The following is a 94,660-nucleotide window of genomic DNA, read 5'->3' as shown; positions in this document are numbered from 1 at the left end:
TGATGACTTCGTTGAGAATCGCCTGTGCCGAACCGCTGTTTTTCAGGTTCGGGTTGTCGATGATGTGGCCGCCCAGCTGGGTCAGATTATTCTGCGTCGAGCCGTTGTTGAGGATCAAGCCCTGGGCACCGACGTTGTAGTCGTGGAACTGGTTATGCGACAGGCCACTGGCATTGGGCGTGGCGATGTTGATGATCGGCACGCCATTGCCGGCACGATCCAGCGAGGTATTCGGGTTGGCGACGACAATACCGTCGGCCTGCGCCCACATCGGTTGCCAGAACATGACGTTCGCCAAGAGAAACGCCAGCCCGCGCTTTGACATGCCGAGGAAAGACTCGCGTTTTTTTACGGCAGCAGAAGGCTGATGCGCGAGGAAGGCGTACTGGCGAACGTCCATGTTGAAGATCTCTTTACAACGAGCAGTAAAAGTCGGATGACGGTGAGTGCGCGGTACTTCCTGACAGTCACGAACCTTGCTGCAGATCGCAAAACGGCCCTTTCACCGGATAGTGGCGCACTAATATCAAATTTGCGGCGCGATATTAGATGGCCACTATTTTGGCGTCAATTTTTGATTTACCCGAGAAATCACTTCCGATGAGTGGTATCCAGCAAACCATGACTCAGTGAGTCGTCGCTCACCTGCACAACAAGCCCTCCCACCGCAATAATCTGTAAACTCTCCCCTCTTTCGCCGCCCTTCATTTCCTCGCGGCCATCACCTCTTAAATGTTGCGGAGTCCACCTTGCGTCTGTTCCACACCTCCGACTGGCACCTTGGGCAAAACCTGCACGGCCAGGAGCGCGATTTCGAGCACGCCTGTTTTCTCGAATGGCTGCTGCGCCAACTGCAACTGGCGCAGCCGGATGTGCTGCTGATTGCCGGGGACATCTTCGACACGGTCAATCCGCCGGTCAAAGCCCAGGAACGTCTCTACGACTTCATCGTCAGCGCCCACGAACAGCAGCCGTTGCTGACCATCGTGATGATCGCCGGCAACCACGATTCCGGTTCACGGATTGAACTGCCCGCGCCGTTGATGCGCCGTTTGCGCACGCATGCGCTGGGCCGGGTGTTGTGGCTGGATGACGGGCAATTGGATGCCGAACGCCTGCTGCTGCCGTTGCCGAATAAAACCGGCGAAGTCGCCGCGTGGTGCCTGGCGCTGCCGTTCCTGCGCCCGGCGGAGGTGACTGGCGCGCATCTGGGCGACAACTATTTGCGTGGCATCGGTCAGGTGCATGAGTGGCTGATCGAAGCCGCCAACGCCAAGCGCAAACCCGGCCAGGCACTGATCGCCATCAGCCACGCGCACATGGCCGGCGGTTCCATTTCAGAGGACTCCGAACGCAGCCTGATCATCGGCAATGCCGAAGCCCTGCCCGCCAGCCTGTTCGGGCCGAGCATCAGCTACGTCGCCCTCGGCCATTTGCACAAGCCGCAGAAGGTCAACGGTGAAGAACGCATCCGCTATAGCGGTTCGCCGATTCCGTTGTCGTTCTCCGAGATTGGCTATCAACATCAGATCCTCGATGTCACCCTCGACGGCGAAACCCTGGTCAGCGTCGAGCCGAAACTGATCCCCCGCTCGGTCAATCTGCAACGCATCGGCCCGGCACCGCTGGCCGAGACTCTTCTGCAACTGGCGGATCTGCCGAACATCGATCTGCTCGCCGAAACCCAGCGGCAGCCGTGGCTGGAAGTGCGCGTAACCCTCGACGAGCCGCAGCCGGATCTGCGCCATCAAGTGGAAAGTGCTCTGCAAGGCAAAGCCGTGCGCCTGGTGCGTATCGCCGCTGAATACGCTGGCAACCGTGGTGCTAACGGCGAGGAAGATGGCACCGCGCTGATAGAACTCGACCAACTCACTCCGCAAGAACTGTTCAGCCGCGCCTGGCTCGACAACTATGGCAGTGAGGTCGATGAGCAGACGTTGAAGGACTTCGGCGAACTCTTGCAAGACGTGCAACTGGAGGGCGAGCAGCCATGAAAATTCTCGCCATTCGCTTGAAAAACCTCGCCTCGCTCGCCGGCCCGTTCGAAATCGATTTCACCGCTGAGCCGCTGGCCAGCGCCGGTTTGTTCGCGATTACCGGCCCGACCGGCGCCGGTAAAAGCACCCTGCTCGACGCCTTGTGCCTGGCGCTGTTCGGCGCCGTGCCGCGTCTGAACAACACCGGCCGCGACGCGAAAGTCCCGGATGCTGACGGCGAAATCGCCACCGGCGACCCGCGCACTCTGCTGCGTCGCGGCACCGGCGAAGGTTATGCCGAAGTGGATTTCGTCGGTGTCGATGGCCGTCGTTATCGGGCGCGGTGGGAAGCCAACCGCGCCCGCGAGAAGGCCGGCGGCAAGCTGCAAGCCAGTCGTCAGAGCCTGCGCGACATCGATCAGGATCAACTGCTCGCCAGCCAGAAAGGTGAGTACAAAACGCAACTGGAAGCTGCGCTCGGCCTCAATTTCGAACAATTCACCCGTGCCGTGTTGCTGGCGCAGAGCGAGTTCAGTGCGTTCCTGAAAGCGGACGACAACGACCGCAGCGAACTGCTGGAAAAGCTCACCGACACCGCGCTGTACACCCGCCTCGGCCGCCGCGCCTTCGACAAGACCAAAGAGGCTCGCGAAGCGCACAAGCTGTTGCAGGATCAGGCCACCGGCGTAACCCCGTTGGCACCTGAAGCCCGGGCCGAACTGGACGAGCGCTTCAACGCTGCGCAACAACAGCTGAAACTGCAACAGGCGCAGCTCAAACAGCTTGAGCAACAGCACGGCTGGCTCAAGGATTTGCGGGTGTTGCAGGATGCGCAGCAAGCCGCCACCGAGCAACTGCACGGTGCCCAGCAGCAATCAGAAGGTCTGGCCGGCGAGCGAGTGAAACTGACGCGACTGGAGCAGCTCGGCCCGCAGCGGCATCAGTTCGCGCGTAAAACCGAACTCGATGCGCTGTTGGCGCCGTTGGCCGCGCAAATCGCCGCGCACACACAGCAACATGCCGAACTGACTGAGCGGCAGACGCAACTGGAACAAACTCTGGAAGCGGCGAAAGTCGCCCTGCGCGAAGCGCAGCAGCGCCAGTCGGAAAACGCGCCGCTGTTGCGTCAGGCCTTCGAAGAGCAAAGCACCCTCGCCCGTCTGGTCAAGGATGTCGCGCAAAGTACCGAAGCGACGCTCAATGCGCAGCAAGCGTGCACCGAAGGCCAGAACGCCATTCAAGCCTTGCTGGAAAAACAGACTCAGGTCAGCGAGCGCCTGCAACGCATCGCCGCCGAACTTGAGCAAAGCACTCATCTGGCGCCGTTGAGCGATGCGTGGAATGCCTATCGCGATCGCCTGCAACAACTGATGCTGATCGGCAATCGCCTGAACAAGGGTCAGGCGGAACTGGCGAGTCTCGAAGAGAACGCCACGCGTAGCGCTGAAGAGCTGGCCACGCAGAAACAGCAACTTGAGGTGCTGTTCAAAGAGGCTGGCGCCGAACCGGATGCGGTCGCCGAGCAGATCGGCATCCTCGGCACGCTGCTGCAGGACAACCGCAAACAGCTGCGCGCCTTCGAAGACCTGTCACGTCTGTGGGCCACGCAACAGGATCTCGACAAACGCAGCGGCGAGCTGCAACAACGCCAGCTCAGCGTCCAGCAGGAGCGCGAGCGACTGACCCAGGACGGCGTAAAAACCAAAGCCGATCTGACCGTCGCCGAGCAAACCCTCAACGTCACCCGCGAGCTGCTTGAACGCCAGCGCCTGGCGCGCAGTGCCAGCGTCGAAGAGTTGCGCGCGCAGTTGCAGGACGATCAGCCATGCCCGGTCTGCGGCAGCAACGAGCATCCATATCATCAGCCGGAAGCGCTGCTGCAAAGTCTTGGTCGGCATGATGAAAGCGAGCAGGCCAATGCTCAGCAGGTAGTCGATCAGCTCAAGGAAAAGCTTATCGAACTGCGCGCCGAGGTCGGTGGCGTGATCGCGCAACAGAAAGAACTGCTGCAACAGCAAGAACAACTGGCGAACCAGCAGCAAGCGTTGGCGCCTGGCCTCGATGCGCATCCGCTGTCCGCGCAGTTGTTCAATCAGGACGCCGACAAGCGCGATGCCTGGCTCGCCCGGCAAAACGAGCAACTGAACCAGAGCATCACTCAGGACGAACAACGCCAGAGCGCCCTGCTCACCCTGCAACAGGATGCCGCGCGTCTGACCCAGCAATTGCGTCAGGCAGAAACTGCGCATCAACAAGCGGCGCAGCACCTGAACAATCAGCAGCGCGAGTTGAGCAGCGACCGTCAGCGCCTCGACGAAGAACTGACGGCGTTCGGCAATGTGCTGCCGGCCGAGACCCTTGAGGCCTTGCGTCGTGAGCCGGCGGCGACCTTCATGCAACTCGACCGACAGATCGCCGAGCGCCTGGCGCAACTCGAGCAGCAGAAGGAAGAACTGACCGAACAGCAACAGCGTCAGCAAACGCTGGAGAAAGAGCAGGACCGTCAGCAGACCCGCCTCCAGCAAGCGCAAACGGCTGAACAACAGTTCAATGCGTTGGCCGAACAACAGCAAGCCTGCCAGCAGAAACTCGCACAATTGCTTGGCGAGCACAGCAGCGCCGAGCACTGGCAGCAGCAGCTTGAGCAAGCAGTTGAACAGGCGCGCAACGCCGAAACCGCTACCGCGCAGGAACTGCAGAACGTGCGCACGCAACTCGTGCAGATCGCTGCCGAGCTCAAAGCGCAGCAGGAACGTTTGCAGACTCTGGAAAGCGAAGAGCAGGATCTGGCCGGCAAAATTGCCGACTGGCGCGCCCGTCATCCAGAGCTGGATGACGGCGGCCTCGAAGACCTGTTGCGGGTCGACGACGCGCAGGTCGCCGAGCTGCGCCAGCGCTTGCAGCACAACGAAAAAGCCATCGAACAGGCCAAGGTGTTGTTGCAGGAGCGTGACCAGCGCCTGCTCGATCATCAGGCGCAACACAACGGCAATCTGGATGCCGAACAACTGGCGAGCGCCCTCACCGATGTGCAGAATCAGTTCACTGTCAGCGAACAGCAGTGCGCCGAACTGCGTGCCGAACAGGTCGAAGACCAGCGCCGGCAAAACGCCAATCAAGCGCTGGCCCAGCAGATCGCCGAGGCCTACGCCGAGTATCAACGCTGGGCGCGACTGAGTGCCTTGATCGGCTCGGCCACCGGTGACACCTTCCGCAAGATCGCCCAGGCCTACAACCTCGACTTGCTGGTGCATCACGCCAACGTGCAACTGCGCCAACTGGTCAAACGCTATCGCCTGAAACGCGGCGGCAGCATGCTTGGCCTGCTGGTGATGGACACCGAAATGGGTGACGAACTGCGTTCGGTGCATTCGTTGTCTGGCGGCGAGACGTTCCTGGTGTCGCTGGCATTGGCACTCGGTCTGGCGTCGATGGCGTCGAGTACGCTGAAGATCGAATCGCTGTTTATCGATGAAGGCTTTGGCAGCCTCGATCCGGAGTCGCTGCAACTGGCGATGGATGCGCTCGATGGTTTGCAGGCGCAGGGCCGCAAGGTCGCGGTGATTTCCCACGTGCAGGAAATGCACGAACGGATTCCGGTGCAGATTCAGGTGCAGCGCCAAGGCAACGGTTTGAGCACGCTGGAGGTGAAATGAACACGCTGTATTCCTTCCGCCGCTGCCCGTACGCGATGCGCGCGCGGATGGCGCTGCGTTATTCGGGTGTGCCGGTGGACATCATCGAAGTCAGCCTCAAGGCCAAACCGGCCGAGATGCTGGCGATCTCGCCCAAGGGTACGGTGCCGGTGCTGGCTGCCGGTGGACGGGTGATTGATGAGAGTCTGGAGATCATGCGCTGGGCGTTGGCGCAGAATGACCCGCAGGGTTGGTTGCTTGATGGCGACTCGCGGATTGCTGAATTGATCGAGGCGAATGATCAGGGGTTCAAGGTGCAGTTGAATCGCTACAAGTATGCCGAGCGTTATCCCGAGCAGCCGATGGAGGTTTATCGGGCTGAAGGCGCGGTGTATTTGCAGCGGCTGGAAGTGCTGCTCAACGATCGCGATTATCTGCTGGCCGATCATCCGAGCCTGGCGGATATCGCCCTGCTGCCCTTCGTTCGGCAGTTTGCCCATGTGGATCGCGAGTGGTTTGCGCAGACGCCTTATGTTCGCTTACAAGCCTGGTTGCAGCGTTTCCTCGAGTCCGAACTCTTCACCTCGATCATGAGGAAGTAACCCTTACCTTCCTGCTTGATCGTTCCCACGCTCTGCGTGGGAATGCCTCAAGGGACGCTCTGCGTTCCAATCGGACGCGGAGCGTCCGGGGCTGCATTCCCACGCGGAGCGTGGGAACGATCAAGCTCCTACAGGGTCAAGCCAGCGCTTGGCACATGCCCAGTGCCATGCAATCTATCTCGAATGGCCCGAGAAAATCGGCCGAGACTTTTACCGGCGGATTGCCAGCCATCAGCCCCAGCGTATTCGCCCGTTCGATGTTGTGCGCAATGCTGTGATTGGCCTCTATGGCCCGGGCCAATGCGCCCACCGAGCCTTGGCCGATACCCAATAATGAAGCGCCGTTGGTGAAAAACGCCAAACCGGCGATCACCCAAAGTCTGTAGCCTTTCATGCTCCGCCGACTCCTGCGAGTTCGGCCCGGTCGACCATCACGCCTTGCGAGCGGACTTCGAACCGGATGCCAGGATGGGCAACTTGAATCGGTGCGTCGAAGCTGTGCTCCATTTGCGATGCGATGCTGACGACCAGCACCACGGCCAGGTACAGACCGATGACCAGGTAGGCGCCGCGTTTGGCTGAATGAAGGATTGCGCTGGCCATGGTGTTCTCCCGTGGGCATGTTTCGATGCCCACAGAATCGATCAAAAAAGCCGCGCGAACCACTCAGGGTTTGCCATAGTAAACATCAGCTTCGTTGATTATTTAGCCAGTCTATTTGCATGTTTGAAGAAACCTATCGTGCTGCGAAAAACACACGCACACGTGTAGGAGCTGCCGAAGGCTGCGATCTGATCGTTCCCATGCTCAGCGTGGGAATGCCTCTTGGGACGCTCTGCGTCCAGTGACGCGGAGCGTCACGGGCTGCGTTCCCACGCGGAGCGTGGGAACGACCCCAAGGGCAAGATCAAGACTGCAGCCTTCGGCAGCGCCTACAGGGAGTTGTTCGAAGCGGGCATTTCAGTGTTGGGCTTTGTGATCCAGGGCGGCGTAGAAGTTGGCGCTCCGTTGCAGGTATTTCTGGGTGTAGCTCTGGGTGTGGGATTTTTTGCTGGCGATTTCAACGTTGGCACCGGCTGGCAGTACCACGGTGGCAGAGATGGCGGAAGCGGCAATTACGGAGAAGAGATTGAAGTTCATGGCGGTAACCCTCGTGTTCGGTTGGCTTGTTTGCCCGGTTGGGCTGTGAAGCAAACTTAACGCTCGAGGGTTGATCGCTTGAAATGCTTTGTAGCATTACCGGATATCAGCGCGATTAATACAAAGAGGCAGGCCCCGCAAACCGGGGCCTGTGGCTTATTGTCGCACTAGAAACTTGAGGTCGCTGGGCGCGTCCATCGGCAGTTTTTGCACGGTTTTGCCGAGCAGACCGGTCTTGCCATCGCGCTCGACGACGACAATTTCGTTGCTCTTCTGGTTGGCGATCAGCAGGAATTTGCCACTCGGGTCGAGGCTGAACTCGCGCGGGTGATCACCGTCCACCGAGCGCTTTTGCAGTTCTTTGAGCTGGCCGCTCGCCGGATCAATCGCAAACACCACCAACTGATTGGCGGTGCCACGGTTGCTGACGTAGAGGAACTTGCCATCCGCCGAGGCGTGTAGCGCCGCACCGGCCTTGTCCGAAGTCGGCTGGCCGGCAGCCAGATCGACCAGTTGCGTCTGGGTCAGCACGCCGTCGTTATAGTCGAACACCGCGACCTGCGCGCTCATTTCCATGGTCAGCCAGGCGTGTTTGCCATCAGCGCTGAACAATAGATGACGCGGGCCGCTGCCGGCGGGCATGGACACCGATGCCGTTTTCGCCGGGGTCAGCGGCAGGTCCGGGTTGGCCTTCGGGTCGAATTGGTAGATGAAGACTTTGTCCGCACCGAGGTCATTGGAGAACACGTAGCGACCGTCCGGCGATGAGACCGTCGAGTGCACGTGGTTCGACGCCTGACGCTCGGGATTGACGCGGCTGGCCGGGTGCGCGCTCATCTGCACGACAGGTTTGAGTTTGCCGTCGGCACCGACCGGCAATACCGCCAACGTTCCACCCGGGTCCTCCACCACCGAATAGTTGCTGACGAACAAGTGGCTGGCGTCACCGCTGAGGCTCGAATGGGTCGGTTCGTTGCCCAGGCTTTGCACTTGATTGATCAGGGTCAGCGTGTGGGTTTTCGGATCAATCGAATAGCTGCTGACACGGCCGACCGGGTCTTTCTGGCCCGGGCCGTTTTCGTTGACCACAAACAGGCGATGCTGGTCTTTGGAGAGGGTCAGCCATGACGGGTTTTCGCTCTTGACCACCTGCAGCGGTTTGGCGGCGATCTGGCCAGTGGCGCTGTCGAAGTTCATTCGATAGAGGCCCTGGCTGGTGTTGGCGGTGTAGGAACCGACCAGCAGCTGGAAGTTCTCGGCGGATGCGCTGGAAAGCCCCATGGCACCGACGCTGCCGGCCATCAGCAGCGGCCAGAATTTACGCATTTTCATTGATTGTCATCCTCGTCATCGCTGCTGCTGACTACGTCGCCATGACAAACCAAGCGGTGTTCGCCGATCGCTTTGGTTTCATTGAAATAGCCGACGATCAACCAGCTCTGCAAAGAGTCGTCGAAGGTTGCCGCTGCAACCTGAGCCGGCGTGAATTCCCAATGCTTGGCCTCGCGGCCATCGATGCATTCGATGTGCAGGTTGTCGTCTTCGTCGAGGGAAAATTCGAAGGCGTGCAAGCCGTCGATTTCGACCATGCCGCAGTGTTCGAGGGCGTTGAGAAGGGTTTGGGCAGTCATGGCAAACAGTCTTTCTAGGGGGAAAGGGCCAATGATAGCTCAATGTGGTCCAGAGGCCCCGCTGGAACCCCTGTGGGAGCGAGCTTGCTCGCGAAAGCGCTGTGTCAGGCAATGAATAATTGACTGAAAGAATGCATTCGCGAGCAGGCTCGCTCCCACAGGGGATATTGGCTGTCGGTTACAACGCGTCGCGCGAGGGCTTGCCGTCGACGAGGCGCTGGATGCGCAACGGATTGGCGTTTTTCAGCGGCTCGGGCAGCAAGCTGTCCGGGTAATTCTGGAAGCACACCGGGCGCAGGAAGCGATCAATGGCCAGCGTGCCCACCGAAGTGCCACGAGCATCGGATGTCGCCGGATACGGCCCGCCGTGGACCATCGAATCACACACCTCGACACCGGTCGGATAGCCGTTAAGCAGAATCCGCCCGACCTTCTGTTCCAGAAGTGGCGTCAATTCAGGGAAACGTTCGAAGTCCGCCAGCTCGCCAATGATCGTCGCGGTGAGTTGCCCGTGCAGGCCATGCAGCGCAGCGCTGAGTTGCGCCTTGTCCGCCACTTCGACAATCACCGTGGTCGGTCCGAACACTTCTTCCTGCAGCACCTCATCACCATCGATCAACAGGCTCGCGTCGGCCTTGAACAACTGCGGCTGCGCCTGATTGCCTTGCTGCGGATTGCCGGCCAGATGCTCAATGCCGGGATGCGCCAACAGCTTCTGCAAGCCTTTGCCGTAGCTGCCGAGGGTGCCGGCGTTGAGCATGGTTTGTGCCGGTTGATCGCCGATCAGACCAGCGACCTGCTGGACGAATGCGGTGAACTGTGGCGAACGAATGCCGATCACCAGCCCCGGATTGGTACAGAACTGGCCGCAGCCCTGCACCACCGACGCGGTCAGGTCGCGGGCGACGGTTTCCGAACGCTCGGCAAGTGCCTGCGGCAGGATGATCACCGGGTTGATGCTCGACATCTCGGCAAACACCGGAATCGGTTGCGGCCGTGCGGCGGCCATGTCGCACAGCGCCCTGCCGCCCTTGAGCGAGCCGGTGAAACCGACCGCCTGAATCGCCGGATGTTTGACCAGCCATTCGCCAACCCCACCGCCGTAGATCATGTTGAACACGCCGGCGGGCATGGCGGTTTTTTCGGCGGCGCGGATCAGTGCATCGGCGACCAGTTCAGCCGTGGCCATGTGACCGCTGTGGGCCTTGAACACCACCGGGCAACCGGCGGCCAGCGCCGAGGCGGTGTCGCCGCCAGCGGTGGAAAATGCCAATGGAAAGTTGCTTGCGCCGAACACCGCCACCGGGCCAAGACCAATGCGGTATTGGCGCAGATCCGGACGTGGCAATGGCTGACGATCCGGCAACGGCAGATCAATCCGCGCACCGTAAAAATCGCCCCGGCGCAGCACTTTGGCGAACAGGCGCATCTGCCCGCTGGTACGCCCGCGCTCGCCTTGAATGCGTCCGGCCGGCAATGCCGTTTCGCGGCAGACCACGGCGACGAAATCATCACCGAGGGCGTCCAGTTCATCGGCGATCGCATCGAGAAACTGCGCGCGGCGTTCGGCACTGAGGCTGCGGTAAGCCGGGTACGCGGCAGCGGCGGCTTTGGCGGCGGCGTCGACTTCTTCGGCGGTGGCCTGAATGAAATCGTGCGGCAGTTGCTCGCCCGTCGTTGCATCGACCGATTGCAGTTTGACGTCGCCAGCCGCGCTGCGCTGACCGCCGATGTAGTTGTGACCGAGAATCTGAGTCATGGGATCTCCTTAAAGGGTGCCGATGCTGTCCGGCTCATAAACCGCTGGAACCGGGACGATGCCGTTCACCAGTGGCGCGCCGAATTCGGCCTGGCTGATTTCAAAGACATCGCCCGGCTGCGTGCGAATGCCATCGGCAAACGACAGCGTCGCGGTGCCGAAAAAATGAATGTGCACGTCGCCCGGGCGCAAGAACTGGCTGTATTTGAAGTGGTGGTATTCGAGGTTGGCGAGGCTGTGGCACATATTCGCCTCGCCGCTGAGAAACTCGTTCTGCCAGAGCACTTCGCCGTTACGCAGGATGCGACTGGTGCCTGCCAGATGTTGAGGCAGTTCGCCGGTGCGAAGTTCCGGGCCATAGCTGCAGCTGCGCAATTTCGAGTGCGCGAGGTACAGGTAATTCTTGCGTTCCATGATGTGATCGGAGAACTCGTTGCCGACCGCAAAGCCCAGACGATAAGGCTTTCCGTCGTTGCCGATGAGGTACAGGCCGGCCATTTCTGGTTCTTCACCGGCGTCTTCGGCAAACGGTGGTACCGGGAAGGGTTGGCCCGGGCGGACGACGATGCTGCCGTCGCCTTTGTAAAACCATTCAGGTTGTACGCCTGCCTGCCCCGCCGCCGGTTTACCGCCCTCCACGCCCCATTTGAAGATGCGCATGGTGTCGGTCATCGTCGCTTCGTCGCCGGCCTGCTGGTGCATTTTGTCCCGGGCCGAAGCGCTGCCCAAATGGGTCAGGCCGGTGCCGCTGACCAGCATGTGCGCCGGGTCCGGGTGGTCGAGGGGCGGCAGGACGCGCAGTTGCGCGAGCAATTCGGTGTAGTCGTGGCTGATGCCGAGGCCGAAGATTTGCACTTGCTGCTCGAGGGTGTTGCCGGCTTCGATGGCGGCCAGCGCCAGATCACGCACGCTGCGCGCGTCTTGCACCTCGCGCACCAGACCGTTGTCGACCACGCCGACGCGGCGTTCGCGGTTGCTTAATTCGAATTGAACCAGATGCATGATTTTCTCCTGTGTTATTCGAAACACCGCAGATCCTTGTAGGAGTGAGCCTGCTCGCGATAGCGGTGTGTCAGCCAAAAAGTTGTCAACTGATAGACCGCTATCGCGAGCAGGCTCACTCCTACAGGGGACCGGTGTTGGTCAGTCAGGTACGGGTAGCGCCGCGTGCGCTGGCGGCAAATTGGTCAACCGGCAGCACGTGTTTGCGTTCCAGCACGCGATAGACAACGCCGGTCAGAATCAAGCCGAACACCATCACCCCCGAGAGGAAGTACAGCCCAGACGCTAGATTCCCGGTGTATTCCTTCAACGCCCCAATCACGAACGGCCCGATGTACCCGCCGAGATTCCCCACTGAGTTGATCAAGGCAATCCCCGCCGCCGCACTCGCGCCGGCAAAGAAGCGCCCCGGCAAGGTCCAGAACACCGCCGTGCAGGAAAACAGCGCAAACGCCACCAGACACAGCGCCGCCAGTTGCGCCACCGGCAACGACAGCCACGCACTCATGAACAGGCCAATCGCGCCCAGCACATACAGAACCGCCAGATGCCCGTAGCGATCATTCAAACGATCAGAACTGCGCGGCACGATCAGCAAACCGATGATCCCGAAGATGTACGGCACCGACGAAACAAAACCGGTGACCAGATCACTGCCGCCAAACTGTTTGATCAATGTCGGTAACCACAAACCCAAGCCATAAATGCTCAACGTCACCGGCAGATAGAACAGCGCCAGCAGCAACACGCGTTTGTCTTTCAGCGCATGCAGCGGATTGCCGTGGCGAGTCTGGCCGTATGCCTGCAAATCCTTTTTCAGCTCGCCGGTCAGCCAGTCTTTCTCTGCCTGATCCATCCACTTCACTTGCTGCGGACCATCCGGCAACCAGCGCAACACCGGCCAGGTCAGCAGAATCGCCGGGGTGCCGATGACGATGAACAGCCACTGCCAGCCATGCAGACCCAGAACGCCGTCCATGCCGAGCAAACCGCCGGACACCGGGCCGGTGATCATCATGGCGATGGGCTGGGAAAGAATGAACAGCCCGAGAATCTTGCCGCGATGGCGCACCGGGAACCATTGGGTGATGTAGTAGAGAACGCCGGGGAAGAACCCCGCCTCGGCCGCGCCGAGCAGAAAGCGCATCACGTAGAAACTGTGCGGCCCCTGAACGAAGGCCATGCCGATGGTGATGGCGCCCCAAGTGATCATGATCCGCGCGAACCAGCGTCGTGCGCCGAAGCGTTCGAGCATCAGGTTGCTGGGAATTTCGAGGAGGAAGTAGCCAATGAAGAACAGCCCGGCGCCGAGGCCGTAAGCGGCATCGCCGATGCCGATGTCGGCGCCCATGTGCAACTTGGCGAAGCCGACGGCGGAACGATCCACATAGGCGATCAGGTACAGCAGGATCAGGAAGGGAATCAGTTTCAGCGTAATGCGCCGGATTAGCCGCAGTTCCTGGCTCATGAGATCGGTCTCCGATTGTTGTTTTTATAGAACCTCGGGGGACGCCTCTCACGGAAAACCGCCAGGGCCATCCCTCCGTCGAAAACGACTATATAGTAATACTAATTCACCAACAACACTTCCAAACCTAGGATTTTGCGCTTAGATTAAGCCGTAGCTGGAACACTATAGTCATACAATAAGAGAATCGATCATGTCTGATAAGAAACCCACCCTGCGCTCCGCCCAATGGTTTGGCACGGCCGACAAGAACGGCTTCATGTACCGCAGCTGGATGAAGAATCAGGGCATCGCCGACCACCAGTTCCATGGCAAGCCGATCATCGGCATCTGCAACACCTGGTCGGAACTGACCCCGTGCAACGCGCACTTCCGCCAGATCGCGGAGCACGTCAAACGCGGGGTGATCGAGGCTGGCGGTTTTCCGGTGGAATTCCCGGTGTTCTCCAACGGCGAATCGAACCTGCGCCCGACCGCCATGCTCACCCGCAACCTGGCGAGCATGGACGTTGAAGAAGCGATTCGCGGCAACCCGATCGACGGCGTGGTGCTGCTCACCGGTTGTGACAAAACCACCCCGGCGCTGCTGATGGGCGCGGCCAGTTGCGACGTGCCGGCCATCGTTGTCACTGGCGGACCGATGCTCAACGGCAAGCACAAGGGCAAGGACATCGGTTCCGGCACCGTGGTCTGGCAGCTCAGCGAGCAGGTCAAGGCTGGCACCATCACCATCGACGATTTCCTCGCAGCCGAGGGCGGCATGTCGCGTTCGGCGGGCACCTGCAACACCATGGGCACCGCATCGACGATGGCCTGCATGGCTGAAGCACTGGGCACTTCGCTGCCGCACAACGCGGCGATTCCGGCGGTGGATGCGCGGCGTTATGTGTTGGCGCACATGTCCGGCATGCGCGCGGTGGAGATGGTTCGCGAAGATTTGAAACTGTCGAAGATTCTGACCAAAGAAGCCTTCGAAAACGCTATCCGCGTGAACGCTGCTATCGGCGGTTCGACCAACGCGGTGATTCACCTGAAAGCCATCGCCGGGCGCATCGGCGTCGAGCTGGATCTGGACGACTGGACCCGCATCGGTCGCGGCATGCCGACCATCGTCGACCTGCAACCGTCGGGGCGTTTCCTGATGGAAGAGTTCTATTACGCCGGGGGGTTGCCAGCGGTGCTGCGCCGCCTCGGTGAAGCCAATCTGATTCCTAATCCGAATGCACTGACCGTCAACGGCAAGTCCATCGGCGAGAACACCAAGGACGCGCCGATCTACGGCGAAGACGAAGTGATCCGCACGCTCGACAATCCGATTCGCGCCGATGGCGGGATTTGTGTGTTGCGCGGTAACTTGGCGCCGCTGGGTGCTGTGCTCAAACCGTCCGCCGCAACCCCGGAATTGATGCAGCATCGCGGCCGTGCGGTGGTGTTCGAGAACTTCGACATGTACAAGGCGCGGATCAACGATCCGGAACTGGACGTCGATAAGGATTCGATTCTGGTGATGAAGAACTGCGGGCCGAAGGGTTATCCGGGCATGGCTGAAGTTGGCAACATGGGCTTGCCGGCCAAGCTGTTGGCACAGGGTGTGACGGACATGGTGCGCATTTCCGATGCACGGATGAGCGGCACGGCGTACGGCACGGTGGTCTTGCACGTGGCGCCAGAAGCGGCGGCCGGCGGGCCTTTGGCGACGGTGAAGGAAGGCGACTGGATCGAGCTGGATTGCGCCACCGGGCGTTTGCACCTGGACATTCCGGATGCCGAACTGGCAGCGCGCATGGCGGATCTGCAGCCTCCGCAGCAGTTGTTGGTGGGTGGCTATCGTCAGCTGTACATCGACCATGTACTGCAGGCGGATCAGGGTTGTGACTTTGATTTCCTCGTCGGTTGCCGCGGGGCTGAAGTGCCGCGCCACTCTCACTAACAGCGCAATTCTCCTGTGGGAGCGAGCCTGCTCGCTCCCACATTGATCGTCCCCACGCTCCGCGTGGGAATGCCTCAAGGGACGCTCCGCGTTCCAGCTCTGAAATGGGACGCAGAGCGTCCCGGGCGGCATTCCCACGCAGAGCGTGGGAACGATCATTCCCCGCCTCAAGATTGTCTGGTGCCTGCTATGATGCGCGGCATCTCCACCGCTCAGGATCGCGCCGTTCCCCATGGATTACCGCAAACCCTCCGATCGTAAAAGCATGCACTCGCGCATCGTCCAGGAACTGGGCATGCAGATCGTCTCCGGACGCTTTTTGCCCGACGACAAACTGCCCGCCGAAGCCTTGCTCTGCGAGGAGTACGCGGTCAGCCGGCCGGTGTTGCGTGAAGCCACGCGGGTGCTGGTGGCCAAGGGTTTGGTGTATTCCAGACCGCGCGTGGGCACGGTGGTCAAAGCGCGGCGCGAATGGCACATGCTCGACCCGGACGTGCTGCACTGGCTGATGCAAAGCAGCCCGCAGAATGAATTCTTCAATGTGCTGACCAGCGTGCGCAGCATCATCGAACCCGCCGCCGCTGCCCTCGCCGCTCAACATGCGACCGATGCTGAAATTGCGTCTATCGGTGAGGCCTACCAGCGCATGGAAGCCGCGCCGACGCCGGAGGCTTTGTTGCAGCCAGATCTGGATTTCCATAGCCGGATTGCCGATGCGACGCACAATGATTTGCTGGCGAACCTGTGCAATATGTTGTCGGTGGCGATTGCCGAGGCGCTGAAGCATTCGAATCAGCGGCCGAATCTGCATGAATTGGCGTTGCCTCGGCATAAGGCGATTTTGACGGCGATCGAAAATCGGGATGCGCTGGGTGCTCGGCATGCGACGTTGGTGCAGCTGGATGATGCGCGTAGTGCATTGAGTGTTGTGCTCGGCGCTGAACTCACTTAACGCTTGAGATCCTCTGCCCTCACCCTAGCCCTCTCCCAGAGGTAGAGGGGACCGATTGGGGGATATTCGAGATTTACGCCGACTTGAACGATTTGCTGTGAATCCATAATCGACTCGGTATCTCAGGTCGATGAATCAAGCCGCACACCTCGGTCAGTCCCCTCTCCCTCCGGGAGAGGGCTAGGGTGAGGGGCTGTTGATCTTGAGCCACAAAAAAAGCCGCAACCCTAAGGTTGCGGCTTCGTCGTTTCAGCCCTTCAGATCAATGCGCAAACAGCGAATTGCCCTTCTGCCCCGCCAGTTTCTCCGGCTTGATCAGGAACTTCGCCAGTGCCGGCAGCAGCCACAGCGCACCGAACATGTTCCACAGCAACATAAAGGTCAGCATCAGGCCCATGTCGGCCTGGAACTTGATCGCCGAGAAGATCCACGTGCACACGCCGATCGCCAGGCACAGACCAGTAAACAGCACGGCTTTACCGGTGGATTTCAGCGTCTGGTAATAGGCTTCCTGCAACGGCAGCCCTGCGCGCAGGAAACTTTCCAGACGGCTGTAGATGTAGATGCCGTAGTCGACACCAATCCCCACACCCAGCGCCACCACCGGTAACGTCGCAACCTTCACGCCGATGCCCATGAACGCCATCAGCGCGTTGCCGAGTACCGAGGTCAGCACCAGCGGCAGGACGATGCACAACGTCGCTGCCCACGAACGGAAGGTGATCATGCACATCACCGCCACACAGATGTACACCAGAATCAGGATCGTCAGCTCAGCCTGTTTGATGACTTCGTTGGTGGCCGCTTCGATACCGGCGTTACCGGCCGCGAGGATGAATTCCAGGCCGTCCTTGTTGTTGTCCTTGGCGAATTCCTGCACCGCGTGCACCGCACGATCGAGGGTTTCGGCCTTGTGATCGTTGAGGAATACGAGCACCGGCGCCAGCGAGCAACTGTTGTTGTACAGACCGTCGGCGCGGGCAATCGAGTTGTTCAGCACGTCCGGGTTGCGCGACAGGGTTTCCCATTTCAGGTTGCCCTCGTTCATGCCTTTGATCATCTGCTTTGACACCGTCACCAGCGAGATCGCCGACTGCACGCCCTCGGTGTTCTGCATCTTCCACATCAGCTCATCGATCGGCGCCATGGCTTCGTAGCGCGAGCAGCCTTCAGCCTTGGTCTTGACCATCACCACGAGCACGTCGGAACTGGTCGAATAGTTGTTGATGATGAAGTTGTTGTCCTTGTTGTAGCGCGAGTCCGGACGCAGTTCCGGCGCACCCTGGTCGAGGTCGCCGATTTTCAGGTTCTGGCTGTACCAGAGGCCGCCGCCGAAAGCGATCAGCGCCAGCACCACCGAGATCCGGGCGACTTTCGGGTTGGCGAAGTTCGACAGCAGGCGCCAGAACGGGTGCTCGCGGTTCGCGTCTTTCTTGCTCCTGGCAATCGCGCGTTTACTGATGCCGACATAGGAAATCGCCACCGGCAGCAGGATCAGGTTGGTGAACACGATCACCGCCACGCCGATCGACGCGCCGATGGCCAATTCACGGATCACGCCGATGTCGATGATCAGCAGCGTGATGAAACCCACCGCATCCGCGAGAATAGCGATCATCCCAGGCAGGAACAGTTGCCGGAAGGTGCGTCGCGCTGCGGTCAGGGCGTTGTCGGCCTCGCTGGATTGCAAGGCGATACCGTTGATTTTCTGCACGCCGTGGGAAATACCGATGGCGAAGATCAGGAACGGCACCAGCATCGAATACGGATCAAGCCCGAAACCGAAGAAATGCATCAAGCCGAGCTGCCAGACCACCGCCACCAGCGTCGTGCTCAGTACCGCGATGGTGCTGCGCACGCAGTTGGTGAACCACAACAGCAGGATCAGGGTGATGACGAAGGCAATGCCGAAGAACAGCACCACCATCACCAGACCGTCGATCAGGTCGCCGACCTTTTTGGCGAAACCGACGATGTGGATTTTGACGTTGGGATTCTGCGCTTCGAACTTGTTGCGGATCTTGTCTTCGAGTTCATGGGAGAACTTGCGGTAGTCCAGCGCGAGCAACTTGCCCTGGTCTTCAGGATCCGGGTAGGACTCCAGCAGCGGAATGTCGACGATGCTCGACTTGAAGTCGTTGGCCACCAGCCGCCCGACCTGGCCGGACTTGAGCACGTTGTTGCGCAGCAGATCGAGGCTGTCCTGCGAGCCGTTGTAACTCTGCGGGATCACTTCCCCGCCGGCAAAACCCTCTTCGGTCACTTCGGTCCAGCGTACGCTCGGGCTCCACAGCGACTTCAGGCCGGAACGGTCAACACCGGAGATGTAGAACACCTCGTCGTTGATCTGCCGCAGGGTCTCCATATATTCCTTGGAGAAGATGTCGCCGTCCTTGGCTTCCACCGAAATGCGCACGGTGTTGCCGAGGTTCGCCAGATCGTTGCGGTGCTCCATCATCTTCTCGATGAACGGATGCTGGAGCGGGATCATTTTTTCGAAACTGGTCGACGGCCGGATCAGCGTGGCCTGCCAGAACAGGAAAATGCTCACCACCAGACAGATCAGGATCACTGCCGGGCGATTGTTGAAGATCAGACGTTCAAGGAACGTCGCTTTGTCCTGATGATGAGAACTCAAGGAAGTCATAGCCCCGCCTTCTTATTATTGATCTCGGCACCGTTTGGCAGTGTGGTGTGAACGCCACCCTGCCCGCTCAGAATCAGGTTGCCGTCGCCGGCAGCGGTGACCGATGACAGCGAGATGCGGTCCGGACGGTTGAACACGCTGAAAGTCTCGCCGTTGTCGCTGCTGCTGATCACCGAGCCGCCGTTGCCGACGATGACGATCGAGCCGTCTTCGAGCAGGGTCGCGCCGGACAGTCCGAACTCCAGCGCACCACGTGCGGCTTTCAACTCGACCTGTTCCCAGGTGCTGCCGAAATCGGTGGAGCGGTAGAGGTTGCCACGCAAGCCGTAAGCCAGCAGGGTCTGCGGTTGGGCCGTGCCGATCACGCCGAACAGCGAGCCTTCGTACGGGCCTTGGAGTTTTTCCCAGGTCTGGCCGCCGTCGGCGGAGCGGAACATGCTGCCCGACTCACCGACGATGAACAGCCCGGCGTCCTTCACTGCGGCAATGGCGTTGAGGTGAAACTGGTCTTCGTTATCGAGGCGGTTGCTGACGTCTTCCCAGTGTTTGCCGCCGTCAGTGGTTTCCAGTAGCGCACCGTAAGCGCCTACCGCGAGGCCGCTGTTGGCGTCCTTGAACCAGACATCGAGCAGCGGTGATTCGCGCTTGAGGTCTTCGAACTGTTTGGTCCAGGTCAGACCGCCGTCTGCGCTGGCGAGAATTTGCGCGTCATGACCGACCGCCCAGCCGTGCTTGTCGTCGACAAAGTACACAGCGGTCAGCAGTTGCCGGCTCGGCACCTTGGCCTGGGTCCAGGTCTTGCCCTGGTCATCGGAATAGAGAATGTGCCCGCGATCCCCGACCGCCACCAACCGTTTGCCGGCGTGAACAACATCGAGAATCAGGCTTTTCGTGGCTTTGGCGGATTCGGTGGCGTAGACCACGTCGGCTGGCGCCTCGGCGGCAATCACCGGTGCCGATAACGTGGCAAAGCCCAGCATGGAGAGTGCTGTGGCCAGCAACGCGGTGTGGCGTAACGCCGGCGGGCGGCAACGACTCATAGACCTTCCCCTATTTATTATTGTTAGGCCATTGGGCCTTCAAGGGCGCCGCAAGTGTGCTCCGCTGATGGCTGCTCAGGAGCATAGTCCTGAAACCCGCAATCCAGAGCCACTTCGGAAGCTGGCTCATCCTATCGGGCTTTCGAAACGTCTGACAATCGGCGCCACGTTATCTTTTGTTAACCGCATTGCCGACGATTTCCTCCTGTAGGAGTGAGCCTGCTCGCGATAGCGGTGTATCAGTTAGCAATTGTTCAGCTGACACACCGCTATCGCGAGCAGGCTCACTCCTACAGGGAGTTGTGGGGGCTTTGGGATCTGAATACATGACCATTCGCCGGGGTGATGCGGCAAAAGTTACCGGAGGGACTTGCGCGATCGGTATTATGGTATACCATCAGACGCACAGACACTCTCAATCCCCCTACGGAGCAGCTCATGAGTTTCGAAATTCGCAAGATCGTCAGCTATGTCGAAGAAACCTTCATTGAAGGCGGCAAGGCCACTGACAAGCCAGTGACCATGGTCGGCCTCGCCGTGGTGATGAAAAACCCTTGGGTAGGCAACGGTTTCGTTGAAGACCTCAAGCCGCAGATCCGCGCCAACTGCTCCGACCTCGGTGCGCTGATGGTCGAGCGTCTGGTCGGCATCATCGGCGGTGCGGACAAGATCGAGGCTTACGGCAAAGCCGCTGTGGTCGGTGCCGATGGCGAGATCGAACACGCCTCCGCCGTGATCCACACCCTGCGCTTCGGCAACCACTACCGCGAAGCCGTCAACGCCAAGAGCTACCTGAGCTTCACCAACAAGCGCGGCGGCCCGGGCACGTCTATTCAGATTCCGATGATGCACAAGGACGACGAAGGTCAGCGTTCGCACTACATCACCCTGGAAATGCAGATCGAAGACGCGCCGCGTGCCGACGAAATCGTTGTCGTGCTGGGTTGCGCCGACGGTGGTCGCCTGCATCCGCGCATCGGCAACCGCTACATCGATCTGGAAGAACTGGCCGCCGAAAAAGCCCAGTAATCACAATAAAAAGGCATTGCAGGAGCGCTCCATGATTCGGCTCACCGCTGAACTCACCCCGGCTGGCACCAGTTACCTGGCGACCGGCCAAGGCCAGCCCGTGGTTTTGATCCACGGCGTGGGCCTGAACAAAGAAATGTGGGGCGGGCAGATTGTCGGCCTGTCCAGCCAATATCAAGTGATCGCCTACGACATGCTCGGCCATGGCGCCAGCCCGCGACCGGCCAGCGGCACCAACCTGCTCGGTTACGCCGATCAGTTGCTGGAGCTGCTCGATCACCTGAATCTGCCGCAGGCAGCGGTGATCGGTTTCTCCATGGGCGGTCTGGTCGCGCGGGCCTTTGCCCTGCATTACCCGCAGCGCCTGCAAAGCCTGGTGGTGTTGAACAGTGTGTTCAACCGCAGCGAAGAACAGCGTGCCGGCGTCATCGCCCGTACCGCGCAAGCGGCCGAGCATGGCCCGGACGCCAATGCCGAAGCGGCGCTTTCACGCTGGTTCAGCCGTGAATATCAGGCGGCCAACCCGGCGCAGATCGCCGCATTGCGCCAGACCCTCGCCAATAATGATCCGCAGGGTTACCTGACCACCTACGAATTGTTCGCCACCCAAGACATGTACCGCGCCGACGACCTGGGCAGCATTCAGGCGCCGACGCTGATCGCCACTGGCGAACTCGACCCGGGTTCGACCCCGGAAATGGCCGAGCAACTGGCCCGACGCATCCCCGGTGCGAAGGTTGCCGTGCTGGCCGAGCAACGGCATATGATGCCGGTAGAGTCGCCGCGTCTGGTCAATCAGACGCTGCTGGAATTTCTCCAATTCGCACACTCCCGACAAAACCATATAAAGGGGATCGTTGCATGACACTCGCACGCTTCCAGATGTGCATCGGCGGAGAATGGGTCGACGCCCTCTCCGGCAAGACCTTCGAAAGCCTCAACCCAGCCACCGCACAAGCCTGGGCGCAACTGCCTGACGCCGATGAAGCGGACGTCGAACGCGCCGTGCAATCGGCACAGGCTGCATTCGACAGCCCGGCATGGCGTGGTCTGACTGCCACCGCGCGCGGCAAATTGCTGCGTCGTCTCGGTGACTTGATCGCGGAAAACAAGGAACAACTGGCGCAGCTGGAAAGCCGCGACAACGGCAAGCTGATCCGCGAAACCCGTGGTCAGGTCAGCTATCTGCCAGAGTTCTTCCACTACACCGCCGGCCTTGCCGACAAACTTGAAGGCGGCACGCTGCCGCTGGACAAGCCCGACCTGTTTGCCTACACCGTGCACGAAGCAATGGGTGTGGTCGCCGCGATCATTCCGTGGAACAGCCCGCTGTACCTGACCGCAATCAAACTGGCGCCGGCCCTCGCCGCCGGCAACACGATTGTGATCAAGCCGTCCGAGCACGCTTCGGCGACGATTCTTGAACTGGCGCGGCTGGCCCTCGAAGCGGGGATTCCGCCGGGCGTGGTCAACGTCGTCACCGGTTACGGCCCGAGCACCGGCGCCGCCCTCACCCGCCATCCGCTGATCCGCAAGATTGCCTTCACCGGCGGCGCGGCCACAGCACGGCATGTGGTGCGCAGCAGCGCCGAGAACTTCGCCAAGCTGTCGCTGGAACTCGGCGGCAAGTCGCCGAACATCATCTTCGCCGACGCCGATCTGGACAGCGCGATCAACGGTGCGATCGCCGGGATCTACGCGGCGTCCGGGCAGAGTTGCGTATCGGGTTCACGGCTGTTGGTGCAGGACGAAATCTACGACGAGTTCGTCAATCGCCTGGTCGAACGCGCCCAGCGTATTCGCATCGGCAACCCGCAGGAAGACAACAGCGAGATGGGCCCGATGGCCACCGCGCAGCAATTGGCGGTGGTCGAAGGTCTGGTCGCCGATGCCATCGCTGAAGGCGCGCGTTTGCGTACCGGCGGCAAGCGTCCGACCGATCTCGGCGACGGTTGGTTTTACGAGCCAACACTGTTCGAATGCGACCGCAATTCGATGAAGATCATGCAGGAAGAAGTCTTTGGCCCGGTGGCTTCGGTGATCCGTTTCAAAGATGAAGCCGAAGCGCTGGCGATCGCCAACGACTCGCAGTTTGGCCTCGCCGCCGGCATCTGGACCCGCGATCTCGGTCGCGCCCATCGCCTCGCTCGCGATGTGCGTTCGGGGATCATCTGGGTCAACACTTACCGCGCGGTGTCGGCAATGGCACCGATCGGCGGCTTCAAGAACAGTGGCTATGGACGCGAAAGCGGCATCGATTCGGTGCTGGCCTACACCGAACTGAAAACGGTGTGGATCAACCTTTCCCAGGCGCCAATGCCTGATCCGTTTGTGATGCGCTAGGAGTCCTGCGAAATGATCGAACCCGGCATTTACAAAGACGTCATGAGCTCGTTCCCGTCCGGCGTCACGGTGGTCACCACCGTTGACCCCGAAGGCGGGATCGTCGGCATCACCGCCAGCGCCTTCAGTGCGCTGTCGATTGACCCGGCGCTGGTGCTGTTCTGCCCCAACTATGCTTCCGACACGTATCCGGTGTTGCGTGACAGCAAGAAATTCGCGATCCATTTGCTGTCCGCTGACCAGACGGCTGAGGCCTATGCCTTCGCCGGTAAGGGCAAGGACAAGGCCAAGGACATCGAATGGCATCTGAGCGAACTCGGTAATCCGATCCTCGCCAAAGCCACCGCGATCATCGAGTGTGAGTTGTGGCGTGAATACGATGGTGGCGATCACGCGATCATTGTCGGCGCGGTGAAGAACCTGATCCTGCCCGCGCAACCGGTGACACCGATGATTTACCACAAGGGCAAGCTCGGCCCATTGCCGACCCTGGCCTGACGGATTCACACAAAACCCTGTAGGAGTGAGCCTGCTCGCGATAGCGGTGGATCAGTCGACATCCATGTTGAATGTCAGTCCGCTATCGCGAGCAGGCTCACTCCTACAAGGGATCTGTGGTCACAGGAGGAATGATGAGTAACGAAAAGTATGAAAAAGGCCTGAAGATCCGCACCCAGGTCTTGGGCGAAGCCTATGTGCAGCGTTCAATCGACAACGCCGACGACTTCACCCGCCCGCTGCAGGAAATGGTCACCGAATACTGCTGGGGCCATGTCTGGGGTCGTGAAGGTTTGTCGCTCAAGGAGCGCAGCATGATCAACCTGGCGATGATCTCGGCGCTCAACCGCCCGCACGAACTCAAGCTGCATGTGCGCGGCGCCTTGCGTAACGGCCTGAGTCGTGAGCAAATACGCGAAATTCTGCTTCAGGTCGGCATTTATTGCGGCGTCCCGGCAGCCGTGGACAGTTTCCGGCTGGCCCGTGAAGCCTTCGCCGAAGCCGACGCCGAGGCCTCCAGTTAACCCCTCGGCTGTTTTGATGCCCGTCTGGCATGGACAGCCAACTTAAAGAGCGGACCCCATGAAACGCCAGCCACTCGACGACAGCTTCAAGGTCAATCGCAACCCCGTTACCCTGCGCGAAATCGTGCTGGATAAACTGCGAAGCGCGATCATGAATTTCCAGCTCATGCCCGGTGATCGTCTGGTCGAGCGCGATCTGTGCGATCGCCTCGGTGTAAGCCGTACGTCGGTGCGTGAAGCCTTGCGTCACCTCGAATCCGAAGGCCTGGTCGAGTTCGCCGATGCCAAAGGTCCGCGCGTAGCCATCATCACCCTCGCCGATGCCGTCGACATCTACGAACTGCGTTGCGTACTCGAAGGTTTGATCGTGCAGCTGTTCACCCTGCGCGCCAAGGCCAAGGACATCAAAGCCCTGGAAAAAGCTCTCGACGACAACCGCAAGGCATTGAAGGACGGCGAATTGCAGCAGGTAATCGACTCGGTGCAGGGCTTCTACGATGTGCTGCTCGAAGGCTCGGGCAACCATGTCGCGGCGACTCAGCTGCGTCAGTTGCAGGCGCGCATCAGCTACTTGCGCGCGACCTCGGTGTCGCAGGAAAACCGTCGCGGCGCGAGTAATCAGGAAATGGAAAAAATGGTCGAAGCGATCAAGAGCGGCGATCCGCTGGTGGCGCATCAGGCCTGTGTGGATCACGTTCGTGCTGCCGCTGCGGTAGCGCTCGACTATCTCAAGCGCAAGCAGGAAGAGACCGGCTCTGTCGTTAAAGGCACGCCGGCCATGACCCTGCCGATCGCGCTGAAAGAACCCCGTATAGGTCACTGATATGTTCAGCCCGAGCTATTGCCCGAAATGCGGTGGCCCTGACCTCGGTCAGCAGATACCGGCGGGCGATACGCACGAGCGCCTGATGTGTCGTGGCTGCGGCTACATCCATTACATCAATCCGAAGATTATTGCCGGCTGCATCATCGAGCAGGATGGCAAATACCTGCTGTGCCAACGGGCGATCCCACCGCGCCCGGGCACCTGGACGCTGCCGGCCGGCTTCATGGAAAGCGGCGAGACCACCGAGCAAGCGGCGATCCGCGAAGTCTGGGAAGAAAGCGGCGTGCGCGCGGAAATCGTCTCGCCGTATTCGATTTTCAGCGTGCCGAAGATCAGCGAGGTGTACATCATCTTCCGCGCGATCGCGCTGGAGATTACCGGTCAGTACGGCCCGGAAACCCTCGATTACAAATTCTTCGCCCCGGAAGACATCCCGTGGGAACAGATCTATTACCCGGCAATCCGGCAGATTCTCGAACGCTATATCGAAGAGCGCCAGGCTGGGGTGTATGGGATTTACATGGGCAATGACGACAGCGGCAAGATCCACTTTATCCGTTGATCTCATCCCCCCTTGCCGGTGCCCCATCTGATCGTTCCCACGCTCCGCGTGGGAATGCAGCCCGGGACGCTCCGCGTCCCTTTCAAAGCCGAACGCGGAGCGTCCGAAGAGGCATTCCCACGCGGAGCGTGGGAACGATCAATACCGTAGGTTTCAGAGTGGGACGATGCCTTCAACGATGATGATCTCCGCCCTCGCCCATTCTTCGCGATAACTCTTCGCTTCCTGGTACGCCGCCGAGTGGTAGCACGCCACGGCCTTCTCATAGCTTTCGAATTCGATCACCACGCTGCGCTGCGGCGTCTCGCGCCCTTCCATCGCCTCGCTGCGCCCGCCTCTGGCCAGAAACTTCGCGCCGTACGCGGCGAAGGCTGCCGGCGCGCGCTGGGTGTATTGGCTGTAGTGATCGGCATCGGCTATATCCACATGAGCAATCCAGTACGCCTTCATAGTAACCTCTTTGTTGATTTTGTATTATGGTATACCAATATATTTCCAACGAACCCTGAGAGTCCAGCATGGCCTTCAACAGCATCGAAGAAATCATCGAAGATTATCGTCTCGGCAAAATGGTCTTGCTGGTCGATGACGAAGACCGCGAAAACGAAGGCGACCTGTTGCTGGCCGCCGACCGCTGCACGCCCGAGGCCATCAGCTTCATGGCCCGTGAAGCGCGCGGGCTGATCTGCCTGACCCTGACCGACGAACATTGCCAGCGTTTGGGTTTGGAGCAAATGGTCCCGGCCAATGGCAGCGTGTTCAGCACCGCGTTTACCGTGTCGATCGAAGCGGCGGTTGGCGTGACCACCGGCATCTCGGCGGCGGATCGCGCCTGCACCGTTGCCGCCGCCGTCGCGCCGAATGCTCGCGCTGAAGATCTGGTGCAGCCCGGCCATATCTTCCCGTTGCGCGCCAAGGAAGGTGGGGTGCTGACTCGCGCGGGTCACACAGAAGCGGGTTGCGATCTGGCTCGTCTCGCCGGTTTCACTCCGGCCTCGGTGATCGTCGAGGTGATGAACGACGACGGCACCATGGCCCGTCGGCCGGATCTGGAGGTGTTTGCGCGCAAGCACGGGATCAAGATCGGCACCATCGCCGATCTGATCCACTACCGCCTGAGCACCGAACACACCATCGAACGGATTGGCGAACGTGAATTGCCGACGGTGCATGGCACCTTCCGTTTGATCACGTTTGAGGATCGCATCGAAGGCGGCGTGCACATGGCGATGGTCATGGGCGAGTTGCGCCGTGAAGAACCGACGCTGGTGCGTGTGCATGTGATTGATCCGCTGCGGGATCTGGTCGGCGCCGAGTACAGCGGGCCGACCAATTGGACGCTATGGGCAGCGTTGCAACGGGTGGCGGAGGAAGGTCATGGGGTGGTTGTGGTGCTGGCCAATCATGAATCTTCGCAGGCGTTGCTGGAGCGGGTGCCGCAGTTGACCCAGCCGCCGCGGCAGTTCAGCCGTTCGCAATCGCGGATTTATTCGGAGGTCGGGACTGGGGCGCAGATTCTGCAGAATCTGGGGGTTGGCAAGCTGCGTCACCTGGGCCCTCCTCTGAAATACGCTGGCCTGACCGGGTATGACCTGGAGGTGGTCGAGAGTATTCCGTTCACTGAATAAAGCTGCCCTCACCCCAGCCCTCTCCCGGAGGGAGAGGGAGCCTACCGAGTTGTTTAGTCGCTATACACCGAGCTGAGATACCGAGTCGAACTCAGGTTTTGAACAGCCTCCGATCGGCCCCCTCTCCCGAAGGGAGAGGGCTGGGGTGAGGGGCTGGATCTAACATTCACAAAAAACATCCAAGCCGAACGCATCAAATAACCGCCCGGCCAGATAACCGGTAAGGCAAAGTGCTTGCACAAAGTTTGGAATACCATAATATGATATTCCATAGACCGGACACTCCAACGAACGTCCATCTACTGCTCCCGACAGGCGGGCAACAACGCAAGCCCGCTCAAAAACACAACAATGAGGGCGTGAACATGGTGTTGAACAAAGCTGCAACCGCGATCTTTTTTGCGGGACTGCTCAGCGTCACCGGCCAGGCTGCAATGGCGGCCGAAAGCGTAAACTTCGTCAGCTGGGGCGGAAGCACCCAGGACGCGCAGAAACAGGCCTGGGCTGATCCGTTCAGCAAGGCCAGCGGCATCACCGTCGTGCAGGACGGGCCGACCGACTACGGCAAACTCAAAGCCATGGTCGAGAGCGGCAACGTGCAGTGGGACGTGGTCGATGTCGAAGCCGATTTCGCCCTGCGTGCCGCCGCTGAAGGCCTGCTCGAACCCCTCGACTTCAAAGTCATCCAGCGCGACAAGATCGACCCGCGTTTCGTCAGCGATTACGGCGTCGGCTCATTCTTCTTCTCCTTCGTCCTCGGCTACAACGAGGGCAAACTCGGCGCCAACAAGCCGCAGGACTGGAGCGCCCTGTTCGACACCAAAACTTACCCCGGCAAACGCGCCCTCTATAAATGGCCAAGCCCCGGCGTGCTCGAACTGGCACTGCTGGCTGACGGCGTAGCGGCTGACAAGCTCTACCCGCTCGACCTCGATCGCGCCTTCAAGAAACTCGACACCATCAAGAAAGACATCGTCTGGTGGGGCGGCGGCGCGCAGTCGCAGCAACTGCTGGCGTCCGGTGAAGCGAGCATGGGCCAGTTCTGGAACGGCCGTATCCACGCCCTGCAAGAAGATGGCGCACCGGTTGGCGTGAGCTGGAAACAGAACCTGGTCATGGCCGACATTCTGGTCATCCCAAAGGGCTCGAAAAACAAGGACGCCGCGATGAAGTTTCTGGCCAGCGCCAGCAGCGCCAAAGGCCAGGCCGACTTCTCCAACCTGACCGCCTACGCCCCGGTCAACCTCGACAGTGTGGAGCGTCTGGATTCGACGCTGGCCCCGAACCTGCCGACTGCCTACGCTAAGGATCAGATCACTCTTGATTTCGCGTACTGGGCCAAAAACGGCCAGGCCATCGCGACACGGTGGAACGAATGGTTGGTCAAATGAAAATGGCGGCCACCGCGGCCCGTCCCTCCACTGCCACCGGGAGCGCGACCAGCGCTGCCGGTTCGGCCCACGGAACACAGGCGGTTGCGATGCAGCAAGCCCCGTCCCTCAGACAACGCTGGCGCGGCGCCGGCAACCTCGCGCCAGCGCTGCTGTTCATCGGCCTGTTCTTTCTCGCGCCGTTGATTGGCCTGCTGTTGCGCGGCGTGCTCGAACCGACGCCTGGCCTCGGTAACTATGAACAACTGTTCGCCAACTCGGCGTATGCCCGGGTGCTGCTCAACACCTTTTCGGTGGCCGGGCTGGTGACGCTGTTCAGCCTGCTGCTGGGCTTTCCTTTGGCCTGGGCGATCACTCTGGTGCCGCGTGGCTGGGGGCGCTGGATTCTCAACATCGTATTGCTGTCGATGTGGACCAGCCTGCTCGCCCGCACCTATTCGTGGCTGGTGCTGTTGCAAGCTTCGGGCGTGATCAACAAGGCGCTGATGGCGATGGGCATCATCGATCAACCGCTGGAGATGGTGCACAACCTCACCGGCGTGGTGATCGGCATGAGCTACATCATGATCCCCTTCATCGTCCTGCCGTTGCAGGCAACCATGCAGGCCATCGACCCGATGATTCTGCAGGCCGGCTCGATTTGCGGCGCCAGTCCGTGGACCAACTTCTTCCGGGTGTTCCTGCCGCTGTGCCGGCCGGGTCTGGCCTCCGGTGGCTTGATGGTGTTCGTCATGTCGCTCGGTTACTACGTGACCCCGGCGCTGCTCGGCGGGGCGCAGAACATGATGCTGCCGGAGTTCATCATTCAGCAGGTGCAATCGTTCCTCAACTGGGGCCTGGCCAGTGCCGGCGCCGCGTTGCTGATCGCGATCACTTTGGTGCTGTTCTACTTCTACCTGAAGCTTCAGCCGGAATCCCCGGTTGGCGCCAGTAACGCGAGGTAAGCCGACATGCTCCTGACCCCCAATGCGATGAGCCGGCGCATGCGCTTCGGCCTCTACGCCACCACCGGGCTGATCGGTCTGTTCCTGCTGTTGCCGATCGTGTTTATCGTGCTGCTGTCGTTCGGTTCCTCGCAGTGGCTGGTGTTTCCACCACCGGGCTGGACGCTGAAATGGTACGGCCAGTTCTTCTCCAACCCTGACTGGATGAACGCCGCCGCGGCCAGCCTCAAGGTTGCTGTGCTGACGACAATCTTTGCGGTGGCCCTCGGTCTGCCGACTGCATTTGCGCTGGTGCGCGGGCGTTTCCCAGGTCGGGAAATGCTCTACGGTCTGTTCACCCTGCCGATGATCGTGCCGCTGGTGATCATCGCCGTGGCGGTGTACGCGCTGTTCCTCAAGCTCGGTTACACCGGGACCATGTTCGCGTTTGTCGTCAGCCATGTGATCGTCGCGCTGCCGTTCACCATCATCTCGATCATCAACTCGCTGAAGCTGTTCGATCAGTCGATTGAAGACGCGGCGGTGATCTGCGGTGCTTCACGCCTGCAAGCGGTGTTCAAGGTGACCTTCCCGGCGATCCGCCCGGGCATGGTTGCCGGCGCCCTCTTCGCCTTTCTCGTTTCGTGGGACGAAGTGGTGCTCAGCGTGATGATGGCAAGTCCCACCCTGCAAACCCTTCCCGTGAAAATGTGGACCACCCTGCGCCAGGACCTGACGCCAGTGATCGCCGTCGCTTCGACGCTGCTGATCGGCTTGTCGGTTTTGGTCATGGTCATCGCCGCCGCATTGCGCCGGCGCAACGAAATCAGCGCCTGAGCGCCCAGGAGTACGACATGAGTGCCGTGATCAAAGACGCTTCCCAGCAGAATGACAAACCCCTGGTCAGCCTGCGCAATCTGAACAAGCACTACGGTGACTTTGCCGCCGTCGACAACATCTCGCTGGACATCAAGGACGGCGAGTTCCTGACCTTCCTCGGCTCCAGCGGCTCGGGCAAAAGCACCACGCTGTCGATGCTCGCCGGGTTTGAAACGCCGAGCAGTGGCGAGATCCTCGTCAACGGCCAGTCGCTGGTGAATGTGCCGCCGCACAAGCGTGACATCGGCATGGTGTTCCAGCGCTACTCGCTGTTCCCGCATCTGTCGGTGCGCGACAACATTGCCTTTCCTTTGGCGATTCGCAAACTGGCGGCGGCTGAGCGTGACAAGCGCGTCGATGCAATGTTGAAACTGGTGCAGCTTGAGCAGTTCGCCCATCGCCGCCCTTCGCAACTGTCTGGCGGCCAGCAGCAACGAGTCGCCATCGCCCGCGCCTTGGTCTATGAACCACGCATTTTGCTGATGGATGAACCCCTCGGTGCACTGGATAAAAAGCTGCGCGAGGATTTGCAGGATGAATTGCGCCAACTGCATCGCCGTCTGGGCATCACCATCGTTTACGTGACCCACGACCAGGAAGAAGCCATGCGTTTGTCGCAACGCATCGCGATTTTCAGTCACGGCAAGATTGTTGGTTTGGGCAGCGGTTATGACCTTTATCAGAATCCGCCGAATGCGTTTGTGGCGTCGTTCCTAGGCAACTCGAACTTCCTCAAGCTCAAGGCGCAGGGCAATGCGGCGGCGAGTTTTGAGGGGCAGTCGTTGTCGATTCGCCTGACCGCTGGGTTGCACACCGATCAGGATGTTTTGCTGATGGTGCGGCCGGAAAAGGCACTGGCGTTGAGCGTGGCGCAAGCAATCAGCGAACCGCTGCCGTCGGGCTGGAATGAGGTATCAGCGAAGGTTGTAGAAGTGTTGTTTCTGGGTGAGAGCCAGACCTGCAGCGTAGTCACCTCGGGCGGCACCTCAATGACGGTTAAAGCACTGTCAGCCGCCGGCATGCCGCTCAAGGCTGGCGATCCGGTGCAAGTGCGCTGGGCCACCGCTGATGCTTGCGTCTACACCGAATGGACCGAAAGCGACCTCAACAAAGCCGCCGGCTCCCACTGAAACCCCCTGTAGGAGCTGCCGCAGGCTGCGATCTTTTGATCTTGCCGTTAAAAACAAGATCAACAGATCGCAGCCTCGTTTCACTCGACAGCTCCTACAGGAATGCATTGCAAATGTGGGAGCGGGCTTGCTCGCATAGAGGCTATCGCGAGCAGGCTCACTCCTACAATTGAACCGTGTTTGCCCCTCAGGGCTGCGGTGGCTCTTTTTTTTGCTCTCAAGGCGCGACCGTCACATCGCCCTGCCCACTCTCGGCCAGCGCTGCAGCGACAAACCCTTCAGCCTTCTTGCGCTCGACGAACGCCCGCACATACGCTGCGCCTGCCTCCCGCCCACGGGGCACCGCCATGGCCTGGCGAATCGCCGTGAACGCGCCGTCCAGCACGCGGTAACGCGCGTCGGCATCCGCGACTTTCTGCAATGGCTGACGGACACCGGCGGCGGCATCCAGGTGTTGCTCGATAAACAGGTCAACGGCACCCGCCGAGGTTTCGGCACGCTCCAATTGTGCGTGCTGCAGCGTGCGACTGAGGAACAGGTCGTAGGCTGCGCCTTTGCCAACGGCCAGTCGCAATCCTGGCTGATCGAGATCCTCGACGTTGCGATACGAGGCCTGCGCCTCGACCAGATAAGTCCCTTCAATGATCACGTAAGGCGCGCTGAACGCAATCTGCGCCTCACGCACCGGCTCGATGGCGAGGAATGCCAGATTCCATACGCCCTCTTCCAACGCCGCGAAGACCTTGCCCGCCGCATCAAAGGTGCGCATCTCCAGTTCGACACCCAGCTCGGCAGCCAGCGCGATCGCCAAAGCCACCGAAACACCTTGCGGCGCACCATCTGCTCTGCGCTGCGCCAGCACCGGGTTACCGAAGTTGATGGCGGCATGCAGCACGCCGTCGGGCGCGAGATCGGCCATCACGGCCGGGGTGATTACACTCATCGTGTTGCTCCCTGATTGGATAAGAAATCAGTGTGTGTCGTGACTGACAACTGTCGAGGACACAACACCCAGCGGGTAAGCCTTATGTCGGTGCCTGACAGGCACTCAAATGTTCCAGCGCCCGACGCGTCACCGCATCAATGTAAGCCGCGTCACCATAGACCCGCGCCAGCAGAATCGCCCCCTCGTAATCCGCCACCCATTGTCGAGCGGTCAGCAAGGCTTGTCCCTCATCGACCTCGCCTTCCAGCAAATGCGCAAACGCCTTGGCCCATGCATCGAAAAAACCGCGAATCGGCTCCAGCAATTCACTTTTACCGTACGCCGCATCGACCGCCACCACGCCCATCAGGCAACCAATCGAGTCATCCTGAAACAGCCGCGCAGCCTTGCGGCCCATTTTGCTCAGGCGTTCTTGTGGCGTGAGTTTTTCGTCGAAGGCCACGGCAAACAAGGTCTGGTTGATGACCTGATGCGTCCAGTCGAGCACGTCACGCAGCAAGGCCTCCTTGTTCGGATAGTGGTGATAGAACGAAGCCTTGGTAAAGCCGCAAGCGGACGCAAGCACGTCCATGGTGGTGCCATGATAGCCAAGGCGCTTGAAGGTATTGGCGCACCGCAGAAGCAGCTCTTCACGGGGGATTTTCAACGGTCGCACGAGTATTTCCTGATCCGGATAACTGGCGGTGATTCTATGACATAAGCCTGCCCTTCTCAATTTGACGGTTACCAACTGTTCGTTTAGTTTCTATTTACCGAACGGATGGTCAGTAACTGGCCGCCGACAAAAAATCAGGGAGAGCAGAGATGAACGAAGCCAACAGTGGCCCCGGCCGAGTCACCCGCGAACAACGCGGTCAGTTGTTTTTGATCGGTCTGGATCGCGCCGGCAAACGCAACGCATTCGACAGTGCAATGCTGACGGACCTGGCATTGGCCATCGGCGAGTATGAGCGCAATGACGAACTGCGCTGCGCCGTGCTGTTCGCCCATGGCGAGCACTTCACTGCGGGTCTGGACTTGATGGAACTGACGCCAAAACTGGTGTCAGGCGCCTTCAAGTATCCTGAAGAAGGCATCGACCCATGGGGCGTTTCCAAACCGCGCAGGCGTAAACCGGTGGTGGTTGCCATTGAAGGCATTTGCTGGACGGCGGGCATCGAATTGATGCTCAACGCCGACATCAGCATTGCCGCCACCAATGCCCGTTTCGCTCATCTGGAAGTGTTGCGCGGGATCTCACCCGCCGGCGGTTCCACCGTGCGCTTCACCCGCGCAGCGGGCTGGACCGCCGCCATGCGCTACATGCTCACGGGGGAAGAGTTCGATGCCACTGCCGCCCTGCACATGCGCCTGCTGACCGAAGTGGTCGCACCCGGCCAGACTCTGGCACGCGCCATCGAATACGCCGAATGCATTGCCAAGGCTGCGCCTCTGGCGATTCAGGCGACGCTGCAATCGGCGTTTCTGGCGCAGGATCAGGGAGACGATGTGGCACTGTCGAAGCTTGATGAACAACTGCTGGCCCTGATCAAAACCGAGGATGTCCGCGAAGGCGTCATGGCGATGATGCAAAAGCGCGAACCGCAGTTCAAAGGTCGCTGAAGGCTTTGCTCAACTCACTCGGAACAATTTCATGAACACCATGGCCGCAGCCTTCACCGAATCGATCCAGAGACAGGACATCGCCCTCATTGCCCGCGATGGTTATCCGTTGTCAGCCAAGCGCTACAGCGCACCGGGCGCGGTCAAAGGCAACCTGATCATGGCCGGCGCCACCGGGGTGCAACAGCGTTTTTATCGGCGCTTTGCCGAGCATGCAGCGCGTCAGGGCTTCAATGTCCTGACCCTCGATTACCGGGGCATCGGTGAATCGAAGCCGGCTTCCCTCAAAGGCTTTGAGATGTCTTATCTGGATTGGGCTTATCAGGATCTGGCGGCGGCAGTGGATCTGCTAAGCCAGGAAGCTTTGCCGTTGTATTGGGTCGGCCATTCGTTTGGTGGTCACGCGATTGGTCTGTTGCCCAATCACCCCGCCCTGACGGCTTGCTACACCTTGGGCAGTGGTGCGGGATGGAGCGGCTGGATGTCCAGAGCCGAGGCCTGGAAAATCCGTCTGATGTGGACGTTTGTGCTGCCGGTGATTGTCGCCCGCAAAGGCTACATGGCCTGGAGCATGCTGGGCATGGGCGATGATTTGCCGCTGGGCGTTTACAACGACTGGAAACGCTGGTGCAAATTCCCCCACTACTACTTCGACGACCCCGAGATGAGCCATCTGCATGCGCTCTACGCCGAGGTCACAACGCCATGCGTTTTCGCCACGTCGGTCGATGATCCGTGGGCGCCGCCGCGTTCGCGCGATGCGTTTGTCAAAGCCATGGTGAATGCACCGCTGACATTGCTGGATCTGCAGCCGCCACTGGGCAGCAAACCGTACGGGCACATGGGTTACTTCCGCGAAAGCGCACAGCCGTTGTGGGATGAGGTGCTTGATTGGCTGCAAAGCGCCCCTGCACACACCACATAACCTGAGCTGCCGCAGGCTGCGATCTGTTGATCTTGCTGTTAAAAACAAGATCAACAGATCGCAGCCTCGTTTCACTCGACAGCTCCTACAGGGGTTTTGTGGTGTTTAGGTGATTGGGGAATAGCCTTCGATTTCGTCCGGCCAGGCGGTGAGGATTTCGAAGCCGGTTTCGGTCACCGCGACCATATGCTCCCACTGCGCCGACAACGAGCCATCCTTGGTCAGCACCGTCCAGCCATCGGGCATGTTTTTCACATGACGCTTGCCGGCATTGAGCATCGGCTCCACGGTAAAAATCATCCCGGCCTTAAGCTTCATCCCCTGATTGGGAAAGCCGTAATGCAGAATCTGCGGCTCGTCGTGATAGACCTTGCCAATCCCGTGCCCGCAATACTCGCGCACGACGCTGAAGCCTTCCTTCTCCGCCAGGCTCTGAATCGCGTGGCCGATGTCGCCCAAGGTGGCACCCGGTTTCACCACGCGAATACCCGCGCACATCGCTTCGTAAGTGGTCTTGATCAGGTGCTGCGCCTGAGGTGTCGCCTCGCCGACCACGTACATGCGGCTGGTGTCGCCGAACCAGCCGTCCTTGATCACCGCGATATCTAGGTTGACGATGTCGCCATCCTTCAACGGCGTGCCCGACGGAATCCCGTGGCAGACCACGTCATTAACCGAGGCGCAGACGGTTTTCGGAAAGCCGTGATAACCGACGTTGGCCGGCACCGCTTTCTGCACGTTGACGATGTAGTCGTTGCACAGTTGATCGAGCTGATCCGTGGTGACGCCAGCCTTGACGTGCGGCACCAGCATTGCCAGCACTTCAGCGGCGAGTTTACCGGCGGCGCGGGATTGAGCGATGTCGGCCGGGGTGTTGATCTTGATCTGGTTTCTCATGCGCTGACGGCTTCCTGAGTCAGTTGTTGCAGATCCAGCCCGCCGTTCTGTTCGGCGCGGATCAGCAAGCGGCAAATGGCGCTGTGGTCGAGGTTGGGGTGCAGTTCGGCGAGCATGCCGATGCGCATCCAGTGCTCGGCTTGCGCGTTGATCGAGCGGCTGAGGGCGTTGCTGGAGATCCGCAGGTTCTCGTGCATGTCCTCTGAAATCTTTACGATGCCCATATATGAATCCTATACGATGTGTATATGGAACGTATATTAGCCAAGCCTTAAGCGAAATTGCAAATCAGCTCAGCGCCGCATCGAAAAACGATGAGATAAGCCGACTGGAACGCCGTTCGGCCAAGCAATAAAGATACGTCTCGGTGAACAGCTCTTCGCCCTCGATTCTGATCGTGCGGATTTTCGGGTCGGCAATAAATTCCGCTTCCGACACCACACCCAATCCCAGCCCGCGCACCACCGCTTCACGCAACGCCTCACGACTGCCAATTTCCATGGCGATCCTCGGTTTCACTTGCGCCGCATTCAGCGCCTGCTCCAGCACCAGCCGCGTGGTCGAACCGGGCTCACGTTGCAGCAGCCGTTGCCCTTCCAATTCCTCCAGACGCACGCTGCCGCGATTGGCCAGCAGATGCTCATGGTGCGCGAACAAGATGATCGCGTGCCGCGCATAACGCACCGAACACAACGCCGGATCATCCTGACGCCCGGCCAGCACAGCGATGTCGGTGACGTAATTTTCCAGATCCGACAACACTTGCGCCGAGTTACCGACGCGGATCGACACGTCGATATTCGGATGCTGTTGCAGGTAACTGTCGACCATCTCGATCACATGAAACGGCCCCACCGCACCGACCTTGAGCTGGCCGCTGTCGAGCCGCCCGGAGTCGCGCAGCAGGTTGTGCGCTTCCAGTTCCAGCAAGGCCAGCCGTTGCGCGATGGGCAGCAATTGCCGCCCGACATCCGACAATTCAATCCGCCGCCCACGCCGATGAAACAGTTCGACGTTGTGCTGTCGCTCCAGACTTTGCACCTGCGTGGTCAGTGTCGGTTGACTGAGCCCCGACGCCCGCGCCCCGGCACTGAAACTGCCGTGGCGGGCGACGGCGAGAAAGGCCCGCAATTTGGCGCTCGACATCCATAGACTCCATCAATAGTTAGCTGCGGTTTCGCATATTGAATTGATTGAATGACTGTCACGTGACAGACCTAGCCTGTGGCAACTCCCAACCACACCGTGGAATGCCATGAAAACAATCAAACAGTTTCTGCGTGTCGCCAGCCTCACCGTGATCGCCTTAAGCGCCAGCCAGGTCTGGGCCAAGGACAAGCTGACCATTGGCCTGATTCCTTCGGAAGACTCCCAAGCGATGATCGAATCGAGCAAACAAGTCCTCGACGATCTGCAAGCGAAAATCGGCATGCCGGTGGTGCCGTTCGTGGCCACCGACTACAACGGCATCATCGAAGCGCTGCGCTCGGGCAAACTCGACGTCGCCTATCTCGGGCCGTTTTCCTACGTGCTGGCAACCTCGGTGGCGGACGTCGAAGCGTTCTCGGTGGCGGTGACCAAGAAGACCGGCCAAAGCGCGTACAAAAGCGTGATTCTGGCGCGCAAGGACAGCGGCATTCATTCGCTGGCCGACCTCAAGGGCCATACGTTTGCATTCGTCGACCCGAGTTCAGCGTCCGGGCATCTGTTTCCCAAGGCTGGCCTTGAGCAGGCCGGTTTTGCCCCGGACAGCCTGTTCAAACGGGTGATTTTCTCCGGCTCCCACGACGCCAGCATCCTCGCGGTCGAGAACAAGAAAGTCGATGCCGCCGCTGTCGCCGACCGCATCTTCGCCAGCGCCGTGGCCAAAGGTGTCGTCAAGCAGGATGACTTCGAAATCGTCTGGAGTTCCAAACCGATCCCCGAGTCGCCAATGGTCTGGCGCAAGGCACTCGATCCGGAACTGAAGAAGAAAGTCGCCGACGCACTGGCCTCGATCAAGGACGTACCGTGGGGTGATCAGGGCGTGCTCAATGGCTTCCAGCCCACCACCGACGCGTCGTATGACGTGGTGCGCGAAACCGCCAAGGTGCTCGATCTCGATTTGCGGAGCATGAAATGATCAGCATCCGCCAACTGACCAAACACTACGGTAGCAACCCGGTGTTGCGCGGCATCGACCTTGAAGTCGCTGCGGGCGAATTCGTCGTGGTGCTCGGTCAGTCCGGCGCTGGCAAATCGACCTTGCTGCGTTGCATCAATCGTTTGGCGCAGGCCGACAGCGGCACGCTGAGCGTGGCCGGCATCGACGCCCTCGCCTGCCCCGACACCAGCGTTTTGCGCCGTGAAGTGGCGATGATTTTTCAGCACCACAACGTCGTGCCGCGCTTGAGCGTGTTGAAGAATGTACTGACCGGCCGCCTCGGTTCCGTCGGCACCCTCGCCTCGATTCTGCAGCTGTTCCGCCGCGACGATGTGGCGCTGGCGATGCAATGCCTGGAGCGCGTCGAACTGGCGCACAAGGCCGGCGAGCGCACCGATTCACTGTCCGGAGGGCAGAAGCAGCGTGTCGGCATTGCCCGCGCGTTGGCGCAACGACCGCAGGTAATTCTGGCCGATGAACCGATCGCCAGCCTCGATCCGAAAACCGCGCGACTGGTGTTGCAGTACCTGCGCGATGCCACCCGCGAACTGGGCATCACCGTGCTGTGCAACCTGCATCAGGTCGAATACGCCCGCGAATTCGGCGACCGCGTGGTCGGCCTCGCGCACGGCAATCTGGTGTACGACGGCAACGCTGCGAGCATGACCGACGCCGATCTGGCGCGAATCTATCCCGGGCAATCCGCCGAGCCGTCAGCAGATACGCCGACGCCTGCCCTCTCCTACCGCATGGCTTCGAGGGCTTGAACATGCAATCGCAAAACTATCAGTGGGTCGGCGATCGTCCGCGGGGCCCGCGCAGTTGGCTGACCACCGCCGGCATCGTCCTGATCGTGCTGTGGACGCTGAACTGGAGCGCGCAAGGTGCGCAACTTAGCCTCGGTGAACTGGCGGCGGGATTGCCGCAGATCGGTGATTTTCTCTCACGCACCTTTCCGCCGGATCTGAGCATCCTGCCGCGTCTGGTCGCGCCAGCGGTGGAGACTTTGCAGATCGCCATCTGGGGCACCCTGCTCGGCGTGTTGCTGGCGATTCCGCTGTCGTTTCTCGCGGCACGCAATCTGAGCCGCAACCGCTGGGTGTTTCACGCCACCCGTCAGGCACTTAACTTCACCCGCAGCATCAACGAACTGATCCTCGCGCTGATCTTCGTCTCGGCGGTCGGCCTCGGGCCGTTCCCCGGCGTATTGGCGCTGGCGCTGCATGGGCTGGGCATGCTCGGCAAGTTCTTCGCCGAGAGCATTGAAGAGATCGATCAGGGCCCGATTGAAGCGCTGCAAGCGACCGGTGCGCGGCCGTTGCAAGTGATTGTGTTTGGTGTTTTGCCGCAGGTCATCACCGCGTGGATTGCGGTGATTCTGTACCGCTTCGAAGTCAATCTGCGCTCGGCCACGGTGCTCGGCATGGTCGGCGCCGGCGGCCTGGGTTTCGAACTGGTGAGCAGCCTCAAACTGTTCAAATACCCGGAAACCGCGACCTGCATCATCGTCATTACGTTCATGGTGATTGTCGCCGACGCCATCTCCAGTCGCCTGCGCGCGGCGATCCAGAGCGGTTCGGCGCACTGACGCCGAGCAGCTATCGGCTGAGCCGATTCAAACCTGCGAATTATCGATTTGAGCCGTTGTCGACGGGCGCTGAGTATGGCGCCACACGACAACAACAAGAAGGATCCACCATGACTGCCCGCTTCCAGAACCCAGTTGATACCCGTTTCGGCTGGGGCAGCCTGCAAGACCTCGCTGCCATCACCGAACAGCAAACCGTGGCCCTGGTCACCTTCCCTGAGGCCCGTGGGCTGGGGCTGGTCGATCGCCTGCAAGCGTTGCTCGGCGAGCGTCTGGTCTACGTGTTTGAAGACGTTCAGCCCAATCCTGACGTCGCCCACCTGCGCAGCACTTACGAGCATTTCTGGCAGCACGCCGTCGACTGTGACGTGGTCCTCGCCGTGGGTGGCGGCAGCGCCATCGATACCGCCAAGGCGTTGATCGTCGGCACTGAGTCCGGGCATTTCGATGAACTGTTGGCGTTGTTGGCCACGGGCAAACCCTTCACCCCGGCCCGTTGCAAACAACTGATCGCCGCGCCGACCACCGCCGGCACCGGCAGCGAAGTCACGCCGTGGGCGACAATCTGGGACAGCGCCCGCCAGAAGAAATACTCGCTGCACCTGGACTGCACCTGGCCACGGGTGGCGATCATCGACCCACAACTGATGCTCACCGTGCCGGCCAGCGTCACCGTGTCCACCGGGCTCGATGCGCTGTCCCACGCGCTGGAAGCGATCTGGAATGTCAACGCCAACCCGGTCTCGGACACCTTCGCGATCTCCGCGATCGAGGACATTCTCGAATGCCTGCCGCGCCTGCACAAAGACCTCTCCAGTCACGAATTGCGCAGCCGCATGGCACTGGCTGCGCTTAAGGCCGGGCTGGCGTTCTCCAACACCAAAACCGCGCTGGCGCACTCGATTTCCTATGAGATGACCTTGCGCCACGGCTTGCCCCACGGCATCGCCTGCTCCTTCACCTTGCCGCTGGTATTGGGTTTGGCCTGGGGTCACGACGCCACGCGCGACCGTACCTTGCAACGGGTATTCGGCGCGGACCTGGGCAAAGCCCAACAGCAGTTGCGCGAGTTCCTCCACAGCCTCGGGGTGAAGACCGAGTTTGCCGATTACGGCGTCTCGGCCAAGGACGCCGAAGCCATCATCCACCTCGCGATGCAGGGCGCGCGCGGCAAAAACTTCATCGGATCACAAGCCGCCTGACGTCGCCCGAACACTGAACGACCCAAGCACAGCCGGCGGCGTACAACGCTGCGGTGATTTCCTGTCGCACCGAAAAAGAGTGCACCCGCCGACGACAAATGGCGGGACTCCACAACAATAAGGAAAAGATCATGAATCGTGCCCAAACCATGCCTGGTCTCGCCGTACGTTCTGCCTCGTTCCGGGTCGCGCAGTGGCGCATGCTGCTGGCAGCGATGTTCTGTTACCTGTTTTTCTACACCGGTCGGCAGACCTTCGGTTTTGCCATTCCGGGGATTCAGGCCGAGTTCGGCCTGAGCAAGGAAACCCTCGGTTGGGCCTCCGCGGCGATGCTCTGGGCCTACGCGATTGGTCAGGCGATCAACGGCAACCTCGCCGATAAATTCGGTGGCCGGCGCATCATGACCCTCGGTGCGGTGTTGTCCTGCGGTGCCAACTGGGTGACCAGTTTTGCCGGTGGGTTCACCAGCCTGATTCTGCCGTGGGGCGTCAACGGTTACTTTCAGGCCTTGGGCTGGGCGCCGGGCGGGCGGCTGATTGCCAATTGGTGGGCGGCCGGCGAGCGCGGCAAGGTCTATGGCTTCTACACCTTCGCCGCCGGTTGCGCGTCGATTCTGTCGTACGTCACCTCTATCGTCGTGCTCGAAGTGCTGCAACTGGAATGGCGCTGGATCTTCCGCTTGCCGGTGCTGTTGATGCTCGCCGGCGGGATCATTTTCTATCTGGTAGCCCGCGAACGCCCGCAGGATCTGGGCTTCGAACCGGTGGGCGACACCGGTGTGGCCAACGCTGACGACAAACATCAGGAAGCCGCCCATGGCGAAGTCGAGTCCTCGGCGCAACGCTATAAAGCGGTGCTGAGGAATCCCCGGCTGCTGATCGCCGCGCTGTCACTGGGCTTTCAGAACGCGGCGCGCTACGGCTTGATCGTCTGGGTGCCGGTGCATTTTCTCGGCGCCAACTGGAAAAGCGGCGACAGCATGGTCGACCCGAAATGGATCACCGTCGCCCTCCCCGTCGGCATGGCGGTCGGTGCGTTGAGCAACGGCTGGGTGTCGGACAAGCTGTTCGGCTCCAAACGTTATCTGGCAATCATGCTTTATATGGTGCTGGGTGCTGCGACCAGTTTGTGGATGTGGAGCCTGCCGCCACACAGCGTGATCGGTCTGGTCGCCCTGTTCCTTTGCGGCTTCTTCGTCTACGGCCCGGCCTCGAGTTTCTGGGCGCTGTGTCCCGACCTGGTCGGTGCCAAACGCGCGGGTACGGCGACCGGAATCATGAACTTCTCGTCCTACCTGTTCGCCGGGTTGGCTGAGCCGATGATCGGTCGTTTGCTTGACACCACGGCAAACACGTCTCTCATCTTCATAGTGGTCACCAGCGCCTGCCTGTGCAGCGCGGCAGTGGCATTGTTCATTCGACGCTGATGGGGCTTGCATGTACCAGTATCACAAGTGGTTGCGTTCGTTTCATGCGGTGGCCAAGACCGGCAGCTTTACCCTTGCGGCGGAGTACCTGAGCGTCGGTCAGCCGACCGTCAGCGAACAGGTCAACGCACTGGAGAACACCTTCTCGGTCGAGCTGTTCCATCGCCGTGGACGCTACATCGAAATGAGCGCCGCCGGGCACAAGCTCTACGCGATCACTCAGGGCCTGTTCGGTCAGGAGGATGAAGCCGTGCAGCTGTTGCAGAGCTTCAAGCAACGCAAAACCGGCATGTTGCGCCTCGGTGCAGTGTCGCCGCCGATTGCCATGAACCTGACCTATGAGCTGATGCAGCGCCATCCGGATATCGAACTGGAAACTTCGTTTTCTTCGGAAAAGGACACCCTGGCGCGGTTGTTCAACTTCGATATCGATGTGGCGATTCTGGCCTTGTCGGAATTCGATGAACGCTTCCACACGCGGTTGTATCACCGCTATCCGATCATCGCCGTGGTCCGCGATGACCATCCGTGGGCCAGTCAGGCGCAGGTTCACATCAGCGAGATCAGCGGCGAAAAATGGGTAATGCGCGAGAAAAGTGCGCGCACCCGGCAACTGGTGGAAGAAAGCTGCAAGCGCCTCGATATCGAGCTCAATTGCGTCATGCAACTCAACAGCCGCGAAGCCATCGTGCACGCCATCGTCAAAGGCATCGGCATCGGTTTCGTCTCGGCCGTCGAGTATGCCGAGACCCCGGGTACCACGCCGATCACCTTTGTCGACCACCCGTTCTTTATCGAATACCACCTGTGCTGCCTCGGCATCCGCAGGAACCGGCCAGTGATTGCCGAACTGTTTGATTCGAATCCACCGCTGACCTGATCAGCATTGACCCTTGACCGCCTACCTCATTGCCGAGGGACGGCCCACGCTTACCCGAAAACGGAGATTGACCATGCAGTACCAACAACCGACTCACCTGCAAGCCGCGATCCTCGACTGGGCCGGCACCGTTGTCGATTTCGGCTCGTTTGCGCCAACGCAGATTTTCGTCGAAGCCTTTGCCGAGTTCGGCGTCGCGGTATCGCTGGAAGAAGCGCGCGGGCCGATGGGCATGGGCAAATGGGATCACATCCGCACCCTGTGCAACCTGCCGCAGATTGCCGAGCGTTATCGTGCAGCATTCGACCGCGAGCCGAGCGATGACGATGTGACGGCGATCTACGAACGTTTCATGCCGCTGCAGATCGAGAAAATCGCCCTGCATTCGGCGTTGATCCCGGGTGCGCTCGAAGCGATTGCGGCGTTGCGCGACAAGGGTCTGAAAATCGGCTCCTGCTCGGGTTATCCGGCGGTAGTGATGGCCAAGGTCGTCGAACTGGCGCGGGAAAATGGCTACGTCGCCGATCATGTCGTCGCCACTGATGAAGTGCCGAATGGTCGGCCCTATCCGGCGCAGGCCTTGGCCAACGTGATTGCTCTCGGCATCAATGACGTGGCGGCATGCGTCAAGGTCGATGACACCTGGCCGGGGATTCTCGAAGGGCGCGCCGCCGGCATGTGGACGGTGGCGTTGACCTGCTCCGGCAACGCGCTGGGCCTGACCTACGAGCAATACAAGGCGCTGCCGTCGGATCGACTGGCTGAAGAGCGGGCACGGATCGGCAAGATGTTCGCCCCCTCGCGCCCGCATTATCTGATCGATACCATTGCCGATTTGCCTGAGGTGATCGCCGACATCAATGCGCGTCTGGCCCGGGGCGAAACCCCACAGTCCTGCTGATTGATCGCCCCCCCCGCGCTGATCGTTCCCACGCTCCGCGTGGGAATGCCTCTAGGGACGCTCTGCGTCCAGTGACGCGGAGCGTCAAGGGCTGCGTTCCCACACGGAGCGTGGGAACGATCAACAGCCAAATCGCAGGCAAAAAAAAGCTGCCACGAATGGCAGCAAAAACTTTAAGAACACGCGATGTATTGGCCTCAGCATAGACGCCGGATAATGACAGTGTCGTGACAGCCACACATTCATTCAACCGCCCCCGCCCCGTCATCAGGATGTCATCAAGATCACGGCAGAATCCTCGCAAACCGTCTTGAGCCTCGCGACGGACGCTCTGCAAGGATTCCCATGAAAGACGACGCCTCGCTATTTGCCGCCATCGACCTGGGTTCGAATGCCTTTCGCCTGATGATCGGCCAGTCGGTGCGCAGCCGCAAAGGCTTGCAGATTCAGGAAGTGAAAACCCTGCGTGAACCGGTGCGACTTGCCGAAGGCTTTGACGGCGGCGCGCTGGATGCCTTGGCGCTGGATCGCGGCTGGCAGGCGTTGGCGCGGTTCGGCAAAAAGCTGCGCGGTTTCGAGGCCGGCCGAGTGCGTGCGGTGGCAACCAGCGCGGTGCGCGAGGCGGACAACGCGCAACTGTTTCTCGCCAGTGCCGAGCGGCATCTGGGCTTTCCCATCGACGTCATTTGCGGCCATGAAGAAGCGCGTCTGGTCTACGCCGGCGTGACCCACGCCTTGCCAAGCGCTGAAGACCTGCGCCTGGTGGTCGACATCGGCGGCGGCTCAACCGAGCTGATCCTCGGCCAAGGCTCGCAACCGTTGCTCACCGAAAGCATCGCCATTGGCAGCGGCACCTTGAGCTCGAGGTTCTTTCGCGGCGGCGATGTGTCTGCCGGCGCGCTACAGGAGGCCGAACGTTTCGCCATTCTGCAGTTTGAAAAGGTTGCCCGGCGCTACCGTGCTCAGGGCTGGCAGCAAACCATCGGCTCTTCCGGCACCGCGCGCATGCTCGCCAAAGTGCTCAAGGCCAATCGCCTCAACGACTACGGTCAGGACGGCATCACCTACGGCGGGCTCCTACGCCTGTCGTTGCTTCTGCTGAAGGTGAACAACGTCCAGCAACTGCAACTGGCCGGGCTGCAAGCGCATCGTCAAAGCATCCTGCCCGGCGGTCTGGTGTTGATGCTCGCGGCATTCAAAGTGTTCGGCATTGCGCAAATGCTGCCCTCCGAACCGGGCCTGCGTTTAGGCGTGTTGCACGGTTTGATGAGCCAGCACTAATCCTCCCCACGGCAGATTCGTCTCCCCTTCAGCGGCTCGATCGACTACCATGCCGCCGCCGGTTCCCGAAGGGGACTAACAGGGAATCCGAGGTGCTTGCACAGCATTGATCGGAACTGCCCCCGCAACTGTAGGTGCCGAGCCTGCTCCACGACTGCCACTGGGTAAATCCCGGGAAGGCCGGAGCCAGACGATGACGCATCAGTCAGGAGACCTGCCGGCACAGTGACTACTAACCGGCGGGGTGTCCGGGAAGGACATCGTGCCGTGCGCGTCTTCGTTGGCTGCCCGGCCTTGCGCTGTTTTCCTGACCGCGTTCGATGGTGTGTTTCCAGACCGTACTCTCCCGCTCCCCGTACGGTTCCCTCGGAGACTGCCCCATGCTGCTGCCCCGCATCGCCACCCTCATCACCGGCCTGACCCTTGGCGCCATGGCGCAGGCGGCCCCGACTGTCTACCCGTTGACGATCGAAAACTGCGGCAGCAGCCTGACCTTCCAGCACGCCCCGACGCGCACCGTGACCATCGGCCAGGCCGGCACGGAAATACTCTACGCCATGGGCCTGGGCGACAAAGTCGTCGGCACGTCGTTGTGGTTCAACAATGTGCTGACCAAATACAAAGCCCAGGACGACAAGATCGAGCGTTTGGCTGACAACGAGCCAAGTTTCGAATCGGTGATCGGCAAGCGCCCGGAACTGGTCGCCGTGGAGCTGGAATGGATGGTCGGCCCGCAAGGCGCGGTCGGCACCCGCGAGCAATTTCATGAATTGAAGATTCCGACCTATCTGCTGCCTTCCGATTGCGAAGCCAAGGACAACCTCGTCGGCGCCGACGGCACGCGACTGGCGCCGTTTCGCATCGAGACGATTTACAAGAGCGTGAGCCAACTGGCGCAGATCTTCGATGTGCAGGAGCGTGGCCAGCAGCTCAACGACGAGCTCAAGGCCAGCCTCGCCCATTCGATTGCCACCGCCCAAGGCAAACAGCTGAAGGACGCCAGTGCGCTGGTCTGGTTTTCCAGCGCGCAAATGGACATCGAGCCATTCGTGGCCGGGCACAAAGGCATTCCCGACTTCATGCTCAGCACCCTCGGCGTGCGCAACGTGGTGGAGTCCGATGAGGAGTGGCCAACGGTCGGCTGGGAAACAATCGCCAAGGCCAACCCGACCTTCCTGGTCATCGCGCGCATGGATCGCCGTCGCTTCCCCGCCGACGACTATGAAAAGAAACTCGCCTTCCTGCGCAGCGACCCGGTGACACGCAACATGGACGCGGTGAAACACAACCGCATCATCATTCTTGACGCCATGGCCATGCAGGCGAGCCTGCGCATGTTCGACGGCATCGAGCATCTGGCCACGGCCATCAACGGCTATGACCTGTCGCAATGAGTGCCAGCCTGATCCGCACCCTATTAGCCTTGGCGATACTGTTGATTGCCGTGGTCGCTGGCGTGGCCATCGGTGAAACCTCGATTGAACCGGGCGTGGTCGTGCAAGTGCTGGCGAACAAATTGTGGGGCGCAGGGTACGCGCTGGATCCCATCGATGAAGGCATCGTCTGGAACTACCGCCTGACCCGCGCACTGGTCGCGGCCGCGTGCGGTGCCGGTCTGGCGACGTGCGGGGTGATTTTGCAATCGCTGCTGCGCAACCCGTTGGCCGATCCGTATCTGCTGGGGATTTCTGCCGGTGCCTCGACCGGGGCGGTGATGGTGGCGCTGCTTGGTGTTGGCGCAGGAATGATCTCGCTGTCAGTCGGCGCCTTCGCCGGCGCGGTCACGGCGTTCGTGCTGGTGATTCTGCTGGCGCGGGTCAGCGGTTCGGCCAGCGGCACCGGGCAGATCATTCTTGCCGGGATCGCCGGTTCGCAACTGTTCAATGCGCTCACTGCGTTTCTGATTACCCGCTCGGCCAGTTCCGAACAGGCGCGCGGGATCATGTTCTGGCTGCTGGGCAATCTTGGCGGCGTGCGCTGGCCGTCGGTGTGGCTGGCGGTGCCGGTGGCCGTGTTGGGACTGGTCGTGTGTCTGTGGCATCGGCGGGCGCTGGATGCGTTTACCTTTGGCGCGGATTCGGCGGCATCCCTCGGCATTCCGGTGCGACGTGTGCAGATTTTGTTGATTGGCTGTGCGGCGCTGGTGACGGCGGTGATGGTGTCGATTGTCGGTTCGATCGGCTTTGTCGGACTGGTGATTCCCCACGCCGCGCGGCTGTTGCTCGGCACCGGTCATGCACGTTTGCTGCCGGCCAGTGCGTTGGGCGGCGCGGTGTTTCTGATTGCCGCTGATGTGCTGTCGCGCACGCTGATCAAGGGTCAGGTGATTCCGGTCGGGGTGATTACCGCGTTGGTCGGTGCGCCGGTGTTTGCCCTGATTCTGGTGGGTCGGAGATCGGCGCGATGAGCAGTGTTTTGAGTTGTTCTGGTCTGAGCTTCAAAGTGCGCGGCGCCGAGTTGCTCAGCGGTGTCAGCCTTGAAGTTCAGCGCGGCGAAACCCTCGGCATCGTCGGGCCGAATGGATCCGGCAAATCCACCCTGCTCAAACTGCTGGCCGGGTTGCGCGAACCGAGCGCCGGCGAGGTGCTGCTTGAAGGGCAGCGTCTCGGCAAAATGGCCCGGCGCAGCATTGCGCAAAAGCTTGCGGTGGTCGAGCAGCAGGCCGACACCGACGACGGTATTCGCGTGTTCGATGCCGTGGCGTTGGGGCGCACGCCTTGGCTGTCGGCGCTGCAACCGTGGTCGGCGGACGACGACGTCATTGTTCAGCAGGCGCTGACCGACGTTGACGCGATGCACCTGCGCACCCGTCTGTGGCGCAGCCTGTCGGGGGGGGAACGGCAGCGGGTGCACATCGCTCGGGCACTGGCGCAGCGACCGCAGATTCTGTTGCTCGACGAGCCGGCCAACCACCTCGACATTCAGCATCAACTGACCATTCTCAACGTGGTGCAGGCGTTGCCGGTGACCACGCTGATTGCTTTGCATGATCTTAATCAGGCGTTGAAATGTGATCGTCTGGCGGTGCTGGAGCGCGGGCGACTGGTAGCGCTGGGCGAACCGTTGGCGGTGCTGACACCGCAGCGGTTGCAGGAGACGTTCGGGGTCAGGGCGCACTATCTGACGGACCCGTTTGATGGGGCGCAGATTCTTCGATTTCACTCATGACGTTGTGCATGTGAGTGGTCTGCCAGACCGGGTCAGTGTCGACGTCAATAATGTCGAAACCTTGCCGCTGCCAGAACTCAATGGCGCCCGGTAAAAACGGATGGGTGTGCAGGTAGATCACTTCTACTTTGTTGGCGAGTGCCAGATCCTTGATTGATCGATATAGCGTGCCGGCCAGACCTGAGCGGCGCTGCGATGGCAGGACAAACAGACGGACGATTTCCACCACTTTAAGGTCGGGATAATCAAGGTTTGGGAAGCGTCGGTCGTAAGGGAGATAACCTATCGAGGCCACAATCTGCCCCGCATGACGAGCAATCAGAAAGCGCCCTGCCCCATGCAGATAAACCTCGGCAAAACGCACAAGATCATCAGGCATGCCCGTCGCGCTGAGTTTGGGGAAAAGCTCGGCGCGGGCCTTTAAGACGAAATCCAGCACCTCGGGAATGTCCGCGTCAGACACGGTTTGGATAACGGGTTGATCACTCATGTAGCGGCAAACACCTGAACTGCGGCTGGGCACAGTAGCAACTGCGGGCCCCGTGAGGCCATCCAAAATCGCCTGACTTACACAACACCCTGTGGGAGCGAGCTTGCTCGCGAAGGCGGCGGATCATCCAGCATTGATGTTGACTGACAGGACGCCTTCGCGAGCAAGCTCGCTCCCACAGGGTCGGGTGTCATACCGGTTGAGCGTTACGCCAACTCTTTACGCAGCTGCCGGGCGGCAGTAACCATGTGCACCAGCGCCGCTTCCGTCTCCGGCCAGCCGCGGGTTTTCAAACCGCAATCCGGGTTGACCCACAGCCGCTCGGCCGGAATCCGCTTGGCAGCCTTGCGCAGCAAATTAGCCATTTCCGAAGCATCCGGGATGCGTGGCGAGTGGATGTCGTAGACACCCGGGCCGATTTCGTTCGGATAAGCGAAGGCTTCGAAGGCATCCAGCAACTCCATGTCGGAACGCGAGGTTTCGATGGTGATCACGTCGGCATCCATCGCCGCGATAGATTCGATCACATCGTTGAATTCGCTGTAGCACATGTGCGTGTGGATCTGCGTTTCGTCGCGCACACCGGAGGCGCACAGGCGGAACACTTCCGTCGCCCAGTCCAGATAAGGCTGCCACTGCGCCTGACGCAACGGCAGGCCTTCACGAAACGCCGCTTCGTCGATCTGCACGATCTTGATGCCGGCGGCTTCCAGATCGACCACTTCATCGCGGACCGCAAAGGCCAGTTGCCGGGCCTGCACTTCACGGCTCACGTCTTCACGCGGGAACGACCACATCAGCATGGTCACCGGACCGGTCAGCATGCCTTTCATGACCTTGTCGGTCAGGCCTTGGGCGTAGCGGATCCACTCGACCGTCATGGCTTTCGGACGGCTGAGGTCGCCGAAGATCACCGCCGGTTTCACGCAGCGCGAACCGTAGCTCTGCACCCAGCCAAAACGGGTGAATACGTAGCCATCCAGTTGCTCGGCAAAGTATTCGACCATGTCGTTACGCTCGGCTTCACCGTGCACCAGCACATCCAGGCCCAGACGCTCCTGGATTTCCACTGCGTGACGGATCTCGCTGTGCATGGCTTCGGTGTATTCGGCTTCGGTCAACTTGCCTTGTTTGAACGACTGGCGAGCGAGGCGGATCGACGCGGTTTGCGGGAACGAACCGATCGTCGTGGTCGGGAACAGCGGCAGATCCAGCCCCGCGCGTTGCTTGGCAATGCGCTGGGCGAACAGCGACTGACGCTGACTGTCCTTGGCCGTGATAGCGGCAACCCGCGCTTGCACCGCAGGTTTGTGAATACGCGGCGAAGCGGCACGTGCAGCCTGCACCGAACGGCTTTCAGTCAGAGCACGCAGCACTTTCGGCGCCTCGGGTTCGTTGACCGCTTGAGCCAGCACCGCCACTTCTTCGCACTTCTGCACGGCAAAGGCCAGCCAGCTTTTCAACTCGGCATCGAGCTTGTCTTCACGGCCCAGATCCACCGGGCTGTGCAGCAACGAACAGGACGGCGCGACCCACAGACGATCGCCCAGACGCTCGTGCGCATGCTGCAAAGTCGCCAGGGCATTTTCCAGATCGCAGCGCCAGACATTACGGCCGTTGACCACGCCCAGGGACAACACTTTATAAGCCGGCAAGCGATCAAGAATGGTCGGATATTGCTCCGGCGCACGCACCAGATCGATGTGCAAACCGTCGACCGGCAGGTTCGCCGCCAGACCGAGGTTTTCTTCCAGACCGCCGAAGTAGGTGGCCAGCAGTTTTTTCAGCGGATCGCGCTGAATCTGGTTATAGGCACGCTCAAACGCGTTCTTCCATTCCTGCGGCAGGTCGAGCACCAGAATCGGCTCGTCGATCTGCACCCACTCGACGCCTTGGGCGGCGAGACGCGCGAAGATCTGCCCGTACAACGGCAGCAAACGATCGAGCAATTCCAGCTTGTCGAACTCGGCACCTTTGGCCTTGCCCAGCCACAGATACGTCAGCGGGCCGATGATCACCGGTTTGACGTTGTGGCCCAGTGCGCGGGCTTCTTCGACTTCATCGAAGAGTTGATCCCAGCCCAACTGGAACTGTTGATCCGCACTGAATTCCGGGACCAGATAGTGATAGTTGGTGTCGAACCACTTGGTCATTTCCTGGGCGTGCGCACCGCCGCAGCAGCTGTCGCTGACGCCACGGGCCATGCCGAACAGGGTCTGCAGAGTGGCTTTGCCGTCATGCGGACGGAAGCGCTCAGGGATCACGCCGAACATCAGCGAGTGCGTCAGCACCTGGTCGTACCAGGCGAAATCGCCGACCGGCAGCAATTCGATGCCGGCGTTTTTCTGCAAGTCCCAGTGGGCCTTGCGCAGCTCACGGCCAACATCACGCAGGCCGGCCTCGTTCAGTTCTCCTTTCCAGAACGCCTCTTGCGCTTTCTTCAGTTCGCGGTCGCGACCGATGCGCGGAAATCCAAGGGAATGGGCCAGTGCCATAACAAACAACTCCAATGTCTTGTTGATGGCGGCCATTGTCGGCATCGGTCACTAGTGAGACAAACTCATTTTAATCTTGATCAACACGAGTTTCTCTCATGATCAAATCATCGCTGAAAACCCCTCTGACTTGTGCACTGCCAGACTCACCAAGCCGTTTTCGCAGCAGTAAATTTCTTCGCAGATCAAGCGATTGGTGAGCGTGACGACGCCCTTTGAAAACTCGATGACGCCTCTGTGTAAACGCACTCAAACCCGCGCCGGCAGGTCTTTGATTTCGATCTATCGTTAGATCGAAATGGCTGAGTTGGCGACCGACTAAAGGTTGCGACAGCTGATGTCTGAGCCTATGTTGCACGCGAGTCTTTTCCCCGCGAATGGAACGCGATCAACACCACAAAGAGGTGAAGAAATGTCTAAGGAATCACGCCCTGCCGTACTTGGGCTGATCGGCAACACTCCGCTGGTTCAAGTCACCCGCTTCGACACCGGGCCTTGCACACTGTTTCTCAAACTTGAATCGCAGAACCCTGGTGGTTCGATCAAGGACCGCATCGGTCTGGCCATGATCGACGCGGCTGAACGTGATGGTCGTTTGCAACCCGGCGGCACGATTGTCGAAGCCACGGCCGGCAACACCGGCCTCGGCCTGGCACTGGTTGGCCGCGCCAAAGGCTATCGCGTGGTGCTGGTGGTGCCGGACAAAATGTCCACCGAAAAAGTCCTGCACTTGAAGGCCATGGGCGCCGAAGTGCACATCACCCGCTCCGACGTCGGCAAGGGCCATCCCGAGTATTACCAGGACGTCGCCGCGCGTTTGGCGAAAGACATTCCCGGCGCATTTTTCGCCGATCAGTTCAACAACCCGGCCAACCCTCTGGCCCACGAATGCAGCACCGCTCCAGAGATCTGGGCGCAGACCGAACATGATCTGGACGCCATCGTCGTCGGTGTCGGTTCGGCCGGCACGCTGACCGGCCTGAGCCGCTTCTTCAAGCGTGTGCAACCGGATCTGGAAATGGTCCTGGCCGACCCGGTCGGCTCGGTGATGGCGCAATACAGCCGCGACGGCTCCCTGCCAACGCCGGGTTCATGGGTGGTGGAAGGCATTGGTGAAGACTTCATTCCGTCGATCACCGACCTCTCCAGCGTGCGCCACGCCTACTCGATCAGTGACGAAGAAAGCTTTGATCACGCGCGTCAGTTGCTCAAGGCCGAAGGCATTCTCGGCGGCTCCTCGACCGGCACCCTGCTCGCGGCGGCGCTGCGTTATTGCCGCGAACAGACCGAGCCGAAACGTGTGGTGAGTTTCGTCTGCGACACCGGCACGCGCTATCTGTCGAAGGTCTACAACGACCAGTGGATGACCGATCAAGGCCTGTTGCAGCGTAAAGGTTATGGCGACCTGCGTGACTTGATCGCCCGCCGTTTCGAGGATGGCCGCGTGATCAGCGTCGGCCCCGACGACACCCTGCTGACCGCGTTCCAGCGCATGCGCCTGGCGGATGTTTCGCAGTTGCCGGTGCTGGTGGAAGGCAAGCAACTGGTCGGTGTGATCGACGAATCGGACATCCTCCTGCCGGTGCATGAAGACGCTTCCCGTTTCAGTCAATCGGTCTCCAGCGTGATGACCGACAAACTGCAAACCCTCGCCCCCGGCGCCACTCTTTCCGAGCTGGAAGCGGTGCTCAGCCGTGGCCTCGTCGCCATCATTGCCGACACGTCGGGCTTCCATGGCCTGATCACCCGCACCGACATGCTCAACCAATTACGGAGATCCCTCGCATGAGTCAGCACGACGATAAATCCCAAGGCTTCGCGACCCGGGTGATCCACGCCGGGCAGACGCCGGACCCGACCACCGGCGCGCTGATGCCGCCGATCTACGCCAACTCCACGTACCTGCAAGACAGCCCCGGCGTGCACAAGGGTTTTGATTACGGGCGCTCGCACAACCCGACGCGTTTTGCCTTGGAGCGTTGCGTGGCGGACCTTGAAGGCGGCACCCAGGCGTTCGCGTTCGCCTCCGGGCTGGCGACGATTTCCACGGTGCTCGAACTGATCGATGCCGGTTCGCACGTCATCTCCGGCAATGACTTGTACGGCGGCACGTTCCGCCTGTTCGACAAGGTCCGTCAGCGCAGTGCCGGACACCGTTTCAGCTACGTCGATCTGACTGACCTGGCGGCGTTCGAAGCGGCGCTGCAGGACGACACACGCCTGGTGATTGTCGAGTCACCGACCAACCCGCTGCTGAGCCTGTCGGACCTCGCCGCTATCGCCCGTATCTGCCGCGCTCGCGGGATCATCAGCGTGGCCGACAACACCTTTGCCAGCCCGTATATCCAGCGGCCGCTGGAGTTGGGTTTCGACATCGTGCTGCACTCGACCACCAAATACCTGAACGGCCACTCCGACGTGATCGGCGGCATCGCCGTGGTTGGCCAGAACCAAGAACTGGCCGAGAAGCTGGGCTTCTTGCAGAACGCGGTGGGTGCGATTGCCGGGCCGTTCGACGCATTTCTGACCCTGCGCGGGGTGAAAACCCTGGCATTACGCATGGAACGTCATTGCAGCAACGCGCTGGATCTGGCGCAGTGGCTGGAACAGCAGCCGCAGGTCAAACGCGTCTACTATCCGGGGCTGGCCTCACATCCGCAGCATGAATTGGCCAAGCGTCAGATGCGCGGTTTCGGCGGGATGATTTCCGTGGATCTGAACAGCGATCTGGATGGCGCGCGGCGCTTTCTCGAGAACGTGAAGATCTTCGCCCTGGCGGAAAGTCTCGGTGGCGTGGAGAGCCTGATCGAGCACCCGGCGATCATGACCCACGCGACCATTCCGGCGGATACCCGCGCCAAACTGGGCATCGGCGATGGTCTGGTGCGTCTGTCAGTGGGCGTTGAAGACGTTGAAGACCTGCGTGCCGACCTGGCGCAGGCGCTGCAATCGATCTGACCTGGCAAGAACGACAAAGCCCGCACGTAGCGGGCTTTGATGTTCGAGCAGGCGGCCAGTGCTGGTCTCTGGCTTACAAGGTTTATCGGGCTTCCCACAGTACCGGGCCAAATTGAAAAGGTACGGCCCCGGCTGCTTCACACGGCATAAGGGCTGGATCTCAGCGCGGAGATCTTTCTAACCGTGTACCTTTCGGAGCGCGCCCCACGCCCCCTTGCTATCCGATTGCGCATCAGTCTGCGTCTTCGCCTACATCTTTGAGCCTAGCAAAGCCTCGTGGACTTGAATCAGAGTTTTTAGACTGATTTGAGCTTTGACCCAATCGGGCAGGAAGAGAAGCGCCTAATGCCCGTCGATCCCCCACTGCACTAGCACATTTGTGCTAATCGACCGCCCTGTCAGCTGGCGTTATATTCCCCCGCACCCCTCGATGCTCCTCAACGTTGCCTGCTCGCAGCGTGCGGGATCGTTGTGCCTGGAAATCAGAACAATACCAAGGAAGACACACCATGAAACTGCATGCAAACCTCACCAAAATCGCCGTATTCGGTGCCGTGCTGCTCGGCGTGGCCGGCTGCCAGACCGTCAAACCCACTGAAGCGAGTATGAAAGAACGCGCGCAAACGGTGATCGGTAAACCGGTGTCGAAAATCGACAACATCCGCAACGACAGCACCCTCACCTACTACACCGCGTACACCACGGCCGGGGAATACAACTGTGAGTTGCCGAGTGGCGTCATCATCGCCGTGGCGAGCATGGGCATCATGTCGCCGCCGTTGTCGTGCCTGCCAAAAGGCGCTTCGCCGATTCCATTCCAGTAATTCCATCACGTCGGTAAAGGACACCGTTTGCCCATGAAAACCCTGATCGCAACTCTCACCCTCAGCGCCCTGTTCCTGACTGGCTGCGCCACGCCAAAACAATGGGAAGCCACCGGCGGCAGCAAAAACGATGGCATCGTTCAGGTCTCCTATGACCTGGGCCAGTTCGAAAGCGGCCAGACCAGCGCCGAACAAGGCCTGACCGTCGCCGCACAACGCTGCAAGACCTGGGGCTACAAAAACGCCGAGGTTACCGGCTCCGAGAAAAACAACTGCCGCACCATGGGGCAGTACAACTGCCTGCAGACCACCATCACCCAGGATTACCTGTGCAAGCGCTGAACAAGCACTAACTTTGCAGGAGCTGTCGAGTGTAACGAAGCTGCGATCTTTTGATTTTGATCCTGAAAATGAAGATCAAAAGATCGCAGCATGCCGCAGCGCCTACAGGGTTTGGGTTTCGCAGTCGCGCAGCGCTCGTAAGGTTGCGCGCAGTTCGGCCGGGCGTACCGGTTTGGACAGAATGGCAATGTCACGGTCTTGCAGGGCCGCCTGGATTTTTTCGACGTCGTGCCCAGTGATGATCATCGCCGGCACCGCCCAGCCTCTCCGCTTACGCACATCGTCAATGCATTCGATGCCAGTGGCGTGGGTGCCGAGGTCATAGTCGGCGACGATGATGTCGCAGTCGGTCATCAAATCCTGCCCCCTCAGTTCCGCTTGAACCACACAGCCCCAACGCTCCAGCAGCGCCGACGTCGCGAGCAATACGTTGCGATCATCCTCCACCAGACACACCTTCAACCCGGTCAGCAAACCGACCTGACGCGCCTCATCACGATTGACCGTTACCTGCGGCGGCGCGGTGATCGGCAAGCCGTACAAAGTCACCGCCGTTCCCCGCCCGAGCCGCGAGCGCAGAGCAACTCCTACACCGATCAACTCCCCCAACCGCTTGACGATCGACAGCCCGAGCCCAACGCCTTCGACATCCTTGTCGCGCACTTGCCGCACCCGATAAAACTCATCGAACACCTTGCCCAGATGCTCATCGGCGATACCGTTGCCTTGGTCATAAATCACAATGGCCAGCCCTGCCCCGCGCCGGCGCACGCCGATCAATAGGGGCCGGTGCGCACCGTATTTGAAGCAGTTGGACAGCACGTTCTGCACCATGGTCGCCAGCAACGCCGGATCGGTCTGAACCCAGTAGGAACAAGGACGCAAACGCAGCTCCACCCCTGCCCAACGCGCCGCCTCGGCGTTCTGACGGATTAGCTCCGCCAGCCATTCGCCGAGATTCACGCTTTGCAGTTTGGGCAACACGCGCCCGTTGTCGAGGGTGTATAGGTCGAGAATCGAGCGGAACAATTGCGACACGTTGAGCAACGAACGGTCGATGTTGTCGACCAACCGCCGCTCGTCTTCACCCAAGTGCGACTCACGCAGGCACGCGGTAAACAGACCAATCGAATGAATCGGCTGGCGCAAATCATGACTGGCCTGAGCGAGAAATCGCGACTTTTCCAGATTCGCCGCCACCGCTTCTTCGGAGGCCTTGCGCGTACGTTCCAGCAACAAGTGCGCATAAAACGGAATCACCGTGCTGGTAAGCATCAGCATCAACACCATGAAGGGTTGCGCCTGCCACACTGGCGTCAGGCGATAAACACACAGCAACGCCACTAACGCCAGCGCCGTGGCGATCGCCAGATAGCGCGAGCCATAACGCATGCCATTGCCGAGGTTGACCCAGATAATCACCGCATACAGCGGCAACGCCGCCTCACCACCGATCACCAGCCCGAAGCAGGTGCCGGTGTAATCGTGAACCATGGCGAAAATCCGTCGCGCCGGATAATGCCCCGGCCAACGCGCAATCGCCTGACGCAAGCCGATCGAGGCCAGCAAAAACACAATGATGTAGGTGATCACCGGCAGATAGGTATCGAAGCGCTGGCCGGGCAAAAAGCCCAGTATGAGCATGTAAACCACGGCAATACTGGCGATGATGATGCGCAGATTGGCTTGGTCGAGTTCGGTGTTTTTCTCGAACTTCATGGTTAAACGTCCTTGTGCGGCAATCGTCAGTTTCCGAATCAGCCTACAGGCAACCTTCGCGCCCGATGCTAAGGTGCAAGCCTCGAGTAACGCCTGACCCAGGGAGGGTCATGCCATGAACTGTCGAATTATCATAGCCGACGATCACCCGCTGTTTCGCGAAGCGATGCTGCGCACGGTACAGCGGTTGCTGCCCGAAGCCGTTATCGAAGAAGCGGGCGATCTCGACGCCGTACTGGCGCTGTTGCCTTTGGGTGACGAGCCGGACACGCTGATTCTCGATCTCAGATTCCCCGGCCTGACCTGCGTCAGCCAGCTCGCCGAGCTGCGTCGACGCTTGCCGCGAACGACATTGATCGTAGTGTCGATGGTCGATGATCAAGCACTGATCAATGAAGTGATGGCCGCCGGTATCGACGGCTTTATCGGCAAAAACATCGCCCCCGATGAAATCGGTCAGGCGATTCTGGCGATTCGTGAAGGTGAAGTGCTGGTGAAGTTTGCGCCGTCCGGGCTGTTGCCGCTGGAAACCGGCGCCGCCCTCACGCCCCGTCAGCAGGACGTGCTGCGCTTGATCGCCCAAGGCAAGACCAACAAGGAAATCGCCCGCGAACTGGATATTTCACCGTTCACGGTGCGGATTCATGTGTCCTCACTGTTGCGCACGCTGAACGTGCCCTCGCGGGCTGCGGCGGCGGTGAGATATTCGGGGGGAGATTAGCGCTTGTGTATTTGAACCGAGTGATTTACCAGTGATTTTTTGGACCTTGGTTCGTCCAGAGAGAAATATGATCTAACGCTCCGGACCAATTGTAGCCCCTCAGCTCGGGCCGTCCCCGCCGCCACTACCACCTGATTTTGAAGGTTTTAGCGGATTGGATTTCGGCTTCGAACCTGACGCATCTGTTTGCCCACTACCTGGGCTATTGGTTTTTGTGATCTTCAGAACCACTTTCTGAAACCATTCATGCAGTTCACCGACACTGTCAAAACGTTTGGAAAAACATTTGTTTTTCTCGTCTCGCCGTGCAGCTATCAAACAAATTTTACTTCCTTTTTTACCCTTCGTCGTGACGCTGACAAGCATATTAAGATACTCATCAAACTCTTTGACCGGCAATGCATACAGAGAACCGTCGGAGAACAGATCAACGGCATAATCATACAATTCAATTTTTTTGCTTGGATCACATTCACTACCCAAACACTTCAATCGCTCTCCGAAGAATCCTGGCAATACTTGCGTATTACATACCGCGTCCCGGTAGACATAGAAGGTCTGCGAACCATCGATATCATCCCCAGCAAAAAAATGGCACTTATAGTGAAGACTCCGCATACGCGAGTTCTCATAAAGTGACTCACAAACCGGGTATACGCGTAAAGTCTTCCTTTCTTCAGATTTATTGCTCGACAGGGAATCCTTGAACTCAACCAAGCTATAATTCATTGAATTTGTGAATACAACATCACCCAATACTTTTCTATCAGCACCACCCGTTGGATAATGCTTGAAGATTGCTCCGCACTCTTCCGCCAGATCTCTCAGATTATCTACAAAAGCGGAGATCACGCCATTTTCATTATCCATAATGGAACCTTCAGTTGAATTTCCGTAAAAAACGCCGAATCGTACCATGATGAAAGACTGGAAAAATGCTGCGAGCCCTGTCTGAGTTGAAACGTAGTCCTGACAAAAATCAGTCAGCCGAAAACTGACGTGTTTCCGGATAACCATAAATGTCGAATAGCCTGTCGAGGCCATCTGAGCGCGGCGCTCTGAGAATCACATGATCGGTCAATATCACGGATCAACCTGCGCCATCAACTCGGGTACCGACTCGGCGCGCTTGGCGTAGCGCTGAGCGAGCACCGCACAGACCATCAACTGAATCTGATGAAACAGCATCAGCGGCAGAATCAACACGCCAATCGTGCTGCCGGCAAACAACACCTGTGCCATCGGCACGCCGGTGGCCAGACTCTTTTTCGAGCCGCAGAACAGAATGGTGATGCGGTCTTCCTGGCTGAAGCCGAAGGCCTTGCCCAGCAACGTCGACGCCAGCAACACCAGCGCCAGCAGAATGCAGCAGACCACCACCAATCCCAGCAGATCGACGACGGGAATCTGATGCCAGATACCTTCGTTGACCGCCTCACTGAACGCGCCGTAGACCACCAACAGAATCGAACCTTGATCGACGAACTTCAGCCAGTTCTTGTTGCGTCCGACCCACGCGCCGATCCAGCGCCGTGCGATCTGCCCGGCAATGAATGGCAGAAGCAATTGCACGCTGATTTTAAGAATTGCATCCAGCGTCGAACCACCATCACCGTGGACATCGAGCAGCAACGTCACCAGCAGCGGCGTGAGGAAAATCCCGAACAGGCTCGATGCCGCCGCGCTGCAGATCGCCGCCGGAATATTACCCCGCGCCAGCGAGGTGAACGCGATTGCCGACTGCACCGTGGCCGGCAGTGCACACAGGTAAAGCATGCCCATGTACAGCTTGTCGCCGATCAGCGGTGACAGCAGCGGTTTCAGCGCCAGGCCAAGTAACGGGAAAAGCACAAACGTCAGGCCGAACACCAGCAGATGCAGGCGCCAGTGGCCGGCGCCGGCGATGATCGATTCGCGGGACAGTTTGGCGCCATGCAGGAAAAACAGCAGCGCGATGGCGATGTTGGTCAGCCAGCCGAAGCCGACGGCGACCTGGCCGCTGGCCGGCAGGAAACTGGCCAGCAGCACGACACCGATCAGCGTCAGGGTGAAGTTGTCGGGCAAAAAACGAGGGCGAGTCATGGTCGGTTCATCCGGGGGTTGCCAGTGCGTGCCGACGACTCTAACGTGACTGCCAATTACCGACTAACGCCGAAGAGCCACAAGATGCCGCCTAAAGGACATGACAAAAGCGTGCGCCGCAGCATTCCCGGGCTGCCCAGCCTGCCGCGTCCACTCTACGGCCGCACCGAATCGCTGCCCAATCGCGCCCTGACCCGACGCCACAGCCACCCGTGGGTGCAGTTGTCCTATGCGATTCAAGGTGTGCTGGAAATCCAGACCAGCGTCGGCCGCTTCGTCGCCCCGCCGGAGCGCGCCGTGTGGATCCCGGCGGGCGTGCCGCATCGGGTATTCAGCTCGCCGCACACGGAAATGCGCAGCCTGTACATTGATTGCAGCGTTGCCGGATGGGCGCTCGAGCGCTGCCACGTGCTCGGTGTCAGCGACCTGCTCAGGGAACTGATCCGCGCGTTCAGTCAGGTTCCGGTGGAATACGACCAGAGCGGCCCGCATGGACGCCTCGCCCAGGTCATCCTCGATCAACTGGCCGAAGCGCCGCAGATCGACTTGATGCTGCCGCTGCCGCAAGACGCCCGCTTAAAGCAGATCTACCAGAGCCTGGAACAACATCCTGAACAGCAAACCACGCTGAGCCACTGGAGCGAAAAGTTCGACGTCACCGAAAAGACCCTTACGCGCCTGTTTTTGCGCGACACCGGCCTGACCTTCCGTGCCTGGCGCCAGCGCTTGCGCCTGCTCGGCGCGCTGACGCCGCTGGAAAAAGGTGAACGCGTTACCGATGTTGCGCTGGCCTGTGGTTACGACTCGACGTCGGCGTTTATTGCGGCGTTTCGTCAGCAGTTTGGTGAAACGCCGGGAGAGTTTTTCCGTTGAATGGCAAAAGACTTCTGTAAATAAATGAACGCCTTACGCTTTTGCAATTGAAAAATAAAACCCGGCTACCACATTGTTTAAAAGTTGCCAACTGACAGATCTGTCAGTTGTTCTATCTGCAGGCAACACGTAGCGTCCTGATTAACTGAAGAGCCTGCAAGGCTCTGTTCAACGGTGAGATCAACTACTCTCAATCAGGAGTTCATGTCATGAGTGACCAAAAATTCTACACTCAACTCGACCTCGACAAATCCCTGCAACCGCTACCTTCTACAAAATATGCCACCACCACAGACAACAATCATTTCCAGGCGACCATTACCCCGCCACTTGGTACCTTCGGTGACTTCAAAGCCACCCAACATACCTATCGCTCTTTCACGCCGGACACCATCAGCATCATCGGGCGCAGAACGAATGGAGCAACCTTGGATCAGCTCCATATCTTTATTCCCGCCACGTTGAAAAACGGTAAATACCGTATCGAGGATTCTTCGGGAATTTCGGTAGGTTTTGTTACAGGTGGTTTTTTATATGAAGGCGTTAAAGGCAAACTATCTATCGAGCAAAATGGCGATAAGACATTCGTTGAGGCAAATTTCGATTATGAAATTTTACACTTGGGCAACAAACACATAGTTAACGGTAAACTTGCCCTCCAAGCCACCGAGTTCCTATAACCCTTTTACTGGGCTTCTTCATTTATCCGCCAATGCTTCCAGCAAATCGGCTGAAGGAACGAAATACAGGCTGCCAGTGACGGCCGTGCTGAAATCCAACAACTTGTCGTAATTACCCGGCGGCTTGCCGACAAACATGTTTTCCAGCATCTGCTCCATCGGCTCCGGCGAGCGCGCGTAGCCGATGAAGAAGGTGCCGAACTCCCCGGCTCCCGGCCGGCCGAACGGCATGTTGTCACGGAGGATTTTCACTTCCTCGCCGGCAGCGTTGGTGATGGTGGTCAGCGCACTGTGTGAATTGCTCGGTTTGACCGCATCATCCAGTTCGATATCGGACAGCTTGGTGCGACCAATGACGCGTTCCTGCGCTTCAACACTCAAGCCGTTCCATGCGGTCATGTTGTGCAGGTATTTCTGCACCAGCACGTAACTGCCGCCGCTGAAATCCGGGTCTTCATCACCGACGATGGTGAAATTGACCGCTTTACGCCCGACCGGATTTTCCGTGCCATCGACAAAACCGATGATGCTGCGCATGTCGAAATAGCGGAAACCTTGCACTTCGTCGACCACGGTCACTGCATCGCCGAGGACCGCCATGATCTGCGTGGCCAGTTCAAAACACAGGTCCATTTGATCGGCGCGAATGTGCAGCAGCAGATCGCCCGGGGTTGCCGGCGCGTGCCGCCCTTCCCCGCCAAACTCGCGAAAACCATGCAGTGACGCTGGTCGTGGACTGCCGAACAGGCGATCCCAGGCGTTCGAGGAAAAGCCGCAGATGCAGGTCAGATTGCCGGTCGGTACGCGCTTGCCGACCGAACGCACCAGCCCGGCGACATCGCCGCACCAATCTTTCACGGTTTGCGCGGCTTCCGGCCCGGCATTCAGCGTCGCAACGATGAAAATCGCGCTGCTGGTGATCGGACTGCACACCGCTTGAGGTTCGAGAATGTCGGTATTCATCGTTGAAAACATTGCTCCGTAAAAAGTGCCCGAGCTGTCAACGAGGGCGGATAGTTCGTTTTTATCGAACTGTTGCGCAGAAATAAACGATTTTTCTTTGCCGCAAAGTCGTCGCTAGCATGGCCTCGTCTGACCCCAATCCAAGAATAGACAGGGAGCGTGACATGCCAGCCACAAACATCAATATCGGCGAACCGTGGATGTGGGGCGCCTTCATCGTCTTCGTGCTTGCCATGCTGGCATTGGACCTGTTCGTCTTCGGTGGGCGCAAGGCGCATCGGGTGTCGGTTCGCGAAGCCTTGTCCTGGGTCATCGCCTGGTGTTTGCTGGCGCTGAGTTTCGCCGCTCTACTCTGGTGGTATCTGCACGGCGCGTTCGGCGCAGAAATCGCCCGGGAGAAAACCCTCGAATTCCTCACCGGTTATCTGATCGAGCAGTCGCTGTCGATCGACAACATGTTCGTTTTCGTGATGATCTTCAGCTACTTCGCCGTGCCGCCCGAATTGCAGCGACGGGTGCTGCTGTACGGCGTGCTCGGGGCGATCGTAATGCGCGCGGTGATGATTTTTGCCGGGGTGTGGCTGGTGTCGCAGTTCGAATGGCTGCTGTATGCGTTCGGTGTGTTTTTGATCTTCACCGGGATCAAGATGCTGGTGTTTGCCGAGCAGCAACCGGATCTGGACAAGAATCCGTTGCTGCGCTGGGTGCGCGGGCATATGCGCATCACCAGCGGGTTTCATGGCGAACGGTTTTTCGTCCTGCAAAACGGCGTGCGCTGGGCCACGCCGATGTTTCTGGTGCTGGTGCTGATCGAGGCCAGTGACTTGATGTTCGCGGTGGACAGTATTCCGGCGATCTTCGCCGTGACCACTGACCCGTTCATCGTCTTCACATCGAATATCTTCGCGATCATGGGCCTGCGCGCGCTGTATTTTCTGCTGGCAGATATGGCGGACCGCTTTCATCTGCTCAAGTATGGGCTGGCGATTGTGCTGGTGTTTATCGGCGGCAAGATGGTGTTGATGCCGTGGCTGCACATGCCGGTGGAGTGGTCGTTGGCGGTGGTGGGTGGGGTGATTCTAAGTTCGGTTTTGCTGAGTCTGGTGATGACCAAAGATGCCGAACGCCGCACTGAATGACACCCTACATAAACCTGTGGGAGCGAGCTTGCTCGCGAAAGCGCTGTGTCATTCAACGATGATGCTGAATGATCCGACGCCTTCGCGAGCAAGCTCGCTCCCACAGGGATTTCATTTGGCCGATAGTTATTTATCGGACTTGATGCTGGTCCACACCCGTGTACGCACACGCTCAAGTTTCTGCGACAACGGCTGCACAACGTAGAGGTTTTTCAGCGCTTCCGGGGTCGGCGTCAGGTTCGGGTTGTCGGTGATTTCCTTGTTGATCAGCGGCATCGAATCCTTGTTCGCATTCGGGTAGCCGAGGAAGTCGCTGATCGGCGCGATCACCTTCGGGTCGAGCAGGTTGTTGAGGAATTCGTGCGCCTCGGTGACGTTCTTCGCGCTTTTCGGAATGGCGAAGGTGTCGAACCAGATCGGCGCGCCTTCCTTCGGCAAGCGCCAGTCGACCACCACACCGTTGCCGGCCTCTTTGGCGCGGTTGCCGAACTGGTAGAAGCTGCCGGAGTAACCGATGGCCACGCAGATGTCACCGTTGGCAATGTCGGTCATGTATTTGGCCGAATTGAAGTAGGTCACGTACGGACGAACCTTGAGCATCAGCTCCTTGGCCTTTTCATAGTCGGCGGGGTTCTGGCTGTTCGGATCGAGGCCCAGATAATGCAGAGCCAGCGGGAGGATTTCCGTCGGCGAATCGAGCATCGCCACGCCGCAGGATTTGAGCTTTTCCATGTTCTCCGGTTTGAACACCAGATCCCAGCTGTCGACCGGCGCGTTGTCGCCCAGTGCAGCCTTGACCTTGGCCGGGTTGAAGCCGATCAGCACGGTGCCGACCATGTAAGGCACGCCGTACTGGTTGCCCGGATCGTTCTTGCCCAGCAGTTTCAGCAGTTCCGGATCCTGGTGGCTCCAGTTCGGCAGTTTCGACTTGTCGAGTTTCTGGAACACGCCAGCCTTGATCTGCGTTTCGAGGAACTGGTTTGACGGCACCACCAGGTCGTAACCGGAGTTGCCGGTCAGCAACTTGGCTTCCAGGGATTCGTTGGTGTCGAAGGTGTCCCAGGTCACTTTGATGCCGCTTTTTGCAGCGAAATCCTTGGGCACGGACGGCAGGATGTAGTCCGCCCAGTTGTACACGCGCAGTTCGCGTTGCTCAGCCTGGACCGCGCCGGCCAACAGCGACAGCCCACACACAGTGGCACCCAGAATGCGTTTCATCGTGACCATGGTTGTTCCCCAGAAGGCAGCGTGAGTTCGATGGTTTTTATGTTCTGTACACGGCAGCGGCTGTAAAGGTAGCCAAGGGTAAAAAGGGTCGAGCGTCTTGTTGTGGTTTTGATTCTTGCTGACAGCGTAGCTGGAGCACAGTGGGGGATGGGCCAAAAGGGGATCGATGTGGCCAATTTGATTGACCGTCGGGATGCGGAAACGACAATGCCCGGCACTTGGCCGGGCATTGTCGGGAAACGGATCAGCTCAGTCGGTGTAACCCAGCCTGGCCGCCCTGCTCCGCTCAGTCTGCCCACGTGTCGCCAGGCAGTAATACAGCGGAACGGTGACCACCAGACCGACCAGCCAGGACAAATCTGCGCCCTCGACCAGATTGGCGTAAGGCCCGACGTACAGCGAAGTATTGGCGAACGGCAACTGCACGATGATGCCAATAAAGTAAGCGATGATCGCGTGCAGGTTGAAGCGCCCGTAGACCCCGCCATCGGCGCGGAAGATCGAGCTGATGTCGTAGCAGCCGCGCTTGATAAGGTAGAAGTCGATCAGGTTGATCGACGCCCACGGCACCAGCACCAGCAGCAACGCCAGAATCAAACCGATGAACTCGGAAATGAAATCCGACGACGCACCCAGCGCAACCACGCAGCAACCCGCCAGCACCACGCTCGACAACACCACGCGCACCTTGATGCTTGGTGTCCATTGGCTGGCGAAAGTCTGGATCGAGGTGATGATCGAGAGCACCGCGCCATACAGATTCAGCGCGTTGTGGCTGATGATATTGAGCAGAAACAGCACCATCAGAATCGGCCCGAGCCAACCGGTCGATTGCTTGACCGCGACCATCGCTTCGGTGCCTTCCGGGGTCGCCAGCACGGCAACCGCGCCGAAACTGAACGACAGAATCGTGCCCAGCGTCGCGCCCAGATAAGTCGCCCAGAACGGCTTGGCAATGCCGATATCCGCTGGCAGGTAACGCGAGTAATCGGACACGTACGGCGAGAAGCTGATCTGCCAAATGATCCCCAGCGACACCGTCGCCAGCCAGCCGGACAAGTTGAAACTGCCGCGAGTGAGGAAGTCCGCCGGCAGATCATGGGCAAAGATATAAATGAAACCGGCCAACAACGCGCTGCCCATCACCCAGGTACCGATGCGATTCAGCGTGTGGATGAAGTTGTAGCCGATCACGCCAATCGCTGTGGCCGCCAGTGCACCGATCAGTATGCTCAACGGCGCCGGCACCGACGGCGCAATGCCGACGATGGATTTACCGGCCAGCACGATGTTGGAAATGAAGAAACCGATGTAGATGATCGCCGCAAAAAACACGATCAACAGCGCGCCATAACGGCCGAACTGGCCGCGACTCTGGACCATTTGCGGAATGCCCATGCGCGGGCCTTGCGCCGACGCCAGGGCAATCACCACGCCGCCGATCATGTGCCCCAGCGCAATCGCCAGCAGCCCCCAGAGCAAATCGAGATGGAACACCTGAACCACCATGGCGCCGGTGACGATGGGCAGTGGCGCAATGTTGGTGCTGAACCAGAGAGTGAATAGGTCGCGGGCCTTCCCGTGGCGTTCCGCGAGTGGGACGTAGTCGACCGTATGGTTCTCGATCAACGGATCTTGCCGGGACATCTGGGACATATGCATGAACTCGAGTTTGTCTGTTCTTATCGTTGTATGAAGCCAAACCGGGGGGACGCTTTGGTCGCCCCTCAGATGCAGACCATATTATGGTATTCCAAACAATTCACAAGACTGATCCGTAGTTTACGACGCCAGCTGATACGCCATCCTCGCTGAAACCGTGGCCTGCAGCCCAGCCCAAAGCCCCGTAAATGCTGAGTTTCCGACGAACGCGGCACGTTTATCGGTTCAGCTTAAAAGCCCTTGCAAAGATCGAATACTGGTATACCATCAGACCAACAAACACATAAAAACAGCGTCACAACACCCGAGGACCGACCAATGATCGATGCCGCCATCTACAAACAAGTCATGGGCTCGTTCCCGTCCGGCGTAACCGTTATCACCACCCTGGACGATGACGGGCAGATCGTCGGCCTGACCGCCAGTGCATTCAGCTCGCTGTCGATGGACCCGGCGCTGGTGCTGTTCTGCCCCAACTACAGTTCTGATTCCTACCCGGTGCTGATCAAGAACAAGCGCTTTGCCATTCACGTTCTGTCCGGCGGCCAGCAAAGCGAAGCCTACGCCTTCGCCCGCAAAGGCAAGGACAAGGCGCAAGGCATCGAATGGACCTTGAGCGAACTGGGTAACCCGATCCTCGCCAACGCAACGGCTATCATCGAATGTGAGCTGTGGCGCGAATACGAAGGCGGCGACCACGCCATCATGGTCGGCGCGGTGAAGAACCTGATCGTCCCCGAGCAAATCGCCGGGCCGCTGGTGTACTGCCACGGCAAGATGGGCGCCCTGCCCGTCGTGGCCTGATCGTCAGCCCCGCACAAATCAACTGTAGGAGTGAGCCTGCTCGCGATAGAGATTTTTCCGATGTCGATGTGTTTTTTGACACACCGCCATCGCGAGCAAGCCCGCTCCCACATGTAGCCTCAACAACAAAAGATCCGAGGAAGCGTCATGAAATTTTCCCTGTTCATCCACATGGAACGCTGGGACGAAAGCGTCAGCCACCGCCAACTGTTCGAAGACCTCACCGAACTGACCCTGATGGCCGAGGCCGGCGGTTTCAGCACCGTGTGGATCGGCGAACACCACGCCATGGAATACACCATCTCGCCGAGCCCGATGCCATTGCTCGCCTACCTCGCGGCGAAAACCACCACCATCCACCTCGGCGCCGGCACCATCATCGCTCCGTTCTGGCACCCGTTGCGCGTCGCCGGTGAATGCGCGTTGCTCGACGTCATCAGCAACGGCCGTATGGAAGTCGGCCTGGCCCGTGGCGCTTATCAGGTTGAATTCGATCGCATGGCCGGCGGCATGCCAGCCTCCAGCGGTGGCCAGGCATTGCGCGAAATGGTCCCGGTGGTCCGCGCCCTGTGGCAAGGCGACTACGCCCACGACGGCGACATCTGGAAATTCCCCACGTCCACCAGCGTGCCAAAACCAATTCAAAAGCCCAACCCGCCAATGTGGATCGCCGCCCGCGACCCTGATTCACACAACTTCGCCGTGGCCAACGGCTGCAACGTCATGGTCACGCCGCTGATGAAGGGCGACGAAGAAGTACTCGACCTGAAGAACAAGTTCCAGACTGCACTGGATAACAACCCCGACGTGCCACGCCCGCAACTGATGGTGCTGCGTCACACTCACGTGCACACCGCTGATGACCCGGACGGTTGGAAAGTCGGCGCGAAAGCGATCTCACGTTTCTATCGCACCTTCGATGCGTGGTTCGGCAACAAGCAGACCCCGGTCAATGGCTTCCTCGCACCGAGCCCGGAAGAGAAGTTTGCCGGGCGTCCGGAGTTTGAACTGGAGAGTTTGCACAAGACGGCGATGATTGGTACGCCGGAGGAGATCATTCCGCGGATCAAGTACTACCAGGAACTGGGGGTGGACGAGTTCAGTTTCTGGTGTGACAACAGCTTGCCGCATGAGGAGAAGAAGAAGTCACTGGAGTTGTTCATCAGGGATGTGGTGCCGGCGTTTCGGTAAACACTTTGCTGGCTCGGCCCGATAAATGAAAACGCCCCGATAGAGTTCGGGGCGTTTGGTTTTACGTGGGCTCATCGTCCCAGAAATTTCCGGCGGGTGCGTATTGTCCATCTCGGAAAACAGCGCACCAACCAAAGCTTCGGTAGAACATTTCAAGATCGATGATCTGGTAAAGGCCTTCGCTAATGTTGCTTAAGGTAATCAGACTGTTTGCATAGTGGGTGTATTGACCACCCGCCCCGGCAACCGCCCGTCGCTCCAGATCCTCACGATTCCAGCCCGATACGATCCCGGATGATTCAGGGACCGTATCCGAGAAGAAAATTTTGAACTGCGTTGAAACCTTGCATAGGCAGGGAATCCGTTGCTGCCTGAGCAAGTCATCGGAGATGAGGTTGTCAGGGAAATGAATGTTCAATTTCAAATGGCTCAGGCTCCGATAAAACTGGTAAAACTGGGAAGGCGGGAAACGGGGACAGACCACGTTTTTTGAATAAATTGCAAAGCCGTGGTCCGCCCCCCCTTGTCTAAACGTGGTCTATCCCCAATTTATCTAAAGAGATTTATTGAGCTTTGCCATTCAACTTTCTTACAAACTCTTCAATTACATTCGAGATGAGTTCTCTCTCCTCGGGAGAGACTAAAATATTCATGATTTGCTCATCACAAGTGCGGTCATAAATATCAAAACCCATCCAGCCTTCAGACCAAAACTCTACAGTTGCCAGTTTCCCAAAGCCTTCCAACTCTATTCGTTCCAAGTCACCAAAATCTCCGCCTGCGAATTTTGAGCTCGTCACAGTGTAGCCTTCGAGCAGAGGCATAATTTTTATTTCAAACTGAAAATAATCCATATCCCCCTCCCTTTCTATCTAAGATTTTAAGCTAACACGGGGACAGACCCTGAGGGATCCCCACAAATCTACTCCAGGCTCTGCGCCTGATGATGCACCTCATCAAGCAGAGCTTTCTCCAATGTTTCCCAGTCTCCGCTGCCTCCGAACTCTATGCATCTACACCAATACTCCAGGCCCAGTCGCCACAATGAGAGCACTCGTCGTTCTCTGAGACTGTTGCTTTGATAGCGCCGCTCAAGGTTACTTTTTCGAGCCTGAAGTCCCGTTAAAAAGAGCAGGTAATTGGCGAGAGCGGCAATCAACAGCAGTATCTCAATACGATGCAGGCAATGGCTTCGATGTAGATTCAGACCCAATCCCAAGTGCTCACTTTTCACATCCCTGAAGCCCTCCTCAATTTGCATACGGCGTTTGTAAACTGCCACGATTTTTGCCGGATTCCATTCGTTCTGAGCCAGGTTGCTGGCCAGCAACAATGGTTCACGCTCGCGTCTGGCGGACTGTCGACTGAGCTTACTCTGGCAATTGAACCCGTGACGCGTTGGTGTTTGCGGCCCTTGGCGCAGTGTCGTACGCAGTACAGGTCGATGAAGTGTGGGGCGCTTCGCGTCATCTCGACACGCCCAAGTGCCTTGGGTGAGGCGGCGGCCAATGCATACAAATTCTTCACGGGTTGCCAGTCAGTTTGATCGCGACGATAAAGTTCGCGATTCCTTATCCGCGCGACGTAATACCAGCCTTGCGCGGCGACAGCCTTCATCCATGGTCGCCGAAAACCCGCATCGGTGACCAGAATCGGAACGCAGCCATCTGGTAGCAATTCGGCCAGTGTTTTGAGTAGACGATTTTGATACTTGGGGCAGCTCTCGCGCTCATGAACGCTTTCATAAACGGGAAATGAGCGCCCCGCCAGAGGGATCGATGCTCTCAGCAAAAAGGCTGTGCCTGAAGCGTCAATTCGAGACCAGTCGACCAGGATCAAAGGATGGTTCAACGAACCCAGCAATGCCCGGAGCATTACCCAATAGAACAATGGGCGCTCTGACCTCAAGTGTTGATTGCCCAGCAAGCGATCCACGCGCTTGATCGAATGCTTGGGGTAAGCACGCCCCTTTATGAAGCGCCCAAGAGCGGTCAGTGTCAGGCGACGTCCATGCAGTAACGAACTGACACAACTCATCAGTGATGTCAGGCGGCGAGAATGGATAGAGGGCAGTGCTTGAGCGAGCGCTCTGTGTAAAAATCGGATGGCCTGCATGGGTTCGGTTTCTTGTATTTGTGTGGTGCAAACCAAGTTGCCGACTCATGCAGGTCTCTTCAATATTCCAACTTCTTGATTTTCTGTAAGAAAATTCGGGGATCCCTCAGGGACAGACCACGTTTTCAGAGTGCTTTCTAAACGTGGTCTGTCTCCATTTATCCCGCCGTCCCCATTTATCCCTCGTGCGCAGAGCCTGGAGTAGATTTGTGGGGATCTCTCGGGCGGTCCCATTTACTTCCAATTATTCAAATTCGATGGAGTCGAGAATTTTTTGTAGTTTGGCGGGATCAGCTGCACCACCAAAATAGTATTCATTCCCGCCCAAATCCTTCAAATCGTCCGGGGTTCCCTTCCAGTAGAGGACGAAGAATTTTTCATCCAGCAAATCTTCCATAGCCCCTCCGTCCTGAAATGACGACACCCGAATGTAGGGCCCATAAATATTGTCAATGCACACAACAACACGTTTGCCAGTTACTGAATCAATCATAGTTTCAATCCCACTTTATACTGTTGAACCAGTCGAGTTCCTCCTTGGTTGGTGCCCGCTTGTCTCCCTTATTATTCACTGCATCCTCAAACCTTATCGGTCTTGTCTTTCCCGAAACATAGGGATTTAACTCTGTTTCCTTTACCCGCGTTCGCGTCATATCAAATTCAGTACCGTCTTTGTACACGATTTTTATTGCTGGTTCTCCAGCCTGCCCACCAAGACGCGTTTCGTTTTTTGTAGTTCTTGTCGTTATGGTTCCAATCTCCTTGGGCTTAGCCGAGGCATTGCCCGGTATAAGGCCAATCCCCAGCTTGACCATATCCGCAACGAATCGTGTGAGCTCACCTCCGCTGAGCGACTTCACGACAGAAGCCATCGAACCGGTAGAGTTCAAATTGCCCGCCTGAATATCACCAACCCAGGCAGCTTCTCCTCCCCTTCCTTCAGTCCTTAATTCTTTGATCAGGTCCGAAAATTTACGATCATCGTCTGCCAACTCATTCGCAATTTTACGGCAGTTTTCAATTGACTCTCTACAAACCGCATCGCGATCCAGTTCTCGCTGCTTGTTAAGCGCTTCGTATCTATCTCGAACAGCTTGCTTTTCCGCATCGGTGTCTTTGCTTTCTATTTCGGCCAGCATCTCTTTCACCTCACGGTGATAGAGATAGTTATACGTCGTAGCATTCCCCGCGATGGTCGCCCCTAGCTGGGAGTCGCCATCCACAGCAGCGGCCGCCAACACACCAGTTAACTGCGACAGCATCACCTGCATCTGATCGTTGCCACCAGCGAACTTCACAAGGACATTCATCGCCGCTTCGTTCAACCCGGCAGCTGCCGCACCGGTAGCAAAATCCCCACCCGTTGCTTCGGAGAGCAAGCCCCCCATCAGCGCATGTGCGACAACTTTTACTACGCCGCCTTCCGGGAATTTGATTGTTTTATCGCCAACAAAGTTGAACCCGGTCGCCATAGCGACACTGCTCGCCTCTCCTAGCAACGCCGCTCCAAAGTTGTCACCAAAGCTACCTCCACCAATAGTGGTGGAAATACCGCTGGAGATAATCGCGCGCCCCGTCGTGCGGATAGCGACATCGGTAATGTTACTGCTGGTCAGGATATTTGCTGTTTTGCTGCCGCCAGCCGCAAACCAGTTGGTGTCTGCATAGTCGAGCATGCCCGCCGTAAACCCGGCGATAGCCGCATTTTTCAAGCTTCCGGCACTGAAGGTCTCCTTGAATGCGGCGCCGAGATCACCCTTGTTATTAATGGTGCTGGTAACGCCCGTTGTTGCCAGACTTGTGGCGACTGCCCCACCGAAGCCACCGCCGACCAGGCCCAGCCCTGCCGGTCCCATCACGAAGGACATCATGATGGCGATTGCGATTTGTGCTGCCGGGCCCAGTCCCGAGTTCTCGTATTTGAAAGACTCGTGAATCTCCTTCACCCGCTGCCAATCCACGTCCCCCCGGGCCTCGGCATCTTTCAACCAGGCCAGCTGCGGATCCGCCTTGACCATAGCGTCGATGGTCTGGCTGACGGACTGCTGATTCACATCTTTGATGTCGATTTTCAGGCCATCGACCGCCTTGATAACGATATTGCCCTTGGCGATCATCTGGGTTTGGCGCAAGGTCTCGTCGGTATTGCCGCGACCTTTAGAGGACACCCAGCCAGCGCTGTTGTTGGTCTTGGTATGGTTTTCGTCATGGAGGTCCTTGCCCCCCTGAAAAGTAATCGCCCCGCCACTGTCCAGCGTGATGTCGTTGCCACTCTCCAGTTTGGCGACCTGATACAGCTGATCACCCTTGCTCGACAGCGTCAGATTGCCACCGGCCTTGATTTCGGAGCCGACGTGCTTAATGTCGGTCACCTCGTCGTGCTGCATCTTCAGCTTGCCGAAGCTGCCCTTTTTCTTCATGTCATACAGCGAGTAATCCGTATCTTGCGCGGCCAGGAGTTCGAGACGCTCCCCCGCAACCAGGTAGGCTTCATCACCCGCAGTAACGCGGCTGGAAATCACACTGAGGTCTTTGCCCGCATCGAGTTTGACGTCGCCACCCGCGGTAATACCGGACATAACCTGAGTGATATGATCCTCCTGACGCTTCTCTTTCTTATTCTTGGATTTAGAGTGTTTTTCATCCGCCGCCGAGCTGATCACCAGATTCTCGGCAGCCTTCATCGACACATCACGCTTGGCATCGATCTCACTGGCAATCACATTGATGTCGCGCTTGGCCTCGGCCTTGAAGTCACGTCCGGCATCGATATCGGCGGCCAGTTGAGTGATATCGCTGCTACTTGCCCTTGAACCCAACGAAACACTGTTATTGACCTGCACGGACGAAACATTAACGTCGCGCCCGGCATTCAATGCCATGTCCTGACCGCTGCGCATCACACCACCGACAATGTTGATATCGTTGGCCGCTTTGACGGTCAGGTCGTTGGCCGCCTCGATCCGCGCTGCGTTATCGGCAAAATCCTGATGCCGGGTGACGGTGCCGTACTGGTCGTCCATCGAGGTGATGGTTCGTTCGTTGATCACATCGCCCGTGCGCGTGGTCAGGCTGACGTCCTTGCCGGCAATGATGCCGCCGGCCTTGTTGACGATGTTGTTGGTGGCCAGCAAGTCCAGACGGTTGCCCGCTTCGATCGAACCGCTGTTGACCAGGTCCTTGCCCGCTGTCGCGGACAAGTTGTTGGTGGCCTTGAGCGTGCCGACGTTGTCGAGGTTTTCCCCGGCGATCAGCGTCACATCCTTACCGGCAATCAACGCACCGGTCGGGCCGAGACGGCCATTGGCCTGGGCCAGATAAACCACCGGCACCAGCACCTTTTCGCCATTCACTTCGTGCTCTTCGAGCCAGACGATGTCGTGGGTCAGCGCCGCGACTTGCTGCGACGTCAGGCCGACGCCGACCGACAGGTTGAGTGCGTCCTTGCTGGCGATGGCGTTGTTCATCAGGTACTTGAACATGCCCTCGTTGGAGGTCTGGCCATCGAGGAAAGCCTGGCCGGTGCGCGCGGTGACGGCTTGCTGGATCAGGCGTTGTTCATAGAGGCCATCGCCCAGGCGTTTGGCGCTCTGGTCGGGGTTGTAGCCGAGTTTTTCCAGCAGGTAATCCGAGCTCATGAACGACTTGAGGTCGGTGAGTACCGGGTTGGTTTCGATCAGGTATTTGTGCGGGTTCGAGGGCGCTGTGGTGTCCGGCAGGCCAGTGACACGCGTGACCGGACGAGTGTCGATCGACTCTTTGATGTCGTTACCGCGGCTGGGCTTGCCCGAGCCGGCAGAACTCTCCGGCACTTTTGCATCGACGGTACTGGCGACTGCCTGAACCATACTTGGCGTACGGTGGAATGTATCGACGGCACGGGTGCTGTCGGACACTGGCGCAGGTGCATCGATGAACAGGTTGCGCGGCCCGCCGCTGCTGGCGGCGATCATATGGTCCTGGGCATTTACCGACTCACTGCCAACCGTCCACGTCGGTGCTGGGCCAATGTTGCCGGCAGTGACGCCACTGCTGCCCTGCCCGCTCAGACGGAACAAACCGTTCTCGCCCGTCGGCAGAGAGAAACCAGGCAGGCTCAGCGGATTGACTTGCTGTTGCGCAAGGTCCGGCGGCAACTGGCTGTTGATGCGCACAACGACGGTGCCGCTGTTTCCGACCGTGGTATTGGCAACTTTGTTGGTACCACCGGTTGAGCTGTAGCCCTCATGGATAACGCTGTTTTCAACTTCCCGTGTGGCGGTGATCGAAACGTTACCGCCTGCCTGGATGACCGCATTGCGGCTGGTGGCTGTACCGGCGGCGCCCTTACTGTCGACAGGCCTTTCAACAGGAATGCCTTTCTGGAACTGCGCCAGTTCGCTCGGTAATGCAAGTAGATTATTGGGGTCGAAGAGCGATGGCGTTGAAGTCTCAAAGCCAGCGCTCAATCCGGACAACGCCCGGCCGTATTTACGATTGCCGACGTTCGCTCCCGTCTCGCTGTCTACCAGTAAAACGCCTCCACCCACGGTCGTTGCTGTCGCTTTGCGGATTTCACTTTGCGGATCCAGGTAATACACATACGGAAAATCAGGGTTGTTGCGCTGGTTGTAAGGCACCACAACATTGGCAAAGAACCGTCCCGTGCCACCATCGGTCATATCAGCGGCGTAATGACGAGTAACTTCGATAGTGCCGTTTATTGCACCGATGTTCTTCAGACTGTCGGCGTTGATGGTGATATTGCCACCCGCTGCCACGGTACTTTTGCTGTTGAGGAACGTACCGCCCTGAAACAGGAAATCCTTGCCAACGTTAAGTATCGAAGAGGCGCTGTTATCGGTGTCGACACTTTGATAAGTCTCACGAGTGTCCAGAAAAACGCTGTAGTTATCCCCGACACAATCACCGCAGCTTCCCGCAATAAATCCCGATATCAGTTTACGTTCGTAGGGCGCCGACGAATCTTCCGTACGGTTTTCAAACACATCGGCACTGAGCGTAAACCCGCGCCCGCTTTCCATCGAGCCGGAAATGTTGTACACCCCCGCTGCCCTTGCCGCGCCGCCATACCCGCCGATCACCACATCGCCCAGACCGTAGAAATCACCGTGCTGGTTGGTCAGCGTGCTGACGCCGAGGGTCATGTTGTTGCCGCTGAAAATCAGCCCGCGATCGTTGAGCAACGAAGGCGTATTGATGATGAGGTTCTGCGCCGCGCCCAGGGTGCCATTGTTGACAACACTGCCCGCGTTGATCGTCAGGTCTTCGCTGGAGGTCATGCGTCCGGCGTTGCTGAGTTGCCCGCCAACATTGACGGTCGACGTGGCACCCACCGCGAAGCTGCCGCCCGCCGCAACGTTCATCTGCGCGACGGAAAGGTAAGCGCCGCGCTGACTGGTCAAGCGGCCGCTGCCGGCGTAGGTTCCGCCGATTTGCATATCGAGGATGCCATCACTGGCGATCAAGCCATCGTTGGTCCAGTTGCCGCCACGGATCTGCAGGGAATCGGAAGCCAGCAATTTGCCGCTGGCGGTCTGGCTGAACTGCCCGACGTTAACGTTCAGGCGACCGGCCTGAATGACGTTGGAGTTGCTCCAGCTGTCGGCATTGAGTTCCAGCAGCCCGCCGGTGACGATGCTGCCGCCCGCGCCGATGACATTGGCGGTGGAGATGTCGAACTTGCCGCGCCCGACGTGGTTGAGTTGCCCGCCCGCATTGAGGAGGCCGCCGACGGCCAGGGTCATGTCGGTGTTGGCGGTTTCCAGTACACCGTTACGGTTATCGAGCAAACCGCCGATCTGGAACAGGGTTTTGCCGGTGTTGCCCAGCGAACGCAGACGACCATTCTGGTTGTCGACGCTGGCAGCTTTTACGCTCAGTTGGGTATCGCTTTCGATGACACCCGTGCCGTTACGCAACGCTCCGCTGAGACCGAAGTCGACGCGGTTGGCAGCGATCTGCCCGCCAGCGTTTTCCAGATTTGAACCGGTGACGCCCAGCAACCCTTTCGAATACAGCACGCCACTGCTGTTATCCAGCGCCGCCGCGGTAATGCTGCTGTCGGCCGACTGCGCGGAAATGCGCCCACCATTGTTGTTCAGGCCAGCCAATGCAGTAAGCGTCAGACCCTGCGCCTGAATGATGCCGCCCTGGCGATTGTTATTGAGGTCAAAACCGTTGCGCAGCACACCCACTGTGCGTGCTTCCAGTGCACCCTTGATGCTGGACAGCGTGCCGCCACGGTTATCGATGTTGGCCGCTGTGACAAAAACATTGCCGCTTTGCGCGATGACCTTGCCGCTCTGGTTGTCGAAGTCACCGCTGACTTCGAGGGTCAACGCACCTTCGCTCTGAATCGAACCTTTACCGTTGCGCAGGCTGGCTGCGTTCAGTTGCACGCCGGCCTTCTGGCTGTAGATCAGACCGTCGGCGCTGTTGTCGACGGCACCCGTTGCAGTGATCTGCAACTGGTCGTTCGCCGCGACGGTGCCCTTGTTGCTGTTGTCCAGCGAAGCGGTGCGCGCCTCCAGTGTTTTCTGGCTGGCGATCTGGCCGCTCTGATTGCGCAGATCGGTCACGCCCTTGATCAACATCGCGCCGCTGCTCGCCAGTTTGCCGGCGTTGTTGTTCAGCTCGCCGCTCAGGTTGAGGGTAAGCGTAGCGTTGCTGGCGATCTGGCCGCCGTTGTTGTCCAGACGTGTGGCCGTGGCCGTGAACGCCTGTTCAGCATTGATTGAGCCGCCGGCATTGGTGAACCCTGTGCTGACGACATCCAGTGCCGCGCCACTGAAAATCAGCCCTTGGCTGTTATCAAGTGCGCCGCCCAGCGTCAGGACTTGCCCTGCGCCACTGCTCAGATTGCCCTTGTTGCGGTTGTCGAGGCTACCCGCCTTGACGTTCAGATTGCCTTGGGCGACAACGGCCCCGGCGTCACTGTTAAGCAGCGCATCCTTGAGGTCGACCGAGACATCGGCGAATTTGCTGGAGAGCGTGCCGCCGTTGCGGTTGTCCAGGCTGTCGGCGTTGACGGTGAGTCCCTGCCAACCGGAGATCAGGCCTTTCTGGTTGACCAGCTCGGTGCCACGCAACAGCAGTTTTTCACCGCTGATGATTTTGCCGGCGCCGTTGTTCACCGCTTGAGCAATCAGATCGAAACCGAGGTTGCTGGAAATCTCACCGCTCTGGTTGTTCACGTCACGCAGACGTTTGAGTGTCAATGGTCCTTGAGCCGTGAGCACACCGCGCTGGTTGTCGAGATCGCCATTGGCCAAATCGAGAATGACGGCTTTGTCACCCACCAGGCGTCCGCCGTTCTGGGTCAGGGAGGTCAGCTTCAGATCGATGTCACCGCTGGCGGAAACTTCGCCGCCGTCGCTGGAGTCCAGTCCGGTGGCGGTCAGCGTCAGCTTGCCTTGGCTGTTGATCAGACCGCTATCGCGGTTGTTCAACTCGGCGCTGGTGATCTCGAGAGATTGCGCCGCACTGATCAGGCCTTTATTGTCATTGCGCAGCAGACCGTCCACGGTCAGGCCGAGGTCGCCACGGCTGACCAGGTTGCCGCCGCTGTTGTTCAAGCTTGCGGCATGCACGTCGATGGTGGCTGCACCGATCATGCCTTTGACGTTGTCGAGTGCGGCCGCGATGCGCAGGGTCAGGCCCTGATTGCTCAGAAGCTTGCCGTTGCTGTTGTCGAGGCTTTGCGCGGTCAGGGTCAGCGCTTCGGCGCTGGAAATGGTGCCGCCCTGATTGTTGACGCCGTTGAGTTGCTTGAGCAGCAGCGTGCCCGGCGCGTTGATCAATCCACCGACGTTGTTCAACTGGCCATGGTTCAGGTCCAGGCTCAGCTGCGTGTTGCTGAACAGTTTCCCGCCCTGTTGATCAAGCCCGCTGACAGAAGCCGTCAGCGCGTTCTGACTGCCGATACTGCCGTTACCACTGTTGGTGACCTGGCCGGCAATGAGGTTGAGGGTGTCGGCGCTGCTCAATTGACCGTTGCTGTTATCGAAGGCGCCGGTGGTCACGGTGACCGCGCCTTTACCGCTGAGCGTGCCCTTTTGACGGTTGTCGAGGCTGGCACTGTCGAGGACGAGCGCGCCATCGGTAACCACTTGCCCGCCTTGGTTGTCGACACTGCCGCTGCTGTACAGCGTCAGATCCGCCGCGCTGGACAGGCTGCCACCGGCATTGCTCACTTGTGCAGTGTTGACCGTCAGCGTGCCTTCGCTGCTGACCTTGCCCGAGGTGTTATCAAGGGCGCCAGCGAGGTTCAACAGCATGCCTTGCTGACTGAGCAATTCGCCGCCGTTGTTCACCAGCGAGCGCCCCTGCAGATTGAACTGCGAACCGGCATCGATCAGACCTTTGGTGCGGTTGAGCACTTCATCGACGGTCAGGGTCAGCGCCTTGCCGGCGAAGATTTTGCCGCCGTCGCTGTTATCGAGTTTTTTACCGGTAACCCGCAAATCGCCGTTGCTGCTGATCTCGCCGCCGCGATTGTTCAGTTCAGCGACGGTCAGGCTCATGTCTTGGCTCGACCCCAGCAGACCGTTCTGCCGGTTATCGAGTTGATCGGCCTCCAGTTTGAGAACGCCGGTGGCGATCAACTGACCTTTCTGGTTGATAACGGTTTTTGCCTGCACGCTGGCATCGGCCTTGCCGGCGATATTGCCTTCACGGTTGTCCAGTTCGTCAGCGCTGACGGTGAGTTGGCCGTCAGCGATGACGGTACCGAGCTGGTTATCCAGGGTCTTGTCGGTGGTGAGCAACAACTCGCCGCGACTGCTGATCAGGCCTTCGTGGTTGTCGAGACTGCCGCTGTGGCTGTCCAGCGAGGCGACGGAGATGACGCCTTTGAGGTTGCTCAATGCCGCCGCAATGCGCAGCATCAGGCCCTGCTGACTGAGCAGTTTGCCGTTGCTGTTGTCTAGGTCATGCGCGGCGAGCGTGAAGGCTTGCTGGCTGGAGATTTCCCCGCCCTGGTTGCTCACGCCGTTGAGGTTTTTCAACAGCAGCGTGCCGGGCGCATTGATCAAACCGCTCTGGTTGTTCAACTGGCCGTGATTCAGATCGAGGGTCAGATCAGTCTTGCTGAACAGCTCACCGCCCTGTTGATCCAGCCCGGTGAGCGAGACATCCAGTGCTTGCTGGCTGGCGATGCGGCCAGTGGCGTTGTTGACCTGCCCTGCCTTGAGCGTCAGCGCCGCTCCGCTGGAAAGTTTGCCACCCTGGCTGTTGTCGAATCCGCCGGTCTCGACCCGGCTGCTGCCTTGGCCGTAGATCACGCCTTTGCGGCTGTTATCAAGACTGCCGCTGTTGAGGGTCAGCGCGCTGTCGGTGTTGATCGAACCGGCCTGATTGAGCAACGCGCCAGTGCTGGTGAGTTTCAGGTTGTCGGCACTGCCAAGGCTGCCGTTGCTGTTGTCGATACGCGCAGCATTGACAGTCAGCGTGCCGTCGCTGCTGATCGCGCCGAGCGAATTGGTCAGCGCGTCATCAAGGGTAATCACCAGACCGTTGAGGCTGCCGAGATTGCCGCCGCTGTTGTCCAGCGTGGCGCCGGTGACTGTTACCGCGCCTTTGGAGGCTGCAATCAAGCCTTTGCTCTGGTTGATCAGTTTGGTGACGCTCAGCCCAATGTTGCTGCCGGAGAGGATTTTGCCGCCATCACTGTTATCCAGACGCAGGCCTTTGACGTTCATCAGCAGGCTGCTGGAGATCTCGCCGCTGCGATTGTCGACGTCGTCGACCGAGAGTGTCAGCGCTTTTGTTGTGCCGACCAGCCCGCCGTTGCGGTTGTCGAGGGTCTTGCCAGTCAGGCTCAGATTGCCTTGGGCAACCAGCGCACCACCCTGTTGTTGCAGCAGGCCGATGGTGGCCAGCAGGTCGCCCTGACTGGAAATCCGTCCGGCCGCGTTTTGAATTTCCGCAGCCGTAAGGTTGACGGGGCCGACCGCACTGACCAGACCAGCGCTGTTATCCAGCCGGGTGCCGAAGTAAGTCAGGCCAGCCTTGCCGCTGATCACGCCTTTTTCGCGGTTATCCAGTTGCGCGACATTCACGGTCAACTGCTGGTCGGCCTGAATCACCCCGCCCCGGTTGTCTGCCGTGTCGCCGCGCAGAGCCAGCGTGCTGTTGCCAGTGACTTTACCTGCGCTGTTCAGCAGCGTGCCGGCCTGCGCATCAATCGCGCCTTTGGCCGAGATGTCACCCTTGTTGCGGTTGTCGAGTGTGCCACTGATGCGTGCAGTCAGGCTGCCATCGCTGACCAGCGCCCCGGCTTCACGGTTGTCCAGGCTGGCAGCTTTCAGATTCAGCGAACGCCCCGAACCGAGCACGCCGTCGCGGTTGTCCAGCGCACCGCCGAGATCGATATTCAGGCCCAGGTCACCGAGAATCTGCCCGCTGCGGTTATCGAGCATGCCGCCAGTGACGGCGATGTTCTGCCCGCTGAGCGTGCCGCCCTGGTTGTTCAGGGTTTGCGCGGAGTTGATGGTCAGGTTGCGGCTGGCGGTGAGGCTTTTGCCGGTATTGTCGAGGTTCTGCGCAGTGAGACTCAGATCGCCACTGGCATTGCGGCTGCCGTCGGCGTTGACGCCCGCTTCGATGGTGCCGGCGTTCGTCAGTCGACCACCAGCGCTGAGGCTGATGCTGTCGCGCGCCGCGAGGGTCTGACGGTTGGTCAGGTTGCCTTGAGTCTGCACATTGAGCGCGGTGCCTGCATAGATTGCGCTTTGGGTATCGAGGCTGGCAGCCTTGACGTTGACGGCGCCAGTGGTCGAGGTTTCTGCGAGGCTCAACTGGCCGTTGGCATCGAGCTGAATATCGCCGCCGCTGGCAATCAGTTTGCCGTCGAGCTTCACCCCGACCCCGGCCTCGGTGCCGACCAGTTTGATCGCGCCGGCGTACATACCGCCGAGGGCCGAAGAGTCGATCGCCAGTTGCGGTTTGCTGCTGCCGTCATCGGCGCGGGCGGTGGCATTCAGGGTTTGTGCGTTGACGTCGTTGCGACCGGCCACAATCGTCAGGTTCTGCGCCTGAATCTCGGCGTTGATCTTCGCGCTGCGGGTGATGATTTCGAAACGGTCGACGTTGGTCGCGTTGAGGCCCGCGCCCTCGATGGCCACCGAACCCTGATCAACCTGAAAGCGATCCAGCCGACCGTTGTCGAGCACCGGTTTGCCAGTGGTCAGGGTTACCCGTGGCGAGTTGATAAAACCGCAACCGTTGCAGGTAATGCCATAAGGGTTGGCAACAATGACCCGCGCCGACTGCCCCGCCACTTCGGTGTAGCCGCGCAACTGGCTCGGATTACCGCTGATGACTTCGTTGAGAATCGCCTGTGCCGAACCGCTGTTTTTCAGGTTCGGGTTATCGATGATGTGGCCGCCCAATTGGGTGAGATTATTCTGCGTCGAGCCGTTGTTGAGGATCAGCCCCTGCGCGCCGACGTTGTAATCGTGGAACTGGTTATGCGACAGACCGCTGGCATTGGGCGTGGCGATGTTGATGATCGGCACGCCGTTGCCGGCGCGGTCCAGCGAGGTATTGGGGTTGGCCACCACGATGCCGTCGGCCTGCGCCCACATCGGTTGCCAGAACATGACGTTCGCCAGCAGGAACGCGAGTCCGCGCTTGGGCATGCCCAGGAAACGTTCGTGGTTTTTTTCGGCAGCAGAAGGCTGACTGGCCAGAAGAGCCAGTTGAAGGACGTCCATATCAGAATCTCGGGGCGGGCAACGGTCGGGGAGGAAATCCACGCAAAAACCGACCGGCAAGGCAGACGATGTCAGCGGATGCGATCGTTCAGGAATAAGCGAATGTCACGTCGACGGCAGGCGGGCTAGGCGTGACGAAGCGGTGATATCAATATAGTGGCACTATTGTAGAGAGGCATAATTCTGGCGTCAATTAATGGATGAGACTCGTGCTTCACGATGCCTGAGCCCAATTGGCTGCCAGCCGAACGTTGCGTTCGGCTCAATAAATTCTGGAGAAATGGGGACAGGCCACATTTTTTTAACGTGGTCTGTCTCCATTTGTCCCCCTGCCTCCTTGACATGCTCAGCGACCCAACGGGCGGCGGGGTAGGCTTGGTTTATAGCCGTGGGCACCAAACGAACATCTGCGCCGACACCTGTTCATCTATTACCCACCCAACGAATTACCGGTTTTAGCGTTTAGCCACATTATTGCTTCGGCGCATCCATTCTCGGCGGCTTTGTTGAGATACCTGAGCTGTTCTTCATTAAGGTTTGGCGTCGACATTTGAACCGATAAGCGCATATAAAGGTTGGCGCGAAAGCTTCTTTCGTCTAGCGGTACGATCGTAAATAAAGATCGTCTATCGCTGAAGATATTACATGTCGGTAGCATTGTCGGTTGAGGGTAGTATTTTTTATAAATGGTTTCATTTTTAGGAAGGGCCTCGATGAGTGAGCGGAACCCAGGCGTTTTAACCTCATCGGAGCATTCGAAAAACATTAGTAATCCCGCCGGAGTAAATCCATTGCTCAAACTGGACCTCAGCAGGTTGCAGGTTTCTTCTTCGGAAAGTTGAACGATCGACGACATAAATACTAGACGATACTGCGCAGCTGGGTTGCCATCCTCAGCTGAGCGCTTGAGCAAAGGCATTCCTTCTTTTAAAAGCGCTTGCACTTCATCCTTATATTGTTGTTTCTTTTGTTCAGGGAATTTCTCGTTAATAGGTAACTGATCACGAGCAGCGTACAAATTGCTAGTCAGTTCATCAATTTTCACCAGGTAAGGTAGCGCCTTGAAGTACAGTGCTTCACTTTCTTCGGATATTTTAAAGTTGCTTGCGTTTGCGAGGGCTATAAAAAAAACGGAAGCAATAGCGAAACATATCTTGATTGAAATTTTTAACACTTAAAACGTCCTTTTTCACTTTCGTTAAGATTAAAGGCAAAATGGGTGAAACGGGGGATAGACCACGTTTTCGGAGTGCTTCTGAACATGCTCTGCCCCCATTCGAGCCAGGAAGCGTTTGATAATAAGAAAAACTCGTCAGCTCGCTTTACTTCAGCGGCCCCAACACGTCATTGGTGAAAAATCGTGTATTCTCCTCCGAGGCTGGCTCCATTCCAAAGTAGCAATTACCAAACTCGAATTTCTTGGCCACTTCCTTCGAGAACGCAAAAAAAGCACCAACACCATCGACATCCGCCAACCCGTCATCATCCTCATCAAAACTAATATCAAGATCAAAACCACCTTGATACTTAAGAATTCGAATGAGTGCCGAGTTTACGCTCACATCTATAAACTTCAGACTTCGAACATTGATAAGTACACTCACTGCGCCATTGAAATCAAGTGCGGCGTCGACAGCATCAAGCTCAAGCTTCCCATCGTTCCAGACTGAAAAAACCTCTGAACACTCAGCGCCGATTACTGAGGCTGCATTGGTAATAACTGTTTCCAACAAGGGCAAACCACATTCTGTTTGACGTTCTCAAATACGATGTCTAATAGCCCAGCCATGGTGCCCTCCTTCAATCAACGGACCCTTTGAAGAGTTGAACGGGTAGAACGGGGACAGACCACGTTTTCGGAGTACTTTCTAAACGTGGTCTGTCCCCATTTATCCACAGAGAAGAAAGCTGGTTAACCACCATGCTTGTTCTGTTGCCTGGCTTTCCATATCCCGTGGATCGTTTTGATCACCAGGTAAACCACTGCCGCCATCGCGTAGGCTCCAGCACCTTTCAGTACACGCCATACGCTCTCATAACTGTACAACCAGACTCCGTCTTTCAGAAAAACGAAAATCGCACCGCACAACACGGAGATTAAACCCACTGCAACAAACAGCAGATAACAGAGGCTGGAAGCCAGAAGAAAGGTTCCCACTCCTATTTTTTTTGGACTCACTTTTTACCCACCACAGTTTGAATCCAGTCTGAAAGCGCTTCAGATCCATAAGAACCGCCCATGTTGCCCAAAACCGATGATGTGGATTCCCGCACAATGGGTTTCAACATATTCGAGATCACGGGTCCCCCTTAGAAAACCGAGAGTTGTGCCGGCAACTGATCCTACTACTGGAGGGATCGAATCCTCCCCCTTTATCACGCTACCTGTCAGAGAGCCGCCGCCCCCTGCAGTCTGGGGTAAAACGGGGACAGACCATGTTTTCGGAGTGCTTTCTAAACGTGGTCTGTCCTCATTTGTTCCCTGCAATTTCCGGGAGATAAACGGGGACAGCCCATTTACCTCTTCAAAAGCACATTGCTTAAAACCCCAAAAAAAACACGATCATATAAAGGCCGAATGCAAATGACGCCAACAGCGCACGCCACTCCGGATTTGAACTCTTCCCCAAACTACTGGGACCTATGGCAATTCGACGGCCGCACAAGTAGTTCCATACGCCCTGACCAAACAAAATCTGAACAACGACCATTGTAAAAAAACGCTTGAAGCTTCCATCAAATCTCAGCACCGCGTTAGCAAAACTGGCACCCAACAAAATCAGACCTACACAGTTGGGATATTTGAATAAAAGCCCCACCAAAAAACTCATACGCCCGGGCATTAAAACTCCCCCTTTGCCAATTTATCCCAAACTTTTGCCAGCCCCAAAGCGTTTGATATTCTGCCTGCCGTGATTTCATCCACGCCTTTCGATCTCGCGTAACGTTCAAATCCGATACTTAACACAGTACTTGTCACAGCGGTGACTGTTTCGTCATTGAGATAGCCCGCAAGTAGTGAAGCTGCCATTGATGTATTTGACATGGTCACCGAGATACCTGCAGGGGTAAAAATCGCCAGGAGCGAGGTAAGGTCCGAGACATCGCTGGCCATCTTCACATTCGCTGCCCGGATCCATTTGAGCGTATTGATATCGCTTAAATCAATGTTCGCTCCGGACGCAATGCATTCTGCAGTAGCACACGACTGAAATTTCGGAGTATAGAGCTTTCCGTCGATAGCTATCGGCACTCTGTAGCCACCGTCTTCGTCCAGAGGATAGCCAGTCAAAGCGTCTCGTTTACCCGGTCCGCTCGGTGTCTTCGACCAATCATGCTTGTCATTCAAAGAGCCGAATCCTGTCTCGGCCGATAGTGCCCATGAGTACGCACCAGTACTTTCTTTGATAAAGGCAATAATGTCTCTATCAGCAGGTGCAAAGTTCTGCAAATACATGCCATTGCCCAAATCAATCCAATTGCCACCGGTATCGTAGATCCCGCCGCTTGGCACGACTATGTCTGTTGCGGCCGTGATATTAGTGCCATTGACAGAGGACAATCTCAGTTGTGCTTCAATCTGCTCAACCGTGTATTTGCCACCACTACGCGCGGCCAATTGGGCAGCAAGGTCCTTGTCTTCCTTGTGTAATTGACGGTTGAACTGCGTAGCAAACTTTGTGACCCAGGCGGCATTCGCCAATGTGTTTGCAGTGACATTCTCTTGAACCGAGCCGGCCAGAACTCCAATGATTTGAGAACTCATCGTCAGGAGATTCGGATCGCCTTTAACCAGATTATCCAGGTAACCAATCAATGCTTCGTTTGCACCGGCGGCAAGCGCACCCGTCGCAAAATCACCTCCGGTCGCCTCGGCAAGGAGCCCTCCTACCATTGCGTGAATGACAACCTTTGTCGCAGATCCGTCATCGATGACATCTTTGGTGAGATCACCTACAAGATTGAAACTGACTGCCGCCAATGTATTGAACAACGCAGTTTTCAGTACATCGCTGACATTTGCATTGCCACCCAGAGCCTTGGTTATCAGTGCAGACGTACCGCCCTGCAATACTTGACTTCCAGCGAATTGCCCCACACCCGTCCAAGTGGTCAATGGCGGTGATATCACTTTGTTGGTAACTGGATCGACTTTTATGCCTGTCAGGTCATTCAAATAGGCAGAGGTCAACCCTGCGGTGAGACCGGAAATAACGTATCCCTGCAGAGCGTCGGAGGAAGTAACGTCAGCAAATACCGCTCCAAGATTGCCACCATTATTGATAAAGCTGACCGACGCATTTGTTGCCGCACCGGAAGCAACGGCAGCAATACCAGCTGCCCAAGCCGTTCCAACTGTTCCGCTCAAGGCACCGAGAACCGCCGGTCCAACCACTGCGGCCATGACGATCGCGATGATCATTTGCGAAGCCGGACCGAGACCTGAATTGTCGTATTTGAACGACTCGTGAATTTCTTTGACCAGCCGCCAGTCGACGTCACCCCGTGCTTCAGCATCTTTCAACCAGGCCAGTTGCGGATCAGCCTTGACCATTGTGTCGATGGTTTGACTAACGGATTGCTGGTTGACGTCCTTGATATCGATCTTCAGTCCTTCAACTGCTTTGATCGTGATTATCCCGCCTGCCGTCATATGGGTCTGACGCAGCGTTTCATCGGTATTACCCTTACCTTTCGATGACACCCATGCCGCGTTATTGTTGGTTTTCTCGTGGCTTTCCTGATGCAGGTCTTTCACACCTTCAAATGTAATGGAGCCACCGCTGTCCAGAATGATGTTCTTGCCACTTTCAAGTTCCGCCACTTGATACAGCTGGTCGCCCTTACTTTTCAGGGTCAGGTCACCTCCAGCCGAGATTTCGCTGCCAATATGAGTATTCTTGGTCACTTCGTCACGTTTGGTTTGAAGCTTGCCGAAACTACCCTTTTTCTTCTTGTCATAGAGCGAATAGTCAGAGTCTTGCAATGCAAGTATTTCGAGTTTGTCGCCTGCCGCCAAATAGGCTTCGTCACCTGCGGTAACCCGACTGGAGATCACGCTGAGGTCATTGCCTGCGTCCAGCTTGACGTCGCCACCTGCCGAAACCCCGGACATGACCTGGCTGACATGATCTTCCTGACGGGTGACTTTTTTGTTTTTGGACAGTGAGTGTTCTTCATCCGCAGCCGACGTGATGACGATATCGCCGACTGCCTTCATCGTCACATCACGTTTGGCATCGATTTGACTGGCAATGACATTGATATCGCGTTTGGCATCAGCTTTGAAATCGCCTCCAGCATCAATTTCAGCGCCCAATTGGGTCACATCGCTGCTGTTGTGCTTCGCGTCCTGGTAAACACTATTGGATACTTGCACCGAGGATATATTCAAGTCACGAGCGGCATTCAGCACCATGTCGCGACCACTTTGCATGACACCACCAAGAATGTTGATGTCCTGAGCAGCTTTAACAGTAAGGTTATTCGAGGCTTCGATTCTTGCAGCGTTATCGGCATAGTCATGCATCTGAATGCCAAATCGGGTGGCATTGGCAGAAGTCGTTATCGTCCGGGTGTTAAGCACGTCCCCTTTGAGGGTGGTCAGGCTGACATCGCGACCTGTAATAATCCCTCCAGACTTGTTGACGATGTCATTGGTCGCCAATAGATCCAGACGATTACCTGCCTCAATCAACCCGCTGCTGACCAGATCCTTACCCGCCGTCGCCAACAGATTATTCGTGGCCTTCAACGTACCGACGTTATCGAGGTTTTCACCCGCAATCAACGTCACATCACTACCGGCAATCAACGCCCCGGTTGGACCCAGGCGGCCATTGGCCTGCGCCAGATACACCACCGGCACCAGCACCTTTTCGCCATTCACTTCGTGCTCTTCGAGCCAGACGATGTCGTGGGTCAGTGCCGCGACTTGCTGCGACGTGAGGCCGACGCCGACCGATAGATTGAGCGCGTCTTTGCTGGCGATGGCGTTGTTCATCAGGTACTTGAACATGCCCTCGTTAGAGGTCTGGCCGTCGAGGAAGGCCTGACCGGTGCGCGCAGTGACGGCTTGCTGAATCAGGCGCTGCTCGTAGAGACCATCGCCTAGGCGCTTGGCGCTCTGGTCGGGGTCATAGCCGAGTTTTTCCAGTAGGTAGTCGGAGCTCATGAACGACTTGAGGTCGGTGAGTACCGGGTTGGTTTCGATCAGGTATTTGTGCGCGTTGGACGGTGCCTTGGTGTCCGGCAGGCCGGTGACGCGGGTCACCGGGCGGTTGTCGATCGAGTCTTTGGCGTCGCTGCCAACGCTCGGCGTGCGACGGAATGTATCGACTGCGCGGGTGCTGTCGGAGACCTGAGCCGGCGCGTCAATAAACAGATTGCGCGGGCCGCCAGTGGTCGCGACGGCCACATGGTCCTGAGCACTGATCGCGCCACTGCCGACAGTCCAGGTCGGCGCTGGGCCGTTGCCGGACGACGCGGTGCTGCTGCCCTGCCCGCTCAAACGAAACAGGCCGTTTTCACCGTTGGGCAGGGAGAAGCCCGGCAAACTCAGCGGATTGACTTGCTGCTGCGCGAGGTCTGGTGGCAGCTGGCTATTGATACGGATAACCGTGGTGCCACTGCTGCCGACTTTGGTGTCGGCAACTTTGTTGGTTCCGCCAGTTGAGCCGTAGTCCTCATGGATAACGGCGTTTTCAATGGTCCGAGTGGCCGTGATCGCGACTTTGCCGCCTGCCTGGATAACCGCATTGCGACCGGCAACAGTGTTCGCGCCGTCCAAGGGACGCTCTTTATCATCGGTCAGCGTGAACCCCTGCAATCTGGTGGGCATTTCCACGAGGTTGTTGGGGTCGTATTGGGATTGAGGACTGGTGTTTCCCCATGAATATCCGGACAGGGTCAAGGAGGAGACGGACTTGTTGGTTACCGTATCCTTGATTTCGACGACATAGGTCGTGCCGCCATCATGGCCAGGCTCTCGCCCTTTCGCCGATGAAACGACACCTCGGGCAAAATTCCCGCTGCCGTCGATGTAATAGACGTTCGGAAAGTCCGGGTTATTGCGCTGGTTGTAGCCAATCACCTCAGGCATGAAGACATTGAAAGAGCCAGAATCAATTGCGCCAGTACGGTAGGTACGGGTGCGCTCGATGCTGCCGCTGACCGCGCCAACGTTCCTCAGGTTATTGGCATTGATGGTGATGTTGCCGGAAGCGCTGAGCGTACTTTTGCTGTTGAGGAACTCACCGCCGTTGAAGACGAAATCGCCACCGGCAGTCAGCAAGGAAGAGGCCGTGGTGTCGTTGTCCTGACCACCCTCGAAGACTTCACGAGCAATGAGATTGACGTCGTAAGTGCCGCCCGAACAATCGCCACACTGAACGGCGATAAACCCGGAAACCAGCTTGCGATTCAGGGCAAAGTTTTGGGTACCGTCGTCACCTGACGTGCGGTTGGCGAAGTTGGCAGCGTCGATCTTGAAGGTTTTGCCGCTCTCCATCGAACCTGACAGGTTCAACACCTGGCTAGCTTGCGCGGTGCCGTAACCCTTTATGGTCACGTTTCCCAGCCCGTAGAAATCACCGTTCTGGTTAGTGAGATTGCCGACGCTGAGCGTCATGTCATTGCCGCTGAAAATCAGCCCGCGATCGTTGAGCAATGAAGACGTGTTGATGGACAGGTTCTGCGCCGCACCCAGACTCCCGTAGTTGGCAACGATGCCAGCGTTGACGGTCAGGTCTTCGCTGGAGGTGATGCGCCCCGAGTTGATCAGTTGCCCGCCGACACGGAGAGTCGAGGTCGCGCCTGCGGCAAGACTGCCACCGCCACCTATGTTCATCTGTGCAACGGTCAGTTCGCTGCCAAGCAGGCTGGTCAAGCGGCCGCTGCCGCCATAACTGCCCGACAACTGCATGTCGATAATGCCGTCACTGGCGATCAGTCCGTTGTTGGTCCAGTTGCCGCCCCGGGCCTGCAAAGACTCCGAAGCCAGCAGTTTGCCGCTGGCGCTCTGGCTGAATTCGCGCACGTTCACGTTCAGGCGACCGGCCTGAATCGCGCTGGTGTTGTTCCAGCTATCGGCATTGAGTTCCAGCAGGCCGCCGGTGACGATGCTGCCACCCGCGCCCAGCACATTGGCCGTGGAGATATCGAACTTGCCGCGACCAACGTGGTTGAGCTGCCCGCCGGTATTGAGGAAGCTGCCGACCGCCAGGGTCAGGTCAGTGTTAGCGGTTTCCAGTACGCCATTGCGGTTGTCGAGCAAACCTGCAATCTGAAATGCGGTTTTGCCGGTGACGCCCAGCGAGCGCAGGCGCCCGTTCTGGTTATCGAGCGTTCCCGCTTTGACGCTCAGTTGTGTGTCGCTTTCAATGACGCCCGCGCCATTGCTTAGCGCACCACTGAGGCTGAAATCGATGCGCTCGGCGGCAATCTGGCCTCCGCTGTTATCGAGGCTTGCGCCGGTAACGCCCAACAGCTTTTTCGCATAAAGCACGCCACTGTCATTAGTCAGCGCTGCCGTGGTGATGCTGCTGTCTGCCGCTTGCGCCGAGATCCGCCCGCCGTTGTTGTTCAGGCCAGCCAATGCCGACAGCGTCAGGCTCTGCGCCTGAATGATGCCACCCTGACGGTTGTTGTTCAGGTCGAAACCATTGCGCAGGACGCCAACCGTGCGCGCCTCCAAGGCACCTTTGATGCTCGAGAGCGTGCCGCCACGGTTATCGATGTTGGCCGCTGTGATCAGCACATCGCCGTTCTGGGCAATGACTTTGCCGCTCTGATTGTCGAAGTCGCCGCTGATCTCCAGGGTCAGACCGCTGTCGCTCTGGATCGAGCCTTTGCCGTTGAGCAGGCGGGCCGCTTTCAGTTGCGCATCGGCATTCTTGCTGTAGATCAGGCCATCGGCCTGGTTGCTGACGGCGCCCGTGGCGGTGATCAGCAACTGGTCATTGGCGGCGACGGTGCCCTTGTTGCTGTTGTCCAGCGAACCGGTGCGCAGGTCCAGATTTTTCTGGCTGGCGAGCTGACCGTTCTGGTTGTGCAGATCGGTCACGCCCTTGATCAGCAGCGGGCCGGCAGCCGCGAGTTTACCGGCGTTGTTGTTCAGCTCACCGCTCAGGTTGAGGGTGATCGCATCGTTGCTGGCGATCTGTCCGCCGCTGTTGTCGAGGCTTGAAGCCGTGGCATTGATGATCTGCTGCGCATTGATAGCGCCGCCGATATTGCTGAACGCGGTGCTGACGATATCCAGCGCCGCACCGCTGGCAATCAGGCCGCCCTGATTGTTATCAAGCGCACCGGCCAGCGTCAGGGTCTGCCCTGCTCCACTGCTGAGGTTGCCCTTGTCGCTGTTATCGAGACTGCCGGCGTTGATGCTCAGATTGCCCTGCGCGACCACCGCGCCCGCGCCGCCGTTGAGCAGCTTGCCGCTGAGATCAACGCTGACATCGGCGTATTTGCTCGACAGCGTACCGCCGTCGCGGTTGTCGAGGCTGTTGCCGTTCACCGCCAGCGCTTGCCAGCCGGACAGCAGACCTTTCTGGTTGATCAAATCCGTGCCGCGCACCAACAGTTTTTCACCGCTGATGATTTTGCCGGCGCTGTTATTTATGGCTCGGCCGATCAAGTCAAAACCGAGGTTGCTGGAGACTTCGCCGTTCTGGTTCTTCAGATCGCGCAGATGCTTGAGGGTCAGCGGGCCTTTGGCGGTGAGCAGACCGTTCTGGTTGTCGAGGTCGCCGTTGGCCAGATCCACGGTGAGCGATTTGTCACTCAGCAGTCGCCCACCGTTCTGGGTCAACGAGGTCAGTGTCAGGTCAACGTCACCGTTGGCGGAGACTTCACCATCGTTGCTGGAGTCAAGACCAGTCGCCTTCAGCGTCAGGTTGCCTTTGCTGTTGATCAAACCACTGTCACGGTTATTGAGCTCGGCACTGTCGATGTGCAGCGTTTGTGCAGCGCTGATCAACCCTCTGGCGTCGTTACGCAGTTGGCCGTCGACGGTGATGTCCAGATCGCCACGACTGATCAGGCCACCACCGCCGTTGTTCACGCTTCCCGCGCGGACATCAATGGAAGCGGCGCCGATCATGCCCTTGACGTTATCCAGTGCTGCGGCAATGCGCAGAGTCAGGCCCTGATTGCTCAAAAGATTGCCGTTGCCGTTATCCAGACTTTGCGCGGTCAGCGTGAAGGCTTCCGCGCTGGAAATCGTCCCGCCCTGGTTGTTGACGCCGTTGAGTTGTTTGAGCAGCAGCGCGCCGGGGGCGTTGATCAAACCGCCGTTGTTCAACTGACCGTGATTCAAATCCAGGCTAAGACGCGTGTTGCTGAACAGCTTGCCGCCCTGTTGGTCGAGCCCTGTGACCGAAGCTGTCAGAGCGCCTTGACTACCGATAATGCCGTTACCGGCATTGGTGACCTGAGCGCCGATGAGGTTCAGGGTGTCGGCACTGCTGAGCAGGCCGTTGCTGTTATCGAATGCGCCGGTGGTAACGGTGACTGCACCTTTACCGCTGAGCGTGCCCTGCTGACGGTTGTCGAGGCTGCCGCTTTCAATGACGAGTGCACCATCAGTAACAACCTTGCCGCCCTGGTTCTCGATGCCACCACGGCTGACAAGCTTCAAATCGGCGGCACTGGAAAGACTGCCCTGGACGTTGTTCATCTGTGCGGTGTCGACCGTCAACGTCGATTCACTGCTGACCTTGCCCTGAGTGTTATCGAAGGCGTCGTCGGCGGTCAGGTGCATGGTTTGCTGACTGCGCAATTCACCGCCGTTGTTGGCCAGAGTGCGCGCTTGCACAGTCAAGAGCGTGCCCGCATCGATCAGGCCTTTGTTGCGGTTGAGCACTTCATCGATGGTCAGCTTCAGCGCCTTGCCGGAGAACAGCTTGCCGCCATCGCTGTTGTCGAGTTTTTTACCGGTGAGCAGCAGATCGCTGTTGGTGCTGATTTCGCCGCCACGGTTATCCATTTCACCCACGGTCAGGGTCATGGCTTTGGTTGAACCCAACAGACCGTTTTGACGATTATCAAGTTGACCGGCGTTGAGTTTGAGCACACCGGTGGCGATCAACTTACCGTTCTGGTTGTCGGCGTTCTCTGCCAGCACGCTGACGTCCGATTTGCCGGCGACGTTGCCGCCACGGTTGTCCAGAACACCAGCCGTAAGCGAGAGCTGACCGTCGGCAATCACCGTGCCCGACTGATTGTCCAACGTCTTGTCGGTGGTCAACAGCAACACGCCGCGACTGCTGATCAGGCCTTCGTGGTTATCGAGACTGGCGCTGTGGCTGTCCACAGAGGCGCCGGAAATCACACCTTTGACGTTGTTCAATGCTTGCGCCATGCGTAGCGTCAAGCCTTGTTGTCCGAGGAGTTGACCATTGCTGTTGTTGAACAGGCCAGTATCAATCCGGCTGTTTTGTTTACTGATGATCAGGCCTTTTTGACTGTTGTCCAGGCTTGCACTATTGACGGCCAATAGGCTATCGGTGCTGATCGAACCTGCCCGATTCAGCAATGCTCCCGAGCTGGTGATCGTGAGCTTGCCGGCACTGCTCAGGTTGCCGGCGCTGTTATCGATACGCCCGGCGTTGAGGGTCAGCGTACCTTCACTGCTGATGACGCCGCCAGCATTGGTCAGCGCATCATCAAGCGTAATCACCAAGCCATTGAGACTGCTGAAATTGCCACCGCTGTTGTCCAGCCTTTGGCCGGTCAGGGTCGTCGCGCCTTTGGCGGTGATCTCGCCCTTGTTGCGATTGTCTAGCAAGCCACTGACGCGCAGCGTCAGACCACCATCGCTGACCACCGAGCCCGCATCGCGGTTATCGACACTGGCGGCTTTGAGGTCTACCGCCCGCCCGGAACCGAGCACGCCATCACGGTTGTCCAGCGCTGCGCTCAGATCAATATTCAACCCGAGATCGCCAAGAATCTGACCGCTGCGGTTGTCCAGAGCCCCGCCGGTGAGGGCGATGTTTTTTGCACTGAGCAAACCGTTCTGGTTGTTCAGGGTGGCGGCGTTGACCGTCAGATTGCGGCTGGCGAGCAAGCTCTTGCCGGTGTTGTCCAGATGCTGAGCGGTCAGGCTCAGATCGCCGCTGGCATTACGGCTGCCGTCGGCGTTGACGCCCGCTTCGATGGTGCCGGCGTTCGTCAGTCGAC

73 protein-coding genes, 1 pseudogene and 1 riboswitch are annotated in these 94,660 nt (G+C 58.7%); of the genes and pseudogenes, 40 read left to right on the top strand and 34 right to left on the bottom strand.

The window, feature by feature from the left end; genetic code table 11:
• A partial coding sequence (locus tag ACWR1S_RS14630) for a two-partner secretion domain-containing protein (protein ID WP_454563997.1) occupies positions 1-400 on the bottom strand: 400 nt, incomplete at its 3' end.
• A gap of 349 nt (positions 401-749) precedes the next feature.
• On the opposite strand from ACWR1S_RS14630, the gene ACWR1S_RS14625 reads away from it, so the two are divergent.
• Genes ACWR1S_RS14625 through ACWR1S_RS14615 form a run of 3 tightly spaced genes read left to right on the top strand, consistent with a single transcriptional unit; the run spans position 750 to position 6,213 of the window.
• Positions 750-1,994: an exonuclease SbcCD subunit D C-terminal domain-containing protein gene (locus tag ACWR1S_RS14625; protein WP_454563996.1), complete on the top strand. Its 1,245-nt coding sequence runs from the start codon at positions 750-752 to the stop codon at positions 1,992-1,994.
• Positions 1,991-5,632, top strand: coding sequence for an SbcC/MukB-like Walker B domain-containing protein (locus ACWR1S_RS14620; RefSeq protein ID WP_454563995.1), 3,642 nt, complete (start codon positions 1,991-1,993; stop codon positions 5,630-5,632). The genes ACWR1S_RS14625 and ACWR1S_RS14620 overlap by 4 nt, the downstream gene beginning before the upstream one ends.
• Entirely contained in the window at positions 5,629-6,213 is a 585-nt protein-coding gene (locus ACWR1S_RS14615; RefSeq protein ID WP_454563994.1) for a glutathione S-transferase, read from the top strand. Before ACWR1S_RS14620 ends, ACWR1S_RS14615 begins: the two co-directional genes overlap by 4 nt.
• 136 nt (positions 6,214-6,349) lie before the next feature.
• Here the strand turns inward: ACWR1S_RS14615 and ACWR1S_RS14610 are convergent, their stop codons facing one another.
• From ACWR1S_RS14610 to ACWR1S_RS14575, 8 genes are all read right to left on the bottom strand, one after another.
• Positions 6,350-6,607 (bottom strand): hypothetical protein, encoded by a 258-nt coding sequence (locus ACWR1S_RS14610; protein WP_454563993.1) that lies wholly within the window; start codon positions 6,605-6,607, stop codon positions 6,350-6,352.
• The gene (locus ACWR1S_RS14605; protein WP_454563992.1) at positions 6,604-6,816 is read right to left on the bottom strand and encodes a hypothetical protein; all 213 of its coding nucleotides are present in this window, start codon (positions 6,814-6,816) and stop codon (positions 6,604-6,606) included. The genes ACWR1S_RS14610 and ACWR1S_RS14605 overlap by 4 nt, the downstream gene beginning before the upstream one ends.
• A gap of 357 nt (positions 6,817-7,173) precedes the next feature.
• Complete coding sequence (locus ACWR1S_RS14600) at positions 7,174-7,353, bottom strand: hypothetical protein (protein WP_454563991.1); 180 nt, start codon at positions 7,351-7,353, stop codon at positions 7,174-7,176.
• A 156-nt stretch (positions 7,354-7,509) separates the two neighbouring features.
• The gene (locus ACWR1S_RS14595; protein ID WP_454563990.1) at positions 7,510-8,685 is read right to left on the bottom strand and encodes a lactonase family protein; all 1,176 of its coding nucleotides are present in this window, start codon (positions 8,683-8,685) and stop codon (positions 7,510-7,512) included.
• The gene (locus ACWR1S_RS14590) at positions 8,682-8,984 is read right to left on the bottom strand and encodes a DUF5629 family protein (RefSeq protein WP_454563989.1); all 303 of its coding nucleotides are present in this window, start codon (positions 8,982-8,984) and stop codon (positions 8,682-8,684) included. Before ACWR1S_RS14590 ends, ACWR1S_RS14595 begins: the two co-directional genes overlap by 4 nt.
• Before the next feature lie 178 nt (positions 8,985-9,162).
• On the bottom strand, positions 9,163-10,743 hold the full coding sequence (locus ACWR1S_RS14585; protein WP_454563988.1) for an aldehyde dehydrogenase (NADP(+)): 1,581 nt from the start codon (positions 10,741-10,743) through the stop codon (positions 9,163-9,165).
• A 9-nt stretch (positions 10,744-10,752) separates the two neighbouring features.
• Entirely contained in the window at positions 10,753-11,745 is a 993-nt protein-coding gene (araD1, locus tag ACWR1S_RS14580; RefSeq protein ID WP_454563987.1) for an AraD1 family protein, read from the bottom strand.
• Between the two features lie 145 nt (positions 11,746-11,890).
• A complete protein-coding gene (locus tag ACWR1S_RS14575; protein WP_454563986.1) occupies positions 11,891-13,213 on the bottom strand; it encodes an MFS transporter in 1,323 nt (440 codons plus the stop codon).
• 193 nt (positions 13,214-13,406) lie between these two features.
• Here ACWR1S_RS14575 and ACWR1S_RS14570 point away from each other — a divergent pair, with 193 nt between their 5' ends.
• A complete protein-coding gene (locus tag ACWR1S_RS14570; RefSeq protein WP_007917984.1) occupies positions 13,407-15,143 on the top strand; it encodes an IlvD/Edd family dehydratase in 1,737 nt (578 codons plus the stop codon).
• Positions 15,144-15,375: 232 nt separating this feature from the next.
• On the top strand, positions 15,376-16,095 hold the full coding sequence (locus tag ACWR1S_RS14565) for a FadR/GntR family transcriptional regulator (RefSeq protein WP_454563985.1): 720 nt from the start codon (positions 15,376-15,378) through the stop codon (positions 16,093-16,095).
• Positions 16,096-16,357: 262 nt separating this feature from the next.
• Here ACWR1S_RS14565 and ACWR1S_RS14560 read toward each other — a convergent pair whose 3' ends face one another.
• Entirely contained in the window at positions 16,358-18,742 is a 2,385-nt protein-coding gene (locus tag ACWR1S_RS14560; protein ID WP_454563984.1) for an efflux RND transporter permease subunit, read from the bottom strand.
• Positions 18,739-19,782 carry a WD40/YVTN/BNR-like repeat-containing protein gene (locus tag ACWR1S_RS14555; protein ID WP_454563983.1) on the bottom strand — a complete coding sequence of 348 codons (1,044 nt, stop codon included), beginning with the start codon at positions 19,780-19,782 and terminating at the stop codon, positions 18,739-18,741. The genes ACWR1S_RS14560 and ACWR1S_RS14555 overlap by 4 nt, the downstream gene beginning before the upstream one ends.
• A 438-nt stretch (positions 19,783-20,220) precedes the next feature.
• On the opposite strand from ACWR1S_RS14555, the gene ACWR1S_RS14550 reads away from it, so the two are divergent.
• From ACWR1S_RS14550 to ACWR1S_RS14520, 7 genes are all read left to right on the top strand, one after another.
• The gene (locus tag ACWR1S_RS14550; RefSeq protein WP_122594276.1) at positions 20,221-20,811 is read left to right on the top strand and encodes an amino acid synthesis family protein; all 591 of its coding nucleotides are present in this window, start codon (positions 20,221-20,223) and stop codon (positions 20,809-20,811) included.
• A 31-nt stretch (positions 20,812-20,842) separates the two neighbouring features.
• The gene (locus ACWR1S_RS14545; protein ID WP_320337015.1) at positions 20,843-21,676 is read left to right on the top strand and encodes an alpha/beta fold hydrolase; all 834 of its coding nucleotides are present in this window, start codon (positions 20,843-20,845) and stop codon (positions 21,674-21,676) included.
• The gene (locus ACWR1S_RS14540; protein WP_150707614.1) at positions 21,673-23,154 is read left to right on the top strand and encodes an aldehyde dehydrogenase; all 1,482 of its coding nucleotides are present in this window, start codon (positions 21,673-21,675) and stop codon (positions 23,152-23,154) included. The genes ACWR1S_RS14545 and ACWR1S_RS14540 overlap by 4 nt, the downstream gene beginning before the upstream one ends.
• A gap of 12 nt (positions 23,155-23,166) precedes the next feature.
• Positions 23,167-23,652, top strand: coding sequence for a flavin reductase family protein (locus ACWR1S_RS14535; protein WP_016984497.1), 486 nt, complete (start codon positions 23,167-23,169; stop codon positions 23,650-23,652).
• A 134-nt stretch (positions 23,653-23,786) separates the two neighbouring features.
• Positions 23,787-24,176: a carboxymuconolactone decarboxylase family protein gene (locus ACWR1S_RS14530; RefSeq protein WP_027613073.1), complete on the top strand. Its 390-nt coding sequence runs from the start codon at positions 23,787-23,789 to the stop codon at positions 24,174-24,176.
• Positions 24,177-24,234: 58 nt separating this feature from the next.
• Positions 24,235-24,999, top strand: coding sequence for a GntR family transcriptional regulator (locus ACWR1S_RS14525; RefSeq protein WP_454563982.1), 765 nt, complete (start codon positions 24,235-24,237; stop codon positions 24,997-24,999).
• Position 25,000: 1 nt separating this feature from the next.
• Positions 25,001-25,564, top strand: a complete 564-nt coding sequence (locus ACWR1S_RS14520) for an NUDIX hydrolase (RefSeq protein ID WP_201232809.1) — start codon at positions 25,001-25,003, stop codon at positions 25,562-25,564.
• Positions 25,565-25,717: 153 nt separating this feature from the next.
• Here the strand turns inward: ACWR1S_RS14520 and ACWR1S_RS14515 are convergent, their stop codons facing one another.
• Positions 25,718-26,014, bottom strand: a complete 297-nt coding sequence (locus tag ACWR1S_RS14515; RefSeq protein ID WP_454563981.1) for a DUF1330 domain-containing protein — start codon at positions 26,012-26,014, stop codon at positions 25,718-25,720.
• A gap of 68 nt (positions 26,015-26,082) precedes the next feature.
• Here ACWR1S_RS14515 and ribBA point away from each other — a divergent pair, with 68 nt between their 5' ends.
• The 5 genes from ribBA to ACWR1S_RS14490 all read left to right on the top strand — a co-directional run bounded on the left by ribBA (position 26,083) and on the right by ACWR1S_RS14490 (position 31,515).
• A complete protein-coding gene (ribBA, locus tag ACWR1S_RS14510; protein ID WP_454563980.1) occupies positions 26,083-27,192 on the top strand; it encodes a bifunctional 3,4-dihydroxy-2-butanone-4-phosphate synthase/GTP cyclohydrolase II in 1,110 nt (369 codons plus the stop codon).
• A gap of 365 nt (positions 27,193-27,557) precedes the next feature.
• Positions 27,558-28,583, top strand: coding sequence for an ABC transporter substrate-binding protein (locus tag ACWR1S_RS14505; RefSeq protein WP_397481783.1), 1,026 nt, complete (start codon positions 27,558-27,560; stop codon positions 28,581-28,583).
• Positions 28,580-29,527, top strand: a complete 948-nt coding sequence (locus tag ACWR1S_RS14500) for an ABC transporter permease (RefSeq protein ID WP_454563979.1) — start codon at positions 28,580-28,582, stop codon at positions 29,525-29,527. The genes ACWR1S_RS14505 and ACWR1S_RS14500 overlap by 4 nt, the downstream gene beginning before the upstream one ends.
• Before the next feature lie 6 nt (positions 29,528-29,533).
• Entirely contained in the window at positions 29,534-30,343 is an 810-nt protein-coding gene (locus ACWR1S_RS14495) for an ABC transporter permease (protein ID WP_122594265.1), read from the top strand.
• Positions 30,344-30,360: 17 nt separating this feature from the next.
• Complete coding sequence (locus ACWR1S_RS14490; RefSeq protein ID WP_134173701.1) at positions 30,361-31,515, top strand: ABC transporter ATP-binding protein; 1,155 nt, start codon at positions 30,361-30,363, stop codon at positions 31,513-31,515.
• 217 nt (positions 31,516-31,732) lie between these two features.
• Here the strand turns inward: ACWR1S_RS14490 and ACWR1S_RS14485 are convergent, their stop codons facing one another.
• Together ACWR1S_RS14485 and ACWR1S_RS14480 are read right to left on the bottom strand one after the other, a co-directional pair.
• Complete coding sequence (locus ACWR1S_RS14485) at positions 31,733-32,458, bottom strand: transporter substrate-binding domain-containing protein (RefSeq protein WP_454563978.1); 726 nt, start codon at positions 32,456-32,458, stop codon at positions 31,733-31,735.
• 82 nt (positions 32,459-32,540) lie between these two features.
• Positions 32,541-33,116: a TetR/AcrR family transcriptional regulator gene (locus tag ACWR1S_RS14480; RefSeq protein WP_038368069.1), complete on the bottom strand. Its 576-nt coding sequence runs from the start codon at positions 33,114-33,116 to the stop codon at positions 32,541-32,543.
• A gap of 149 nt (positions 33,117-33,265) precedes the next feature.
• Here ACWR1S_RS14480 and ACWR1S_RS14475 point away from each other — a divergent pair, with 149 nt between their 5' ends.
• Together ACWR1S_RS14475 and ACWR1S_RS14470 are read left to right on the top strand one after the other, a co-directional pair.
• Complete coding sequence (locus ACWR1S_RS14475; protein ID WP_064392982.1) at positions 33,266-34,063, top strand: crotonase/enoyl-CoA hydratase family protein; 798 nt, start codon at positions 33,266-33,268, stop codon at positions 34,061-34,063.
• A 31-nt stretch (positions 34,064-34,094) separates the two neighbouring features.
• The gene (locus ACWR1S_RS14470) at positions 34,095-34,988 is read left to right on the top strand and encodes an alpha/beta hydrolase family protein (protein WP_454563977.1); all 894 of its coding nucleotides are present in this window, start codon (positions 34,095-34,097) and stop codon (positions 34,986-34,988) included.
• 105 nt (positions 34,989-35,093) lie between these two features.
• Here ACWR1S_RS14470 and map read toward each other — a convergent pair whose 3' ends face one another.
• The 3 genes from map to ACWR1S_RS14455 form a co-directional block, all read right to left on the bottom strand.
• Positions 35,094-35,885, bottom strand: a complete 792-nt coding sequence (gene map / locus ACWR1S_RS14465) for a type I methionyl aminopeptidase (protein WP_454563976.1) — start codon at positions 35,883-35,885, stop codon at positions 35,094-35,096.
• Positions 35,882-36,109 carry a ParD-like family protein gene (locus ACWR1S_RS14460; RefSeq protein ID WP_007918027.1) on the bottom strand — a complete coding sequence of 76 codons (228 nt, stop codon included), beginning with the start codon at positions 36,107-36,109 and terminating at the stop codon, positions 35,882-35,884. The genes map and ACWR1S_RS14460 overlap by 4 nt, the downstream gene beginning before the upstream one ends.
• 64 nt (positions 36,110-36,173) lie before the next feature.
• Positions 36,174-37,031 (bottom strand): LysR substrate-binding domain-containing protein, encoded by an 858-nt coding sequence (locus ACWR1S_RS14455; RefSeq protein WP_454563975.1) that lies wholly within the window; start codon positions 37,029-37,031, stop codon positions 36,174-36,176.
• Between the two features lie 109 nt (positions 37,032-37,140).
• Here ACWR1S_RS14455 and phnD point away from each other — a divergent pair, with 109 nt between their 5' ends.
• From phnD to ACWR1S_RS14400, 11 genes are all read left to right on the top strand, one after another.
• Positions 37,141-38,007, top strand: coding sequence for a phosphonate ABC transporter substrate-binding protein (gene phnD, locus ACWR1S_RS14450; protein ID WP_454563974.1), 867 nt, complete (start codon positions 37,141-37,143; stop codon positions 38,005-38,007).
• On the top strand, positions 38,004-38,795 hold the full coding sequence (gene phnC, locus ACWR1S_RS14445; RefSeq protein ID WP_454563973.1) for a phosphonate ABC transporter ATP-binding protein: 792 nt from the start codon (positions 38,004-38,006) through the stop codon (positions 38,793-38,795). Before phnD ends, phnC begins: the two co-directional genes overlap by 4 nt.
• Before the next feature lie 2 nt (positions 38,796-38,797).
• Positions 38,798-39,616 (top strand): phosphonate ABC transporter, permease protein PhnE, encoded by an 819-nt coding sequence (gene phnE, locus ACWR1S_RS14440; RefSeq protein ID WP_454563972.1) that lies wholly within the window; start codon positions 38,798-38,800, stop codon positions 39,614-39,616.
• 110 nt (positions 39,617-39,726) lie between these two features.
• Positions 39,727-40,818 carry an iron-containing alcohol dehydrogenase PsrA gene (gene psrA / locus ACWR1S_RS14435; protein WP_454563971.1) on the top strand — a complete coding sequence of 364 codons (1,092 nt, stop codon included), beginning with the start codon at positions 39,727-39,729 and terminating at the stop codon, positions 40,816-40,818.
• Between the two features lie 131 nt (positions 40,819-40,949).
• On the top strand, positions 40,950-42,245 hold the full coding sequence (locus ACWR1S_RS14430; RefSeq protein ID WP_454563970.1) for an MFS transporter: 1,296 nt from the start codon (positions 40,950-40,952) through the stop codon (positions 42,243-42,245).
• 10 nt (positions 42,246-42,255) lie between these two features.
• Entirely contained in the window at positions 42,256-43,125 is an 870-nt protein-coding gene (locus tag ACWR1S_RS14425; RefSeq protein WP_454563969.1) for a LysR substrate-binding domain-containing protein, read from the top strand.
• A 73-nt stretch (positions 43,126-43,198) separates the two neighbouring features.
• Positions 43,199-44,026, top strand: a complete 828-nt coding sequence (phnX, locus tag ACWR1S_RS14420) for a phosphonoacetaldehyde hydrolase (protein WP_454563968.1) — start codon at positions 43,199-43,201, stop codon at positions 44,024-44,026.
• A gap of 345 nt (positions 44,027-44,371) precedes the next feature.
• The gene (locus tag ACWR1S_RS14415) at positions 44,372-45,307 is read left to right on the top strand and encodes a Ppx/GppA phosphatase family protein (protein ID WP_454563967.1); all 936 of its coding nucleotides are present in this window, start codon (positions 44,372-44,374) and stop codon (positions 45,305-45,307) included.
• A gap of 42 nt (positions 45,308-45,349) precedes the next feature.
• Positions 45,350-45,543: riboswitch (cobalamin riboswitch) on the top strand.
• A gap of 144 nt (positions 45,544-45,687) precedes the next feature.
• Entirely contained in the window at positions 45,688-46,701 is a 1,014-nt protein-coding gene (locus tag ACWR1S_RS14410; protein ID WP_454563966.1) for an ABC transporter substrate-binding protein, read from the top strand.
• Between the two features lie 8 nt (positions 46,702-46,709).
• Positions 46,710-47,714 carry a FecCD family ABC transporter permease gene (locus tag ACWR1S_RS14405; protein WP_454563999.1) on the top strand — a complete coding sequence of 335 codons (1,005 nt, stop codon included), beginning with the start codon at positions 46,710-46,712 and terminating at the stop codon, positions 47,712-47,714.
• Positions 47,711-48,475 (top strand): ABC transporter ATP-binding protein, encoded by a 765-nt coding sequence (locus ACWR1S_RS14400; RefSeq protein ID WP_454563965.1) that lies wholly within the window; start codon positions 47,711-47,713, stop codon positions 48,473-48,475. Before ACWR1S_RS14405 ends, ACWR1S_RS14400 begins: the two co-directional genes overlap by 4 nt.
• Here the strand turns inward: ACWR1S_RS14400 and ACWR1S_RS14395 are convergent.
• Together ACWR1S_RS14395 and metE are read right to left on the bottom strand one after the other, a co-directional pair.
• Complete coding sequence (locus tag ACWR1S_RS14395; RefSeq protein WP_454563964.1) at positions 48,414-48,965, bottom strand: GNAT family N-acetyltransferase; 552 nt, start codon at positions 48,963-48,965, stop codon at positions 48,414-48,416. The genes ACWR1S_RS14400 and ACWR1S_RS14395 overlap by 62 nt on opposite strands.
• 206 nt (positions 48,966-49,171) lie before the next feature.
• Positions 49,172-51,460 (bottom strand): 5-methyltetrahydropteroyltriglutamate--homocysteine S-methyltransferase, encoded by a 2,289-nt coding sequence (gene metE, locus ACWR1S_RS14390; RefSeq protein ID WP_454563998.1) that lies wholly within the window; start codon positions 51,458-51,460, stop codon positions 49,172-49,174.
• A gap of 412 nt (positions 51,461-51,872) precedes the next feature.
• On the opposite strand from metE, the gene ACWR1S_RS14385 reads away from it, so the two are divergent.
• The 4 genes from ACWR1S_RS14385 to yecR all read left to right on the top strand — a co-directional run bounded on the left by ACWR1S_RS14385 (position 51,873) and on the right by yecR (position 55,584).
• A complete protein-coding gene (locus ACWR1S_RS14385; protein ID WP_454563963.1) occupies positions 51,873-53,249 on the top strand; it encodes a pyridoxal-phosphate dependent enzyme in 1,377 nt (458 codons plus the stop codon).
• The gene (locus ACWR1S_RS14380; protein ID WP_007918059.1) at positions 53,246-54,418 is read left to right on the top strand and encodes a cystathionine gamma-synthase; all 1,173 of its coding nucleotides are present in this window, start codon (positions 53,246-53,248) and stop codon (positions 54,416-54,418) included. Before ACWR1S_RS14385 ends, ACWR1S_RS14380 begins: the two co-directional genes overlap by 4 nt.
• A gap of 509 nt (positions 54,419-54,927) precedes the next feature.
• On the top strand, positions 54,928-55,242 hold the full coding sequence (locus ACWR1S_RS14375) for a hypothetical protein (RefSeq protein WP_454563962.1): 315 nt from the start codon (positions 54,928-54,930) through the stop codon (positions 55,240-55,242).
• Positions 55,243-55,275: 33 nt separating this feature from the next.
• On the top strand, positions 55,276-55,584 hold the full coding sequence (gene yecR / locus ACWR1S_RS14370) for a YecR family lipoprotein (RefSeq protein WP_454563961.1): 309 nt from the start codon (positions 55,276-55,278) through the stop codon (positions 55,582-55,584).
• Between the two features lie 102 nt (positions 55,585-55,686).
• Here the strand turns inward: yecR and ACWR1S_RS14365 are convergent, their stop codons facing one another.
• Positions 55,687-57,303, bottom strand: a complete 1,617-nt coding sequence (locus tag ACWR1S_RS14365; RefSeq protein ID WP_454563960.1) for an ATP-binding response regulator — start codon at positions 57,301-57,303, stop codon at positions 55,687-55,689.
• Positions 57,304-57,418: 115 nt separating this feature from the next.
• Between ACWR1S_RS14365 and ACWR1S_RS14360 the strand changes: the two genes are divergently transcribed.
• Positions 57,419-58,024 carry a LuxR C-terminal-related transcriptional regulator gene (locus tag ACWR1S_RS14360; RefSeq protein ID WP_454563959.1) on the top strand — a complete coding sequence of 202 codons (606 nt, stop codon included), beginning with the start codon at positions 57,419-57,421 and terminating at the stop codon, positions 58,022-58,024.
• 99 nt (positions 58,025-58,123) lie between these two features.
• On the opposite strand, the gene ACWR1S_RS14355 is transcribed toward ACWR1S_RS14360, so the two are convergent.
• Both ACWR1S_RS14355 and ACWR1S_RS14350 read right to left on the bottom strand, forming a co-directional pair.
• Positions 58,124-58,894, bottom strand: coding sequence for a hypothetical protein (locus ACWR1S_RS14355; RefSeq protein ID WP_454563958.1), 771 nt, complete (start codon positions 58,892-58,894; stop codon positions 58,124-58,126).
• A 213-nt stretch (positions 58,895-59,107) separates the two neighbouring features.
• Positions 59,108-60,106: a bile acid:sodium symporter family protein gene (locus ACWR1S_RS14350; RefSeq protein ID WP_454563957.1), complete on the bottom strand. Its 999-nt coding sequence runs from the start codon at positions 60,104-60,106 to the stop codon at positions 59,108-59,110.
• An 84-nt stretch (positions 60,107-60,190) separates the two neighbouring features.
• Between ACWR1S_RS14350 and ACWR1S_RS14345 the strand changes: the two genes are divergently transcribed.
• Both ACWR1S_RS14345 and ACWR1S_RS14340 read left to right on the top strand, forming a co-directional pair.
• Entirely contained in the window at positions 60,191-60,979 is a 789-nt protein-coding gene (locus tag ACWR1S_RS14345) for an AraC family transcriptional regulator (RefSeq protein WP_454563956.1), read from the top strand.
• Positions 60,980-61,188: 209 nt separating this feature from the next.
• Positions 61,189-61,659, top strand: a complete 471-nt coding sequence (locus ACWR1S_RS14340; protein WP_137218152.1) for a hypothetical protein — start codon at positions 61,189-61,191, stop codon at positions 61,657-61,659.
• Positions 61,660-61,677: 18 nt separating this feature from the next.
• Here ACWR1S_RS14340 and ACWR1S_RS14335 read toward each other — a convergent pair whose 3' ends face one another.
• A complete protein-coding gene (locus ACWR1S_RS14335) occupies positions 61,678-62,622 on the bottom strand; it encodes a Dyp-type peroxidase (protein WP_454563955.1) in 945 nt (314 codons plus the stop codon).
• 164 nt (positions 62,623-62,786) lie between these two features.
• Between ACWR1S_RS14335 and ACWR1S_RS14330 the strand changes: the two genes are divergently transcribed.
• A complete protein-coding gene (locus ACWR1S_RS14330) occupies positions 62,787-63,761 on the top strand; it encodes a TerC family protein (RefSeq protein ID WP_454563954.1) in 975 nt (324 codons plus the stop codon).
• A 126-nt stretch (positions 63,762-63,887) separates the two neighbouring features.
• Here ACWR1S_RS14330 and ACWR1S_RS14325 read toward each other — a convergent pair whose 3' ends face one another.
• Positions 63,888-64,988: a polyamine ABC transporter substrate-binding protein gene (locus tag ACWR1S_RS14325; protein ID WP_454563953.1), complete on the bottom strand. Its 1,101-nt coding sequence runs from the start codon at positions 64,986-64,988 to the stop codon at positions 63,888-63,890.
• 249 nt (positions 64,989-65,237) lie between these two features.
• Positions 65,238-66,644, bottom strand: a complete 1,407-nt coding sequence (locus tag ACWR1S_RS14320) for a purine-cytosine permease family protein (protein WP_454563952.1) — start codon at positions 66,642-66,644, stop codon at positions 65,238-65,240.
• 324 nt (positions 66,645-66,968) lie between these two features.
• Between ACWR1S_RS14320 and ACWR1S_RS14315 the strand changes: the two genes are divergently transcribed.
• Both ACWR1S_RS14315 and ACWR1S_RS14310 read left to right on the top strand, forming a co-directional pair.
• The gene (locus ACWR1S_RS14315) at positions 66,969-67,454 is read left to right on the top strand and encodes a flavin reductase family protein (RefSeq protein ID WP_454563951.1); all 486 of its coding nucleotides are present in this window, start codon (positions 66,969-66,971) and stop codon (positions 67,452-67,454) included.
• Positions 67,455-67,601: 147 nt separating this feature from the next.
• Positions 67,602-68,645: an LLM class flavin-dependent oxidoreductase gene (locus ACWR1S_RS14310; RefSeq protein WP_454563950.1), complete on the top strand. Its 1,044-nt coding sequence runs from the start codon at positions 67,602-67,604 to the stop codon at positions 68,643-68,645.
• A gap of 61 nt (positions 68,646-68,706) precedes the next feature.
• Here the strand turns inward: ACWR1S_RS14310 and ACWR1S_RS14305 are convergent, their stop codons facing one another.
• From ACWR1S_RS14305 to ACWR1S_RS14265, 9 genes and pseudogenes are all read right to left on the bottom strand, one after another.
• Positions 68,707-69,069, bottom strand: a complete 363-nt coding sequence (locus ACWR1S_RS14305; RefSeq protein WP_454563949.1) for a hypothetical protein — start codon at positions 69,067-69,069, stop codon at positions 68,707-68,709.
• Positions 69,070-69,208: 139 nt separating this feature from the next.
• Positions 69,209-69,499, bottom strand: coding sequence for a hypothetical protein (locus ACWR1S_RS14300; RefSeq protein WP_454563948.1), 291 nt, complete (start codon positions 69,497-69,499; stop codon positions 69,209-69,211).
• 68 nt (positions 69,500-69,567) lie between these two features.
• Positions 69,568-70,760 (bottom strand): annotated as a pseudogene (locus tag ACWR1S_RS14295) (IS4 family transposase).
• 244 nt (positions 70,761-71,004) lie between these two features.
• Positions 71,005-71,253 carry a hypothetical protein gene (locus ACWR1S_RS14290; protein ID WP_454563947.1) on the bottom strand — a complete coding sequence of 83 codons (249 nt, stop codon included), beginning with the start codon at positions 71,251-71,253 and terminating at the stop codon, positions 71,005-71,007.
• Between the two features lie 4 nt (positions 71,254-71,257).
• Positions 71,258-82,477 (bottom strand): two-partner secretion domain-containing protein, encoded by an 11,220-nt coding sequence (locus tag ACWR1S_RS14285; RefSeq protein ID WP_454563946.1) that lies wholly within the window; start codon positions 82,475-82,477, stop codon positions 71,258-71,260.
• A 430-nt stretch (positions 82,478-82,907) separates the two neighbouring features.
• Positions 82,908-83,651: a hypothetical protein gene (locus tag ACWR1S_RS14280; RefSeq protein ID WP_454563945.1), complete on the bottom strand. Its 744-nt coding sequence runs from the start codon at positions 83,649-83,651 to the stop codon at positions 82,908-82,910.
• Between the two features lie 148 nt (positions 83,652-83,799).
• A complete protein-coding gene (locus ACWR1S_RS14275) occupies positions 83,800-84,207 on the bottom strand; it encodes a hypothetical protein (protein ID WP_242206202.1) in 408 nt (135 codons plus the stop codon).
• An 810-nt stretch (positions 84,208-85,017) separates the two neighbouring features.
• The gene (locus ACWR1S_RS14270; protein WP_242206204.1) at positions 85,018-85,320 is read right to left on the bottom strand and encodes a hypothetical protein; all 303 of its coding nucleotides are present in this window, start codon (positions 85,318-85,320) and stop codon (positions 85,018-85,020) included.
• A partial coding sequence (locus tag ACWR1S_RS14265; RefSeq protein WP_454563944.1) for a DUF637 domain-containing protein occupies positions 85,320-94,660 on the bottom strand: 9,341 nt, incomplete at its 5' end. The genes ACWR1S_RS14270 and ACWR1S_RS14265, both read right to left, overlap by 1 nt.

The sequence above is a fragment of the Pseudomonas sp. AIG genome (assembly GCF_977020205.1).
The sequence above is the reverse complement of the archived record's forward strand: the minus strand, read 5'-3'. Positions and strand labels throughout refer to the sequence as shown.

Coding starts and splice junctions, on each gene's coding strand:
- ACWR1S_RS14335 (WP_454563955.1), bottom strand. CDS start 62,622: ATGAATACCGACATTCTCGAACCTCAAGCGGTGTGCAGTCCGATCACC.
- ACWR1S_RS14470 (WP_454563977.1), top strand. CDS start 34,095: ATGAACACCATGGCCGCAGCCTTCACCGAATCGATCCAGAGACAGGAC.
- ACWR1S_RS14315 (WP_454563951.1), top strand. CDS start 66,969: ATGATCGATGCCGCCATCTACAAACAAGTCATGGGCTCGTTCCCGTCC.
- ACWR1S_RS14575 (WP_454563986.1), bottom strand. CDS start 13,213: ATGAGCCAGGAACTGCGGCTAATCCGGCGCATTACGCTGAAACTGATT.
- ACWR1S_RS14610 (WP_454563993.1), bottom strand. CDS start 6,607: ATGAAAGGCTACAGACTTTGGGTGATCGCCGGTTTGGCGTTTTTCACC.
- ACWR1S_RS14530 (WP_027613073.1), top strand. CDS start 23,787: ATGAGTAACGAAAAGTATGAAAAAGGCCTGAAGATCCGCACCCAGGTC.
- ACWR1S_RS14460 (WP_007918027.1), bottom strand. CDS start 36,109: ATGGGCATCGTAAAGATTTCAGAGGACATGCACGAGAACCTGCGGATC.
- yecR (WP_454563961.1), top strand. CDS start 55,276: ATGAAAACCCTGATCGCAACTCTCACCCTCAGCGCCCTGTTCCTGACT.
- ACWR1S_RS14585 (WP_454563988.1), bottom strand. CDS start 10,743: ATGACTCAGATTCTCGGTCACAACTACATCGGCGGTCAGCGCAGCGCG.
- ACWR1S_RS14545 (WP_320337015.1), top strand. CDS start 20,843: ATGATTCGGCTCACCGCTGAACTCACCCCGGCTGGCACCAGTTACCTG.
- phnC (WP_454563973.1), top strand. CDS start 38,004: ATGATCAGCATCCGCCAACTGACCAAACACTACGGTAGCAACCCGGTG.
- ACWR1S_RS14345 (WP_454563956.1), top strand. CDS start 60,191: ATGCCGCCTAAAGGACATGACAAAAGCGTGCGCCGCAGCATTCCCGGG.
- ACWR1S_RS14505 (WP_397481783.1), top strand. CDS start 27,558: ATGGTGTTGAACAAAGCTGCAACCGCGATCTTTTTTGCGGGACTGCTC.
- ACWR1S_RS14500 (WP_454563979.1), top strand. CDS start 28,580: ATGAAAATGGCGGCCACCGCGGCCCGTCCCTCCACTGCCACCGGGAGC.
- araD1 (WP_454563987.1), bottom strand. CDS start 11,745: ATGCATCTGGTTCAATTCGAATTAAGCAACCGCGAACGCCGCGTCGGC.
- ACWR1S_RS14535 (WP_016984497.1), top strand. CDS start 23,167: ATGATCGAACCCGGCATTTACAAAGACGTCATGAGCTCGTTCCCGTCC.
- ACWR1S_RS14565 (WP_454563985.1), top strand. CDS start 15,376: ATGGATTACCGCAAACCCTCCGATCGTAAAAGCATGCACTCGCGCATC.
- ACWR1S_RS14560 (WP_454563984.1), bottom strand. CDS start 18,742: ATGACTTCCTTGAGTTCTCATCATCAGGACAAAGCGACGTTCCTTGAA.
- ACWR1S_RS14620 (WP_454563995.1), top strand. CDS start 1,991: ATGAAAATTCTCGCCATTCGCTTGAAAAACCTCGCCTCGCTCGCCGGC.
- phnE (WP_454563972.1), top strand. CDS start 38,798: ATGCAATCGCAAAACTATCAGTGGGTCGGCGATCGTCCGCGGGGCCCG.
- ACWR1S_RS14270 (WP_242206204.1), bottom strand. CDS start 85,320: ATGCCCGGGCGTATGAGTTTTTTGGTGGGGCTTTTATTCAAATATCCC.
- ACWR1S_RS14425 (WP_454563969.1), top strand. CDS start 42,256: ATGTACCAGTATCACAAGTGGTTGCGTTCGTTTCATGCGGTGGCCAAG.
- ACWR1S_RS14555 (WP_454563983.1), bottom strand. CDS start 19,782: ATGAGTCGTTGCCGCCCGCCGGCGTTACGCCACACCGCGTTGCTGGCC.
- ACWR1S_RS14525 (WP_454563982.1), top strand. CDS start 24,235: ATGAAACGCCAGCCACTCGACGACAGCTTCAAGGTCAATCGCAACCCC.
- ACWR1S_RS14410 (WP_454563966.1), top strand. CDS start 45,688: ATGCTGCTGCCCCGCATCGCCACCCTCATCACCGGCCTGACCCTTGGC.
- ACWR1S_RS14590 (WP_454563989.1), bottom strand. CDS start 8,984: ATGACTGCCCAAACCCTTCTCAACGCCCTCGAACACTGCGGCATGGTC.
- ACWR1S_RS14540 (WP_150707614.1), top strand. CDS start 21,673: ATGACACTCGCACGCTTCCAGATGTGCATCGGCGGAGAATGGGTCGAC.
- ribBA (WP_454563980.1), top strand. CDS start 26,083: ATGGCCTTCAACAGCATCGAAGAAATCATCGAAGATTATCGTCTCGGC.
- ACWR1S_RS14520 (WP_201232809.1), top strand. CDS start 25,001: ATGTTCAGCCCGAGCTATTGCCCGAAATGCGGTGGCCCTGACCTCGGT.
- ACWR1S_RS14550 (WP_122594276.1), top strand. CDS start 20,221: ATGAGTTTCGAAATTCGCAAGATCGTCAGCTATGTCGAAGAAACCTTC.
- ACWR1S_RS14380 (WP_007918059.1), top strand. CDS start 53,246: ATGAGTCAGCACGACGATAAATCCCAAGGCTTCGCGACCCGGGTGATC.
- ACWR1S_RS14515 (WP_454563981.1), bottom strand. CDS start 26,014: ATGAAGGCGTACTGGATTGCTCATGTGGATATAGCCGATGCCGATCAC.
- ACWR1S_RS14570 (WP_007917984.1), top strand. CDS start 13,407: ATGTCTGATAAGAAACCCACCCTGCGCTCCGCCCAATGGTTTGGCACG.
- ACWR1S_RS14600 (WP_454563991.1), bottom strand. CDS start 7,353: ATGAACTTCAATCTCTTCTCCGTAATTGCCGCTTCCGCCATCTCTGCC.
- ACWR1S_RS14365 (WP_454563960.1), bottom strand. CDS start 57,303: ATGAAGTTCGAGAAAAACACCGAACTCGACCAAGCCAATCTGCGCATC.
- ACWR1S_RS14415 (WP_454563967.1), top strand. CDS start 44,372: ATGAAAGACGACGCCTCGCTATTTGCCGCCATCGACCTGGGTTCGAAT.
- phnX (WP_454563968.1), top strand. CDS start 43,199: ATGCAGTACCAACAACCGACTCACCTGCAAGCCGCGATCCTCGACTGG.
- ACWR1S_RS14490 (WP_134173701.1), top strand. CDS start 30,361: ATGAGTGCCGTGATCAAAGACGCTTCCCAGCAGAATGACAAACCCCTG.
- ACWR1S_RS14395 (WP_454563964.1), bottom strand. CDS start 48,965: ATGAGTGATCAACCCGTTATCCAAACCGTGTCTGACGCGGACATTCCC.
- ACWR1S_RS14355 (WP_454563958.1), bottom strand. CDS start 58,894: ATGGATAATGAAAATGGCGTGATCTCCGCTTTTGTAGATAATCTGAGA.
- ACWR1S_RS14455 (WP_454563975.1), bottom strand. CDS start 37,031: ATGTCGAGCGCCAAATTGCGGGCCTTTCTCGCCGTCGCCCGCCACGGC.
- ACWR1S_RS14285 (WP_454563946.1), bottom strand. CDS start 82,477: ATGGACGTCCTTCAACTGGCTCTTCTGGCCAGTCAGCCTTCTGCTGCC.
- phnD (WP_454563974.1), top strand. CDS start 37,141: ATGAAAACAATCAAACAGTTTCTGCGTGTCGCCAGCCTCACCGTGATC.
- ACWR1S_RS14475 (WP_064392982.1), top strand. CDS start 33,266: ATGAACGAAGCCAACAGTGGCCCCGGCCGAGTCACCCGCGAACAACGC.
- ACWR1S_RS14595 (WP_454563990.1), bottom strand. CDS start 8,685: ATGAAAATGCGTAAATTCTGGCCGCTGCTGATGGCCGGCAGCGTCGGT.
- ACWR1S_RS14495 (WP_122594265.1), top strand. CDS start 29,534: ATGCTCCTGACCCCCAATGCGATGAGCCGGCGCATGCGCTTCGGCCTC.
- map (WP_454563976.1), bottom strand. CDS start 35,885: ATGAGAAACCAGATCAAGATCAACACCCCGGCCGACATCGCTCAATCC.
- ACWR1S_RS14325 (WP_454563953.1), bottom strand. CDS start 64,988: ATGGTCACGATGAAACGCATTCTGGGTGCCACTGTGTGTGGGCTGTCG.
- ACWR1S_RS14310 (WP_454563950.1), top strand. CDS start 67,602: ATGAAATTTTCCCTGTTCATCCACATGGAACGCTGGGACGAAAGCGTC.
- ACWR1S_RS14375 (WP_454563962.1), top strand. CDS start 54,928: ATGAAACTGCATGCAAACCTCACCAAAATCGCCGTATTCGGTGCCGTG.
- ACWR1S_RS14290 (WP_454563947.1), bottom strand. CDS start 71,253: ATGATTGATTCAGTAACTGGCAAACGTGTTGTTGTGTGCATTGACAAT.
- ACWR1S_RS14360 (WP_454563959.1), top strand. CDS start 57,419: ATGAACTGTCGAATTATCATAGCCGACGATCACCCGCTGTTTCGCGAA.
- ACWR1S_RS14350 (WP_454563957.1), bottom strand. CDS start 60,106: ATGACTCGCCCTCGTTTTTTGCCCGACAACTTCACCCTGACGCTGATC.
- ACWR1S_RS14605 (WP_454563992.1), bottom strand. CDS start 6,816: ATGGCCAGCGCAATCCTTCATTCAGCCAAACGCGGCGCCTACCTGGTC.
- ACWR1S_RS14485 (WP_454563978.1), bottom strand. CDS start 32,458: ATGAGTGTAATCACCCCGGCCGTGATGGCCGATCTCGCGCCCGACGGC.
- ACWR1S_RS14400 (WP_454563965.1), top strand. CDS start 47,711: ATGAGCAGTGTTTTGAGTTGTTCTGGTCTGAGCTTCAAAGTGCGCGGC.
- metE (WP_454563998.1), bottom strand. CDS start 51,460: ATGGCACTGGCCCATTCCCTTGGATTTCCGCGCATCGGTCGCGACCGC.
- ACWR1S_RS14430 (WP_454563970.1), top strand. CDS start 40,950: ATGAATCGTGCCCAAACCATGCCTGGTCTCGCCGTACGTTCTGCCTCG.
- psrA (WP_454563971.1), top strand. CDS start 39,727: ATGACTGCCCGCTTCCAGAACCCAGTTGATACCCGTTTCGGCTGGGGC.
- ACWR1S_RS14615 (WP_454563994.1), top strand. CDS start 5,629: ATGAACACGCTGTATTCCTTCCGCCGCTGCCCGTACGCGATGCGCGCG.
- ACWR1S_RS14300 (WP_454563948.1), bottom strand. CDS start 69,499: ATGGATTATTTTCAGTTTGAAATAAAAATTATGCCTCTGCTCGAAGGC.
- ACWR1S_RS14340 (WP_137218152.1), top strand. CDS start 61,189: ATGAGTGACCAAAAATTCTACACTCAACTCGACCTCGACAAATCCCTG.
- ACWR1S_RS14330 (WP_454563954.1), top strand. CDS start 62,787: ATGCCAGCCACAAACATCAATATCGGCGAACCGTGGATGTGGGGCGCC.
- ACWR1S_RS14320 (WP_454563952.1), bottom strand. CDS start 66,644: ATGTCCCAGATGTCCCGGCAAGATCCGTTGATCGAGAACCATACGGTC.
- ACWR1S_RS14385 (WP_454563963.1), top strand. CDS start 51,873: ATGTCTAAGGAATCACGCCCTGCCGTACTTGGGCTGATCGGCAACACT.